This is a genomic window from Bacteroidota bacterium, from assembly GCA_020161395.1.
GTDB lineage: Bacteria > Bacteroidota > Ignavibacteria > Ignavibacteriales > Ignavibacteriaceae > UTCHB3.
The window spans coordinates 57672-173014 of record JAIUOE010000001.1; the positions used below are offsets into that span (position 1 = coordinate 57672).

Sequence of the window (115343 nt, forward strand, 5' to 3'; positions counted from 1 at the left end):
AATTACGACCTTTGGAACGCCGATAAGGCAGAAGTAACCAAACTTCTTGCAAAGATAAAATCCAATGCCCCGACATGGACTTCTTCAGCATCAAAAATGCTCGAAATGTTCAAAATTGCAGATCAGCTCAAGTTGAAACTTTATCACCTCTACAGCTACGCCCGCAGACAGTATGACATGGAAATGTCAAACAGCACCTTCAATCAGATGAAGGGTGAAATTCAGTCGATTTATGTCGATGCTTCCATGCAATTGAATTTCATGAACGATGATCTGCTGAAAATGGATGACAAAAAACTGATGGGTTACTTCAAGGAGGAAACGAAGCTTGCTCCATGGAAATTTGGAGTGGAAGAACTCTTGAGATCGAAGAAACACATGCTCCCACTGGCTGAAGAGCAACTCCTCTCTCTGACAGGCATCTACTCTTCGAATATCTCTGAAGCTGCTACAATTCTTAATGATGTAGACATTCCGGCTCCCGAGGTTACATTCTCCGATGGTAAAAAAGTTGAACTGAACTACGCCAACTATTACAAGTACCGCACAGCAAAAAATCCCGAAGACAGATCACTTGCTTTCAGGAGCTACTGGAAAAATCATAAAAAATATGAGAATACCCTTGCCACACTGTTTGACGGCGGAATGAAAATCGACCTTTTTAACACCAGAGCAAGAAAATTCAATTCCTGCCTCCAGGCACGCCTTTTCCAGGATAACATTGATACAACTGTTTATTACCAGTTGATAAAAGAAGTGAATGCTAATCTGCCGTCACTTCACAAATATCTGCAGTTGAAACAAAAAATGCTCGGACTGAAAACCCTGAAATATGAAGATTTGTGGGCTTCCTCAGTTAAAAGCGTAGATAAACTCTACACTTACGACGAGGCTAAAAAAATCGCTCTCAACTCCCTTGGTGTACTCGGTTCAGAATACAAGGATGGACTTACCCAGGCTTTCAACAATGGCTGGATAGATGTGTATCCAAACAAGGACAAGGAAAGCGGCGCCTACTCTGATGCCATTTATGACATTCACCCCTACATCAAAATGAATTATGACGGTGAATACAGCAATCTTTCGACACTTGCACATGAGCTTGGACATGCAATGCACTCATGGCTTACAAATAAAAATCAGCCATACTCAAATTCGAATTACACAACCTTCCTCGCAGAGATAGCCTCGACTTTCAACGAGAATCTCCTGATGGACTTCCTCCTTAAAAATGAAACTGACGACAACCTGAAACTTTTCATCATCGATCAGTTCCTCGAGAGAGCAAGACAAACCATCTATCGCCAGGCTTTGTTCGCTGAATTTGAACTTGCCATGCACCAGAGAGTTGAAGAGGGTAAAACCCTTACCGCCGACTGGCTGAATAAAAAATACCTCGACCTTACAAGAACCTACTATGGACACGACAAAGGTGTAACTCTCGTCGACGATTATATCGAAGTCGAATGGAGTAAAATACCCCACTTCTTCTATAATTTCTATGTCTTCCAGTACAGCACAGGAATTATCTCTTCAATGGCTCTCTCACAGAATATTCTGACGGGACAGGCAGGAGCAGTGGATAAATATCTTGGAATGTTGAGATCAGGAAACAGTGACTATTCGATTAAACTTCTGCAAAAAGCAGGTGTGGATATGACCACTTCCGATCCATATAAAGCAGCATTCAAACGCTTCGATCTTTTGGTAGCTGAAATGGAAAAGATTTTCGACAGGGTTGAGAAAAAAGGGAAATAACCCTCTAACCCCACCCGTCGGATAAAATTAAAGAGGCTGCCCCTTTTGAGACAGCCTCTTTTTTTGCTAAAAACAGTAAACCCGGTGTGATTTTTATTTTTTGATGATTGGCAGTTCGATGAGAAATTCACTGCCCTTTCCCGGTTCACTTAAAATATTCAAGACCCCGTCATTCTCTCTCATAAACTCGCGACTTACAGAGAGACCGAGTCCTGTTCCTTTCTCATTTGCAGTACCTGTTGTGGAGATCATGCCGCTTCCGTTTAAAATATTGCTGATCATGTCTGGAGACATCCCCACTCCGTTGTCTTTTATCACCAGCCGGTATTTCCCTTCGGAGACAGTCCCCTTCATTATTATTTTTCCTCCCTTGTAGGAAAATTTCACAGCGTTTGTCAGGAGATTCCTTATAACCGTGGCGATCATCTCCCTGTCGGCGTGCACTGTTGCCGGTTGCTCAAATGAACTTTCGACCTCTATATTTTTCAAGGCAAGATTCAGCCCGGCTTCCTTGAGTACCTTGTTGCTGACCTCCTCGATATCCAAATCGACAGGTTTCGCCCGAATCATTTCCTTTTGAACAAGAGCCCAGCCCGCAAGATTGTTTACCAGCTCCACCAGTTTCTGCGACGAGGCAAGAATCTTATCGCTGAAATCGAGGGCGTCCTCGTTTTTCATGTTCATCGCCTCCTCTTTCAATAACTCAGCAAAACCCAAAATGCTGACGAAGGGCGTCTTCAGGTCGTGGGCAATTATCGAGAAAAGTTTGGTCTTGGTTTCATTTGCCAGTATCAGTTCGTCATTACTCTTTTGAAGCTTGTTGTTAATCAGCGCCATCTCCTCGTTTTTGACTTCAAGAAGTACACCGAGCTTCTTTTGTCTGATCAAAAGGAAAGCAACCGAACCGGTTCCGACGAGAGTAAGAACAACCAGAAGGAGAAGAAAGAAATTCACTCTGTTCTGAGCTTCAACCTGCTCCCGCAGATAAGTCTGTCTCTCTTCCGATTTTTCAATTTCGTACCTTATTCTCATCTCCCCGATGCTGCTAAGGGATGATTCGTTGAAGAGAGAATCTTTCAACGCAAGGTGATCATTCAGGAATGAAAGCGATTCCTTCATGTTTCCCAATTTCTCATAAACTCTTGAGAGCTGCAGGTTGGCATCACGCAGCACAACGGAATATTTTCCGTTATGTGCAAGTTTCCGTGATTTTTGGAGTGTTTCCAAGGCATCTTTCTCTTTTCCAAGGGCAAAATCGACTCTTCCAAGATTCAGGAGGGCAAATGATTCAATGAATTTGTCCTGAATCGATCTTGCGAGATTGATACTCAGGTTAAAGTAATCGACAGCCTTGACAAGATTTCCGGTATTTTCTTCAATAATCCCAAGATCGTTGTAGATTTGGGCTAACGCAGCTTTTTCGCCCTTCTTACTGAAGAGGGTTACCACTTCTTCTGCATATTTTTTTGCTTTGACAAAATCTTTTTGAGCAACGGAAAGACTTCCCAATCGGCGCAGTGAATATGTCTTTCCCTGTTCGAAACCGATGGAATCCGCCAGAGTCAGGGCTCTGTTAATGTTAGCAGCGGCAAGTTCAAAATATTTAAGCCTCTGATATATAAGTGCTATGTTGTTGAGACTGAGGATATACCCCTGAATATCTCCGCACTTCTCCCTGATTTCAAGAGCTTTCAGGTAGTTCCTGTACGAGAGTTCTGTTTCGCCTTTTCTCCAGTAAACAAGACCGATATTATTATACGATTTCCCGAGTGCTGCCGAATCTGTAAGGGTCAGACGGATTTTTAATCCTTCATTCAAAAAAACAAGTGCGGAATCCAAATCACCAAGACGCCAGTAGGAGAGACCTGTAGTATTGTAAGAGGAGGCTATCAAAGCCTTGTCATTGATTTTCTCACTCAGTGAAAGCGTCAGCTTTCCGGTTTCCACCGCTTTTCTGTATTCAAAGATTCTGAAATACAACTCTCTAAGTGAGTCGAGTATTTTCCCTGCTTGCAGAAATTCCCTTTTCCTCAAATGTGAGTTTATTTCTGTTTGAAATAATTTCTCTTTGCCCGCTCCCTGAGTCCCGTTTACAGTGCTGTTGTTGCCGGTTCCTGTCTGTGCGGTAATCCCTGATGACATAAAAAAAGCCATCAGAAAAATTATCGACACAAAAAAGAGAATAAGGTGAAATTTCTTTGACATAATACGGCAGATAATGATCAAAATTTAATATTTCAAATTACACAAACATTTCTTAATTTTAGCACTGGAAATTGAATATTTTCAAGGTTTTATTTCCATTCCTGAATCGGTTTACTCCCCTTTCAGCGCCCCGGTCACAAAATGACTTAAGCCATTAGACCCCATTTTTTCTCCGGTCTGAATTTTATACCGGAAATTTGTGCGTCCCAATCATACTGGAATCCTCCATGAAAAAAATTTTTACACTGTTTCTGTTCCTCTCAACTTTTGGAATTCTCTTTGCATCCGTGCCCGATGGAATTCAACTGGTGAAAACAGGAAACGGATACAAAATCAATTTTACACTCCCTGAGTACACTCAGAAACCATTCACTTCAACCGACAAAAACTTTACCCAAATTGAGATACCCGGATACGGTGTCACTTCTGTTGCGGGAAAACCTGCACTTCCCAAAATAAGTTTTAATATTGTTATCGGTGAGGCTGAAAATTCACCCGCTGTATTGACTCTTAACAAAAAAATCGAAAATCTGACAGTGAAGGAACATGTCTATCCGTTTCAGGCTCCCTGGAGAAGAGACTTCCCGCTGAAAGACCGTCCTTTTAACTACGACAATGCATTTTATACATCAGGTGGCAATCCCCGTCAGCCACTGATAGAGATTTCTGAGCCATTTTTCGTCGCCGGTGTAAAGGGTGTTACAATCACCATTTATCCGTTTAATTATATCCCGTCGGAAAAACGGCTCGATATCACCCGGTCTGCATCGTTCTCAATTGAGCTGACTCAGCCCGTGGGGAAAAAGAGCGGATATTCCGATGTCTATTCTTCGTTTTTCGAGAATTTCTTCGCCAACTATGAAAGAGGTGTCCTCGAACAAATCAAGAATTATCTGATTATCACAGCACCGGAGTATGAAACCGGACTCGCACCTTTCATAGCTCATAAAACTGCCAACGGGTTTAATGTAAATCTCTTTACAACCTCAGTCGCTGGAACCACAACAACTGCAATAAAGACATTCATCCAACAGCGTTACGATAACCCTGCCACTAAGCCGGAATTCATCCTTCTGGTTGGGGATGTTGATAAAATTCCCGCATGGACAGGATCCGGCGAGGGTAATCCAAAAACAGATCTCAACTATGCCCTCCTTCAAGGTACAGACTGGTATGCAGATGCATTTATAGGGCGGTTCTCGATAACCTCGGCAACCGAACTCGCGAATGTGATCAGCAAAACGCTCTACATGGAGAACAACATCGCCACTTTTGCCAAGAACAATGTTTTTATGGCATCACAGGATAATTATTCGATTACTGAAGGAACTCACAATTTCGTAATAAGCACCTATTTCGAACCGAATGGTTACAACAACCAGAAACTTTACAGTAACAGCGGGGCTACCACAAGCCAGTTGATAGCTGCATTAAACAGCAACAAGGTTTTCGCCATCTACTCGGGCCACGGATCGGAATCATCATGGGCTGACGGTCCTGTCCTCGGTCAATCTGATGTAAGAAACCTCACCAATTCGATATTCCCGTTCGTTTATTCGTTTGCCTGCGTCACAGGATCCTACCACCTGGCTGAGTGCTTCGGAGAGACCTGGATAAGGACACAGCGAGGTGGTGCCTCATTTTACGGTTCTTCCGTAAATTCCTATTGGGATGAGGACGACATTCTCGAGAGGAAACTGATAAAATCGATGTTTGAAGACAACCTTACCAAGGTTACCCCGATGATGGATATGGGGAAATATCTGACAACCCTCCATTTCGGAAATATTGGACCCGGCACCACGATGCTCAGATACCTCGAAATGTATAATCTGATGGGAGACCCCTCTCTCGAGACAAAGAGAAACATCCCTCCGGATCCGACTCCTCCGAATCCTGTTACAAATCTTGCAACTGGTGATCCCTGTTCAAATTCTCTCAAATTGAACTGGACAGCCCCTTACGATTCAACTTTCGGCGGTGTGCAAAGCTACGATATCCGTTATTCATTGACACCGATTGTAAACGACAACGATTTTAATGCCGCGGCGAGTATCATCTATTCGGGACATAATGACACACTCGGTACTCCCAAGACCTATACGGTATTGGGACTCACCGCCATCAGCACTTATTATTTTGCCGTAAAGGCAATGGACATGTGGTCAAATAAATCCACAATGTCAAATGTTACCTCCGGTACCACACTTGCTCCACCACTTGCATCCGTGAACCCCGGAAGCATTCATCACCTCCTGACTCATCAAACCGAGGTAATTGATACTGTCTACATTTCCAACAACTCTGCGAATCCATCCACACTCGACTACACTGTCGAATTCGCCAACAGCAGCTATCCGTCAAAGGCTGTCTCATTTTCTCTTATAAATGAGAGCCCCAAAGGCGATCTGAATCAGTCGAAAGATTCACAGTTCCGTTATCCCGGACAATCTGCCAAAGGTTCAGGCGGTCCTGATCTTTTCGGATATAAATGGGCTGACAGCGATGATCCGCAGGGACCTGCATATGAATGGAACGACATCGCTTCCACAGGTACCCAGGTAACTTCGTGGACTCCCACAGGTACCCTCTCCGCTACGGATGAAGGATATGCAGGACCAATAAATCTTGGATTCAACTTCAAATATTACGGGCAGGCGAAATCGCAGATATACATTTCAACCAATGGATTGCTTACTTTTTCGCCCATTTCAACAAACATTTATACAAACACCAACATACCAAACAACGCCGTTCCGAATGAAATAATCTCTCCATTCTGGGACGACCTCGATGCAAAAGCACCGGGTACCGTTCACTATAAACAGGATGGCAACAAATTTATTATCCAGTGGACAAACTACCAAAGGTACAGCGGAACTGCAAGCTATACCTGGCAGGTTGTGATCTATTCGGGTGGTAAAATCATGTATTATTTCAACAACATGACCGGTACATTAAACGGTGCCACCACGGGAATTGAAAATGGTGCAGGAACCGACGGTTTGCAAATGGCTTACAATGCCAATTATATCAAAAACAATCTTGCCGTGAAACTTGCCGCAGAGCCCGAATGGATAATCACTTCAGGAAATATGGCAGGTACCCTTAACCAGGGAAACAGAACCGGAATTGTGATCAAAATAAGAACCGAAGATTTCAATTTTGGCAATTATTCCATGGACATGATTGTAAGAAGTAATTGCGGTCAGCACCCCGTGCTCACTGTCCCTGTTTCCATGACACTTTCTGTAATACCTGTTGAACTCGTTTCACTTGACGCGGAAACCATCCGTGATGAAGTTGTTCTGAAATGGATCACTGCAACAGAAACCAACAATATGGGATTCACAGTCGAGAGAAAAGACAACACCAAAGCCGCATGGAGCCCGGTTTCGTTCGTAAAAGGAAAGGGTACCACCTCTACAATCTCGGAATACTCTTTCAGAGACAAAAATGTAAAACCCGGCAGTTATGAATACCGTATCAGGCAGACTGACTTCAACGGCGCCGTTTCATTCAGCGATGTGGTAAAAATTGAAGTGGGGCTTCCCGACAATTTTGCTCTCTATCAAAATTATCCGAATCCGTTTAACCCGGTCACCACGATTGCATACGCGGTGCCGCAGGTTAGCGGGACATTGGTCTCTAATGTGCAATTGAAAATATTCGATGCTCTCGGCAATGAAGTTGCAACTTTGGTCGACGGAGAGAAGGAAGCCGGCATCCACAGTGCCGTTCTCGATTGCTCAAATTATTCCAGTGGTGTCTATTTTTACCGTATGACATCGGGAAAATTCACGGAGACAAGAAAATTTGTTGTTATGAAGTAAAAAAATGCATTTTACTCTTGCACAGAATTAGTAAATTTACTAATTTTGCTATGTCACTCTTCAGTATTCCCTGCTGCTGATTAGTGATACATTACTCCCTGTGACCCTCGCCTCGTGCGGGGGTCCTTTTTTTTAAATATCCCGCACCTCTCCACAAATATCATTCTCATATTTCCATTTTTTATTTAAAAAATATCAGTTTTTTTATTAATTTGAAGATGTAGTTTTACCTTTCCTTTCCGAGGAGAGATTTCTGACTTTTCAGAGCAACTAATTCTGAACGAAATTTTTAAATGCAATTAGATATGCGAACTCTTGTCGTCGTGACAGGGGTTCTCCACTTGATTCAGTTTGCTGTACTCTATACTCTTTACAGAGTAAACAGGCAGTATAAAGGAATTGGCTGGTGGTTGCTCTGGAATATCATGGAAGTGATTGGTTTCGGCTTTGTCCTGCTGCGAAACATACCCGGGCTTTTTGAAGTTGTTGTGATATTGCAAAATTCCTCCATCATTCTTGGAGTTATTTTTATTTACAATGGAGTGGTTGCCTTCCACGACAGGAAAATTAACATAACTCTCGTCTCTGTGATTTTTCTGTTATTCATCATCCCTTTCCTCTCCCTGCTCTTCATTGTAAACGACATAACAGCCCGTGGTGTGCTGATTAACCTGATTGTCTCTGCAATATCGCTGATTATTGCGTATGAAATGCTGAAGAGCGATCTGATACCGGTCAGATCCACAATAAGAGTGCTTGCCTACACTTTTATTATTCATTCCATGATTCTTCTTTACAGATGCTGGGTGATGTTAACCGCACCACCCGATTACGATTTTCTTCAGCCTTCGCCGGGAAATGTGATACCTCTGTTCGACACGATAATTGCGGGTTCTTTCTGGACTTTTGGTTTCGTCCTGCTGATCAATCAAAGACTCAACTTCGACATTGCAATCTCAAACGAACACTTTCAGCAGATATTTCAATCTTCGCCGGTTGCTGTACTTCTGATTGAAAGATCGACTGACACCATTACAGAATGTAATTCAGCTTTTAGCTCACTTTCCGGATTCTCCACCGGTGAGATCATAGGAAAATCAACTTTGGAGATGGGACTGTGGGAGAGTCCCGCTGATCGGGAGCAGACTATTTCTGAAATTAAAGCAAAAGGCTTTTGCACCGACCGTGAAACAAGATTTGTCCGAAAATCGGGTGAGGTGTTTACCTCTCTCCTCTCTGCCAAACTGATCTCACTCGGCGGGGTTGATCTTGTACTCGCAAACATCCAGGATGTTTCCGATATGAAGGAAGTGGAAGATACACTCCGGAAATCAGAAGAAAAATACAGACTCCTTACCGAAACCATGCCCGACCTTGTTGTTCTCCATGACCTGCACCAGAAGATTGTCTATATTAACAGCGCCGGAATCCAGGTCTCGGGGTACACGAAGGAAGAACTCACCGGCATGCATCTCTCGCGTCTCGTCCCTCCTGAACTCCTGCCTGAAATAGAAAAAAGGAAGAACCTCCGGTTTTCCGGTGATAACAGAGTGCTTACCTACAGAACTATGCTGTTGAGAAAGAATGGCACAAGGGTTCCTGTGGAAGTGAGGTCCTCTCCAATTCTGGAAAACGGGAAGCTGAAAAATCTGTTACTCGTTGGCAGGGATGTTACCGACCAGGAAAGAACCCTGGCTGAACTCACCGCTGCAAAAGAAAAAGCTGAAGAAATGAATATGATAAAGTCTTATTTCTTCGCGAACATGAGCCACGAGCTTCGGACACCTTTTGTGGGAATTTGGGGTTATGCCCAGCTTCTCTCAGAAAGTGTAAAAGCGCCGGGTGAAAAACAGATGGTTGCAAGCATCATGAAAAGTGCGGAGAGGCTGACTGATACACTCAATAAAATTCTCTCACTCTCTCAGGCTGAGTTCTCTGAAGTAAAATGTATTGTCGAAACGGTAAACCTGGCAGATTTCGTTACTGAAATTTATTTGACTTATAAAGAGGCAGCAGACTCAAAGAAAATCAATTTTATTGTAAACGAACAAAAAAAGGGCATTTACATCGTTTCCGATCCGAGAATCCTCCGCTCCATTCTGAACAATCTTGTCAGCAATGCCGTAAAATATACAGAAGAGGGTAAAGTTGAATTGTCGGTTAATCTTGTGAACTCGAAGAACAGAAATCTTTTGGCTTTTACCATTACTGATACGGGAATCGGCATTCCGCACGACAAACAGGAGATTATTTGGGCTCCGTTCAGACAGGCAAGTGAAGGAAGGGGCAGAACTTTCGAGGGTACCGGTCTCGGACTCTCAATCACTAAAAAATATGTCGAACTGCTCGGTGGCACCATTTCACTTGAAAGTGAACCCGGAAACGGCACAGTTTTCAAGGTTGTTCTGCCTGTCAACGAAGTTATTAACAAATCCAATGAAGAACTTATCATCGAAGAGGAAACACCAATGGAAAAAGAAATTCGCCACTCGGAAAAAAAACTGCTCTATGTGGAGGATGATCAGTTTTGCCAGAATATAGTATCCAGGGTACTTTCCGATAAATATTATCTCGATTTTGTGATCGATGCCGAGGAAGCTCTTCAACGATTGAAAACGAATGTTTATCACGGATTTCTGATAGATATCAATCTTAGACACGGCCTGGATGGCGTGCAGCTTATGCAAAAAGTTAAATCGATGGAAGAAAACAAAGGCAAACCGTTCGTTGCCATTACAGCTTATGCTGCTTTCTCCGACAGGGCTGAATTTTTGGAAAAAGGATTTACTCACTATCTGTCAAAACCTTTTTTCCTGAAAGAGCTCAGTGAACTGATCGATTCCATATTCCTGGAGAATTAAATCAGATCAGCTCATAGTTCATAGATCACAGCTAATAGCTGATTATGTTTCTTGCCATTCCATCGAATACGAAATAGTGGAAAGGGAGGACTGAATACCAGTATAATCTGCCAAAAATCCCTTTTGGTCTGTAAGTTGCCGACTGAATCAGTATATCTTTCCCGTCTCTTCTGACAATCCTGAACTCAAGCCACGCCTCTCCCGGTAGCTTCATCTCCGCATACAGCAGGAGCCTCTTTTTGGTGATATCTGCCGCCAGCACCCGCCAAAAATCCAGTGTGTCGCCTGTATTAATTGTGTTGGGATTGGTTCTTCCCCTCCGCAAGCCGACACCTCCGGCAAGTTTATCGAGAAATCCTCTGATTCCCCACAGGAAATCCGCGTAATACCACCCTCTCTCTCCACCTATCGACCAGATATTCCGCAAAACCCTCTCAGGGTCACTCTCAATCACTTTTTCACGGATGTCTTTAAACACACCGTTTTCAGGCACATTTATGTGATCGAAGAGGGAACTGTCCTCAGAACTTGACACGAGCGAATCTTTCCAGCTTGACAGTACATTGTTCTGCTCTATCTTCTGAAAAGCGAGTTCGACTGCCTCCTTATATTCTATCGGTTTTATCCCCAAAAGTTCGATAAGATCGTTGTCCCTCGCTATCACTTCAATTTTCATGCTGTTTACAAGATTCACGGCAAGTTTATAGGAAGTGGCGGTTACGAAATAGAGCCAGTAGGAGGAGATCCGGGGAGTCATCACGGGAACGGTGTAGATATACCGCCTCAATCCCCTTACTTCGGCGAACTTCAGAAGCATCTGCTTATAGGTCAGAATATCGGGACCACCGACATCATATGATTTGTTCCCGGTTTCGGGATGGTCCAAAACTCCCGTCAGACATTCAAGTATGTTCCGTATGGCGATTGGCTGGTTTTTTGTGTTCAGCCACTTCGGTGTAACCATTACAGGAAGCTTTTCCACCAGGTCACGAATAATTTCAAATGAAGCACTTCCGGAGCCCACAATTATCCCTGCACGGATTGAAGTCAGTGGAATTGAAGTGCTGCCAAGGACTTCTTCCACCTTTTTTCGCGAAGCCAGATGCTTCGAAAGTTCAGAAGAATTTGTGATTCCACCCAGATAGATTATCCTTTTGGTACCGAGCGCGGTAGCCAGCTTCATGAAATTATTTGCAGATGTCTCCTCAAGTCTCTCAAAATTCCGGATGTCTGAAGTCATGGAATGAATCAAATAATAAGCTGCATCCACACCTGCCGACGCCGGAGTCACGGATATCTCTTTGAGGAAATCCACTTCAAAATAACTCAATCTCCTGTCCGAATAAATACCTTCAGTTGGAATCCGTTTTTTGTCACGGACACAGCAGACAATTTCATGCCCCTGTTCAAGAAGGAGCGGTAAAAGCCGTTTTCCAATATAGCCGGTCACTCCGGTCAGCAGAATTTTCATTTAATTCCTTGGTGTTTTGATATGTAAATTAACAATTTTTAAGGATTATAAATTCATTTCAATGCCTCTCCAAGAAAAATGACACAAAACACCACTTATATTCCGGATTATCATTATTTTTACAGTTGCAAATCCAAACGGCGGGAGATCCCCGGGTCGTTTTGGTATTGTTCAACTTTTTATACCAGGTAATTGTTGCGAGCTCGAAACAATATCTTGTATCCGGAGAATAGCGATGGAAAACGGTAAAAAGGCTAAAAAACTTCTTTATGTGGAAGATGACATTTACTGTCAGAATCTGGTTTTTAGAGTCCTCGGTGGCAGGTTTCACCTGGATATGGTTCCTGATGCAGCAGCAGCATTTCAAAAACTTGCAACAGATGATTACGACGGAATGCTTATTGACATAAACCTCGGTCATGGAATAGATGGTGCCCAGTTGATGGAGAGAATAAAAGTCACCGACCATTATAAAGACAAGCCCCTCGTCGCAATAACTGCGTATGCTGCCCATTCTGATGAAGAAGAATTCCGGGCAAGAGGGTTTACCCACTATCTCTCGAAACCCTTCCACCTGAAAGACCTCATCGGCTTAATGGAAGAAATTTTCGGTACCGGAGACGAGTAAAATCATGCTTTTCGGGTGTTTTCAAACAAAAAATTAAAATATTTAAAGAAATTTCAAGAAGACACTTGCAAAATATTTCTCCCCGTTGTATATTTGAAGTCCAAATCATTCTGATTTAGGAAATGGGATTGTAGTTCAGTTGGTTAGAACGCCTGCCTGTCACGCAGGAGGTCGCGAGTTCGAGTCTCGTCGGTCCCGCAAATTAAACCCTTGTAATTAAATAAGTTACAAGGGTTTTTTGTTTTAAAGGATTTCTTCATTTTTGATTCTGAGACGAAATTGAGACGAATGCTCGGATAACCTGCATCTGGAGATCATCAGCAAAAGAAGTAAAACAGTTTTTTTGCATTCTCGACCTCAATGAAGCTCGTGATTAAAAAGATCAAAAAGTTCACAATATAAACAGATCTTTCAGTTCAATTCCAATACCGGAACTGCTCGAACAATACCACCTTCGGAAACCTGTTTACTTCATTTTATCTATCCGAATACCCATTCTGGGATGTGCCCTTATTGAATATTTAAATCCTTCCATTGCCCATGAAGATTCTGTCTCATTCACGATTTTGAATCCTTCATTCAAGGCTTCTGCCTTAAACTGTTCCAACCTCTTTTTCCCGGGCACCTCCTCAAAATAATACAATGGATCAAACTCTGATTTCCTGAAAATCTCAAATCGTTCAATTCCTTTTTTATATTTTCCCGCACCCATATTTAAATAGCCCTCTTTTTCTAAAGCAAGGCTCACGACTTCGGGTGCCGGCAAAGCCAAAAGCTTAAGAATCTTATTAAGGCTGATCCGGTCACTCTTTCCCTGCTGCGGGAAAATCATTCCTGTTAAGACAAGAAAAAACAAAACAATCGTTTTTGTACGCATTTTTACCTCGATTAAATGAAAGATTAAAAATCATTCCTTTAAAATAATAATATGACAATATTATAAACAAAATAAATTATCTGTTTTAAGGTCCAATACCCTCTGGCGCAGGCTGGAGTTCTGTTCCTGACCGGTGCAGTAATAATAAGTGAAAGCCCCTATATGATCAGAAAAATATAATAGTTAATTTGCACTGTTAAATGAATCGTTTAATCGTGAAAACAATCTCTTCCACCCGTTTCTTTTTTATCTGTGCACTCCTTTTGCTGTGCACCCCGAAATATTATGCCTTTTCGCTCGAAGACAGTCTTTTTGTTCTGAACCCTTTCACGCAGAGAGAAACACTTAAAGCACTGTTTGACAATTACTTCTCGATTCCCGGTGTCAGGAATGCGCAACTCGTTAAACAATATTCCTCTGAACTTGAATCCGCAAGAAACCGGAAGAAACCGGAAGAAATGCAGCGTATCCTGACTACTCTGGGCGACATATATCTTCACACCACACTTTCATCAAGAGCTTTAAAATATTACTCGGATGCGATGGAAATCTCCCGGAAGAGAGGTGATTCCGTTCAAACAGCCCTTTTGCTTATGAAGATCGGCAGAGCTTATTACTTTGGAGACCTGAGAGACAAGCAGAGGGATTATATCAACCGTGGTTACGAAGTCCTCAAGAACTGTAAAGATATCGAGATAAGAGCAATGGCTTTGTATTACAAAGGTGTGCTCGAAGACGGCACCGCCATGGCAGAAACCCTTTTCGCTGAAGCCCTGCGGTTGCAGCAGAAGGTGATAGCCTCGAAACCCGGGGATTACGCAGCAAATCAGTTCCTGGCGCGATATCTGTATGCAAATAACAGGGAAGAGGAAGCGATCTCAATAGCGAAGAAGATCGGCGACAACTGGATGCTCATCATAATCCTGAACAACCGCGGGATGACAAAATTTCTGGAGAAGAAATTTAATGAGGCACTGGAGATCTATCAAACCTCGCTAAAGCTTTCGATGGAATCCAGACTCAAAGGGCTGCTTAAGAATACTGTTGTGAATCTGGCTGAACTTTACCGTGGTATGGGGGAATGGCGCCTTGCTTCGAAGTTTCAGTATATACAGGCGATCCTCGAAGAAAGCATTTACAACGAAAGATACAACGACCTTTATTCCGAATTTCAGGCGAAATATCAGAATGAACTTAAGGAGTCCCGGATAAAGGATCTGCAGGTCGAGACCAGCCGGCTTTCCGACCTTGTCATCAATGAAAAATATCTGAACTACCTGCTGATTTTCCTGCTTCTGGCTTTTTCCGGATTGATTGCCGCAGTTTTCATAAGTCGAAAAAAATTGAAGACAATTTTAACTGAGCTGAATGAGCAGCACAGAGAGGTGTCGATGCAGAAAAGCGAACTCGAGATACTCCATGCAGAACTCTCCAGCAGTGAGCGGAATCTTAAGTACGCCCAGGAGATCGCAGCGCTGGCAAACTGGGAGTGGATCCGGGAAGGAGACAGGTTCACATACTCTGACCAGATCGCTGATATTTTCGGCGTCGATCCCCTGAAGCTAAGGGAGAATTTCCGCGATACGATCCTTTCCTGCATTGTCCCCGAAGACCGGGAAATGGTGGGCACATACCTCTACCAGGGGCGCAACAGCGAGCAGTACCATGAGAGGGAGTACCGGATCAATCACCCTGCAGGAATAAGATGGATAAACTCCAAATATTCGACCCTCACTGATGAGAACGGCGAACTGATAAGTGTCACCGGCACAGTTCAGGATATATCCGGTCGCAAAGAGGAGGAGGAACGGAAACTTGAGGCTGCATCGCAAAGGGCTTTCACGGTACAGCTTATACAGTCTCAGGAGGAGGAGCGGAAACGGATCGCCCTGGAGCTGCACGACAGCTTCGGGCAGGACCTGCTTTTCATAAAAACAAAGGCAAAACTCGCTTTGAGGGAAAAGAAAATCGGGAAACTTGCGGCACCATACCTGAGTGAGATCGATTCCTCGATCGATACTATGCTCTCAATGGTGAGGGATATCGCCGGGAACCTGAAGCCACTTCATCTTGAACGCATTGGTTTATCTGAGACGGTTATCGAGCTGCTGTCGAGAGCCTCACAATCAACCAGTATCAAATTCAGTCACGACATAATCCCGGTGAACGGCATTTTTTCACCGGACAAGGAACTTGCAATTTACAGGGTGATACAGGAAGGAGTAAACAATATCGTAAAACACTCAAAAGCGGCAAATGCCTCGGTTCAGTTATCGGTCGATGGAAATAACTGCTCACTTGTAATTTCCGATGACGGTACCGGACTGATCACACCCGGGAATGGAAACAATAAAGGCTTTGGTCTCACAAGCATGTCACACAGGATCAGCCTCCTGAACGGCACAATAAGGTTTACAGAGGCTCCCGGCGGGGGAACCGAAATAACCATCAATATTCCGGTGGAGGCTTAGATGACCAGGATAAGAGTTGTAATAGCTGACGACCATCCCGTTTTCATTCAGGGACTGCTAACGATCCTGAAGGAGGAAAAAAACATCGAAATTCTCGGACAGGCTTCAGACGGGAGGACCGCTCTGACCATGATCCACAAATACAAACCCGATATTGCCATTCTCGATGTCCAGATGCCGGAACCTGACGGGCTGCAGCTTGCGGAAATCCTGAATTCGGAAGGAGACCCGGTAAAGATAATCATCCTTACGATGTTCAAAGAGGAGTCCATTATAAAGAAAGTGCTCGACCTTGGTGTGAAGGGCTATGTGCTTAAGGAGAACGCTATCGATGATATTATAGACTCGATAAATATCGTTTATGACGGGGGCATTTATCTTAGTGATACCGTCTCTGAAATCATCAGGAAAAGCGAAGATAATCTGATCTCAGGGCAGGTACAGATGCTCACCCCCTCGGAAAAGAGAATAATGGCACTGATTGGCGAAGGTCACTCGAGCAAAATGATAGCCGACCGGTTGTTTGTGAGCATAAAAACTATCGATAACCATAGAAGCAACATCTGTAAGAAACTCGGCATTACGGGCACTTCCGCACTGATTAAATACGCTCTGTCGAAAAAACCACTCACCTGAAATCCCTGGTCTGCGGTACTTTGGGAAATTCTCCACTGATCAAAATGAGGGAAAGTCCCTATTTCAATTAAATCTGTTTTTGCACAAATTTGCATCCGGTTCGCTGCATTGTTTGAATACACCACTGCATGCCCTGCAGTATTTCGCGGGACTTGATTTTTGAAGTGACTTTTCTTAAAAGTTGCAACTTTTAATCTTTGTTTAATAATACTTTAATCTTGAAGTTTTAATCACATGAAGAAAGGATAAGCAGATGTCCAAATCTACGATCAGGATATTTGTGCTTATGCTGGCGGTTCTTGCCGGCGTTTCACATGCCCAGGGGCTTAACAGCGATCTGAGCAAAATAGGCAGCCTCGCTGGCAAAGCCTACATTACCCCAATAGTAAGCAATATGGGCGTGGGTCTCAACAGCGGATGGATGAACACCGCTCCAGCAAAGAAGAAATTCGGCTTCGATGTTGAGTTCGGCGTTATTGGCATGTCCACAAATCTGGATCCCGGTGGAAACAGCCGCTTTTCGGTTGACGGAACCTTCCGTTTCAACAGATCGCAGCTTCTACAGATTACCTCCGGTGTTGCAGATGCCTCAGTCCGTGCCGATGTAATCAACCAGCTTCTCGTTCGCGACTTGCCCGTCAGGATATACGGTGCCACGATAACGGGAGGCAAATATGATAACATCAAAGTTCTCTTCGGCTCGAACGGTGACGAGGTCGTCAATGTGAACGGTCCGTTCCCCGTAACTGTAACGCTTCCCTCGAAGGAAGTTGACCTTGGCGTTGCCGGATTGCTTTACGGAGCGAGCAAGTTACCTACCGGGGCTCCACAACTTAAGATCGGAACCCTTTTCGGCACAAGGGCGATAATCCGCCTGGTGCCTGAGATGAAGGTTGGCGATTCGCTCGGCACATTCAGCTATTTCGGGTTCGGGCTTGAACACAATCTGGGATACTTCCTCGAGTCGTTCACGGGTCCGTTGCCTGTGGATATTACGGTTGGCTTTCTCGCTCAGAGTGCTAAACTTGACAAAACCTCTGAATTTTCAGTTTCGAGTTACGGCTTGAATGTCTCATACAAATTTGGGCTTCTCGGCTGGATGGATGTAACACCATACGCGGGATTCATGCTTGAAAGCACAAAACTCTCTGTGAATGTATCGCAGAAGATTGACACACCGAACGGAGTGGAGACCGCAACGGTCGCTTTCGATGTGGAGGGAGAGAACAAGTCGCGTTTCACGATTGGCGCGAACCTGAGGCTTCTGTTCCTCAACTTTAACATTGAATACGCGGCGGCAAAGGCGGGTTCCCTGTCAGCCGGTCTGATGTTCAAATTTTAAGAAGGAGAATGAATATGAAAAACATTTTTAAGAAATACGGGTACGCCGTTATGAGCGTCTCGATGATACTTTTGTATTTTGTTATCACCGGAGGGGTGACGGCAACTACTGTGACCAGTCCTGGGATCAGAAAAGACCCTTTAACTTCGACAGCCCTGACAGTCGGGCAACCGGGGGGCTTTTACTTTTTAATTGATGACAAGGCTGAAGCCGATACCTATAAAGAGACAGTTTGTAACCCGATAGGCTGGGAAGAAACTACGCTAACAATTACTCCGGAAATGCCGGTATTGGAATATTGTGTAAAGGACAATTCCCCCGGCATACCTCTAACAGGCTGGGCTGGAAGGTATTTGCAGCCCTCCAACATCCCAAGTCCAACAGGCTTTCCGACCTATACTGGTAACTTTCATTTTACATTTAACACACCTGGATTGAAAACGGTATATGTCAGATCGAAAGTAAAGAGAAAATCGGGCGAAAGTGCCTGGGCGTACGATTCAGTAAAGGTAAATGTAACCGGCACTGCCCCATTGCCATTAAAGAAATATACATTTATGAGACTGTTAGCTGAATACAGAGATGCTTCCGGTGGAACAATCTCTGCGACACAAGTTATTTTCACCGATCCCGCCAATCAGTATTTCGAACTGAAGGGTGATGACAAGATAGATATGGTATTCAAGTGGAAGCCAAGCGCGGCGGACATTCAGGCAGTGCCCGATTTCGAAACAAACTATGATATCAGGGACTTGAACAAGACCTATCAGGTTCTGAACAAGGCACCTTCCGGAACAACACCATTTTGGTCTTACAAGATCATATATGATGAAACAAGAGTGGTTGAATTTGAATTTATCGAAGATGCCCTGAATGGAAATCTTTATGCTACCAAACCCGCCAAAGCAGGAAACGGTACCACTATAAGGCTTATTTTCCAGTTCCGAAAATAACGCCCACAATTCTTTAACTTTATCCGGGCAGCCACCGCTGCCCGGCTGATATAAAACAATGCACCCTGTAATAAACCTGTTTGGCGTTTTCGCGGTCAACTCTTACTCACTTTTCGCCACCATCGGAGCGGTCGCCTTAGCGGTGTTCTGCTACCTGGAGGCAAAACGGCTTTCCTTTCCTTTAGAGACATACTGGAGGCTCTTCTTCATGGTCGCAGGTTTCGCGATCGTTGGAGCAAAGCTTGCTTCAGCTCTCTTTTTCAGCACTTCAGAGTTCTTTCATGACCCGTTCCACACATTTCTGAAATCAGGGTGGATGTTTTACGGCGCTGTTGCCGGAGGCTATGCTGCTCTTTTCACCGGCAGGGCACTTTTCTCTTTCCCGCTTTTCACCGCACTTGATACCATGACCTGTGGCGGGGCACTTGGGCTTGGATTCGGGAGGATAGCGTGTTTTCTCAGCGGCTGCTGCGGCGGATTGCCGACCGATTCATTTCTTGGGATAACATTCCCGGGTGGTAGCTGTGCGGTCCATCCGACTCAACTATACGAGTCGGGTTTTGTCTTCCTCCTGTTCGCTTTCGTTACCGTGGCGAGAAAGAAGTTCACATTCGAGGGGTTTCAGCTCTCCGCGATACTGATCTGCTACGGTATATTCAGGTTCATGGTCGAGTTCATCCGTGAAGACTCACTTCTCCCCGGCTTTCAGCCATTTACTCCTTCCCAGTACATCTCACTCTTCCTTATCGCCACGGGCACCGTCGTTCTGCTTGTCAAAAGCGGCGGCACAGGGTACATCAGGAAAAAACTCACCTCCTGACAGGCACTGGTCATTTCACCCTCCTTTTGATTTAAAGTGTCATTCTTTCTTCAAGGTAAAGGCTTGACTCAACCGCGACGATTTCGAACATTTTGCCGCTCGATTCCGTTGCAATCGTTTTTATTTCTTTATGGCAACTATGGAATATACCATCGGAATTTTGTTGCCTAAATGCTCTATGCGAAATTTTCCGGGTTCAAATTCGATTGTCTTGTTAAAACAGTTGTAAGGAGAATAATCATATTCCTTAAAAGAGCTTATTTCAAGTCCGTTTTGTATCAGGCTGGTGATTACTTCACTTAAACTGTGATTCCACGACACAGATTCGATGACAATGTCTGCGGTTTTATCAGCGTATGTCCCTTTTTCAGTTTCTATAATTGCCTCTGACCTAAAATAATTATAGCCTATCTTTTCAAAATTGTCATCGAACATCCAAACCACAGGATGGAACTCCACAAACACAAATTTCCCGTCATTTTTCAAGTACCTGGAAACAATTTTAGCCCATTTATCCAGATCGGGTAACCAGCCGATTGTTCCGTAACTCGTAAAGACAATATCAAACTGCCTGTCCAAATGATTTGGTAAATCGTAAATGTCGCAGCAGATGAAGTTTGCATTTGAGTTTGTATCAGAAGCAATTCGATTTGCGCTTTCAATTGCCTTGTCCGACAGGTCCACACCTGTAACATCCGCGCCGAGTCTGGAGAGTGAAATTGTGTCCTGACCAAAATGACATTGCAGATGTAAAATCATTTTCCCTTTTAAATCTCCAAGGAGATCGAGCTCAAAACTGTTCAGGGAATTTTTTCCTTTGATGAAATTCTCAAGGTCGTAAAATTCAGATTTTAGATGTGCAGCAACTCTGTTGTTCCACGATTGCCGATTGATTTCTATATAATTATTTTCTTTTTTCATTTCTCTTTGTTTCGTTTTTACTATTAAAACTTAATCGCTCTCTCTTTTTTCTCATTTCAGCCGGGTGTCAAAAATTTTCCCGGGTTCTGAAAATATCTAACCGATCAACTTCCCAAATATATAAAAAACGAATCAGACTGCACCTTCGAAGAACAAATCTGCAATACCTGATTTGCATCAGATGTAATTATACAACCGAAATGACATAAGCAACTTCGGTGTTTATTTTGTTCTAATGATCAATATTTTTTGTATCTTGCATTGAGGGCAATTTTAATTATCTTTTCTTTAATTTAAATTAAAGGTAATCATCAACTCAAGCCTTCCCTTTTTATTCTTCAAACAGACTGAATACACACAATGAATCACACCAATAAACTTTATACAAATTTCACGCTTGTTTTATTTATCCTACTGACAAGTATTATTTTTAGCTCCTGCTCTATCTTCAGTGACAACAAACCGGAGCCCGGCAAGAGTCTGGGGATTAATTCCATCCCCAATCTGCGGGACATGGGTGGCTACAAAACCGCAAACGGAGCCACTGTTACCGGGGGGCTGGTATACCGTGCCAACCAGTTCTATAACATCAGTGCCGGTGACATGCTTAAAATTGAGAAACTGAATCTCAAGAATGTTTTCGACCTGCGTACTTCTGCAGAGAAAAACACCAGCCCCGATGAGCTGCCTGCCGGTGTAAACAATATCTGGCTTGATGTGCTGGCTGATGTTCCGGCGTCGGGACCCGCAAATCTGACAGCCCTTTTGACTGAACCCAAACAGGCGAATATCGAGCTTGGTAACGGCAAAGTTGAAGCACTTTTCAAGCAGGCTTATCGCAATTGCATTTCCCTCCCAAGTGCAAAAACTGCCTACAGGAAGCTGTTCCTCTCGCTCGGAGACAAAAACCAGTTGCCCGCGCTTTTCCATTGTACAACCGGGAAGGACCGGACAGGGTGGGCAGCAGCAGCTCTTCTGACACTTCTTGGTGTGCCAAGGGATGTGGTTATGCAGGATTACCTTCGCAGCAATGAATATATTCTCCCGATGTACGACAGTTTAATCCAAAAATTTGTTGATGAGGGCGGATCAAAATCCATTCCTTTAGCCATTTTTGGTGTAAAAGAAGAGTACCTCAATGCCGCTTTTGACGAGTTGAACAAAAAATATGGAAGCATAGAAAAATATTTTTCTGAAGGATTGGGAATAACTGCTGAACAGCAGAACGCCTTGCGAAATTTATACCTTAAGTACTGAAAATTAAAAAACATTCGCTCCCGCTTAAAAGCCCTGATTTATTCCGGGCTTTTTCATTTTAAGCAGTCGTTCCCTCAACCATTCCCCCCCTTTTCTTATATTTGCGAATATCATTATTGGAAATTGTATGAAAAATCTTCCTCTTGGCATTCAGAATTTTGCGAAACTTCGTGGTGATGAGTCTGTTTATATTGATAAAACGGCTTTTATTGTCCAACTGATTGAAAACTTCAATTATGTCTTCATATCCCGTCCGCGAAGATTTGGTAAATCTCTTTTTATTTCAACTTTGGAAGAATTCTTCAGAGGGAATAGAGAACTTTTCAAAGATCTGGATATTTATGAATACGAGAAGTGGGACAGCTTCCCTGTCATTCGGATTGATTTTTCGCAAACTTCCAACCTGAACGCCAAAGTTTTTCAAAGGTCCATTTCAAAACGACTCAAAACAATTGCCGAAGAGAATGACATAGATCTCAGTTCGTCAATTGAAACTGAGATATTGCCTGACCTTATCGAATCACTCTTTGAAAAATTCAATAAGCGGGTAGTTATTCTCATCGATGAGTATGATAAGCCAATTACAGATCACTTTACCGATTCCGAGAAAGCAGACGCCAACAGAGATGTGCTGAGAAATCTGTACTCCCCACTAAAGGGCTTGGACAGTAAAATTCGATTTATGTTTTTTACCGGGGTAAGTAAATTTGCCAAATTATCTTTATTCTCCGGGTTAAACCAGATTTCCGATATTACCTTGGATTCCAAATTCACAACCCTTTTTGGATACACACAAGATGAACTTGAAGCATCCTTCGAAGATCACATAAACCGTTCGGCGAAAAAATTTAATGTTGAACCTGAAATGTTATTGCAGGAGATGAAATTGTGGTATAATGGTTACAGTTGGGATGGAAAAAACTTCCTCTACAATCCTTTCTCCATACTGAATTTCTTTTCTGATTCAAACTTCAGAAATTTCTGGTTTACTTCAGGGTCGCCAAATTTCCTGATAAGACTTATTGCTGCCAAAAACTATGACATTTCATCATTTCAAAATACTTTGGCTGTAGAAACTTCATTCGATAACATCGGAACAGGTCCTGTTTCCCTTACAAACCTCTTATTCCAAACAGGTTATCTGACAATAAAATCGAGTTTTCTCGATAATTTCCGGCAGGTTTTCAGACTCGATTTTCCAAATTTCGAGGTGAAGGACTCCCTTTTCAGCTATCTTTTTGCAGATGTATCTTCAACCGATTCTGACTCTGTAACTGCCGACATTTCAACACTAAGAAATTCCCTTTTAACCGGGGATTTTGACTCATTTTTGAACATATTAAAATCACTTTTTGCACAAATTCCTTCAAACCTCCACATCCCTCAAGAAAAATTTTATCATTCCCTGTTCATAATGGTAATGTATATGTCCCGTATACAGATGGAATCAGAAGTGAACACAAACATTGGAAGAATCGACGGAGTAATAGAATTTTCAGATAAAATCTACATTATCGAATTCAAATACAACCTCCCCCCGGAAGATGGTCTCGATCAGATCAAACAAAAAAAATATTATGAGAAATACCTGACCTCGGGTAAACGGCTGTTTTTGATCGGCGTCAGTTTTACCCGGGAAGAGATTACCATGGTGGTAGGGTAGCTGAGAAACAAAAGCCATAGACCGCCAGGTAAGAATTCTGCATTCTTAACTCCCTCGAATTCGAGGGAATTAAAAACCGCTCACAATATCGGTTAATAATTGACAGAATGCCTCAGAATGAAATCAGTTCATCCCTGTAAATTCCCCCAAATAACACCCTTTTTCAAAATAATTGTTTATATTATCCCTTGTTAATAATTTTTTTACTAATTCCGTTAATTGTGATTTGTGATTGATGGACTCTTAAATCTTTTGGTTACGCCAAAACAAGAGTAAACAAGGGGAATCCGCATCGGAGAAATAAATTTCCGGTGGCAGGCGGGAGCGGTTTATTTATAACCTGTCTTTAATACAGAATTGCTTTAATAGGGATGTTTTTCCCCCGATACATTTCGGGGATCGGAGAAGCATCCGGAAAAAATTCACAGGCAATTATGCCTCAATACAGGTGCTGATAAGAAGGCACAAAAAAAAAGCAATGTATGGAGATGGTTATGAAACCAGGATACAAGTTATATTTCTCATTGTTAATTCTCCCCGCTTTAGTATTGACGGGATGTAAATCGGACTCGCCCAACGGTCCCGCAGTTAACCCTTCCCTCGTAAGTTCCAATATCGCCCTGTCGAAAGATGCCGGTGACCCCCCTGTAAATAATTCAGTCGAAACCATTGAATTGACATTCAGCGAGGCACTTGATACTGCCGGCTTGACTTCCTTTGTTAAAGTGTACAAAATGGACTCCACAGGTAATCCCGTAAAACTCCCTGCTTATGTGGCTCTCGATCAGTTTAACAAAGCGATTATAAGAATAAAAACCGCGCCTGTACAAAAATTCCCCGACGGAATGGAGTATAAAATTGAAATAGATGGTGCTCTGAAAACCAAAACCGGCACTCCACTCGGTGCCAATTATACCGGCTATTTCGCCACAAACCGCACATTCACATTCCTTGGCGACCCGACTCTGAATTCACTTAGAACCCAGGTGGTGGTTATAAGTGACATTCATCTCGGAATGGATAACAGTTTCGCAGAGTGTAACGCCAACCGTGCCGCTCTGGTCAGTTTCCTGACAAAGATAAAAAACTCACCCAATGTGAAGGAACTTGTTATCGCAGGGGACTTGATCGATCAGTGGTTCGTTCCCATGGAATATCAGCCACCAACATCCGAAGCAGCATTTGTTGACGCCATTGCAGCCAACAATCAGGCAATAATGGATGCTTTTAAGGCAATAATTGCTGAAGGACAGATCAAACTGACCTACGCTCCGGGCAACCACGACATTCTGGTGACTGCCGCAGATATGGAAAGAATTCTGCCCGGAATCAATCAGGCACGCGGTTCTGTTCAAGGAATAGGCGAGTACAAAACGGGACTTCAAAACGAAATTATCGTCGAACATGGTCATAAATACAACCTCTTCGTTGCTCCCGATCCAATTTCGAACAGAAACATAACCGGTAACACTACTTCAATTCTCCCCCCGGGATACTTCTTCACGAGAATCGCCACATCCTCGGTAGTCCAGGGGAAACCTGTATCACCGAATGTCTGGCCCGATATCACCTATGATAAAAACGACCCGATGCAGGAGTTGCTCTATCTTTACTATCAGACATGGAAATCGATTCTTGTTACCCTGCCAATCAAGCAGAAATTTTCAGACAAGGTAATGACCACGAACATCGATGGATTTACAGCCAATTATTCAGTCAATGACATCCTCCCACAGGTTAATCCAACAACCGGGAAGCTTGAAGTGGTGCTGTTCGACAATATGCTTGCAACCTGGGATCAGAGACAAACCATGAACGGAGTCAAAGTAAAAACACCCGTAAAAGACGCCATTATTCTTGCAAACGACAGTCATCTCACTGACAATCAGTCGAAATTTCAATATTTTGATACAGACGGCTCGATAAGAATTGTAATTTTTGGTCACACTCATGAAGCACGGATTTTAACCTTCAAAAATCTTAACGGTAAAAAGACCATCTATGCGAATTCGGGCACATGGATAGATCATTCACTGGCACATCCCGGGATGATATTCACCGTGGTTAACGAGGCAGGTGCCGGTTCACCACTCAGCATCGTTAACAATTATCAATATTCCGCCAACGGTACTGTAACCCAATGGGAAACGGCACAGGCAATCACCAAGTAAATATGAAATAACTTTCGGAGATCGAACATGAAAAATTCATTCAAATATTTAACAGCATTTATTGCTATTTCTGCCATGCTGACAACAATCTTCGCAAATAATCTGCCGGGGGAACCTGTAAATGCGCTGACAATTGTCAAATCAAATGTGGAACTGTCGGAAAACATCGCCAATCCACCTGTCAACAACTCGGTGGAAGTTGTGCAGCTCACTTTCAGCGAAGCTCTCGATAAGGCAACAGTTCAGGGGAGTGTAAAACTTTTCCGGATAGACGCAAAAGGGACAGCATCAGAAGTGCCCTGTTATCTTCGGACAGATTACTACAATCCGGCAATATTGTCAATAAATACCAAACCGGTACAAAAATTTGCCGATGGTGTGGAGTATAAAATTGAAGTAAACGGGAATCTGAAATCAAAATCGGGAGCTACCATGGGTGGAGGCTCCTCCCTCTATTTCGCAACCAATGTTGAACCTGCTTTCTCCGGATCAAAGAAGGAAGTGAAGAGAAATAAAATTGTCGTGATCAGCGACATACACCTCGGAATGGACAGCAAATTCGCCGAGATAAACAAAAACTTCCCTAATCTCGTTGATCTTGTAACAAAAGTTGGAAATTCTCCCGATGTGAAGGAGCTGGTTATCGGCGGTGATCTTATGGATCAATGGTTCATTCCGATGAACTACAAAACTCCCGCAGATGAAGCTGCCTTTGTGGATGCCATCGCTGCCAACAACAAACCATTTGTTGATGCTATTGTTGCAATCATAAAAGAAGGAAAAATTAAAGTTACCTATGCACCAGGTAACCATGATCTCACTGTGAAAGATTCAGATATCGCCCGGGTTTTCCCAGGTATCAATCAAGCCCGTGGATCAGTTCAGGGACTTGGCGAGTATGTTACTGGAGACAAGAACTCAATTGTGATTGAGCATGGACACAAGTATAATTTCTTCTGCGCCCCTGATCAAATTTCAATCAGAAAAACCACAAAGAACACCACATCGATAATGCCTCCGGGATACTTCTTTACCCGTATCGCAACTTCCTCGATTGTAGAGGGGAAACCGAAAACAGAGAACTCGTTTCCGCTCTACAATGTCGATAAAAATGACCCCGAACAGTTGCTTCTGAATTACTATTATATGACCTGGAAAGGGATTCTTGAAACGCTCCCAGTCAAGGAAAAATTCACTGAAAAAGTAATCGTCACCAATATCGATGGGATGAATGACACTTATGCAATGAGTGATGTAATCCCTCAGTTCAACGCAAAAACGGGTAAATTCTCTGTGAATGTTTATGACGGACTCGTTACTTCATGGGAAAAACGGCAGGAAATGAATGGTGTGAAAGTTAAAAATTCCGCTGCAGATGCAATTCTCGGTGCAAACGATGACGATCTTACCGATTTTCAGGCAAAACTTCAATATTTTGATGCAGACCCCTCCAAAAGAATCGTTATTTTTGGACATACACACAAGGCAAAGGTTGTGCCTTTTGAGAACCTCAAAGGACAAAAAACGATTTATGCCAATTCCGGCACATGGATCGACCACTCCCTCAACTATCCAAACAGTACATTCGTGGTTGTTACCGAAGGCGGCAACGATTCACCCCTTACTTTCGTGAATCTCTACCAGTACACAGGTAACGGAACCGTAACCCAATGGGGAACAGCTCAGGCGATCACTCACTAATCCTTTTTACCTTTCGGGCAGATACTCTAAAGTGTCTGCCCGTTAATTAGTTTGATAAATTTGGCTATTACCTTCACTTAACAATTTCCCCCTTCCTTTTCTTATATTTGCAGAGATTATAAAAGGAATTTGTATGCGGAATCTCCCGTTAGGCATTCAGAATCTCTCTGAAATTATAGAGGGAGGTATGATATATGTCGACAAAACGAAACATATACCAAAACTGGTTGACAGTTCCAAATATGCCTTCATATCCCGTCCTCGCAGATTTGGGAAATCTCTCTTTATTTCAACTCTGGAAGAATTTTTTAGAGGTAATAGAGAGCTTTTTAGGGGTTTGGATGTTTACGATTACCCAAAGTGGGATTCCTTCCCCGTCATTCGAATTGATTTTTCAACTACCGACAATTCCACCGCCAATTTACTTCAAGACTCCATTTCCGAAAGAATATTGGCACTGGCAAATGATTATGAAGTCAGTATTGAGACCTCAATCAGGTCTTTGTATCTTTCCGATCTCATCGAATCCCTTCATAAAAAGTATAACAAGCGTGTTGTCATCTTAATTGATGAATATGACAAACCAATTACCGATCATTTTACAGAGCCTGAAAAAGCGGATGCAAACCGGGATGTACTAAGAAACATTTACTCACCAATAAAGGGATTGGACAGCAAGATTCGTTTCATGTTCTTCACCGGGGTGAGCAAATTTGCCAATTTATCATTGTTCTCAGGATTAAATCAGATATCTGATATTTCGTTTGACTCGAAATTCACTTCTCTCTTTGGTTATTCACAGGAGGAACTGGAATCCTGTTTTGCGGAGCATATTGAATTTTCGGCTGCCAAATTCAATGTGGACAAACAGTTGTTGCTGAGTGAATTGAAATTGTGGTACAACGGTTACAGTTGGGACGGAAAAAACTTCCTCTATAATCCCTTCTCCATTCTCAGTTTTTTCACTGATTCGAGCTTTAGAAATTTCTGGTTCACTTCCGGTTCTCCAAATTTCCTGATTAAACTCATTGCCTTAAATAACTATGATGTATCTTCACTTCAAAATACTTTGGCAATTGAAACTTCGTTCGATTCAATCGGCACAGGTTCCCCTTCGCTGACGAACATCTTGTTTCAAACAGGCTATCTTACTGTAAAATCAACATATCTTGATAATTTCAGGGAAATATTCAAACTCGATTTCCCTAATTTTGAAGTGAAAGATTCACTCTACAGTTACTTGTTCGCTGATGTATCGTCCTCGGATTCTGATTTAGTAACCGCAAATATTTCAACTTTAAGAAACTCGTTGGCGAATGAAGATTTTGTCACATTTCTGAACATTCTAAAATCTTTGTTTGCGCAAATTCCTTCTCATCTCCATGTGCCACAAGAGAAGTTTTATCACTCGCTGTTTATAATGGTCATGTACATGTCACGGATTCAGATGGAATCGGAAGTGAATACCAATGCCGGCAGAATTGACGGTGTTATTGAATTCTCTGATAAAATTTACATCATCGAATTCAAATACAATCTCCCCCCTGAAGATGGTTTAAAACAGATAAAAGAGAAGAAATATTATGAAAAATATCTCTCCTGCGGTAAGCGACTGCTAATGATCGGAGTAAGTTTTACCAAAGATGAGATTACCATGGTGGTGGAATAGAGTTGGACTACTGTTAATTTTATGTTTATAATCTCAAAAAATCTTAATTTTATCCATCCGTTTCTTTTGTTTTTTGCAATTCTTTTGAACAGCTTCACTCGAGTGATGCCTCAAAAAGAAACTGACACTTACATTTATCATCATCAAATACGGATTTTACAATGAAAAAAACGATTCTTTTTCTTACTGTCGTACTCTCTTTCATTTCTTTCGCTCAAACAGATGCCGAAATGAAAGCATACATGGATTACCTGACACCCGGACCAATGCACAAACATCTTGCTGAAAGTGTCGGGAACTGGGATTACACCCTGAAAACCTGGGGTGATCCCGCTGCCCAGCCCACAGTTGACAAAGGGACTTCAAAAGGTGAAATGATCCTCGGCGGAAGATATTTTCAAATGACCCACGAAGGAACCGCCTGGGGAATGCCCTTCAATGCCATCCAGCTTATTGGGTTCGATAATGCTAAACAGGAGTTCCTGGGTTTCTGGATCGACAACATGGGGACTGGGTTTTCTGTTTCATCGGGCAAAATGGACTTTAGCAAACCGTATCTTGAGATGTTTGGCACCTTCGTCGATCCCCTCACAAAAAAGGATGTGAAATTCAGATCAGTACTGAAGAGCGCTGACATCGACCACTTCTCAATCCAAATGCACATCGAAAAAGACGGCAAGGAAATGCTTTTCTGGGAAACGGGCTACAGCAGAAGAAAATAATGGACCACCACTTCGCTGAAATGTCAAAAGAAGAACTTGTCAAAAGAGTTGAAGAACTCGAATTCAAACTCCGCAAATTTGAAAGTGAACAGGAATCCTTCCTCGAAGACAGATTGAGACTTGAGCTGGCAATCGATACAGTTGACATGGCGTGGTGGAGTATGGATGTGGTTACGGGGGCAGTCGAGTTTCACAAACGAAAAGCCGAAATGCTTGGTTATCCACCGGAAAAATTCAAGCATTATCAAGATTTTACCGATATGGTGCATCCCGATGATATTGAGAATGCGATGGAATCGATGCGGAACCACTTCAAGGGAATAGCCCGTACTTATGAAACCGGATACAGGATAAAAACTGCTCAGGGCGCCTGGAAATGGTTCTATGATATTGGAGCCATCGTAAAAAGAGATGAAAACGGCGCCCCCCTGAGAATTGTTGGCTTTGTAATTGACATGACAAAGCAAAAAGCCGCCGAAGAGGAGTTACAAAAAGCCAACAGAGACCTCCAAAGAACAAATGCCGAAAAAGACAGATTTTTCTCTATAATTGCTCACGATTTAAGGAGCCCGATTGCTACACTGATTCAAACCACCGAAATACTGAACGATGAGGATGAGGAACTGACAGAAGAAGAAACCGGAAAGCTGTTGAACAATCTGGGACACTCAGCCAAAAGTGCCTTTAAACTCCTCGAAAATCTCCTTGAGTGGGCAAGCATGAAGAGTGGCAGAATCAGTTTCGAACCCGTCCCGCTTCCATTAATAAATGTGGTTAACGATGCGGTTCGACTTCTTCACCATCAGGCAGATCTGAAACGCATCACCTTGAAAAACGGAGTTGACGCCAATTTGAGAGTGACCGCCGACAAAAACATGACGAGTCTCGTGATCAGAAACCTTATCGCCAACTCGATCAAATTCACACCTGAGGGAGGCAATGTCGAAATCTTTGCCGTCAGTCTTGAGGACGGGTTTGTCAGGGTTTCCGTAAAAGATACCGGAATCGGGATGCCCGGGGATATCATTGAGAATATGTTTAAAATCGACACCAAAGTCAGTCGCCCTGGCACAAACGGCGAACCGAGCACGGGATTAGGGTTGCTGCTTTGTCATGAATTTGTAGAAAAACATAACGGGGAGATATGGGCAGAATCAGAAGAAAATGTCGGAACCGTTTTCCATTTTACACTTCCGGCGGCAAAATAAGAGGATAGAAACATGGAAAGAACCACACATCGAAATTATTTATTTTTTTTGATTCTTTTCCTGTCCGTTTTTTCTTTCCTCACCGGTTGTTCCGAAAAGATTAGTGAGCCATCTGATCCACCATCAGTTCCCCCTTCAGTTGCCCCGACAAAAGAACAACTCGCAAAGAGCTCTTTTTTAGCATTCACCCAAAGACTGGAATCCATTCCTGAAGAAAAACGGGGAGAAGCCGTAAAAGAATTTCTGGCAGCGAATCCGCATTCCCCTGTTATTGAAGAGAGTGCTCTCGCATGTTTCTTTTGGTACGGGAAAGCTGACACTGTAATTATCAAGGGTGATATTCAACTCGCGTGGAGTTCACAGGATACTCTCACACCGGTAAAATGTGGAGATTCCACTCTCTTCTATAAAATCTGCGCTCTTCCTGCTGATGCACGCGTTGACTACCTCTATCTTGTTGATGGATTTGAAATAACCGATCCCCGGAATCCGGTTGTTACCCCCAGTGGCTTCAGCTCGCACTCCCAATGTGCAATGCCACTTTTTAAACCCGACACTGTCAGAAATTTCAGGCCTGATGTGAAGCATGGCAGACTGGACAGCATGAAATTCGGAGACGGGCAAACTGCAGCAGACAAACGAACAATAAAGATATACCTGCCTGCAGGATATGATACTCTCAAAGACCTCCCTTCACTCTACATAAATGATGGAATAAAAGCTCTACAATATTGCTCCTACAAAAACATTCTCGATAATCTGATAGTAGAAGAGAAAATTGCTCCCATGATTGCTGTTTTTATCGAGTTCAGAGAAGGTGATCAGGATTTTTATCTAAACAAAACAGATGAGTACACCTCCTTTATCTGTGAGAGTTTGATGCCTTTTATCGATAAGAAATACAAAACCTCCGCTTTACCCGAAAAAAGAGGAATCGCGGGAATCTCGGCAGGAGGGCACATTTCGCTTCTGATTGCGTTAAAAAGACCCGACAAATTTTTGCTCGCAGCCGGGCAGTCTTCCACTCTCACACCATTCTTCTTCGAGACTGTTGAACCGCTTACCGGTAAACAGCCGCAGACTGCCAAATGGAGGTTCTGGCTTGATGTTGGAAAATTCGATCTGCTCAGCGGAACATTTAATAATATGTCATTTCTCTCATCCAACAGGTTACTCGATAAAAAACTGACAGAAGCAAAAATTGAGCATAAATTTACCATTTTGAACGATGGCCACCAGTGGGCTAACTGGCGCGAACGAACTGATGATATTCTCATTTACTTTTTTGGAAGATGATTTTACATTGATCAGTCCCGTTTCCTGAAGAAATAAAGTTTATTATTTCGTTTCACCATGATTTGATTAATATTCTTTTATATTACCGCTTGCTCTTGTTACTTTTTATCAATTTGAAGATAGAGGCAAGCCATGGGACTTAATCCTCAAATCGCTGAACTTAAGATATCCATGAACGATTATTTCTCCACTATCATTTTGATCACGGAGATATTGTTCTCCGTTTGAAGTCTGAAAAAATAAACACCCGAGGGCAGCCCACTTGCATTGAAATCAATTCGATGACTCCCCGCAGAAATAATCCCATTGACAAGGGTTTTTATTTCCCTGCCAAGAATATCGTAAACCACCCCTCTTGTGAAACCTGTCTCAGGCAGCGAAAAATGAATTATGGTACCGGGGTTAAACGGGTTGGGGTAATTCTGCTTGAGTAAGAATTCTGCAGGCATAATCGTCTCATCAGCGATGTCTGAAACTGCTGATACAACGATCGTTCTCGAATAGAGCATGGAATCATTAACCACCACTTTTGCCCGATAGGAACCTGCATCAATGGAAGAAAGTCCGGTAAACAAGAGAGTTCTTGTCGTGGCTCCGGCTATGCTGTAACCATTTTTTGTCCACTGATACGATGTTCCTTCCAGGTCGGAGACGAATTCCACACCCCCCCTGAATGCAGAGTCAGTTGGCATCGAGATATATTGAAAATCCGCACCGTTATCCTCAAATAGAGTTCTGTAATTTTGCCATGATCCCCTGTTGATAGTGTAATCGCCCGAAATGTGCAGGGTTAATCCTCTTTGTGCGATATTAAATGAGCCTTCATTTATAAAGGAATTCGTAATGTATATCTCTGTATACTCAGGCTGACCAAGCACACGATCGTATATTGCTCCGCGATTAATCACATTTTCTGCGATTTTGAGACCCCAAATGCCCGTTCCATTTCCGTAAAGATTGTTAGCCCCGGTCAGTCTCAGATTCCTCAGAGTGGTATGTTGCGGATTGAAGGAAGAAGCTCCGCTCCAGCCAAACAAACCCGGTTCACCTTTAACGATGGCACCGCTGCCATCGATTATTCCTCCGTCGATGGTGGTGTTTACGAGAGTAAGGGTATCTGAAAATGAAAGACGGGCTTTGTGAAGGAGTATCCATCCACCTTTGAATATGACAGTACCGGCAAGTTTTACCGGATTCAATGAGTCGGGTGAACTCATGTCTGCTATCATAATGGTGTCCTTTGAAGTGATTACATGCTCACGGTTTCCCCACAACCAAAGAATCTCGGTATGAAGTTTACCAAAATTCAGAATTGAATCGCGAACCTGAATGCCGTCATAGGAAGATGCGTTCCTGTAGGCGTCAAAAAAACCGTAATTTTTTAATGAGCCATATACCTTTATCAAGCCGTTAAAGAGGAGACCGGATGAATCGATTACGAGGTTCCGGCATCCGCCGTTGTTGTAAATATCGACTGTATGCCTGATAATGACATCTGTGTTGGTGTCAGGCACCTGGTTGTTACTCCAGGTTGTCGCCTGGTGCCATCCGCCGTCGGCGATCGTTACGGATTGCCCGTAAGAAGGGTTGCTCTGCAAAGTCAACAGAACAATTATGAGGACAAAGAATCTGTCTTTCATAACCATTTCCTTCCGGTTAAAATTTCAGCAGATTGCATCCATGGGTTCCCGGGAGTTCAATTCTGCCGCAGGAAATATAATCACAACAGAAAACAAAAGCAAGAACAATGGTCACAAAACGGGGAAGCTCAATATCTGATCACATAAAAAGCCTTGTCACAATCAATTTCGTTCGAGACAGAATTTCTCGATATTCTCCTGAGCCTTTTTATAACCCAATTCCGCAGCTTTTGCCCAGTCATCACAGGCTCCTTGGAGGTTATCCATCTCCTTCTTCGCCCTGCCTCTGCCATTCCAAGCATCTGCAGCTTTTGGATTGAGGTCAATTGCCTTCGTAAAGTCGTCAATTGCCCCGGAATAGTCTTTAATTTTATCCCTGCTCACCCCCCTGTTAAACCAGGCACTTTCGTACTTTGGATCAACTTCTATCGCACTTGTATAATCGTCTATAGAGCCTGTGAAATCCCCAAGGTCGAACTTGCAAACTCCTCTGTTATAGAAAGCATCTGCATCCTTTGGATTGATTTCGACCGCTTTTGTATAATCTTCAATGGCACTTTTCAGATCTTTCATTTCAGACTTACAAATTCCTCTGTTGTAAAATGCATTCCCGTTCTTTTGATTAATTTCGATTGCCTTGTCGAAATCACCGATTGCCGATTGAAATTCACCAAGGTGTTCCCTGCACAAACCCCTGTTGAAAAAAGCCACATCTGATTTTGAATCTGCCTCTATCGCCTTGGTAAAATCTTCTATTGCCCCTTTATGATCCTTATTCTCACATTTGGCAATCCCGTTCTTTATATGCTCCTCAGCTCCGGGCTTGCAGCCAATTCCGTATAAAGCGAAAACTGTTACCAATACACATGCTCGCCACATTCCAACCTCCGAAAAGATTAAATTGATGAAGAGATAACATCAGTAAAATTTTTGAAAAAAGCAAAATTGTTGGAAATATTGTTATTTTGTCTGATTATAAGAGATTTTGGGGGAATTAAGGGTGTAGATGGTTCTTTTTTAAGGTGAATTAGCTATATTTACCTTATAAAAGAACCAAATTGAGGCGACTGTGATAGATTATCTGGCTTTTAGTAACGGTTATGCCCGAATGAAAGACCTGAAAGAAAGAGGAATTCATCCTCGCGAAATTAAAAAAGCCCTGGATGACGGGCTTATCGACAAGGTAAAACCGGGGCTTTACAAACTCATTGATTTCCCATGGGACGAGAACTCCTCATATGTGGATGTTTACAGGTCTGACAGTAAAGCGGTTATTTGTCTTACTTCTGCAATCGAGTATTACGGACTGACTACTTTCAATCCAAGCTATATCTCCATAGCTCTGCCTGAGAACGCTCGTCTGAACAAAATATTTTACCCTCCCGTAAGGGTATATTATTTTCGTGATACCGTGTACAAAACAGGGATAGAGAAGGTCAGCTCAAAAAGCGGTGAGTTTCTCATCTATTCTGTTGAAAAGACACTCGTCGACCTTTTTAGATATCAGGAGAAAATCGGTGATGATATTGTCCTTGAGTCTCTGAAAAATTACATGTCAAGCAAGAACAGAAATATTGCAATGCTCTGGCGTGTAGCTGAAAAATGCGGTGCCCTTAAAAAGATGAAGGATTATATGAAGGCATTTACGATATGACAAGAAAAGACGAGCCCAGGAATAAAATAGCTTCATTAAAAGCGAGGTTATTAGAAATTGCAAGGGAAAGAAAGATCGATTACAATGCCTTATTAAGATTGTACTTCCAGGAAAGGTTTATCGACAGAATCTCTAAATCCAAGTATTCTGACAATTTCATTTTGAAATGAGCTTTACTATTCCTGACTTATGATATGACACCTGACAGATTGACACAGGATATCGATTCCCCTCCGGGGAAAAATGCGGTTGATGGGGAATCAATCTTGCTACCAACATCAATTCCCCTCCGGGGAAAAATGAGGCTGCTGGGGGGAATCAATCTTGCAACGAACATGTAATCCCGAAAACGGGATATTAATCGTATCGCGGAGACAAAAACCCATCCGTGAAATCCGTGCTTAATCCGTGAAATCCGTGGAACTATAAAATCCTCATCTGCGGAAATCCGTCTAATCTGTGTGTACCATGCCCGCCGTGGTGGGTCTGCGTCCCCTCCCTTCGATCAACCAACCACTTTAAACACAGAATCAAGCACAGTTCCGTCCACCCAGTTGACAATCGCTACCACTTTGTCTCTGTCAAGCACAGGTTTCTGCGGCGGACCACCGACTATCTGATAAACCTCATCACGGATTTCCTCGATTTTCCTGATCGGCAAGCCCTTTCCTTCAACAGCTTTGAGGAGGTCTTCCCGTCTCGGGTTTATCGCTATTCCGCGCTCTGTCACAATGACATCGACAAGCTCGCCAGGGGCACAAATGGTTGTAACCTCGTCCAAAATCACGGGTATTCTGTCCCGGAATGATGGTATTGCCAAAATGGAACATTTTGAAAAGAGACAATTCTGCCATCCACCAATTCCGTGCAAAAGCAAACCATCTGAATGAGAGACAACATTCGCATTAAAATTCACATCCACTTCTGTAGCTCCAAGCACAACGGCATCGAGGATCGAGGCAAAATTACCTTTACCGTGATAGTTGTAACTGGTAAATGGTGAAGTGTTCACATGCCCCGGGTTTTCTCTCATCGAACGCACACCCTCAAGATCGAAAGTTTGTCCGTCAAGGATGTAATCCACCAGTCCTTCCTCAAGCATCTGTACAAGATATTTGGTACTTCCGCCTCTGATGAACCGGGCTTTTATTCCGGTTTCCTTCATCCGTTCCTTAAGGAACATGGCAAAGGCGAGAGCAGTACCTCCGGCACCTGCCTGAAAAGAAAAACCGTCTTTCATTATTCCTGAAAGCTCGATGAATTTTGCCACATACTCAGCGATAAGGAGCCGGTCGGGCGATTTTGTAATCTCTGTTGTACCGGAAACAATCTTTGAGGAATCTCCAAGCGATTCCACCTCAACGACATAATCGACATTATTTCCCTGAATCTGCCATGGAATGCACGGGAAAGGGACAAGATTATCAGTAACAACAATAACCCTGTCGGCATATTCCGAGTCAGCAAGAGCAAATCCCAATAATCCGCATGCCGCGCGTCCCGTAACACCGTTGGCATTTCCAAAAGGATCTGCAGTTGGAGAAGCAATCACAGCAATATCGATATGTACCTCACCGTCCTGCACAGCCTGATATCTTCCTCCATGCGAACGGAGAACACCCACACCATTCATTTTACCATATGAAGTAAATCTGCCCAAAGGACCGTTCATGCTACCTTCGATATGGCTTATGGTTCCGTCTTCGAGATATGGAATGAGGTGTTCGTGACACGGGAATGAGGCACTTGGGAACCACCGTATGTTCTTTATGCCCATCTCTTTTATTGTATCAAAAAGCAGATTTGTAACCACATCACCGTTTCTAAGGTGGTGGTGGGTTGAAATAGTCATACCATCTCTCAATCCCGCCTTTTCGAGAGCTGAACGGAGATTTGGCAAAAGTTTGTTACCGTCAGCAGGATAGTCAGCACATGTTCTTATCGGAGGTTTTGCTTTGAAACCGTCCGGTTTGTGCTGTCCGATTCCTTTATATGGGATTCTTTTTTGTCCGTTGACTTCGGTTGGCACAAGCCTACCCGCAGCATTTTTAATCATTTCCATGGTTCACCATCCAGTCTTTCTCAATCAATCCGTTTAGAAGTGCAAGTTCAATAACTCTCTGAGCCCGTTTGACAACCGGCGGATCGATCATTTTTGTACCTATGGAGACAGCAGCGAGTCCTTTTGTGAGAGCATCTTCGAATGCCATTACAATTTTCATCGCCTTCTCGATCTCTTTTGAGGTCGGAGCAAAAGCGGTATGAATCGGCTGAATCTGCCTTGGATGAATGCAGCCCTTCCCTTCAAAACCGAAAGATTTGGATTCGAGGGTTGATTTTACAAGTCCTTCCATATCACCTACATCCGAGAACACAGAATCAATCGCCTGAACTCCGGCTGCTTTTGCGGCATTAACCACCTGCATCCGTGCCCAAAAACTTTCGTTTCCTTCGAGAGTCCTTTCAGCACCGATATCAGCAGTGTAGTCTTCGAGTCCAATGGCGAGTGAGCAAACGAGCGAAGAGGCTTTCGAAATTTCATAAGCATTTATCGCACCTCTTGCACTCTCTATTATCGGCATAAACCAGATGTCATCTGTAATTCCGTGAAGTTTCTTTATCGCCTCCACTTCCTTCTCAACTTCGAGAATCTGCGAAGCTTCCTCAACTTTTGGAATCAATATCAGATTAACTTTTGCGGGAATGATGTATTTCAAATCCTCGAGTCCTAAGGGTAGCTGATTAATCCTTACCATCCTTTCACAACCGTAGAAATCGACACTTCTTAAGGCATTCCTTACGAGATACCTCGCGGCATCCTTTTCATCGGGTGCGACACTGTCTTCAAGATCGAGAATTATTCCATCGGGTCCGTGAAGTCCGGCATTCACAAAGAATTTTGGCTCATTTCCCGGAAGATAAAGCCTGCTTCTTCTAAGCCGGTTTTTGGCGGTTGGATTAATATCCTGTCGCAAAAAAGGCATCAAATATTCAGAAGTGACCGAAGAATCCATCCTTTTTACTGCAGCTTCAAACCGAGCAGCAATTACAAAAGGAAGTGCTCCTGCATCTTCGAGAGTAATTTCGACATTCTTTAAATCAAAAAATGCGGCCAGTTCCTCAAGTTGCCTTCTTATCGCATTGCCGTAAAGATTTCCAACCTTCGATTTGATATTGAAGGAAGGGGAAGCAGCCCCATCCTTCAAATTTTTTGTTATCTCAATCCAACAGTCGGAACGGACTGATGTGCCTCTTTTACCGGCAGAACCACTTATCCGTGACTCTGTGACTCCGTGACTTTGTGACTTATTACTGTCCATTTTAAACTACCAGTTTATCCATAAATTCAGCCGCTGAAAGATCATCACAATTGAATATCAGTTCTTTCACCGCATCTCTTCTTGCCTTGTTAAGTTTATCACCAGAAAGGGCTTCGAACTTGTTGTCGAGGTCTTCCTGAGTCATCGGTTCTCTCGGATCACCTTTTGGATACTCGAGATATTCCGAGAATTCTCTTCCGTCTTTTGTGCGTACCACGGCTTTGGAAGGCTGTTTTGCAGGGAACATCTTCTCAAATTCAAGTGATGCTTCACCTTTTATTTTGTCTATCACTTCCCAGATGTGCGGATCTTTCATCTTTTCATCGGAGAATGAATTGGTTGTGATTTTTTTATCGACAATCGCGGCCGCAATGCAGTATGGAAGTGAATGATCAGCAGTTTCCCTCGATTCGGGACGGTATTTGTGCGGATCGAAAAGAATGTCGCAAGCTCTGGCAATGGTTGTGATAATAACTTCATCAATATCGTTATAGGTGAGATTGTTTTTGGTCATCACCTTCAAAACGGCGGTAATGTGAGTGTGAGTAAGTGCCTCGGTAGGGAATGCCTTCATGCTGCATTCGAGAATTTTATACTTTACACCAAGGTCACCAACAAGTTTTTCCATAGCCCAGCCGTCACCGAAACACTGCATAAATCCTTCTTTCCCTTCAAACACCAGTTCGGTACCTGAGTATCCCTTTTTCGCCATCAAAGCAGCGAAAACACCCGTCTGAACTGCCATCGGATCGACGGTATTCTTCATCATTGTGAGTTTCCCGGCAGTCGGACATCCAATGGTATGATTGTGACATCCATTAATTCCGATTGCATTAACCATCTGATCCACCGTCAAACCTAAAACCTTGCCCGCAACTATCGGAGACACAAACTGCGTAAGCGTTGCATGATGCCATTTCCTTTCACGGACTCCCGGCACTGCAAACTCGCAAAGTCTCTGTTCAAATTCATAAGCGAGAACTATCGCCACAATTACATCCTTCATCGATGCACCTGCAAGTTCACCCGCAGAAAGTGCAGCCGGAATAATATCCGACGGATGTGAAGGGTCTTCCTTCCAGTAGATGTCGTTGAAGTCGAGTGCACGAATCATCAGTGAGTTTACAAGTGAAGTGCTGACAGCAGGGAGTTTTGTGCCGAATCCGATGAGAGTCGACTCACCTTTGCCACCCATCTCTTCGTAAATCTCACGCATAATCCGCACATCTTTGGTGTTCATCGCACCATATGCACAGCCGATTGAATCGTAGAGATACCGTTTTACTTCGTGTATTACTTCTTTTGGCAGATCTTCATATTTCAGATTTACTGCAAATTCCGATATAATTCTTGATATTGATTTGTCCATTTTTGTATCCTTTTTTATATAAAACCGCAAAGGTCGCAAAGAACGCAAAGATTTTTATCAGTAAGCAGATTAGAAAGATTTAGGCAGAAAAACATCAATAATTAATACCTGATACCTGACTTTGCGTTCTTTGCGTTCTTTGCGGTTTATCGAATCATAAATTATTCTTGACCCAGTTTTCAAGCCCGCCGGCAACTATAAGTTCCTGAGCTGCCTGACCGACAGCACCAAAGGGATAAATCTTTTCACCGACCGTTGCAGTTGAAGTTTGGAAATCCACTTTTATTTTCAGACCGGGTTTAACTGATGCTTTTTCGGCACCGAATTTTGCTTTCAGGTCATTCACCAGTTCGGGCACTTCAATTGTCAGAAATCCGTTGTTGATCGCATTTCTCTTGTAAGTTTCGCTGAAAGAACCTGCAATCAGTACAGAAATACCGCGATATTTCAAAGCAGTTGCAGCCTGTTCACGAGAACTACCCGTGCCGAAATTGAATCCGCCAACCATCACATCACCTTCTTTGGCAAGGTTCTGAAATTCGGGATCATAGTTTTCCATCGCAACCGCAGCCTGACCTTCCGGTGTAATGTCATCCTGATAAGTGTACTTGCCCGGATAAATTCCATCCGTATTCAAATTGTCCTGATGACAGAAAATAATCTCACCTTCAATAACACCCGGAAAACCATCTATAATGGAGATTTGGGATGAGGTTTGAGGTTGCATTTTTGAAGTTTGAAGTTTGAAGTTTGAAGTTTGACTATCATACTTCATACCATCATACTTCATACCATCAAAATTGATGTATCCCGAAATCGCCGACTGAGCAACGACTGCCGGTGAAGCGAGATAAGCAAAGGAATCAGGACTCCCCATTCTTCCTTTGAAGTTACGGTTAGTTGCGGAAATTCCCGTTTCACCTGCTTCGAGGAGACCTGTACCAAGTCCGATACAAGGACCGCATCCCGGAGGAAGTGGTACCGCACCGGCATCCATCAGAATCTGCCAGTCGCCCCGTTTTTCTGATTCTGCCTGCACTTCGCTTGAAGCGGCAGCTACGAAAAACTTCACACCATCTGCAATTTTGTTCCCTTTAAGAACGGCAGCAGCCTCGGCAATATCCTCGACACGACTGTTCACACAGGAAACGAGATATGCCTTGTCGATTTTTATCTTTTTGGCTTTCAGCTCCGATACCTTGTTCCACACCTTCACACCATTCGGTCCTGAAACAGCAGGTTCAACTGCATCGAGATTGATGGTGATTACTTTAGCATAAAAAGCATCCACATCAGGTCTGAGATCGTGCATGCTTGATTTTAATGAATCGATGGTTTTCTCATTGATTCTGGGGTGGATACCATCAATCGCATCAGCATCGGAATTGACACCCTGCAGACCGCGTTTTTTTATAAATTCTGCCCGCTCGGTAAGCCAGTCAACAGTCTCATCGTCCACAGGGAAAAGTCCGACAAGGGCACCCCATTCTGTGGTCATGTTTGCGATGGCGAGTCTTTGATCTATTGTAAGATATTGAACTCCGTCACCTGAAAATTCCACGGCATGATTCAACACCTCATCCTTCGAGAAATATCCGCAAAGCGTGATAATCAGGTCTTTACCTGTAACTCCGTGAGGAAGTCTGCCGTTAAGGACTACTTTTGCAACAGGGGGTATCTGCCACCAGGTTTTGCCCGTTGCCCAGATTGCTGCCGCATCTGTACGGACGACCGGTGTCCCAAGACATCCCATTCCGCCGTACATGTTTGAGTGACTGTCTGAAGCCACCGCAAGCGCACCCGGGAAGGCATATCCCTCTTCGATCATAATCTGATGCCCGATTCCTCTTCCTGCGGGATAAAAATCGGCACCCATCCCGCGGGAAAATTCCTCGATCTTGCGGTATTTTTCAAGGTTTTTCTCGGAAGTATCCTGTATGTTGTGGTCGAGCGTGTTCACTACCTGTCTTGGATTGGCAAGCTTTGTGGCACCCGTTTCCTTGAATTTTGGGATCACAGCACCTGTGTTGTCATGAGTCATCACATGCTTTGGATGAATCATAACATAGTCGCCCGACTTGACTTTGTACCCCTCGGGATAACCCGAAGAGTACCGCTGAACAATCTTTTCAACTAAATTCTGTGCCATCATTTCCTCAGGCTTTAAATGGTTCGAAACTTACAAAATCAGCATGGTGAACAATGAGTGACTCTACACTTCTGTAGCCAAGATCACCCTCTTTTGAGTGTGTTGCAATGATGTGCTGAACCTCCGCCGGCAGACCAAATCTGTCGGCAATTGCCAGTCCGCTAAATGGATGTCTTACAAGTTTTCCGGCAGGTGAAGTAATAAGTTTTCCGTCTTTCATGTCGTACTCAATCAGTTTGCCAACATCGATCAGAATTGCTCCCGAAATAACGAAGTCCATGTTGAAATTGATCGAATCACCAAAATTGTTTTTCATTATTTTGGCAATTTCGAAAGAGAGTTGAACTGCAGTCCTTTTATGATTCATAAAGGAGACATTGCAGTCTTTTATCAAAAGTGAGAAGGGAATTACATCAAGGTCTTCGGGCGACAAAACACTGTTTTCGATTGCGTAAATCCAGCATTGAAGTGTCTTTTCTTTTAATTCGGGGTCCTGAATCCAATCGATTTCAGGCCATATTTTTAAAACTTTTTCTCTCATGTTGTATCCGTTGAATTGTGAAACCGCAAAGAACGCCAAGATCGCAAAGGGTTGATTATTGTCTCCGCAACTTTTGCGGTGTTACGATTGTAAAATTCTTAATTGCACTATAGTGTTGTTTTTGTAATAAACCGCAAAGACCGCTAAGTTGCGCGAAGATTAAAAAACTATCTTTGCGCTCTCTGCGTCCTTTGCGGTTAAACATTTTATCTTAAATATACGCTGCTATTGCTTCTGCCATCTCGAGGGTTTTGGTATCGCCACCCATATCATAGGTTTTGAATTTACCTTCTTCGATAACACGGGCAACGGCACTCTCCACTTTTTCGGCAAGTTCTGTTTCACCAAGCCATTCAAGCATCATTTTTGCTGCGAGAATTGTAGCTATTGGATTTACTTTGTACTGTCCGAAATATTTTGGAGCTGAGCCGTGTGTCGGTTCAAATACAGCGAGTTTTTCACCGATATTACCGGAGCAGCCAAAACCGAGTCCACCCACCATCTGGGCACAGAGATCGGAAATGATGTCACCGAAGAGATTGGTGGCAACGAGTACATCATAGTTGTGGGGATTCTTTAACAGCCACATTGTGATTGCATCAATGTTTGCGTCGTCCATCTGAATTTCAGGATAATCTTTTCTGACCTCTTTTGCGATGTCAAAGAAAAGTCCGTCAGTGGCTCTAACGACATTGGCTTTGTGCACAATGGTTACTTTTTTGCGGTTGTTTTTGCGGGCATATTCAAAAGCAGCTCTGATGATTTTTTCAGAACCTTTTTTGGTATTTATTTTGCAGTTAATTGCATAATCATCGGCACCGAGTCCGGCGAAAACGGAGAAAGGTTTCGAATGTTTTGCAAGTACTTCAGCAACTTCTTCCGGAACGGGAGCGAACTCAACGCCGCAATAGAGATCTTCGGTGTTCTCTCTGAAAACTACGAGATCAATATTGTCCTTATAGTTGAGTGCGTTTCCTTTGTATCCTTTAGCAGGTCTTAGACAGTTGTAAAGGTCGAACATCTGACGCATTCTGACGATCGGTGACCTGTAAACAAGTCCTTTGCCCTGAAGCTCGGGAATCAGTTCCGCTTCCGAATCTTTTTTAGGTTTTGAAGTGATGGCACCAAACATGGCAGCATCAACATTTTTAAGCAATTCAATTGTTCTTTCAGGGAAGGCATCTCCTTCTGTTCTCCAGAATTCCCAGCCGATGTCTCCGTGAATATACTCAGCATCCAAGCCCGTTTTATCGAGCACTATCTTCGCGGCTTCAAGCACCTCAATGCCTATGCCATCGCCCGGCAACCAGGCTATTTTATATTTTGCCATTATTTTCTCTCCGTATTTACATTGTTAACCAAAAAAAATTATTAGTTATGAATTATGAGTTATCAGTTGAACCCGGCACTGGTGTTAGCCGAAATTCGTAACTCATAACTAAAAAAGTCATCCCGTCATAAAGCTGAGGAGAATACCTGCAGCTACTGCACTTCCGATAACACCCGCGACATTTGGTGCCATCGCGTGCATCAGGAGATGATTCGTTTTATCATATTCCAATCCGATAACTTGTGAAACTCTCGCACTGTCAGGAACAGCAGAAACACCTGCATTTCCGATAAGCGGATTTATCTTGTCACCCGGTTTTAAAAAGAGGTTCATAACCTTTACAAACAGAACACCTCCCGCAGTGGCAACAATAAAGGATACGGCTCCAAGAACAAAGATCAGTATCGACTTCGGCGTGAGAAATGTAGTTGCCTGTGTGGAGGCACCCACAGTAAGGCCGAGGATAATCGTTACAACATCGATCATGGGTCTGGCTGCGGTATCTGCAAGTCTTTTTGTTACTCCGCTCTCTTTTAGGATGTTACCAAAGAAGAGGGTTCCCAAAAGAGGGAGTGCACTCGGTGAAATGAAGGTGGTAAGAAGCAGACCAAGAATCGGAAAAAGAATTTTCTCTGTTCTCGAAACCACTCTCGGGGGCTTCATTCTGATGAGCCGTTCCTTTTGATTGGTAAAGAGTCTCATAACAGGCGGCTGAATCAGCGGAACCAGTGCCATATATGAATAAGCTGAAATTGCGATTGCACCTATCAGATGCGGCGCCAGTTTTGATGCGAGGAAGATAGCGGTTGGACCGTCAGCTCCGCCGATAATACCAATTGATGCGGCTTCGTTTGGTGTAAAACCAAGCATAATTGCGCCAATAAATGTGGCGAAGATCCCAATTTGAGCCGCTGCCCCTATCAGAATCAACTTGGGATTCGACAGGAGCGTGGAAAAATCGGTCATTGCTCCAATTCCAAGAAAAATTAATGGCGGGTATATACCATTTAGTACACCAAAATAGAGATAATTAAGAGTGCTTCCTTTTTCATAGATGCCTATACCAAGACCGGCATTCTCTAAAAAAGGTATATTCCCCACTATTATCCCAAACCCAATGGGAACCAAAAGTAATGGTTCATACTCTTTGGTGATGGCAAGATAAATAAAGAGCAACCCTACAATAATCATAACGATATGTCCAATCGTTATGTTAGCGAAGGAAGTGTATTCGATAAACTTGGTAATACTCTCCACTTTAATCTCCTATTACTAACAGGAGATCACCTTCCATAACAGTATCACCTTGCTTTACAACCAGTTCCTTTATAGTACCCGGTTTGTCGGCATCTATCTTGTTTTCCATCTTCATGGCTTCAAGTATAAGGAGTTTGTCTCCCATCTTGACTTTGTCACCAACTTTGACGAAGACTTCCAAAATCGTACCAGGCAGCGGACTTTTGATTCCGCCGGTTGCTTTTGGGGCTGGTTTCGTCGTCTTAACAGTCGATTTATCAACATCTGTCGATGGAACTGCTCTCTCTCTTACGAGTTTGGGAGTTATCGGCTGAGCGAGTTTTTTCTCAATCTCTACTTCATAGACCGATCCGTTTACTTCTATTTCGGCAGTATCACCCTCGATGTTCTTAACCTGTACATGGTAATCGTTGCCGTTTATTTTAAAGTTAAATTTTTTCATTGTTTCCTCATTAATTACCAGTTTCTGGGGTGGCGGCGAAGGTTATAAATCTTGGAGCTCCATGGAGTGTACATTCTGGAGACCCTGTTGATCGTCAGAATCGTATTTTCCTGGTCGTGATTTGCGTTAAAGAATGAGTACAAAGCCATTGCTATGGCGGCATTCACTTCAGCGCTCATCTCTTCCTTCGGTTGACTTCCTTCCTTTTCAGGACTTCCTTTCGCATGTTTTTTTGCAACTGATTTTTTGATCAGATTACTCGCCAAAGAAAATGAAAGATAAAGGGCAGCGAGTGCAAAAAACACAACTCCCATTCCAATAACCGTCAGGACAAAGCTGTTGCCATTTCCTTTGATGTCATCCATCGTATTAGCAGGGTTGAAGTGTATCAGTTCGCTTACATTCTCATCTTTCACAGGCTGTTTAAGAGAATCAGCCGCCTGAACTTTCGCCGTATCAACTTTTGCAGTTGCATTATTCTGTGGCAAGGCAACAGACACCATCAGCAAAAGAAGAAAAAGCAGCAGAAATTTTGTTTGTTTCATGGCTTCTTCCTTATAGCGGTATGTTAGCGTGTTTCTTAGGCGGAAGTGTATCCTTCTTTGTAGCGAGCGACTGCAATGCCCGGATTACTCTGAAACGGGTATTTCTTGGCTCGATTACATCATCAAGGTAGCCATATTTTGCAGCAACATAGGGAGAGGCAAACTTGTTTTTGTACTCTTCCTCTTTCTGCTTGATGAATTCCACTCTTTCCTTGTCATCGGTAATGGCACTTATTTCCTTGTTGTGAAGTATTTCTATAGCACCTTTTGGACCCATAACTGCTATTTCGGCTGTGGGCCATGCGTAGTTGATGTCGCCTCTAAGGTGTTTCGAACCCATAACATCATAGGCTCCACCATAGGCTTTTCTAAGTACGATTGTAACTTTTGGAACTGTTGCCTCACCATAAGCGAAAAGAAGTTTTGCTCCGTGGATGATGATTCCGCCATATTCCTGAGCCGTGCCGGGAAGGAAGCCGGGAACATCTACAAAGGTTACAACTGGAATGTTGAAAGCATCGCAGAATCTTACAAAACGGGCTGCTTTTCTGGATGAATTAATGTCCAAAACACCGGCAATATAATTTGGCTGATTTGCTACAATTCCAACGGGCATCCCATTGAATCTTGCAAAACCAATCACTATGTTCGGAGCAAAGTGCCGCTGAATTTCCACAAATTCGTTATAATCAACCACTGCGTGAATAACATCTCTTACATCGTAAGGAACCGACGGATTATCAGGAATTATTGAATTGAGATGGTCTTCAAGCCTGTCAATCGGATCATCACAAGGTGCCAGCGGGGGATCTTCAAGATTGTTCTGTGGCAGAAAGCTTAAAAGTTTTCTTATAAGCAGTATTCCCTCTTCTTCATCTTCAGCGATAAAATGGGAAACACCCGACTTGGAACCATGAACATATGCACCCCCCAGTTCCTCATCTGTTACATCTTCACCCGTTACGGTTTTTACAACTTTTGGTCCTGTCACAAACATGTAACTGGTGTCCCTCGACATCAGGATAAAATCGGTAAGCGCAGGTGAATAAACAGCGCCGCCCGCACAAGGTCCAAATATTGCCGAAATCTGTGGGATTACACCGGAGGCAAGAATGTTTCTTTCAAATATTTCTGCATAGCCTCCAAGTGATTTAACACCTTCCTGAATACGGGCACCGCCTGAATCGTTGATACCAATTACAGGAGCGCCAACTTTAAGGGCTTTGTCCATTACCTTGCAAATCTTTTCAGCATACATTTCTGACAGGGAACCGCCAAAAACGGTAAAATCCTGCGAAAAGATATATACAAGCCTTCCATCAATTGTGCCATAACCGGTAACAACACCATCAGAGAGGTACTGTTGCTGATCGAGACCGAAATCGATGCAACGGTGCGATACAAACATGTCAAACTCTTCGAAACTCCCGGGATCGAGAAGAAGATCAATCCTCTCCCTCGCTGTCATCTTACCTTTTTTATGTTGTGCTTCTATTCTTTTTTCACCGCCACCCATACGGGCTTGTTTGCGGAGATCCATCAATTCTTTTATTTTTTGTTCCATATATGTATACCTCGGAAACCGAAATTAATTTTCCGGATGTTCGCACAGTTCAGTGAGAACGCCCAGAGTTGATTTTGGGTGCAGGAAGGCGATATTCAATCCCTCAGCACCTTTTCTTGGTTGTTTATCTATCAGTGAAACTCCTTTAGCCGCAGCATCATCCAGCGACTCCTGCAAACCTTTGGCTGCAAAAGCGATGTGATGAATTCCGGGTCCTTTTTTTTCAATGAATTTGGCGACAGGTCCGTCGGGTGCGGTCGATTCGAGGAGTTCTATTTTGGTCTGCCCTATCTGGAAAAAGGCGGTTTTTACTTTTTGATCTGCCACTTCTTCAATTTTGTAGCATTTCAAACCCAGTATATTTTCATAATAAGCGATTGCTGCTTCCATGTTTTCAACAGCAATCCCGATATGTTCTATGTGTGTTAGATTCATTTTTCTGTCCAAAATATAATAAATCAGGTTATAAAACATCGTAAAAATGTTCGAATCTAACAAATCTTTTTCACGGGTTGACAAAAAAAAAGCCGCCCTTTTTAAGGGGCAGCTTCCTCAACATCATCAAACAAAAATTAATCACTCATAAGTCATAACTCAGAACTACTTCAGAAGTACCATCCTCTTTGTTTCAACAAATGAACCGGCCTGGATTCTGTAGAAGTAAATTCCACTGGTGAGGTTTCTCGCATCGAAGGAGACTTTATGGCTTCCCTTTGCAAAACTGCCTTCTGCCAAAACTGTCACTTCCCTGCCTGTAACATCATAAACTTTCAATACGACTTCTGACGCTTCGGGAAGGTTAAATCCGATCACAGTCGAAGGATTGAATGGATTGGGGTAATTCTGCGATAGTGAGAAGACCTCGGGATTCAGAATCTCCTTTTCAGTTCCGATGGAGGTGGTAGGTGAATTGTTGACATACAACCCGCCGGCAGATGTAAATGCAATGAGTGAACCGGAAGTTGGATTTATTATAATCGAGGATACTTCAAGTCCGCCCATTCCCATGTAGTTCCAGTCATCTGTCATGGCATCCATGGAACCGGTGTTAAGAGTGAATACACCCGCACCCCATCCGCTTACAAAAACATGATTCTGTGGATCGGTTACAATTGAATAAATATGGGTGGCGGTAAGGTTATTGTTTATCGCATACCATGTTGCACCGTTATCAATCGATCTGTAAACTCCACCGCCATAAGTTCCGGCATAGATTCTGCCGTTGGCACTCTGACCGAGCGACCAGATAAACTGATAGTTGAGTGTGGTCTTCGTCCATGTGGCTCCGTTATCATCTGATTTATACAAGCCACCGTTAAATGTACCTGCATAAATTGTACCGTTTGAAGCTGTGAGCATTGCAGTAACTGCAGTCGACTGAAGTCCCGCGTTGCTCTGTGACCAGGTTGTACCACCGTTGGTCGATTTAAAGACTCCTTCACCCCATGTTCCGGCATAAAGGACACCACTCTTGATGGTAAGCGATCTTACATCTTTGTTAACCATTCCGGTGATATTCCAGGTTGCACCGTTGTCAGTCGATTTGAAGACTCCAAGTTCAGTGGAGGCATAAATCGTTGACCCGGTAACATCGATATCCCAAATGTATCCAACATTCATTGTGGGATTAATGCGCTCCCATGAAACACCGTTATCAGTCGATTTCAATACTTTTCCGCCCCATGTACCTGCAAGAATATTGCCCGAGTCGTCATAAGTCGAAACCCATACCATGTCTGTCAGACCCGAGGGTTGAGCCGGTTGCCAGTTTACGCTTCCTGTCTGACCTGGGTCGCCGTAACCGGCAAGGGTAATCATCGCCGAGGCGTAGTTGTTTGTTGTGTCAAGATCAGTCTGATCCATCGACACCACTTCGGCTGAATTGAGAATGTCACGGGTAACGGGAAGTGTACCATTAAAATAATTTGTCTGATTTGGAGCAGAGTTAAACTGTCCCGAACCGTACATCTCCCTTACAATCACCTGTCCGTTAATCACGCCTGAAGGGAAATCAAGGTGAGCTTTTGGAGCAAGAATCGAACCTCTTACATCTATGAAACTGATCTTGAGATTCAAGGCATCATGGAAATTGTAGAGCACATTGCTGTGTGCGGTTCCGTTTACGATTACATCTCCCGACCACTTGACATCAGATGAATCAACATTCACCAGCACAACCGCACCATTTGGTGCATTAATTGTAAAGTTCGTGCAGTTTGAAAGGGTTTTTCCCGAAATGTTGAAGACATTAAGGAAAGGATTGTATCCGTAAAGCTGTATTCCGCTGCTGTTGTAGGTAATAGTTCCGGTTGTGTTGTATGCCGACAGCGAAGCTGAAAGGGAATTAAGATATGCCCCGGCAGCAAGGAAATTGATTACACTGTCTTTTCTTACGGTACCGTCGATGATTGAAACCTGATTTATCGGAAGGTTGGAAACACCACCGTAAACCACATTTCCACCCGTTACATTACCGCTTATGAACATCAGATTGTTTCCGACTATAAGCACATCAGCAGTTCCGCCCGAAGCGGGAAGAAGGTCACCGAGCGAATAGCTTGCAAAATATGCATTTTTCCCGACGGCTACTTTACCTTCTGAATCAGCAGAAGGCTGGGTAAGATCACCAAGTGTGAAGATGTTAAAATCTTTTGCAGGACCGAGATCAAATGCCGCCTGGCTGATCGATTTTATCGATACCTTGCCCTGAAGTGTAAGGGTTGCTGTCGCATTTATTGCGAGCGATGCGATCCTCCAAAGTCCTGTGGCGGTATCATAGGTTCCTGTGCTAACGGAATGTCCCTGATATTTGATCCCTTTTGGTAACACATCCTTCAACACAACATTGGTTGCACCATCGGTACCGAGATTTTTTGCTGTAATTGTGAAATTAACAATCTCGTTGTCCGAGGGATTCGCCTTGTCAACTGTTTTCGTCAGTTTCAGGTTGGCAACTGTTGCCCCAGTCGGATTGCTGATGAAAGGGATATTTGTGTAGCTTACGCCATTTGGCGGATTTGCTGTTGCATAGAAAACGACATCATTAAAATCCTGATCACCACCACGGTAACGGGAAATATCCTCGAATGCCAGCACAATTCTTCCTGAATTCAGGTCGTTCAGGAGCACATTATGCTGACGAAGGTCGGGAGTTGGTGCCCAGTTTAAATTTCTGTTTGAATAGTTGATCCAGTTTCCCTGAGTCACATTCGGTGATCTGAAACCGTCTGCAACGACAAACCATCCGATAACGGTACCGGGCTGGAATCTCCCGATTTTCACTTTATTTCCCGCTACAAGTCCACCGCCTGAATTCTTGGCTGATGAGTTCGGAAAAATGAGTGTCATGGTATTCATGATATCATTCACAGTCTGGGGAGGGGTGTTTACATTGTAGGTATAAAATCCCAGAGCATTTTTATATCCGGCTCCTTCAGAAACGAAGGTAACCCAGACATCTGATTCCTGAAGAATGTAAAGATTGGTTTGTATTGTGTCGTTCAAAAATTCAGGGTGACTCGTGGGGAGTCTCACATACTCCGGAAGTGTCGCACTTATTCTGTTAAGAAGTGATTGTGGGATCACATCACTTACCGACTCAAGATAGTTGGGAACGCCATCACTGTTCCAGGTACCGAGCGTCTTGTATACTATTGTCTGTGCTCCGGCAGGGATCACCAACAGTATTGCGATTAAAAGTGTAACAAGGTTTTTCATGACCTGATCTCCGTTTTTTTGATGCAAGACCAAAGAACAAACCGTTCTTATGAATCTGTAAATTGTCAAATTTCTTAATCTAACTTAATCAAATTGGTATTCGTATTATGTAAGATTCGTTAAAAAAGATAATTCTTGCGATGTAACGGGGAAAGGGCGGGTTAAAATAAAAAAAGGCTGCTTCCAAATGATGAAAACAGCCTTGCGGAATGGTTATTAGCCTCTTAGCTTATCGAGGAGATCATTAAGAACTGTGGCTTCCTCCGGAGAGATGTTTTTCAGAAGTTTATACATCTGTTCCTCTGCTACATCAATCTTCGAGAGTATGTCCAGGCCTTCCTGTGTGATGGTGATGTCCACCCTCCGCCTGTCGATTTCACACGACTTTCTCACAAGCAACCCTTTTTCCAGCAGCCTGTCTACAAGTCTGGAAGCATCAGACATCTTGTCGAGCATTCTTTCTTTCAACAGATTTACTGTTGCCGGCTTCGGATATTGCCCCCTTAGAATTCGGAGGATGTTGTACTGTTGCACAGTAAGCCCGAATTCCCGCATTATGGGAGAATGTTTCGCCACAAGCCAGTTGTTGGTGTAAATCAGATTTACTACCGCTTTCTGATACTCGTCTCTGAATTTTTTCTGTTTGATCTCTTCTTCTAAGCGCATAATTTATTTTTTAATGAGTGTTACATTTATGTTTAATGTTACATCATCACCGACAACAAAACCGCCACCATCGAGGGCTTTGCTCCAGTTAATGCCAAAATCTTTTCTGTTTACTTTACCTGTAAGTTTAAAACCGGCTTTTGTGTTTCCCCATGGATCTTTTTTCACACCACCGAAAGTACCGCTGAGTGTAACTGATTTTGTTACACCTCTCATTGTAAGATTTCCAATGAGTTTGTAGTTGTTTCCACTTGTTTTCTTCATCGAAGTACTTTTAAATGTAAAATTAGGAAATTTTTGTGTGTAAAAAAAGTCTTCGCTTCTTAAATGTTCGTCTCTTTTCGGTTCGTCTGTATCAACGCTGCCTGCATCAACGGTAAAACTGATCAGAGCATCCACAAAATCCTCTTTTGCAGTGGTGACAGATCCGTCAAATTTCTTGAAATAACCATCGACATCTGTGATGAGCATGTAGTCAACGCTGAAACCGATTTTTGAGTGAGTTTTATCAAATGACCATGATGACTGAGCAAATGATGCACCTGTAAGCATTACCGCGAGTGCCAGTGAAAGAAGTGTTCTTCTCATTTTTGTATCTCCATTTTTGATGGGTGTGTGATTAATTAACATTTTTTGTATATGTAATATATGTTAAAACATTTAATGTTACTACATAGTTCCCGGAGATACAAGTTTTTTTATTTGCCCGAGAGAATCAGCATCTTTTATCGAGAGGTCTTTCCGCCACCTCGCTATCCTCGGGAATCTTACAGCTATTCCACATTTGTGGCGGCTCGAAAGTTGAATCCCCTCAAATGCTATCTCAAAAACCAGTTTTGGGGTAACTGACCGGACGGGACCAAACTCTTCGATCGTGTTTTGCTTCACAAATTTGTCCACTTCAACAATTTCCTCATCTGTGAGTCCTGAATATGCTTTGGCAAAAGGAACAAGCCTTCCGTTATCCCAAACTGCGAAAGTGTAATCAGTAAAAAGCCCTGCCCTCCTTCCATGACCCGCCTGGGCATAGAGTAAAACGGCATCAACAGTTATGGGATCAACTTTCCACTTCCACCAGTCACCCCTTTTTCTGCCTGCCTGATAAAGGGAATTGAGCCGTTTCAGCATCACCCCTTCAACCGATCTTTCGCGTGAACGGGAACGCAATTCATCAAGCTCTCCAAAATCAGAAAATTGAATGACAGGTGACAGAATAATCCTCTCTGAACTGCCGCCTTTAAGAAGTACCTCCAGTTTTTTTCTTCTTTCAGTGAGTTTTTCGTTTCTAATATCTTCGCCCGAAAATTCAAGAATATCAAAAACGACGAATGAGACGGGGTATTCCTTTATCATTTTCTGCGAGACGGTTTTCCGGCCGATCCTTTTTTGCATTTTGGCAAAGGACTGCGGAGACCCGTCCTCCCACACCAGCAACTCTCCGTCGAGCACGGTACCATCCGGGAGTGATTTCGCCGCTTCAGCAATCTCGGGAAACTGATCATTAATTATCTCCTCCCCTCTCGACCAGATAAAGACTTCCCCTTTCCTTTTGATGAGTTGAGCTCTGATTCCGTCATATTTCCATTCCGCAATCCAAAGCCCCGGGTCTCCGAGACTTTCATGAGGAATATCAAGAGGGTGTGCCAGACAAAAAGGATAAGGCCTGCTGATATCCCCCGATTCATCATCTTTTGAAACAAGATATCTGTAAAACTCAAGAGTTGGTTGCCACTTCCCCATCAGGCGGTGCGTAAGGACATTCTGGTCGATCCCTGTATGCGCAGAGAGAGCTTTCACGATGGTTTGTGTGGAGACACCGATTCTGAATCCACCCGATATCAGCTTTGTAAAGATAAACCTCTCATCATTCCCAAGCGACAGCCATGCTGCAACAATAGCTTCCTTCTGCTCTTCGTTCGTCATTTTTCCCAAAGGAAGTATCACCTCCTCCACCCAATCCGTCAGACTCTTCCCGCGCCCCGTCCCGCCTCCTTTTACCAACAGAGAAATGGTTTCAGCCAGATCGCCAACATTTTCATAACATTCTTCAAAGAGCCAAAGAGGAATTGCCGCAGCTTCCGCTCCCCACGCTCTCAAACCGGAAATTTTAACCGCTCTTTTGGGTCTGTTACCCGAAAGGAAGGCAACTACATAAATCTGATCTTTTTCGGGAGCTGTTGAAAAGAATTTCAAGAGGGCTTCCTGCTTCCCGTTGTTGCTTGTGGTCTCTTCGAGGTCTCTGAAAAGTTCTGCAAACTCTCTCACGCTGTCATCTCCCCCGCATACCCAGAGTCACCCGAAAAAGCCGTCTCCAAGGGTTCAGCGTCATATCCAATTTCTCTAAGATACCGGGTGAACTGCTGCGAGAAGCCGTGAGTTGCAAGTATCTTCTCCGCACCCGTAGCCTCCACAGCCCGTAGAAGTCCTTTCCAGTCTGCATGATCCGAGAGGACAAACCCCCGACCGATGTTTCCCATTCTTCTTCTCCCTCGAACCATCATCCAGCCCGATGCGAATGCGGTGGTATATTCTCCGGTTCCGGCAAGCCACGCTTCCGTACCGTTTGCCTGAGGTGCAACCACGATGGAACCCGGTTCAATCCGGTTACCTGCAAGCCTCTCTACCGGAAGTGTATCAGGCAACCATACACCCGCCTCACGGTAGCAGCGATTCATTTCATCTACAGGACTGGTTACATAAATCTGTCCGGTTTCGGGATTTAACGATGCCAGCAGCCGCTGAGCCTTTCCGAGAGAATAACCCAAAAGGAGGGAGGTTATTCCATCCTTTTTGTTCCTCGCCCACCAATCATCTATCTGCTTCGAGATGTTTTTTGGATCGTCCCAATCGTAAACCGGCAGGGCAAAAGTCGATTCGGTAATAAAGGTATCGCATTTCACGGGCTCAAACGGGGCACAGGTCGGGTTATCGGTGGTTCCAAAATCTCCCGTGAACACGGTCACATTTCCCCCGTATTCAAGTCTGATTTGAGAGGAACCCAAAAGATGTCCCGCCGGATGGAGCGAAACAGTCACTCCGTTTATCCTGATTTCCTCTCCATATTCCAGTGTTTCGAGCGAAATGTCGCTGCCGAGCCTCGTTTTTAGAATCTGTTTTGAATCTTTATGAGCAAGGAAACTCTTCGCAACTCTTCTCGCGTGATCGCTGTGACCATGGGAAATTACTGCCCTGTCGACGAATCCGTGCGGGTCAACATAAAAATCCCCCTGAGGGGAGTAAAGCCCCCGCGGGGTCGTAACCAGTAAACTTCTTGCCATAAACTTCTTTAAATTTTTAATCTCAAATATATGAAACAACTTCCCCTCATTCCTTGTAATACAGACAATTGTAACAATTTTAACCAAATCGGGAATTTTGGAAAAGATTATATTTAAATACTTTATTCAATAAATTTTAAGCAAAATGAAAACTCTCAAAATATTCATCGCCGTTCTGTTTCTGGTTCACTTTTCCGCTTCAAGCCAGAGTCCTGAAAAGTCGATATTTGTGGCATCATACAATGTCGAAAACCTTTTTGATACAATAGACGATCCCACGATCGACGATGCACAGTTCCTTCCCGGAGCGGAATCAAAATGGGATACCGAAAAATATACGACCAAACTTAAAAATCTCGCCCGTGTTATCGACGCGATGAACGACGGCAAAGGTCCCGATGTTCTGGGGCTTGTGGAAGTCGAAAATCTTGGTGTAATTCGTGATCTTCTCGCCCGTCTTAAGGGGAGTAAGAATTACGAAATCATTCATTATGAATCCCCGGACGGAAGGGGTATCGATGTGGCGCTGGTGTACGATAAGGCTCTCTTCACTATGGTGAAGTCAGACACGGCTGTGGTAACCCTGCCGAACAACTGGCCCACACGCTCAATCCTCCATGCAACACTTCTCGCAGAAAACGGAAAAACATTTCACTTCTTCGAAAACCACTGGCCCTCAAGAAGAGGCGGTTCGGATGAGTCGGAAGGCAACAGAATTGCAGCCGCACTTCGCCTGAAAACAGAAACTGATAAAGTTCTGAAAGAGGATCCCTCGGCAAATATTATCATAATGGGCGATTTTAATGACGAACCGGCAGATAAGTCAATCGTTGAAAACCTGAAGGCTCCCGAACTCAAATGCCCCGTCGAGTCACCCGTAAAAGGCGATCAACTCTATAACATCGCTGCGACAAAGAAGAGCAAGGGCGAAGGTTCCTATAAATATCAGGGGCAGTGGAACATGATCGATCAGATGATTATCTCGGGAAATCTCGCCAACAATGGCTATGTCTGCGACTCCTACGGCATTTTTAATCCCGAATTTATTCAGCAAAAAGGGGGCAAGTACGAGGGTTCATCTCTCCCCACATTCGGCGGGAAAAAATATCTCGGCGGTTACAGCGACCATTTCGCAATCTACGCAAAATTTAAACTGACGAAATGATGAAAAACGAAATCAATGACCTGCTCGGAATTTTCCTTGGACCCAAAGCCGAAAACACACCCCTTTTCAAGGAGCTTCTACTCAAAGTGGTGGACAGTCACGATGCAATAAGGAAATCCGCCTTCCCTGAAGACACCTCTCTTATTACGGAGTCACGGGCGTCGCAGTCATTGATTTCAGAACTGGATAAATTTCTCGATCTCCAAAAGAAAAATCTCCCTTATTTCCATCCCCGCTATTCCGCTCAGATGCTGAAGGACCCGACAATCCCCTCAGTTCTTGGGTATCTGGCATTTATCCTTTCCAATCCCAACAATCACGCCTGGGAGGGAGGTCCCGTTACCACAGAGATGGAACTCGAAGTAACGGATACACTTCTGAAGATGTGCGGGTTCAAAACAGGCTGGGGGCACCTCGCAAGCGGCGGCTCCCTCGCTAACACTGAAGCACTCTGGGCAGCAAGGGATCACTACGGGAACGGAAGGGTCTTCTTCTCGGAGGTGTCCCACTACTCGTGGAAAAGAATCTGCAAAATCCTGAGCATCGACTCCTTCGAGGAAGTGGCAGTCGACGGTAATTTCAGAATGAGCCTCAACTCCCTCGAGGAAGGACTGAAGAAGTGCAGCAATCCCCTTATGGTTATTGCTAATTTTGGCTCCACAGGTGCCGGAACCGCCGATGACATTGAAGGCATTCTCGAACTTAAAAAGAAATACAATTTCCACCTCCACATCGATGCAGCCTACGGTGGCTTTTTCAGATCATGCATCCTCGATGATTACTTCAACCTTCTGCCGTTCAATCCGGAAGGAGATATTTCGCTCCATTCATACACCCAAATGAAGCATTTTGCAGAAGCGGATTCAATAACCATCGATCCGCACAAACAGGGTTTTATGCAATATGGTGCCGGTGCTGTTATCTATAAGGATGAGGCTCTGAGAGAACCCCTCTCAAACACTGCTCCCTACACTTATCATAAAACCGACAAACCAAACATCGGTATGTTCTCCCTCGAGGGAAGCCGGCCCGGTGCCATGGCTGCTGCCTGCTACCTGACATACAAGGTCATGCCTCCCGTTGCCTCCGGACTTGGACAGCTCCTCAATCTCTCAATAGCATCCGCAAACAAATTTCATTCCCTGATCGAAGAATCGGGAAAATTCAAAAATTTCAACAGACCCGACCTCGATATCTGCACCTTCTATGCAAACAAAGGTACGACAGCTAAAGATATCAACGACTCTAATCTCGCAATCTACCAAAAACTCTCCGTCGAAAACCCCGATGCAGAATTCATCATTTCAAAATTCGTCACTTCCGCCGAAATTGCCTCCCGCGCCATCCCCGGACTCATCAACCCCGAAAACGAAAATTTCTCAGCTCTTCGCTCCGTCTTCATGAAACACTGGAATGCCCTCGATGACTTCAGATATGTGAAACTTCTGGTGGAAAAGCTGAATTTTGAAGTTTGAGGTTTGAGGTTTGAGGTTTGAAAGGGGACGCGGATACACGCAGATTAGACAGATTTACGCGGATGGAGTTTTCATAATCTGAAAAGGAGCGACAATCGTCTCGATTGTCCTGCCGACAATTTTGAGCCCTTGTGGCGACATGTGGGTAGAGTTCGCAGATACACGCAGATTAGACAGATTTACGCGGATAGAGTTTTCATAATCTGAAAAGGAGCGACAATCGTCTCGATTGTCCTGCCGACAATTTTGAGCCCTCCGGGCGACATATGGATAGAGTTCGCAGATACACGCAGATTAGACGGATTTACGCGGATGGAGTTCTAAAATCGGAAAAGGAGCGACAATCGTCTCGATTGTCCTGCCGACAATTTTGAGCCCTTCGGGCGACATGTGGGTAGTATTATTTCTCTATAATAATCCCAAAATTTCCATAGTGGAATGTTTAAATATTTTTTTGTTCTATTTTATCCATATGTCGCCACAAGGGTTCTTTTGATCATCAGGTCGCAGTCTGTTTTATTCTCTATCCGCAGTATATTTGAGTTTTTCGGATTCTATTACGAAATAATCATAAGTTTTTCGGATTCTATTACGAAATAATTATATGTCTTTCGGAATACGGTTGATTTTGTGAAATTGGGAGTGTATTGAGTCGTTAATTTTGTCGACAGGACAATCGGGACGATTGTCGCTCCTCTTCAGATTTTAAAACTCATCTGCGTAAATCCGTCTAATCCGCGTGTATCTGCGTACCTAAAAAAATCCTCTTCTACCTGGGAATGAATTTCCAGGCTATTGATTTTTCAGCCCTCAGCCTTCTCTCTTCATCCTTCTACCAAATTCCTCTTTCTCTCAGGATATTGAAGAGGGTGACGCCTGTGGCGACAGAAACATTGAGGGATTGAATTTTACCGAGCATGGGGATGGTGACGATGAAGTCGCATTTGTCTTTTACGAGGCGGCGGATCCCTTTTTCTTCATTGCCGGAGATTACGAGAAGGGGGGATGTGTAGTCAATTTTGGGTTTGTGAGGATTGTCTTCGAGGGCGAGTCCAAGAGACCAAAAGCCTGCCTTCTGACACTCTTCGATGGCAGCCACGAGATTGTTTACTTCGGCAATTTTCATGTGTGCGGCGGCACCTGCCGAGGTTTTGAATGCTGTGATGTTTAAGGGGGCACTTCCATGTTTTGTGACGATGATTCCATCGACTCCGGCACATTCAGCAGAACGGATGATGGCACCGAGATTGTGGGGATCCTGCACGGAATCGAGTGCGAGGAGAAGTTTGTTCCTTTTAAGGGAGAGCGAAATCAGTTCCTGAAGTGCGACCGTCTGGAATGCCTGAACCTTTGCAGCAACTCCCTGGGTGGTTTCATGTCCGCGGGTAAGATCGGCAAACTTTTTCGCATCAATTTCGGAGACCTGGATTCTTCTTTTGCCGGCAAGTTCCGAAATTTCTTTTAGCAGTTCACCTTTGATACCGCGTTGAAAAAAAACGATATCAACTTTGGCAGTGGCTTTAAGAGCTTCCAAAACGGGTTTTCTGCCCGCTATAACGATCGATTCGCTCACTTTTTGGTTTTCTTTGCCGCTTGTTTTTCTTCTTTTTTCGGTTTCAGTGAATCTGGTGGAACAAACCTTGGCTTGTCGGGATTCTGAATTGTATAGTAGTAGAAGCCCCAGGCACCTGCAAAAAAGAGTCCGAGAGCCACGAGTTGAGCTTCACTTAGTCCGAGAAACAGTCTGGGATTCAGTCTGATAAATTCGATCATGAATCTTTCGAGACCGGCAAAAATGAGATAGATTGAAAACAGTTTCCCTGTGGGCCAGTCTTTTGTCCTTAGTTTCCACAACCCGAATGATAAAACACACATCAGAAGAAACTCATAGATCGGAGTCGGGTGAAGCGGTGTGTTGTCGGGCACCATTCCACCGGGGAAGGCTTTACCCACTTCCGTGCCGAGGAACATCAGTGAAGGTTTTACAATACCGTGCTCATAATTGGTACCCCACGGCAGATCGGTTGGCAGACCGTAGTCACCGTCGCCGGCGAGGTGACAGCCGATTCTTCCGATACCGTAGGCAAGAGCGAGCGCCGGAGCTACTGCATCAGCCACAAAGAGGAACGGGATTTTCTTCTGTCGCATCCTGAGGAATATCGCGAGCATGGCGAGTAGAAGCCCACCGTGGAATGTCAGGCCGCCGGGAGAGAAAATCGCAGCCACGGGGTCGGTTCTGAATTCACCGGGATTAGCCAGCAGGTGAAAAAGCTTGCTTCCAGCCACACCAAAGACGATGGCGAGTAGTGTAATTTCAGTGGCAAAATTGGTATCAACTCCCCTTCTTTCAAACTCCTTCGAGAGCATCCAGCTTGCGACAATGAATGAAATTCCAAGCATCAAGCCGTAACTGTGAACTGTAAAGGGTCCGATTGTCAATATTTCAGGATACATCTATCTGTCAACCTCTTCAAAAGTGTTTAACTCGGGGGCAAGACGGAAACCGCAGAAAAGCCTGTTGTTTTTCTTGTCAGGCATCGAATCTTCAACCAGCAGCATTTCCTTCTTGTAGATATTAAAATCAACTGAAATGGAGTTTATACTGCCATCCTGTTTGATAACATTAAATGTGTGTTTACCGAAGAGGTCTTCAAAAAAGAGGTCGACCCGTGCGGGACCTGCCTGAACATAATAAGCCTGCCGGGTGTTAAGACCAAGCAGGCTTATATCAATAGTGTTCCTGACCTTCCTGACATCCACCGATATCTCGTAGTTCAGATAAACAAACTCTTTTACTGTCATTATAGTCAGCACATGGAACTGTTTTTTCTGAACTTTGTCGAAGTAGTAGTAAACCATCGCCTTGTATTCGATAGAATCCTCTGTTTTCACCGGAGTGGTATTCATCATCTTGTCGATGGTCTTTTTTCGTGTTTTGGGTATCTTTGGGACACCCTCTTGCTTGCGTAAAGGCATCAGTTTTCTGTCAGATTACAGGTTTTCGTAGTAGGTTTCTTCTTCGGTGTTGAAGATATTCATTATTTCGTCAGAAGTTTTGGCTTCCATCAGTTTACGACGGAACTCATCCTTCGTCATCATTCTCGATATCCTGCTGAGAAGTTTGATGTGGAGGCTGACGAGATTTTCCTTCCCCACGAGAAGAAAAACGAGGTGAACGGGCTGACCGTCATGCGCATTATACTCCACAGGGTGCGAAGCTTTTCCAAATGCACAGAGTATCTCCGTTATTGCGTCTGTCTTGCCGTGAGGAAGTGCAAAGTTTTTGCCAATTCCCGTTGATATTATTTTCTCTCTCTCAAAAACTGAAGTTCTTACTTTTTCGAGATCGTTTACACGAGGATCTTCAGCAAAAAGATCCACCATTTGGTTAATAACTTCTTCTTTTGTGTTACCTGAGAGTTCAGGAATTATGAATTCCTTTTTCAGCAGATCAGAAAGTTTCATTTTTCTTATTCCGATTCTTTAATGTTTGAGAATAAAAATGATCAATATCTCACGGTATTGAAAATTGTTTTTGTCATGCCATCAGAAGGACTTCACGGATGTGACCGAGAGCCTCATCTATTTCCGCTTTTGTAATCACAAGCGGAGGAGCGAAACGGATAACATGAGTATGTGTTTCTTTACATAAAATTCCTCTTTCAGCGAGTGCTTCGCAGAATCTTCTGGCACCGCCCGACGACTCATGCAGCTCTACACCGATGAACAATCCTTTCCCTCTGATCTGTTTTACATGAGATGAGGCGATTTTGGAAAGTTCTGCACGGAAGTAGTTTCCGAGTTCAAATGAGTTCTCAACGAGCTTCTCTTCAACCAGAACTTTAAGGCTCTCTCTTGCCACTGCGGCACCGAGAGGATTACCGCCGAAAGTCGATCCGTGATCACCGGGATTGAAAACCCCCAGCACTTCCCTGTCGGAAAGAACTGCTGACACAGGATAACAGCCTCCTGAAAGGGCTTTCCCTATAATCACTACATCAGGCTTAATCTCTTCATACTGGAAAGCAAAAAGCTTGCCGGAACGACCAAGACCTGACTGAATTTCATCTGCGATGAAAAGTACATTGTGTTTTTTGCACAGGTCAAAAGCCTCTTTCAAATAACCGTCGGGTGGTATTATGATACCTGCTTCTCCCTGAATCGGTTCGATAAGGAACGCGATGGTATCATCATTAATTGCCGCTTTCAGCGATTCAATGTTACCGTATTCAACATTCTGAAAACCGGGGGTAAAAGGACCAAATCCGTCTTTGTACTGTTCTTCAGTCGAAAAACTTACGATGGAGATGGTTCTTCCCGAAAAATTGTTAGTGCAGGTGAGGATTGTCCCTTTATCTTCGGCAATTCCTTTCACCTTGTGTCCCCATTTACGGGCAGCCTTTAGAGCGGTCTCGACAGCTTCAGCACCCGAATTCATCGGAAGCATCATCTGATAACCGGTCAGTTCGCACAATTCCTGAGCGAGCAGAGGCAACTGGTTGTTTCTGAAAGCTCTTGAGGTCAATGTAACCTTTTCTGCCTGATCTTTCAATACCTTTACAATTCTGGGATGGCAATGCCCCTGATTTACCGCTGAATAGGCAGCAAGACAGTCCAAATATTTTTTACCGTCAACATCCCACATATACACACCTTCTGCATGATCAATCACCACATCCAGCGGATGATAATTATGGGCACCAAACTTTTCTTCAATTGCAATATAATCTTTTGAGTTCATGGATATCCTTTTTCAAATTTTAAAAATCTCCGTCCCTAAATGTACCAAAAAAAAGACTCTAAGAGAATTATCAGTTATGAATTATTAGTTATGAATTATGATTTAATCCGGAAATTTTGTGCTAACCCGGGGAAATTCCTGAGTCTCTAATTCAACTAATAACTCATAACTAAAAACTCATAACTTATCCAAGTCATCCCTCTTTGTATTCCAGAGAGGTAATTTGTTAAGATATGCTGCTTTTCCGAGGAGGTGGGATGCCACAGGGGCGGTTATCATCAGGAAAACCACAATAAGAATGGTACGGGACATGATTTCCGTTGTGCCAAAGTGGAATCCGGTGGTAATCAGGATAATGGAGATGCCAAGGGTTGAGGCTTTTGTTGAAGCCGACATTCTAAGATAGATATCGGGCATTTTCACGATACCGAGAGCGGCAAGAAGGACAATGAAACTGCCAAGGATAAGAAAAGCACCTGTGAGTATGTCGCTCATTTTTTACTCCGTAATTGTAGATAATATGCAAATCCCGCTGTACCGAGAAAACTGACAAAGCCGAGGACGAGTCCCGCATCGAGTATGTAGGTCTCGCCGCTTTTTATGGAATAAACCGCGATGAATGCAATTCCGAGGGAGGTTGTAAGGTCCAAAGCCACAACCCTGTCGGCAGTATGAGGTCCCTTCACTAACCTGATTAATACGATAAGCATGGAAAGTGAGATCAGTATCAGAGAGTATGTGACAGCAAATTCAAGAAACATTATTCGAACACCTCCATTATCCTTCTTTCGAAACCTGACTTGATATCTGCAATTACCTTGTCAGGATCACCACCGTACATCAAATGGACATAGAGAAATTTCCTGTCAGGCGACACATCTATGCTGAGAGTCCCGGGGGTGAGGGTAATCAGATTTGCAAGAAGGGTAATCTCGAAGTCACCTTTTAGAGAAAGGGGCACTGCTACAATTGCAGGTTCTGAAAGGAAATGTGGTGTCAGAAGTTCCTTCGCAACATTGTAATTTGACACAATCAATTCCCACAGAAAAAAGAAAAGCAGATTCAATGCCTTAAAGAGTTTTTTTGTGTAGTTTGATGCTCCTATCACCCTCTCGAGGAGGAATATTACACCAAATCCAACTGCCAGTCCTTCAATTAAGGCAAAAATGCCAAAACTGCCTGAAAGGAACATCCAGACAACCGCAAGAGTGATGTTGAGTGAGAGTTTACCCATCATTTGAACCTCAGCACGGAATTGATGTAATCAGTTTTGTTCAACAGTTCCCTTGCAGATTCTGCGGCGGCAGCAAAAAAGGGTGCGGTATAAAACCCGATAATGAGTGTACAAAGTGCCAGAGCCACAGCGGGAGCAATGAGCATTATTTTTTTATTACGGGAAATTGAAGGATATCTGTCAATCTCAGGAACATCCTCGGGCAGATCCTTCCAGAAAACCTCGTTCCAGATTTTCATCATTGAATAGAGGGTAAGAATTGAGACAAAAAGTGACACACCGGTAATCAGCCATGCTTCAGCAGCAAAACCCGCCTTGACCAGTGAAAATTTCGCCCAAAATCCGGAAAGCGGTGGTATCCCGGCAAGTGAAAGGGCGGGAACGAGAAAAAGCAAGCCAAGCAGAGGATATGCCTTGTAGACCCCACCGAGTCTGTCAAGAGCATAACTTCCCTTGATCTCCCTGATTATGCCTCCGACGAGAAACAGATTCGTTTTTACAATGATGTGGTGGATTATATAGAAAATTGCACCCGCAAGGGCGAGGGGAGAATTGAGGGCAAGCCCCATGATCATATAACCTATCTGGCTGACGATGTGAAACGAGAGTATACGCCTTATGTCATTTTGGGCGGCAGCTCCCAAAACACCAACTACCATTGTGAATCCCGCGATGACCAGCAGAATTGTGTGTGTCACTTCCGTGTTGTTATCAAAAATCAGGGTGAATACCCGGATCATGGCATATACACCAACTTTTGTGAGCATTCCTGCAAATACTGCGGAAACGACTGCGGGAGGTGTATGATAGGAAGCCGGTAGCCAGAAGAAAAGTGGAAAAACCGCCGATTTGATTCCAAAAGCTATCAGAAAAAAGATCGCAACGGTTGTTGTAAGCCATTGCTCTTTTATCGCAGGAATCTTCACCGCAAGGTCTGCCATGTTCAGAGTGCCTGCAATTCCATACAATATTCCGACTGCAACAAGGAAAAAGAGTGAGGACACAAGATTGAGCGTTACATATTTTATCGCTCCCTCGAGCTGTGCTTTCGTTCCCCCGAGCGAAATCAGCACGAATGACGACATCAGCATCACTTCGAACCAGACATAGAGATTGAAGATGTCACCCGTAAGGAAACTGCCATTGATCCCCATAAAAAGAGTGGAAAGGAGTGTGTAAAATCCGAATTTCTCCCTTTCAACATCTATCGTTGCGAAGGCATAAAACGAGGAGGCAAAAGCCATTAACCCCGAGATAGCGATCATTATTGCAGCTAATTTATCGACAACAAATGATATTCCAAAGGGTGCCTCCCAACCGCCAACCTGAACAGCATAAGTTCCGGATGTAAAGACATGCTGCAACAGAAAAACGGAAACAAGAAGTACAAAACCTGAGGATGCAGAGAATATTATCCTTTGCGCCTTAATTCTCTCCCTGAAGAAGAGGGTCAGAATTGCGGCAAAAAACGGTATCAGGAGCGGTAATAAAATCAGAAGTTTCATGCCATCACCCCAGCCTGTCTGTTGTGTTCATGTCATCAAGATCGTCAGACTGCAGGCTCTTGTAGTTTTGCTTGAAAAGTACAATAAGAAACGCCTGAACACCAAAACCGATTACAATGGCAGTAAGGATCAATGCCTGTGGAAGGGGATCGGCAAAAGGTTCAAAAGGAGAATCGAGCCCTTCAGGTACAAAAGCTGCCTTCCCGACTGTTATTCTGCCGATGGTAAAGATAAGGAGATTGGCTGCATGCCCCAGAAAAGCAAGACCGATGATCATTTTCACCATGCTTCTTCTGAGAATCATGTATATCCCGACAGCAGTAAGAACTCCTGTGATTATCGCAAGGAAAAGCACCATATCAGCCCTCCTCCTCTTTCTCTGCGAGCGTAAATATCACTTTCACTACCATACCGGTTACAAGGAGATAGACCCCCATATCGAAGAGGACCGGAGTGCCAAACTTTCCGATTACGGGTATTTTCATGTCGAGCCATACTCCCTGCATGAATTCACCACCCGCAATCAAGCCGGGAAAACCCGCAAGAAATGCGACGAACAAACCTGTTGCAATCAGAGTGACGGGAGGGACACGAAGCATTTCACCCGCTTCCTTTACTCCTGAAGAAAGGGTATAGAGGACTATTGCAGCCGATGCCACAAGCCCGCCGACAAATCCGCCTCCGGGTTCGTTGTGTCCTCTGAAGAGAAGGAAGAGGGAAAAGAGGAACAACCCCGGCATCAGATATTTTAATGCAGTTCTAAGAATTAAACTGGGCATTATCCGTCCCTCCTGATCAGTTTCACAAGTCCGTAGATACCAATTGCAGCAATTCCGAGAACGGTTATCTCACCCATAGTATCAATTGAACGGAAGTCGACAAGAATCACATTGACGATGTTTCTCCCCTTCCCTTCAGTAAGGCTTTTCTCAGCAAAAAACTGTTTGAGTTCTGTACTGTGTTCAACGGAATATACCGCAAGAATAACAAATGTGATGAATATCCCAACCGCAGAGGCAATGACAATATCCCTGATCTTGACGCTTTTATTTGATATTTTAAGGAACCGGGGCAATTTGTAAAGTGCAAGCACAAAAAGTATTACCGAGAGGGTCTCGATGGAAAACTGTGTCAAAGCGAGGTCGGGTGCACCGTACAAAATGAAAATCATTGCCATTCCGAACCCCGTAATACCCAGTCCCGTTACGGCATACAGTCTGCTGTTGGCGAGTGCTGCCACAAGTGCCCCCAATATCATTACAAACCCGACGAGGAGCTCATAAACTTCAATCCTGGAATCGATGGAAATTGTATCGACATCGAAGTGGAGGACAAAATAACCTCCGGCAAGAAGTACTGCTGTAGCAAATATTGTGATTATATAATAACGCAAATATCCGTTCTGAAAGAATGCGGTCTGCTTTTTTGAGGTAAGTACCAGAAATTTAAGGGCTTTATCGTAAAGTTTTGACGGCATAAGGTACTCAAGTGGACCGTAAACCTGCGGCAGAAGGTAAAACTTTTCCCTCACCCTGTAGAATCCATAACCTGCAGCAATTGTGGCGAGACTCAGAATGAAAATGAAATTGAAACCGTGCCAAAGCCCCGCCTTTACCACGATCTCCCTTCCCAGAACGGGTGAAACCGCCATTGTCGCGATACCTGAAAGGAGAGATGAGGAAAAAAGTCCGAGAACAAGTCCAAGTGTAGCGGTTACGCCAATGCCAAGAGTAAGAGTAAAATCACCTTCATGCGGTTCTTTTGGGGTTTCACTTCCCTGTCCGAACCATGGATGAAAACCCGCCTGAATCGCGGAAAATACCATCACAACACCCGAGAAGAAAACAGCAAAAACGAGAAAGGGTTCCCCTTTTAGCGCATTTTCATAGAGATATTCCTTACCGATAAATCCTACGAAAGGTATTACACCCGACATGGAAAGTGCAGCCGCAATTCCGGCAAAGGCGGTAACAGGCATTTTCTTTGCCAGTCCTCCCAGTATCCGGACATCCCTCGTTCCCGTCGAGTGATCAATCGCTCCGGCAGTCAGGAAAAGTGTTCCCTTGTAGAGTGCATGTGCCACGAGATAGATTATCATCGTTTTAAGCGCAAGTTCCGTACCGTACCCTATTAGCATCATCAGTGTACCAAGCACACTGAGGGTGGTGTAGGCAAGGATTCGTTTAAGGTCAGTCTGCTTAAGGGCAAGGAATGCACCCAGAATCATTGTATATCCGCCAAACCAGAGGAGAAGATCTCCCCATAAGCCAATCCCCGCAAAAACAGGATTCATACGGGCAACAAGAAATACTCCGGCTTTTACCATCGTGGCAGAATGGAGGTAAGCACTTACAGGTGTGGGAGCCTCCATTGCGTTGGGAAGCCAGAAATGGAAGGGGAACTGTGCGGATTTGGTGAATGCCCCGCCGAGCATAAGCAGAATTATGGCAGTCAGATTGTTGCTTCCCGTTATCAAAGCGGGATTTTTTATCAGTTCAGAGATCGAAAATGTACCCGCAGAAAGATAAATCAGAATAACAGACGCAAGGAGTGACAAACCACCAATTCCCGTTACAAGCAATGCCTGAAGCGCTGCATATCTCGATTCGAGGTATTTGTGTTTGAAACCGATCAGCAGAAATGATGAAAGGGATGTAAGCTCCCAGAATATGAAGAGAAGGAGGAGATTATCGGAGAAAACCACTCCGAGCATCGCTCCCATGAAGATCATTATATAGATGTAGAATTTTACCGTGTCTTTTCCGGTTCCAAGGTAACTCCCCGCAAAAAGGAAGACAGCAGCACCAATTCCCGTAATAATCAATCCAAAAAGAAGACTTAATCCATCAGCCCTCATCGCCAGATCCACCCCCATCGAAGGTATCCAGTCATATACAACAGGAGGGAATCCTGAGACAGGCAACGAGAAGAAATCGAAAAGGAAAAGGAGGAACAAGCCGAGCGGCAGAAGAGAAAAAAGAATACCCGTGACCCGTCCGCTGATATTTTTTGAAATAACAGGAACGAACGGTGCAAAAATGAAGGGAAGCAGCACTTGCAGTATGAGCATTTTACTCTAAACTTCTCTCTTTTGTCAGGATATTATTTGTTTATTGAAATTTTACTTATTATATCTTAACGCTCTTAAGATATTATGAGTTCCTGATATTTATTTTTGGGTATAGTTTTGATTACGAATTAGATTATTTTTACACTTCAATTTAAGAATTTTCACGAAATGGAAGTTAATGGCAAAAGAGAACAAAGAACGCAAAATCGGGAAAAAAGAGACTGAAAAACCTGTTCCCGAGTGGCTCGCATACTATAGAAAACACAAAAGCTGGATTCAGGGAGTCGTTTTTGGAGTCGTGGTTATCTTTTTTCTGATTCTGAACAACACACGAAAAGAGCCCGAAAGCGGCAATTTTCCACCCGGAATTACTCCTGACAGCGTGAAAAATCTTCTGAAAAATGAGGTACCGGCAAAAGACACTCTGGTTAAAGACAGCACTGTCAAAAAATAATTGAATCTTAATCGAATTTTGTTCATCCAACCATCTCAACTTTTTAGGAGATTATAAATGAAAATCAAATTTGCACTGGCAGCCCTGCTCGTGGTATCGCTCTTGACTTTTACCTCATGCAGTAAAAAAACTGAAACGAAACCGGTAGATAACAAAAAAACGGAACAACCTGAGGCTAAATCACCCGGAACCGGCACAGACAAAGCCCCCGATTTCACACTTAAAAATGCGGGTGGGGGAATGGATGTAAAACTTTCCGACTATAAAGGGAAAGTCGTCATTCTGGATTTTTGGGCTACATGGTGCCCGCCCTGTAGAAAAGGAATCCCTGATCTGATCGAATTACAGAAAAAATATGGCGACAAGGTTGTAGTAATAGGTGTTTCGGTGGATGATCAAAATACGATTGGTGAGGTTCCCGGTTTTATTAAGTCAATGAACATCAATTATCCTGTTGCATATGCAAACAGTGAAATTGCTGCCGCTTACGGTGGAATTGAAGCGATTCCCACTTCCTTTATTATCGATCAGGATGGAAACATCGTTGAAAAACATGTGGGTTTGGTGGATATCAGCGTTTATGAAAATGCCATCAACCAATTAAAATAGTTTACAAACGGGAAGAATGATCGATTTCACTCTGTCATTCTTCCCTTTTCAAAAAAATAACTGCCTACCTCAACTTCAACACTACTGACTGATACGCACCTAAAACAAGTTTCCTGTCGGGAGCTATTTTCATCTCTTCGTCAGTTAACAGGTCTTTACCCGAGAATATTCCATTGAGTCTTTCACCAAAATTATCGAAGCCGACAGTTTTTTCCTTGTCACTTCCATTTATTGCAACCATAAATCTTTCGCCGTTCAACTCTCTGAAATAGACATACACATCCTGCAAAGGGGGGAAATGTGTAAGTTTTCCATGAGTGAAAGCTTTATTGCTTCTTCTTATCTCAATCAGTTTTTTCAGATGATTATAAAGGTCGTTTTCAACCGAAGTCCGTCCTTCTTTAGTGAAGGCATCTCTCTGATCCTCTTTCCAGCCACCGGGGAAGTCTGCCCTCAAATAGCCGTGATGATCGGTACCCTTTATGCCGATTTCAGTACCGTAAAAAATCTGCGGGATCCCCCTCGTTGTCAGGAGCAATGTGAAAGCAGTTTTGAACTTGGCACTATTTCCGTTTGCTCCAAACATTCCACGGTTGATATCGTGATTATCGACAAAGGTGACGAGCCCGTTCGGGTCGCCGTAGAGAAAATCCATTGCGAGGGCACTGTAAACATTATACATGTTGCCTCTCCCCTCGAGCCACTGGTAGATAACATCCCTCAGACCAAAATCTGTAAGAGATTTAATATAGTTATCAAAATTTTTGCGGGTTCTGCTTCCGCTTTGATAATATGAGAGAAATGACGGTTCACCTGTCCACACCTCTGCAACAATATTCATGGTGGGATACTCTTCCATAATCGTTTTAGCCCACTCCGCCATGTATCCTTCATGATTATAGGGATATGTATCCTCACGAATGCCATCGAGACCTGCGAATTCGACCCACCAGATGGTGTTCTGCGTAATGTAATTTGCAACAAAACTGTTGGTTTGATTGAAATCGGGCATGTAGTCAGTGAACCATCCTTCGACCACTTTTTTTATGGTTGAACTGTCGCTGTTAATGTCGGGGAACACCTGTTTATGGTGAACAGGGGGCGGGGGTGAAGCAAACGAACCGTTTACCCAGCCCGGGTGAGGAAGCAGTTTTGCCCACTGATGATCTTTGCTGAAATGATTCGCCACATGATCGAGGATTACCTTGATTCCCCTTTTTTGCGCCTCTTCAACCATTTTTTTGTAGAGGGCATTATCACCAAGCCGTGCATCCACACTGTAGAAATCCGTAGCAGAGTAGCCATGATAGCTTCTGAATGTGTTGTTTTCCACCACAGGTGTCAGCCACAATGCTGTAAAACCAAGTTCTTTCAGATAGTCGAGTTTGTTAATTATACCTTGCAGGTCGCCACCGTGTCTGCCGTCGTAAAATCCTCTGTCTACCGATTCTGAAAGCCCTTTAACGGCATCATTTTTTGTATCGCCATTCACAAATCTGTCGGGCATTACAAGATAAATAATATCATCTGAAGAGAATCCTGCGGGTTTCTTCCCTGTTCTTTTTTGGACGGGGAAATTCAGTTTTGTGGTTTTACCTTTTGAGGTTACTTCGATCTCATAATTACCCGGTTTTGTATCTGAAGGTATTTCAATATCGATGAACAAATAGCCATCGTTGAAACTGTTAGTCCCAAGTATCTTTATTCCCGATTTTGATGCTGCCGTTGCACCCGACAGCCCCTCTCCGTAAACCATCAACTGGATTTTATTTTTTGTCATCCCTGCCCACCAGTTTGGTGGTTCCACCTTGTTTATCTTCAGAGATTGTGCACAAACAAAAAAGGAAAGTGTAAAAAATATAACAGTCAGTCTCAACATCTTTTTTGCTCCGGATTAATCTTGTTTTTTCAATTTTCAAACATACAAAAAAAAGGCTGCCAATTCAGGCAGCCTTATAAATTCAAATCAAAGAAAAATCAATAATTTACCGGGTTTCCCCCGTAAAGATGACTGATACTCGATTCATTAGAATCTTGTGTCGTTCTTTGTTCTGTTGTAATACCAGCGAAGTTCAACATAAGCAGGGTCGGAGACACTAGTTCCACCGCCGAAGCCTGTGATTTTCATCTTGGAATAATTCTGGTCAGCAGTGTACATGAAGAAGTAGTTGTTTTCTCTGTCGCCGACGCTGAGTGTCCAGGTATTGTCTTTTACAGGTGAATCTTCGCCGTCAGCGAGGTTTGTACCTGTTCCAAGTTTGAAGAAAGTCTCTCTTGGAAGACCGAAATCTTTTGCAGATGAAATGATGTAACCGGCTGTTCTGTAGTAGATATCAACTGAATCTTTGCTTACGCCGGATCCGATGGTTGATGCTCTGCCCACTGAAAGGATGAGACCGCTTGGAACGCTGGCTGTCGAAAATGATTCGTAAATTTTAACCGAGGTAAACTCGACAAAATTGAGTGCTTTGAGAGTAATCGAGACGCTCTTTGTAGCTGAATCAGCAGGTACAGTAAAGGTAGTGTCACTGTAACCGGCAAGTGAAAGCGTGATGGTGTTTGTACCGAGTGCGAGACGGATGCCTGCCGGAGTTACACTTCCTGTGTTTACACCGTTAAGATAAATTTTTGCACCTGCAGGTGTTGAACTTACCTGGAATGAAGCTTCTGTCAGGGCCACACTCTTTGAAACTGTCTGGTTCGCAAGCACAGTTACACTGAAGGTAGTGTCCTTGTAAAGAGTTTTCTTCAATGTTATACTGTAGGTTCCTGCATTAAGTGAAAGAGTGTCTCCAGTTTTCTTGCCTGAACTTGAGCCATTAACATAGATGTCGGCTGAAGTCGGGGTTGAAGTGATAAATACTTTCCCTGTATCAGGGTTAAGCGGGTTATCTTTGTTATCGCACCCTGTAAGAAACAGAATGGTTGAGAGAGTAAAGATGGTGAAAAGGAGTTTCCTTGTCATGTATTATTCCTCCGAATATGGATGGTTGTTATTTATTAAATGAAAAATTTACTGTAATCCCGCCCTGTCGTTTTTCTGTAAATTTACCGGATATGTTTCTCCCGTTTGGAGCAACTGCACCGGAGTAGGTTCCCGATGATCTTGTCTGATCTGTGTCGGCCATGTAAAACGCTCCGGTCTCAGGATTTACCGTTCCGGCAACGCTGTGTGTGGCAACATTCCGGTAGTTGACGACAATCACCCCGGTAAACTGATTTCCGGTCTGATTGGTGATTTTCAGGGTAGCGTCATAATTCGCCAGTTTCCCCTGCCAGGTTCCTGTAACTGTGGCAACTTTTTTCACACCGGCAGTATCGGATTTGACAGAATCCTTCGATTTTGTTGTGTCTGAAACGGTTTTTGAAGTGTCGGTGGTTACCTGTTTGGTGGTGTCCGGCTGGGCTGCAGGTTTATCTTTTTTGGTACATCCTGTAAAAAAGATGTTAAAAGAAAGTAAAAGTACGATTAAAATTTTTATTTTGCTGTTCATGTTGTTTTATTATTTGTGAAATACTTTTTTTGCGAATTCAATTTACGAAATTAAACAATTAATATATAAGAATTTGTGATTTAGATACAAAAAAAATTGAATACTCGAGCATACAACAAAAACTTATCAATAATATTCCTCAGCAATCACTTATTCGCCTTTTATTATAACAATGCGAAGCGGTATTCCGGCAGAAAAAGGTTCAAAGTCTTTCAGGTTGAATATTCGGGTGAGAATCCCGGTTTCTCCGCGACTTTACCCCCCGAGGTCATAAAAAAACTGTCTGACAGCAACATCGTTCTTGTATCCGACAGCGATCTGCTGCATCACGAGAAAAAAAATGCCGGAAACATAACTTTTTCGAACAGAATAATTGATGAACTCTTCCACTACCTTAACCGTCAGGGAGTTAAAGCACCTGTAATAATCTCTTCGCTTGCTTCCCCTGAGATTCTGTTCCATTTTTACGCCAAAAACCTGAAATTCTTCCCCGACGACCGCACTTACATCCTTTCGGGCGACGATGATCTCATCTTCGAAGCACGACTCAGGGGGAAAGGACTTGCGGAGGCCAGGCTCCTCCAGTTCGACAACTTCGACCCTGCAAACAAGGAATACGAAAGGTGCGACCATCTCATTACCTTCACTGCCGACCCTTATGCCTTCAGATTTGAGGAGGCAATGGAACAAATCAGCAATGACAATGTACTCGCAGCAAACAATGAGAACTTCACTCTTGAGGAAAACAGTGAAGACGGTAAATCGTACAAAGGTATTTACAATCTCTGCGAGATGGTTTCCGCATTATACTTCTCAATGTCTCTCCCGGTTCCGGGATTACTAACCAAAGAAGAGGTTGAAAAATCTGATAAAAACCTTGCGATCATTACTTCCAATACGATAAATAGAGCAGCCGCTGCCGTTTTTGCACTGGTTGTGCTTTTCACAATCATTTCAGTCATGGGACTTGTCTCCCTTTCAAATTCAGCAGACGAACTTGAGGCTTACAAAACCTCGAAAAAAGAGATTTATCAAACAGTTAACGAGTATGGCGGGAAAGTTTTACAGATTCCCGGCAGCAGGGAGAAACTGCCGGTTATCGAGTCGAAATTCGTCAGGATTTCTGCTCTTTTAAAGAAGATCGAGAGCTATGCCGTCGATAAAAACATCCAGATTACTAAAATAACTGTGGAACCCAATAACTATATTTTGATTCGGGGTTACGCTGAATCTCCTGCAGTTGCATCCGGATTTGTCGATAAAATAAAAGGAGCTCAGCTTCTTTCCTCGGAAATATTCAAAACCGAAGCTGAAACTTTCACTGCATTTCGAATAATGATTCCCGGAGAAGTGAAGTGAAACTCAGCGAGATGAAATTCGATAAATTAAAGCCCCACTTAAAGCCTGCCTTTCTTTTTGCTGCAGGTTGCATCGTGTTGCTTCTTCTGACTTTTTTCTACCTGCTCCCTGCGCGTGCGGAGATAAAAAAGGAATTTGCTTCACTTGGCCTGACTCCGGGAGAAGACCTCAACTCAGGTATGCAGGCGATATATACGAAAATCGACCTCATGATCAACAATGATACCACAACAAGATATAACCTCTTTCCATCGGTGGAAACGCGACAACTCCGTCTTCTTGTGGACAGTATCCAGTTTTCACTTACAACCGGATTCAGATATTCCATTTCTGAGATGGATTCTGTAAAATATAAAGATTTTGTGATCAAACAGTTCAAAATCCAGGGAAAATCTTCATTCCTTGGTCTCTCCGGCTTTATGTCAGCCATTGAAGAGTATCCTCTGCTAATGAGATTTGCATCCGCTGATTTCAAGTATTATGGCGTTCTGGAAGGCAGTGTTTCATTTGTCGAGTACGAACTGGTCCTCGCAGTACCTCTTCAACCGGAAGGATTTTTCCTGCCTCCGGCAACCTGGGAGGCTGACAGTCTGATGGAACAGGTTGATATTTTTCTCCCCTTCGTTCCCAATATCCAGTCGGTATCCGAAGAAGGAAATATTGACCTTTCAGAGTATGAACTTCGTTCCATTAAGAACGGGGAGGCTGTATTCCAGCATCTGAGATTCAATACAAAAATGGTTTTGAAGACGGGTGATGAAGTAAAACACGGAATAATAAAGGAAATCACTGAAAACAGCGTAAAAGTACTGTTTCTTAACCGGAATGAAGTTGATTTGGTTGAAATAAAAGTCAGTGAATGATTATATTTTGTTTCAACATTTTACAGAGTTGCCATGAGTCTAATTTTAGCGGTCGATGACCACGAACAGAATATCAAGTATCTTGAAACGATACTAAAGCGGGAGAAACACGACTTCATATTTGCATATGACGGTGAAACAGGGATGAAAATGGCTTTTGAATACCTCCCCGACCTGATTCTGCTGGATATCATGCTTCCCGGAATGAACGGACTTGAGGTATGCCAAAATCTCAGTTCCGATGAAAAAACAGCCGACATTCCGATTATCCTCGTTACTGCAAGAGTTACTGCCGAAGACACCTCTATCGGTTTACAGGCAGGTGCCCATGACTATGTAAAAAAACCGTTCGACAGAGTGGAGATTCTCGCAAGGATCCATTCAGCCTTAAAATTCAGAGAGATCAGAAAACAGATGATCGAGTCGGAAATACTGAATATGTTCGCTGCGACGGTTGTTACTGCCAATCACAAAATAAAGCAACCCCTTACCGTAATTAAACTGGCCGTTTCTGCACTGAAAAGAGAAATCAGTAAACCGGAACTTTCGAAAGAAGCCATCACTAAAAGAATTGACTATATCGAAACAGCGGTGAATGATGTTGCATATATTCTCGATCAGCTAAAGGAAATACAGGAGCCGAAGATGTCGGACTATGTAAAAGATGTGAAAATGGTCGATATCGAGAGTTCAACAAAGCTATCTGATCCGGAGCTGTAGTTGTTTTCAAAATTCAGAAGTGAAATTAAAGTCCGCCCCGATGATGTGGATGTGAATAATCATGTCCATTTCACAAAATATCTCGATTATGTGCTTGCCGCAAGATATGACCAAATGGAGAACAACTATAAATTCCCGATGGATGATTTTCTGAAAAGAAAACTTACATGGGTTGTATCAAAAACCACCATTGAATATAAAAGATCGCTCATGATGGGTGATACTGCGCTGGTTGAGACCGGAATGGAATCTTTCGGGGGAGCCAACTGTACGGTCGATTTTACCATATTTAATAAAAAAACCATGAAGATCGTCGCAACCGGGAAGTTCTTCTACACTCTGGTCTCTTCTGAAACTGGTCGCCCGGTTCGCCTCCCTGATGATGTAATCTCCTACTACTCTATTTAAACATAAAAAAGGCTGCCCTTTTCAGACAGCCTTGAATAAAAAGCTCCAACCGGAATTAGTTTTGAGTAGTACCGGCTTTTTTAGCGCTTGGGTGTGTAACCTTTTCGGGTATCGCGTGAACTTTGCTTTCAGGATTATGACAGCTCATGCAATCGATATCTTTAGGGTTAAAGTTTTCAACCTTCATTTTGTCGACATGGCATGAAAGACAAGCTGCTGCTTCTTTTGGATTGGCAACTTTGTTCTTGTCAGCGATTTCCTTTGCTTCCGGTTTATCGAAAGCTTCAGTTACTTTGGCATGATTGGTCTGAAGCCATGCCTTGAACTCATCAAATTTGTTTTTGCCTTCTTTATGACAACTGTTGCACATTTTTATTTTTGCATCAGCGGGTGCCTTTTGGGCGGTTACGGTACCGGCGGTAAAAAAGAATACCACCGCGGCTAACAATAAAAGGTTCTTCATTGGGTTTTGTCCTTTACTAATTAATTTTTTTCGCAACTTAAAATAATCCTCTTTATATTTATATGCAAGATATTTTATGACACCTTTGACTATTTTACCACCCAAAATCAAAAAAGTTCCATTATTTTTATGTCATGGCAATAGATTAAATTGCATTCCTTAATCTCAATTATTATGCCAAAGAAAAAAACAGACAATTCCGGTAATTCTTTCCTGCCCGTGGATTCACTTCCGATTGGGATCGTGCTCTTCGACAACGACCTCGTGACCACCTCCATCAACTCCGCCCTCTTCAGGATGGGAGTGCTTAATCAGTCAATTTCGGAAGATAATCAATCTGTCAATCTCCTTGAAACCCCGCTTTTCGATTATGTCGATCTTGCTGATGACCTTTTGAAAGTGAAAGACGGGTTTGCTTTCGAAAAAGAGATAAGGAGAATAAGCTCGGGGAAAAGAAACATAAGCCTGATTTGCAAGTGTGTCCCCCTTTACGCAGAAAATGACTTTTCCGGCGGTCTGATAATTGTGGAGGATCTCAGAATAATCCCCGAACTCGTCATGAGTACGAATCTCCACTACGAGAAGACCGGCGACATCCTTTCTTCATTATATGATCTCGTCTTTATCACTAAGGAAGATGGTAAAATTCTGTATTACGGAGGGCGAAAGGTCTTCAAGTATCTAAACGAGAGCTCACCTGTCCTGAAAGAGTCTGTTTTTTCACTCCTGAAGCTGAATCCGTCGTCCATGAAAGTGACAGAAGTGCAATCATCCTCTCTGATCGAACTTAAAAAGGACCGGGAATCATACTTTCTGAATCTTAAGTCAATTCCTTTCTTCGATTCTGACGAAAAACCAAGGATATTGTTCACCCTTGATGATGTGTCGATTCAGGAGATGAATATGAAATCTCTCGAAAGGCAGATAGGAGAACTCTCGACTTATGCAGTTCTCGCTGAAAAGGGAGGGCTCGCAATTTTCTCTGTTAACAAAAAAAAGGATATTGTATCGTGGAGCAAGGAAGCCGAAAACTTTTTTGGCTATAAAAAACTTGAAGTCTTCAATAAGAATGTCTCCCTGATTATCAATCACTTCCCGCCGTCAATCAAGGGAGGAGTTTTCAGGTCTCTCTACAACTCTTCAAAACACACCGGACTTGGTGAGTTCAGACTGATCGAAAACATCGATTCCCAGGGTGGTGCCACTGTCATCTGCCGGGATATTTTCGAAGAGGAAAAAGAGAAACGGGCACTCCACCTTACAAACAGGCAGTTAAGAACATTCTTAAATTCATCCGAAGACCTCATTTGCGAATTCGACAATGAAGGAAGAATTATAAAAGCAAATGAAAGATTTTACTCGATTCTCTCCTACGATTCTCAAAAAAGCGACCTGAGTCTAAACGACCTTTTTACAGATGAGAACATCGTAATTGACCAGGTGCGCACTTCCGGCATTCAAAAAAGAAATTTAAAGGCAAAAACGAGCACCGGCAGGGTATTTCCTGCTGAAGTAACCTTTGTCTATTTTGAGGAAGATGAGACTTTCTCGAGTTTTGCCTGCCTGATAAGAGATATTTCCTCAAGGGAGAAGACTACTCAGGACATCCTTCTGATGCAGTCAATCTTCGAGGCATCCAACGATGGAATTGCCGTTGAAGAAGCGGATTCTCTCATCTTTGTGAACAACAGCTTTGTGAGAATATTCGGTTATGATTCGGAGCTCGAAATAATCGGGAAAAGCTTCAATTCCTTCATACATCCTGTAGATGACCCGTTGAACTCAACAGAGGGAAAGGAATTTAACGGTGTAAAAAAAGACGGGAATGCTTTCATCGCAGAGGTGTCGAGAGCTTCATTCGAATTTAACAACAAAACCTTTAATGTCCTAATCGTCAGGGACATCACTCAGATGAGGCTCGCCAGGAAACTGATCGAGGAGTCCGAAGCAAAATACAGAAGCATAGCCGAGAATATTGATGACTTTTTGTGGGTCTCCGAAATAGTCGAAAACCGGCTCTCTCCTGTTTTTGTCACATCCTCTTTTGTCGCCATGACCGGTTTTAAAGTATCAGAATTTGTCGGAAACAATCATTTCTGGTTCAGGATAATCCACCCTGAAGACCTCGATGGCTATTTCCTCGACCTCAAAAACCTGCTCAGGAACAAATACAAAAACGGCGGTGCTCTTGAATGCAGAATAATCGCAAAAAACGGCGCCTCAATCTGGGTAAAAAATAAAATTTCTTTCGTGAGGGAGGGCGACAAGATTGTAAAAATGTTCGGGCTTGTTTCTGATATCACAAAACAAAAGCAGGCTGAAGACGAAATTAACCAGTCCACCGAAAACCTGAAAAAGCTGAACGAAGCCAAAGACAGATTTATTTCCATTATCTCTCACGACATGAGAACCCCGTTCAGTTCCATCTTGGGATTTACCGATTTCCTTCTCTCCGAGGAAATGTCGCCCGAAGAGATGAAGAAGTATATCACATATATTCAGGATTCGACAAAAATCATGCTCGGACTGGTAAACTCCCTTCTCGACTGGACACGGCTCCAGACAGGAAAAATGAAGTTCGAACCCGTCAAACAAAATTTGCATCTAATCGTCAGCAAATCTTTTTCTGCAGTATCCGGGACAGCCCTGCAAAAGAACATTACCCTTCAAAATAATATTCCTGAGGAAGTGGTTGTTTTTGTCGATCAAAATCTTGTGCTTCAGGTTTTCAACAACCTCTTCTCGAATGCGATTAAATTCACTCCAAAAGGAGGTTTAATTACTGCCGGAATCACGGGGAAACTGGAAGGCAGGTTCCTTGAAGTATTTGTGAAGGATACAGGCGTGGGCATCAAAAAGGGGGATCTGGACAAGGTTTTCAAGGTCGATACGAAGTTCACAACGGTTGGTACTGCCGGTGAAAAGGGAACAGGTCTCGGATTAAGTCTTGTAAAGGAAATTGTTGAAAAACATGGAGGGAGTATTGATCTGACAAGCAAGGAGGGAGAAGGGACGACCTTTAATCTCTCGCTGCCAATCGCTTCATCCCGTATTGCACTCGTGGAAACCAGTGCCACCGACCAGGTACTGTACGCAAAGATCATCTCCAATCTCCTGCCGGGTTACGAGGTAGATCAATTTAAGGATATCGACAGTGCTTCGCGGAGTATCATCAATTCTGTACCCGCTTTGGTAATTTCGGGACATTCCTTTGATGAGAGGACTGGACTTGATCTGATCAAAAGTATCAACTCATCCCTCGACAGGGCAAGGATACCTGTGATAATTCTCGGCAACGGGCTCGGTAAAAGCGAAAACATTGCCTATGCAGAAGCAGGTGCAGAAGCAATATTTAATAAGCCCGTGAATCTTCAGAAATTTAAGGAAGCCATTTTGAACGCTGTCAAAACAATTTTTACCCTGAAACCACTCAATAAATAGAACATGGATAATCTTAGAGACCAGATACTCGACTCAATTAGTGAGGCGGTATTTACTGTGGACAAGAATCTCAGGATTACCTATTTCAACAGTGCTGCCGAGGAGCTGACCGGTCATCTGAAGGAAGAAGTACTGAACAAAATTTGCAAACGGGTCTTTAATCCTTCCAACTGTTGTGCCAAATGTCCGATGCTGATGGTACTTGAATCAAAGAAAAAAGTGAACGATTTTTATTCCGAAATTTGCACTTCAAGCGGTGAAAGAAAGCAGGTGAAAATGTCAGCCTCTCTTTTGCGTGCAGACGACGGCACCCCCGAGGGAGGAATTATCTCCGTTACACCCGTCTCGGAAATTGAGAAGTTGAAAAGGGAACTTGAAGGAGAAACCGATTTCCATGGCATCGTGGGCAGAACCCCCGGGATGAGGGAAATTTTCGATATCATCCAGGATGTGGCACCAAGTGATGTGCCCGTTTTTATCAGAGGTGAGTCGGGTACAGGGAAGGAAATGGTTGCAAATGCCATTCAGATTTTATCCAACAGACGGTTCAAACCTTACCTGAAAGTTTCCTGTTCTATTTTTCATGACAATCTCCTCGTCAGTGAATTGTTTGGTCATGCAAAAGGGGCATTTACAGACGCACACAAGGAGAGAACCGGAAGATTTGAGATTGCAGACACGGGTACTATTTTCCTCGATGAAATAGCGGAGATCCCCCTCTCGATGCAAATAAAGCTTCTTCGTGTCCTTCAGGAAGGTACCTTCGAAAGACTGGGTGAGTCAACCACGAGAAAAGTGGATGTCAGGGTGATTGCGGCTACGAATATCGATATCGACCGCGCTCTTGCCTCAGGAACAATGAGAGAAGACCTCTATTACAGACTGAATGTTGTCCCAATTGTTGTTCCACCGCTTAGAAAAAGAAGGGATGATATTCCATTACTCGTTCATCATTTTTTGAAAAAGTTCTCCTCCATTTTCAAATCAGGAGAAAAATTCCTCGACGATGATGCCCTTGATGTGTTAATGAAATATGACTGGCCCGGCAATATCCGTGAGCTCGAAAATGTGATGGAATATCTTTTTGTCAGGTCGCGTCATGATGACCGCATTACCGCCTCGAGACTTCCCGAAAACCTTAAAAATCCCCGCAAAACCGGGGCAAATGAAAACGAACGGTTCATAAGCACAATGTTTAGCCACGATTTCTCCGAAAAGGAAAGGATCCTGACAGCCCTCACCAGACACAGGTGGAATAAAGGAAAAGTTGCTTCGGAACTGAACATGGGAAGAACCACCCTTTGGAGAAAAATGAAGGCACTTGGTATCGAAGAGAAATAAATTGTTTCAATTGTGAAACATTTTGTTTCTATTTCCCTAACCCGTTTTAATCATACTACTTAACCCTTAATTGTTACCTGATTGAAACATCATGTTTCATTTTGCCTCCGTTTAATCCCCGTTTCCGCTCATTTAATCCCGCTTTTTTTTGGCAAGGTTTTTGCAGCATTACTGCACTATGTCAGAGATGTTAGCCAACAATTATTTTTTAGTAAGAAACTACGCCAAAGCCAGAGAAGTTTTCCTAAGGCTTCCGGAAAGCGTACGAAACAGCGATGCAGTAAAGAAAAAACTTGTATTGTGTGAAATATTTCTCGGGAATCCCCTGTCAGCACTGGACTGTCTTTTGCCTCTGGTGGTCCAGAATCCCGGGTTTATTTTCAAAACCGATTTGGAGTTGGAGGACTGCCCCTGTAGAGATCTCATTTGTGAGCTCGAGCAGCGACCCGGCTTTTCACAGGAAGATGATTTTTGCCTCCTCTCCATTTCCATTCTCTGGCTCTATTGCAGCCTTGAAAACTCACTGCACTATCTTGAAATGCTCACTTCACTGAACGGACACCCCAAAGTAAACGAACTGAAATTACAAATTCAAAAACACATAAACCACAATCAACTGATTAATTCAACGGAGTAATCCCAATGAAAATATCTACCGTGCTATTTTCCTTAGCATTAATATTGTTTCTAGTATCTGACGGTTTTGCACAGCCTCAGAATTTCAACACCTCACTTCATAAAACCCGTGCCGGTAAATATTTCTGGTATTCAGCCGCAAATGGTGGATTCGAGGGTCTTACAGGAGTTCCGGGCACACATCCAAATCTTGAATGTGAAGGCTGCCATGGAGCAACCAATGCAGACGGACAGGCTTATACAGGTACCTACTCACCGTCATGTATCGATTGCCATCCCTCAAACAGTGCTTTCAATCCTGATTCACTTAAAGAAGCCCAGTGTAAAAGCTGCCATTCAAGACAAAATACCGAAATTTCTCTCGGTTACAATGATGTGCACAGAGCTGTAAATATGAAATGCTGGGACTGCCATGGTACAGAGGATATGCACGGTGACGGCGTTCAGTACAACTCGATGTTGCAACCCGGAGCCATGAAAACCGACTGCCAGCAGTCAGGTTGCCATGTTACCCTTACTGCTGCACATGCCGGATATGACCCGCACCAAGGGAAACTCCACTGTAATTCATGCCATGCAAAATCGGCTATAACATGCTACAACTGCCACTTTGACTCGCAGGTTGAACATCACCTTAAGAGACCTCGCCAGCAAATGAAAGATTTCGTTTTCCTCGTAAACCGGGTAAAAGACAATAAAGTAGGTGTCGGTTCGATGCAGAGTCTCACCTATCAGGGTAACAAATCATTTTACGCAATTGGTGTTTACTCCTCACATACCATCGTAAAAACTGGTGCCAGAACATGTACAGACTGCCACGCAAACTTTGGCGGTTCCATTCCTGCAATCACTGAATTCAATACAACAGGTGCCATTAAGTTTGCAACCTGGAATCCTGCTGACAGCACCATGTCGAACCTTAAAGGTGTTATCCCCATACCTAACAACTATCAGACCTCCTTTAAAATGGATTTCCTGAAATACATGGGAAGTACCGGAGACCCTGTTGCACCATCGAAAAACTGGATTCCAATCGGAGAAGATGTGGCTGACGGTGCACATATGCAGTACACAAATCCTTTGACCTATCAGCAGATGCAGAAACTTGGTATGACCCCAACTTCAGTCGATGATTTCAATACATCCAAGTTTGAATTCAGACTGAATCAGAACTACCCAAATCCGTTCAATCCATCGACCAAAATATCCTTCTCACTGCCGAATGATGGCGAAGTTACTCTTCACATCTATGACAGTAATGGTAAATTGGTTCAGACATTGTTGAATGGACCGATGAACACCGGACTTTATAACTTCACTTTTGACGGTTCAAAACTGGCGAGCGGGGTTTATTTTGCAAGACTTACGAGTGGAAAATTCGTGAGCACCCAAAAGATGATTCTCCTCAAGTAACATTGAGAAGCAAATGATCGCTATCCCGGCACCCTCCCTTTCGGGAGGGTCACCGGGAATTTTTTTATAATTTAACTCTTACGCCTGCTGAAATTCCGAAATATGATCCGTTCGATTTCGATTCGGTGTAGGTAGTGCTCCCACCCGATGTAGAGACAGTCTGCTGAGCGAATTCATGACCAAGAAGTGCATACCTTGCGTTGATATCAATGTTGGTTAAAAGCCCTATCCCCAGAACAACTCCAACTCCAACTCCCAGATATTGCTTTGTCTCCGATGCTTCAGAAGTTTTTACATGATAAGGATTTCCGGGTATTGGATCGGGAAGTGTTGCTTTAATGGTTGCAATCGATACTCCGAGATTTACCTCGGCATATGGACGAACCAAAGCCGGAGTAAAATAATACCTCGCATTTGCAGTTATCGGAACCACGCTCAAAGGCATGTCGAGTTCCAGTTTTGGGTCAGTTCCGGTAGCTTCCTTAAAAAGCTTGTTTATGTAATCATTGTTAAATTTAAACTGATTGTATCCGACAGAGGCTGATATTTCGAATGGTCCCGGAACGGGGAGTATAACAGTGAGGCTTCCGCCATATCCCGTTTTATACAAATCACCCATATCTCCCTGGGGTAATGCCATTCCGACATTCACACCCAGACCGAATTTGGGAATCAACTGTCCAAATGTCAAGGGTACAAAGAATAATACAAAGAGCAGTGCATAGATCTTTTTCATAAAGACTCCGTTTGATGATGATTAAATTTGATGATGTAACGGGCAAATATACAAAAAGTTTGAAAAATGAAGGATGAATGGAGATTTAGTTGCTTCTGGCTCTTTTGATAAGGATGTTATACATGGCAGCGAAAAGGTAGCGGACATCTGTAATCAGACCGTACTGATCGTAGGCACGGAGATACTTTTTCTCCGATTCGATTATCTCTTCAAGCGTGGTAGGAAGATCGGCATAAAATGGAGGGAGCAAACCCGGTTTGTGCTTAAGTCGCATTTCCCGAAGTTCGTCATCATAGAGACTCAAATAATGAGTGCTTAAAGGTCTTACACCTACAAGCTTTAACTCTCCTTTAAAGAAATTTATAAACATTGGAAGTTCGTCTATCCAGAGTTTCCGCATAATTCTGCCCCAGTAGGTTACTCTGAAATCATCCCTGATTTTTCCACCGTCCTGCAGACTGTTTCTTTCATAAACATATTTTTGCAGATATTCTGAATAAGGATGCATCGTGCGAAACTTGTAAACAAAAATTACCTTGCCATTTTTTCCGATGCGTCGCATTCTGAAAAGAGGTCCGTAAGAGGGTTCTTCGTTGTACTCGGGCTCTGAAATTTTTCTTACAGCGAAGTAAGTCTGCTCTTCAAAAGCCTTGTATTCCACGATCTCAAACCCGCAGGAGACAAGTCTGCCCAGCACTTCGGTCAGCGAGTAAACCCGGTTTGATCCACCCGTCAGGAAAAAATAAATCTTTCGGGTTATTTTCATCTTTGGGAAGACACGATGAAACATAAAATCTACAAAATAGACAGGCGCTGCCACCCACTTTTTGTATTTGCTGAATATCCTGCGTCTTCTTTGCGAAAAGGTCTCGAATGTGCCGATAAAAACTCCATTTTCAGGGAGTTTCCTGTTGACTGCTTCAAAAAACTTGTTCAAGTAGCGGATATGGTTCAAAGACCGGATATTGACGAAGTCGAAGACCTCATCCTCGTGGAGAGATTCGACATTAAACTTGGACGAAGTGTGTAACACTTTCGTTTCGACGCTGTTTAGTCTGACATGTTTTCTTATGAAACTCAAAGCTTTTGAGCCGACTGTATTGGCAATCCGGTAGTCGAGCATCAGGCTCTCAACGGGAATACCTTCACCCACAGGGATGTTGTGATCCTCGTAGTTGAAAACGGCTTTGTTCTTTGGGGTTTCTGAATTCATATTGATTAAATCAAACTTTTGATTAAAACTGATGCAAGATAAGTATCATTTATGGAAAATATTTTGACCCAGATCATATTATGACCTGAATTAACCTGTTGGTGACAATAGTCACAGTTACAATCAGGAAACATCTATTTTCCTAATTCAGACTCTTTTATTGAATAAGACCATTTTTCGACTCCATTTTTATCGAATAATTTACAGGTTAGAACCCTCTCCTTTTTCTTCCCGGTGATGGAAATTTTTGCGAAATTTCTTTCCGTGAAAAGCGTTCCCTCTTTCCTGTAGTAATTCTCCTCTTTAATAGCCGAATTACTTGCTCCTGCGGAAAATGTCGATATAGTAAATTCATGCAACGGGTAGCTTCCTTCCCTTGGCATCACATCCACTTCCGAACTGTGCCTGTCGCCGGTAAGGAAAATTACACCTTTGATTCCCTCAGCAAGAATATGATCGAGCAACCACTTCCGCTCTTCTTCAAAATTGGCATAGTTTTCAAATCTTGCCACAGGATTCAGGAATTGCCCGCCCATACAAATAAACTTAAATGTAGCGTTGCTTTTTACCAGGGCATCAATCAACCATTCCCTCTGATGCTCTCCAAGAACGGTTCTTTCACCTGTTTTCCTGGTGTTGGGTGTTCTGTAATATCTGTTGTCCAACAGAAAAAACTCGGCATCTGAATACCTGAAAGAAGTGGTGATGCCGGGTTTCCCTTCCACTCCGTATGTCGGGTTACCCCAAAACATCTTAAAAACATCGAGGGCATCGGCTTTGTTTCTCCAGCTTCTGTCGCTGTCATCGGGACCAAAATCATGATCGTCCCAAATGGCATAATGGTGCATTGAGGCAAGCATCTGCTGCATTTCCGGCAGTGCACGGGTATGGGAGTAACGATAAATCATCCCGTCGCGCGTTGCCCATTCAGCCTCCCGAAGGTATACATTGTCACCGAGCCAGAGCATAAAATCACCCTTGTTGGCTGCGATTTTCTCATATATCCCATAGTCACCGCCATATGGGGTTCCCGGTCTGTCGTATATTTCCTCATTCACATAGGCACAACTGCCGGTAATGAATGAGAAATCGGGCGCATCTTCACGCCATTCCCACAATTTTTGAGTCTTAAAGGAGAACTTCCACGGTTTTTCTGTCTTCACCCCGTTAATGTAGAGGTCGTAAAAATAGGTTTTTCCGGGATCGAGCCGTTTAAGGATAATCCGGGCGGTAAATCCGTCGGATGCAGTTGTGATTATTTCATCAGAAGTGAATTTTTCAGATATGTTGTCAGCCGTAAAGTACTGAAGTGAAACCCGGGCGGCAGAGGAAGTCTGTAGCCATATTAAAACCTCTCTCTTTTCGGTATAGCCTGGCATAGGTCCTGAAACAAGTGTCGCCTGCTGGGCACTTGCACCAAAAAAAGTAAGGAAAACCAGCAACAAAAAGAGATTAATTTTATTAATTTTCACGCTATTTGCGCTCTCACTATTAAAAAAAGATGCGTCATCCATCAATTTTCCCAATTAAGTTGCCAAATAAAAGACAATTTTCCCAAACCTGCAAGTAAATAGAGGATATGACGATAAAAAAAGTTCAATTTCCAAATATTTTTGCAGAAGACCCGTCTTTTTTGACAGGTCTTCATGCAAAATGGTTTAAATTGCCGCTTTTATAACCTCAAGAACTGCTCTCACATCTGAACCGCCAAAAAAGGTAATGACCTTTCTTCCATTGGTTGTGAGTGCAGACCGGTCTCCCATTGCCTGAGCGACGACCAGTGTACCGAACGACATGGAACCCTCGGGATTTCCTGCTTCCTCGGGGATCATGGCATCTTTATCAATACCTGCAATCACCTGAAGGAATAGACCGTTACCTGAGTCTCCCTTGTGCAACTGACCCGTTGAATGAAGGAATCTCGGACCGTATCCTGTTGTGACAGCCAGACGGTATTTCGTCTGAAATCTGTCCCTGATTTCTTTCAAAAGATGATCTGTTTCAGGAGATGAAGGCACATAAGCCTGAATGGAGAGGTAGCTTCTAAGGTCATCGCCGGGGTTACCTTCGTGAAGATTTTTCATAAATTCAGCAATCGCTCCTTTGATCTCTTTGGCGGAAATATCGCCGACTACCTTCAAACCGTTTTCTTCAAAAGCTACGACTGGTTCAGGCAGTTTTCCCTCTTCCTTGTACTGTTTAAGTACTGCTCTGGCAGAGACCTTTGCGGATTCAACATCAGGCTGGTCAAAAGGATGGATGCCCAGACCCCAACCAGCGATTGCAGTAGCAATTTCCCAGCGGAGAAATTCGTAACCGAGGAAAGATTTGTCGGGAACGATTATCTCTACTCCGGGGTGGCCGGCTTCCACGAGCGCATCAAATTTGTCTTTCAATTCTCCCGTTTTTTCATCGGAGAGGTAGACAAATATTCTGTCACCTGCATATCCTGATGGATCGAGAACTTCTTCTCCCTCTACGGGTAAAATCCCTTTCCCAACTTTTCCCGTACTCTCAGCTATCAACTGCTCTGCCCAGGGTCCGAAATATGAAAAAACTCCCGGAGTGATGAATGTGACTTTATCGTAAGCAGCTTTGGCACCTTCAGACATCAGAACACCCAGCGCGGCAGGAGATCCTGAAGCGAGTTTTGATTCGGCGACCATCATGAAGGTTTTATCAAGCAGGTCTTTTATATCAATTCCACAGAGAGCTGCGGGAACCATGCCAAACAAAGAGAGAGCGGAATATCTTCCTCCGATGTTCGGATCGTTTATGAATATTTTCCTGAATCCGAGCGATTTCGCCATATCCTCGAGACCACTTCCGGGATCGGTAATCGCAATAAATCTTTTTTGAGTAGTTTCTTTTCCGAGTTTTTGTGCCACGGAAGTGAAGAAATACTTCATAAATGAAAGTGTTTCAACAGTACCGCCTGATTTTGTGGAAACAATGTACAGAGTCTTCCTGTCGGCGAGCTTTGCTTCCTTTTCAATAACCGCGGCCGGATGAGTGCTGTCCAAAATCTCCAAAGAAAGATATCCCTCTTTAGTACCAAACATCTGGCTGAAAACCTCGGGAGCGAGGGAGGAACCACCCATACCAAGGAGGAGCGCATTTGTAAAACCTTCCGATTTGATATTGGCAACAAAACTGTTTATCTCATCGAGGGAGGAATATGTATTCGCCGGACTGTCAAGCCAGCCGAGTCTGTTGGATATTTCGACAGGAGAATCACTCCAAACGGTATGATCACGGGCAAATATTCTGCCGGGAACATCCTCTTCAGCAAGTTTTTTCATGCCTGATGCCAAAGAATCCGCCAATACTGTCGGGTGGAAATTAACCGTATTCCCTTCCCTCAAAATGGCAAGCGACTTTTTCTCAACAGACCCCAGAAGGGAATCGAATGACTCGGCAAAAAGCCTGACGCCATCTGTCTGGAGTTTATCTGTAATCGCAGCAAGATCGACACCCGCACCGGCAAGAGCCGCAACCTGTGCTTCTGCTTCTTCCACACCCTTGTCAAGCGTGATTTCAAGTTTCCCGTGATCGAGGAACGAGTCTATTGTCGCCGGAGGCATGGTGTTTACTGTAGGACTGCCAATCAGTTCATCAACATATAAAACATCGGAATATGCCGGGTTCTTTGTACCTGTGCTCGCCCACAAAACTCTCTGAGGCATGGCACCCGATTCAGAAAGTTTTCCCCAGCGTTCGCCGGAGAAGAGCTTCCCGAATTCCTTAAAGGCGATCTTTGCATTCGCGACAGCAATCTTCCCCTGAAGTGAAGTGTTGCCGGCTTTCTCAAGTGCTGAATCGACCGAGGAATCCACACGGCTCACAAAAAATGATGCCACGGAAGCAACTTTTGAAACATCTCCTCCGTTTGCCTTCAGAATTTCGAGTCCCTCAATAAAAGCCATTGCAGTTTCAATATAACTGTCGATCGAGAATATCAGGGTCACATTAACTGAAATACCGTGCGAAACAAGCTCTTTTACCGCGGGTATTCCCTCCTTTGTAGCCGGCACCTTGATCATAAGATTAGGGGCACCAACTGCCTGATACAGTCTGACCGCTTCCTCGATTGTCTCTTTGGTTTTGTATGCGAGTTTAGGGTTAACCTCGAGACTGACATATCCGTCCAGCCTTTTGGTCTTTTCATAAACGGGAAGCATCATTTTGCATGCGGATTTTATATCCTTAATCGCAAGCTGCTCATAAATTTCAAGTGTTCCGGCTCCCTTTGCCAGCAATTCCCTTATTTCAGAATCATAGGCATTGCTTCCGGCAATCGCTTTGTCGAAAATGGTGGGATTTGAAGTGATACCTCTTAAGCCGTCATCAATCATTGCAGCAAGTTTTCCACCGTTTATGTAATCGCGACTGATAAAGTCCAGCCAAAGCGACTGACCAAGTTCCGCGAGTTTTTCAATTTTACTCATTTTTCATCTCCTGAAATTTAAATCAATCCGGCAGCTATATAAGCTGAACCATGAAGCCCAGCGGCGCTGTCTTTGATAAGATAAACGGGAGTATTCTCTACAATATAGCTGAGTCTCCCTTTTTTGGTGTAGGTTTCAACAAAGGAACCTTCGATAATCTTTTCGGTTATTTTCGGAGGAATTCCACCACCGAGGTAAATGCCACCCGTCGCCATAAGAGTGAGAACAAGATTTCCTGCCTGAGCTCCGAGCACCCGGATGAAGATTTCAAGAGCCAAAACAGCCAGTTCATCTTTACCTTCAAGTGCAAATTTCGAGATCATTGCCGCCAGATCCTCTGTCTCAATGGCTTCGAGAAATTCTGCGGAAGGTGTAGCGATACCGGTCTCCTTTAAAAACTTGTAGATACCCCTGAGACCAAGCCCTGAAGCGATTCTCTCCACACTTACACGCCCGTATTCTGCTTTCATGAACTTCATCATATCAATCTGCAGGTCATCCACGGGTGCGAAATCTGCGTGACTTCCCTCTGAAGGTATCACTTTGAATTTACCATCACCCAGCGGTACGAGGAATCCCTGACCGAGACCCGTTCCGGGTGCGAGGACAGCCTTAACGCCATATCCGTTGGTTGGTGAACCTGGATAAACAGTAAGCAGATCATCATCAGTAAGAAAAGGGATTGCGGAAGCGAGAGCATAAAGATCGTTTACAAGCTTAAAATTCGGGATACCCGTGGCTTTGGCAATCACAGCTTCATCCATTGCCCAGGTAAGGTTTGTGGAACTGCTGATTCCGTCGACTACAGGACCGGGAACACCGGCACACCCTGTCTCAATTTTATAACCTGTATCACTTAAAAAATGACAAATTATATCTTCGAGGCTCGCATAATCAGTCGAATTGTATCTTTCCGACTTGTGGGCTGTAAGTTTTTTACCTTCAATCGAAAATACCGAAAGAACCGTTTTGGTTCCACCGGCGTCACATGCCAATATCATATTATACTCCAATGAAAAAAATACTAAATGATGCTTTACGGCAGTCTGTATGCTTCCGTATCCAGATACCAGACAACTCCGTTAAAGGAATTGCTCACAAGGCCTGCGGGGTATTTCTCCCGCCCCTTGTTGTTGAGTATCTGATCGAGTACGCTCTTCTTTGTCTTGCCAAAAGCTAAAAATATTGTTGTTTTACTCTTTTTTATCAATTCACCTGTAATTGTTATTCTTCGCTGACCTGAGTCAGGATGTGTAGCCACCGCAACGATTTCTTTACTCTCCATCAGCTTGATCGCAGGAGGAAAGATTGAGGCGGTGTGCCCGTCTGCCCCCATACCGAGAAGACAGATATCCAATTGCAACTCTGAGCCAAGTTGTACCTCGAGTATTTCCGTATATCCTTTCACTTCCTCTTCAGGTTTGTTTTCACCCTGAATTCTGAAAATGTTCTCTTCGGGAATATTGAGTGGATCGAGAAAAAGCCTCTTCGCATTTCCATAATTGCTTTCTGGATCAGAAGGAGCCACGCACCTTTCATCGACCCAGAAAAATTTTAGCTTGTTCCAGTAACCTGCATTCGAGTACTCTGCAACAAGTGCCGAAAAAAGAAGCGCCGGGGTGCTTCCTCCCGAAAGTGCCATCGTTACAAACTCTTTTTCCTGCAACACTTCCCCGATTTGCCTGTCGATAAAAGCTGCACAGGCAGATGCCGACATCTCAGGTGACGGGTATATTCTTATCACATCCTTCATCTAAAGCTCACAATAGGTTTCATCATCAGTCAGGTTTTTGCACGGATAACGCCAGGTCTGTCCGTTGGAGTGCAGAAGTGCATCCGCCTCCTCTGGACCCCAGGTACCCGCAGGATAACCGTAAATCTTAATTTTTTCATCCTCTTTCCATGCCTGCAACAGAGGATCGATAAATTTCCAGCAGGCTTCAAGTGCATCTCCGCGTGTATAAAGCGTGGAATCACCCATCATGCAGTCATATATCAAACGCTCATATGCTTCGGGAAGTCTCCCCTCCGACAATGATGAGTAATGGAAATCGAGTGTGGCATTTTTCACCTGGTACCCTGCTCCGGGTTGCTTTAATGCAAACCGAATGAGTATCCCTTCGTCAGGTTGAATCCGGATGATTAACTGGTTTGTTCCCGATTCATCGTCGAATATGCTCCTGAAAAGACGGTGGGGTGTGTTCTTAAACCGTACCACAATCTCCGTCACCCGGGTAGGAAGCCTCTTCCCGGTTCGAATGTAAAACGGGATGCCTCCCCATCTCCAGTTGTCAATGAAAAATTTTAAAGCCACAAATGTCTCGGTACGGGAGTGGGGGTCAACCCCCTTTTCTTCCCTGTAAGCACCAACCGGTTCACCTTTTATCTTTGAAGCGATGTACTGGCCTCTGATGACATTTTTGCGGATGTCACTCTCTGAAAAAGGCTTGATTGACTGAAACACCTTGACCGTCTCGTTTCTGATCGAATCGGCATCAAATCCGGCAGGGGGTTCCATCGCAGCGAGTGCGACAAGCTGCAACAGGTGGTTTTGCACCATGTCCCTCAAGGCACCGGCAGTATCATAGTATCCGCCCCTGTTTTCAACCCCGATACTCTCGGAAGAGGTTACCTGAATGTGATCGATGTAATTTCTGTTCCAAAGCGGTTCAAATATCCCGTTTGCGAACCTGAAGACAAGAATATTTTGGGCTGTCTCCTTGCCGAGATAATGGTCTATACGGTAAAGCTGATTCTCGTCAAAAAACATCAAAAGCTTTTTATTGAGTGCCTTTGCTGTTTCAAGACTGTACCCAAACGGCTTTTCAATCACGAGTTTTTTCAGTCCGCCATTCGGTTCGTTATGGTTCAGTCCTGCGGCAGCAAGTCCTTCTGCCACGGTTTCGTAGAGAAGTGGAGGAGTTGCAAGATAAAAGATATAGTTACCCTTTACCTCAAAATCGTGGTCGATCTGCCTCAGTCTCTCACGAAGCTGGTAGTAGTTCTCAGGATTTAGCGGATCAATTGAGATGTAATGAAGCTGAGAGAGAAATTCATCATCATAACCTTCCCCCTTCTGAGCCATTTTCTTTCGGAATTTATCGTCGGTCATCGGAGTTCTGCCCGTCCCGAGAACTGCAAAATTCTTTGGAAGCAATTCCCGTTTCCTTAAAGCATAGAGCGCGGGAATAAGTTTCCTTTCGGTCAGGTCACCCGAGGCACCGAAAATCACCAGTATCTGATCAGCCGGCACTTTCTATTTACTCCTTGGTTTTCATTTCGTGACCGCCAAACTTGTTCCTGAGAGCAGAAAGGGTTTTCATCGCAAAACTTTCATCCTGACGGCTCTGGAATCTGTTAAAAAGGGAAGTGGTTATTACATGAGCAGGGACATCAAAATCTATCGCAGTCTGTACTGTCCATCTGCCTTCACCACTGTCGGCAACAAAATCCTTTACTTTTTCAAGTTTTGGATCCTCCTTGAATGCGAGATGGGCGAGATCGAGAAGCCACGATCTGACTACACTTCCGTGCTGCCAGATTCCTGTTACTTTTTCAAGATCGATATTGAACGGGGATTTCTCCATTATCTCAAATCCTTCGGCATAAGCCTGCATCATTCCATATTCAATTCCGTTGTGTACCATCTTAACAAAATGTCCTGCACCACTTGTTCCGCAGTAAGCATGTCCACCAACTGGTGCGAGTGTCTCGAGAACAGGGAGAATAAAATCAACAGCTTCTTTTTTGCCGCCGTACATGAGGCAGTATCCGTTTTGGAGACCCCATACTCCGCCACTGGTGCCACAGTCGAGATACTCAAATCCGTGTTCTTCCACCATTTTATTGCGTGCCTGTGTGTCCCTCCAGTATGAATTTCCTCCGTCAACTATGATATCGCCTTTGTTCAAATATTTTACTGTCTCAGCGATGTTATCGTCGACTGCCTGTCCCGAGGGAACCATAAGCCAGACAACTTTTCTTCCTTCGAGTTTAGAGCAAAGGTCTGCTATGGAGGTGGAACCAACAGCGCCTTTGGCAACTGCTTCTTTTACCTTCCCTTCAGAGCGGTTATAGACCACCACTTCGTGTCCACCAAGCAGAAGTCTCTCAACCATGTTTGCTCCCATTTTACCAAGACCGACAAATCCTATTTTCATCTTTTCTCCGTGTTCTTAATGTGTTTCAACTGCTAATTTCCATAAATGGTGAGCTTTGGAGCTCTCGGTCCGTCAATCTTTTTCAGATTTTCAATGGCATTTTCATTCAGCCGGTAGAACCGGAATCCGAGGAAATTCCAACCGTTTTTCTTTTTCTTTGCCTTAAATTCATCCCAGTACGACTGAATCGACTGAATCTTGACCACAGGATCGGCAGAATGCATAAAATTCACCTGACCGTCTTTTTCAACGGAGACAAGTCCTACATGTCCTACCCATGGTTCGCTTCCGGGATATGCTCTGACAATGTTCACAAAGTCACCTGTTTTTAAGTAAGGGAGCACTTTGTAGAGGGAGTCACCCGGGATGTAAGTCCATTCAATTTTTTCTTTGGGGATATTCTGTCCAATCCCGTGTTTTTTGAAAAATTTTGCCCTGTCAATCTCGGAAGAAGTCTTCACAACAGCGTTTCCACCGATTTCATCTGTAATCTCGGTGATAAGCCATGTGTTGTTCTTTACCCAGTCGGCTTCTGTGTAGTGGTTTCTCGTGAGCATGCCGATTTCGCCATCTTTGTAGCGTATTCTCTGTAGCATGGCAAAAAATTCCTTCCAGTTGTGGCTTAGCGACATGGCATAGATATGCTCGCTGAAAACCACACAATCGCTCTTGTTCAGGTTGAACAGAGGTTGCTTATCCTTTATCTCAAACGGAAACTCACCGAGAAGATAGATGTCATATTTCTGACCCATATTCTGTTTTGCAAGAATCTGAATTCTGTCCCTTAGTCCGGGTACAGTTTCCTGCAAAAATGATAGATACTTGTCCAGCTCTTCTTCTGTAAATTTATAAAGAGGTTTCTGAAGAAGTTTTTTCATCTCCTTGGGAATTGTAACATTCTCTAATGATGCGGGAATATTTAACTCGATCGACACTTCTGACGGTTTGTTTTTTTCGCCCTTTTTATCCTTCCCTTTTTGAGGCACAATACATATGACTGCAGTAAGGACGATAATAACAAGATATTTAAACATTTTTTCTCCTTTATTTGGGTGGAAACAGCCGTAGAATCCCGGCAACTGTGTTCTTCAAAACGGTCCGGGGGTCAGCCTCCTTGCCGGTCAGCCGGGTATCCCAGCCGCGCCAGACCACATTGCCCGTTTCTCCGTCTATTACATCTATCACAACCAGACCCTTCATCGCAAAAAGAGGTTCCTCTTTCACCGACCAGAATCCTTTCCACCGCTCAAAGTTTACACTGCCATAGGAGGTTTCCACTTCCGCTTCAGTATAAAAAGTAACAACAAAGTCATGAACTTCATTTCCTTTTTTGTAACCCTTCGACTGCAAAATGGAGTCAATCTCTCCACCAATAGCCTGAGCCAGAACGGGAGAATTACTCTTCAGAGCGGTACTCGGGTAGATAGTGAAAACTTTTAGCGTCGAAAAATTGAAGTTTTGCTGAAAGTCATAGTCACTCGTTGTGGTTCTGCACGATGTAAACAGCATCATAACCGCAAGACACGATACTGTTGTTATTGGATTTTTCATTCTTTTCAATCACTGTAACCGGGAAATATCCATTCTTTAAGGTATTTTACCCCTTTTCAAAGAATATACAGGATCCCGATTTATTTTAAAATACGCAATTTTAAAAATAGTGAATTTAAAGGCAATCTTATTACCCTTTATGTGTGACTTGAGAGACCGGTGAAACTTGAGAAACTTGAGAGACCCGAGAATCCTGAGTTTCCGAAGTTCTAAGGTTCCGAAGTTCTGAAAAGAGAGACCAGCCTCATGGTTTTCAGGGCATCGAACCAGATGTTTTTTTGATTTGAAATCTGGGCTCCACTCTTCGATGATTTGTAAATGCTCCTCATGGCAATTGAGAATTTGCAGGATTCCAAAAAGACAAAGGTCTCTTCATCTGTTTTTCGGATTGCGTCTATAAGTTTTTCAACGGAAGTGTAATCTTCATGATATACACTCAAAAAGGTTTTGAGCCGTTCAAACACGATTGGGGGATAAGGCTTGATCGCTTTTCCCGTTTCTTTCCGGTCGTTCATCGCCTTTCCTGTTCCGAAAATCACTCTGTCACTCACTCTGTTTGAGGGGAATACAAGCACTTCTTCAATACTTTCAATTTTAGTGACTTTTGCGATGTTCTCGAGAAAATAAAAATCCTCGGCAGCCCTTCGGGTATTCATCCCCCCGGCCTTTACATAGGTTGAGACATTCGAAACCATGGTCGAACCGATAAAATGCCATGCGTAAGGGGAGCCTGCGTATTTGAGTCCGTCGGTGTACGATCTCAAACAGGCTTCATATTCCCTGATCGCTTCGATGTTTTCAGCATCATCTTCTCTGTGTTTATATTCCAAAACTGCCGCTTTGCAACCTCTTTGAGCAAGTTCGACGAGCCGCGTAAAATATGAGGGTGCGACGAGACAATCCGCATCAACAGAGACGAGGAGAGAGTTACCGGGACGGGCATGATCTGTGAGGGAAATTGCGGAATCGAGACCTGTTTTTCTTGGATAGCCTGCTCCGGCAAACTTGACCGGCACTTCCCTCCCCGCACCCGGCATATCAATTATCGCAACAGGAAGGGGGGAACTGCTGCCAAAATCAGTCAGAAGCCTTACGGTCTCACTACTTGAATTTTTAATTTCGGATGCAGCATTTTCAGGGTGATTTATTACAAAAAGAGAGGCGATTTTTTCGAAAGTTGAAGTGTCGTTTGCGAGGAATGAATCCAAAAGGAAAGGAAGGTTTTCAAGTTCATTGTAGCAGGGAACCACAACCACCACTTCCTTAAAGCCGGAAAAATTTTGATAATCCGGTGTAAGATGAAGACCCCGCTTTGCAAGATATGCGGCGACGGGGTCTTTAAATTTATTCAACTATTTCGAATCCTGCTTCTTCGATCAATTTTTTGGCAGCATTGATATCCTCGGGAGCAATCCAGTTTACATGAACGCCGTTTTTTTCGAGTTTGGTGATACCCGTAATCTGCTTTTTGGCATAATCGTTAATCGCGTTGAGCAGTTTTTGGATCATGTCGTTTTTGGAAAGCTCTGATTTAAGATACTTGCCTGCAAATTTGTATTCCAGACCAAAATATTCGAGTCGCTCAGTCTTTATTCCCGAATTCATCAGTTCTCTGACTTCATCAACCAGACCCTCCCGGAGACGGTCGGCAAGTCTGATTCGTATTCTTTTATAATACTCTTCTCTCGAGACCTGAGTGGAAATAACGAGTGGATTCAACTCGATCGGGGGGTGAGTGAGTCCGTTTTGCTGCTCGAACTGAATACTCTCGCGGGCAATTACGAGTGCTTTTGCCGTTTTGTATTTCTCGACGAGGTCAGTCCTGTTATGAAGCAAAGGATTCAGTTCTTTCAACTCTGCAATAAGAGTTTCATGTTCCTGCTCCATCAGAGCTTCAGCTTTTTCCTCAAGGTTCTGAACCTTGATTAGCGGATAACGAAGGAAAAGAGCCGTAAAATACATATAAGTGCCACCGCAGAGCACGGGCACTTTACCACGGCTTACTATGTCGTAGTAACTGTTGTAGAAATCTTCGAGAAACCGGAAAACGCTGTAGTCTTCCTTCGGGTCGAGAATGTCTATAAGGTGATAAGGGATTTTCCCTTTGGGGGTTCTGTAAGCATTCAGGTCCTTACCGGTACCGATGTTCATGCCGCGATAAACCTGTCGTGAGTCGCAGGAGATTATCTCTCCATCGACGAGAGAAGCGATCTTAACAGCAAGATCAGTCTTGCCTGTGGCGGTCGCTCCAATAACTGCAATATAATCATACATCATACGGGCAAAGCTATAATTATCTCAGTTCCCTGAGTTTTTGTTGATTCCAGGTAGATAAATCCACCATGTTCTTTAATTATCTTGTTGGCGATTGGAAGTCCCAACCCGACACCTGTTTTTCCGTAGGTGTAAAACGGTTCAAAAATCTTTTCCCTAAGATCGGGGTGAATCCCCGTCCCTGTATCTCTTATCGAGATGAGGATGTTCGATTCATTCGCGGAAGTGGAGAAATAAATCTTTCCACCTTCCGGCATCGCATCGAATGAATTCTGGGTGATGAGCGTAAGGGCGTGAATAAAGAGCTCCTTGTTGAAGAACATCACCATGTCGGCATTATATTTTCTCAGAAGAGTAACCTCTCTCTGTTTTGCCGGCTCGGAGACTTTCACGAGGAAGTCATCCAAAAGCTCACTCACGAGATAAGGCTGTTTCGAAAAGCCCGACACTTTCCCCACAAAAAATTGTATCGAGTCGAGAAATCCTTTTAAACCGGCGGCTCTTTCACGGATGATGTCGAATCCATATCTGACTTTGTCCGTCAGTTTTCCCCTGTCAAGGGTTTCACTGATCGAAAGAATGGTCTCGACAGCAATTTTGATTTCCGACCCAAAAAATGCTGTATATTTTTGCAGATCCTCGTATTTCCCCGTAAGAGAGGTTTTACCGTCAGCTATTTTGTCCAGTATTCCGGATGCTGCTTTTGCAATATCTTCAATCGACATCACATCGTGTGTGGTAAATCTTCCGTTGTTCGATGAAAAGAAAAGGAAGCAACCGTTCACTTTGTTTTCTCTCCCGATAAGGGGATAGTAGAGAAGTGAAGAGGGAATCTCTTTTTCGTCGATATTTTCCAGCCCTTCCATCATGCCCGAACTGTCAAGGTCGAAAAGTGTAACGGGCTCCTGCATTGTGATGAGCTCGTAAGCTATTTTTTCACGCACAGCAAAGTTGGTATCCTCTGAAATATGCCCTGTAACAGAGGAAAGGAAACCGCCATCGAATACAAACATAACGAATTCTTTGGCATTTACAAGTTTTAAAACATCTTCTTTTACAAAGTCGTAAATATCAACGGGTCTTTCAGCAGTGCAAACAGAGGTAATCAGCTCAAGTTGTTTCCTCAGAGCAATTGTTTCACCGCTGTTTACAATTGTGATTTTTTCGGGTGCCGGCTGCCCGGCTGAAGAAGAGATTTCTGCTGTCTCCCGAAGCTCCTCTTCTTCAGAAGGAGTGATTTGTTCTGCCGGTTCATCCGCTGCAGGCATTTCAACCACAACAGACGAAAAGTCACCTTCCGCTTCAAAATAGGGTTCTTCTTCTGTTTCCGCAACTGCCGGTTCATTCAGTTTGTCGTAATCAGGTTCCTCAATCTCCATCGGGGACTCTGCATACCCGGCCGTAAGTTCCAATTCTTTATTGGGGTCGAATTCGTCAAGGTCTTCTTCGAAATCTTCATCTTCTTCAGGTAATTGGAAATCGTCATCGTCTTCATCGCCGGGTTCAAAATCGTCATCCTCGAAATCTTCAAAATCATCGTCGTCTTCAAAAAAGTCCTCTTCAATGACAGCTTCATCGAGCTCATCGACAGCACGGAGAAGTTCATCTTCACTGATTACCTCGTCCCCGTCTTCTCCCTCTTCAATAAAAAGAGTGTCCAACCGGTCTGATTTTTCAGTTGCAACCTGAGTGTCCGGCTCATTTACAGGCTCAAAGTCATCCTCATCAAAATCGAAATCATCATAAACGCCTTCCTCTTCAGATTCCTTTTCGGGTTCTCTAATTTCGGGCTCTTCCGGAAGTATCTCTGGTGAGGCTGTCTCAACATCCTTTCCGCTGACTTCAACGGCTTCATGTACCACTTCAGTATCGGGAGGAATTGATAACTGTTTCCCGTCGGGTTCATTATTGTCAATGATTGTCTCGGCACCCTCTTTTGTAAGATCATAGGTTTTTGCGAGATTAATCTTTACATTTATTCTAATCTCATCATTACCGTACAGGTAAGACAGGAATCTCTCTTTGCTGAGTACAAAGAATTCGGAATCAATCTCTGTTATCGCAGTAGAGGTTCTTTCTTTCCCCTCGAGCACTTCTCTTTCGCCAAAAAAATCACCCGCTGCCCTTGATACTATCTTGGCACCGGTTTTGGTTTTTATCTTGATCTTCACAAGTCCGTACAGAATCAGGTAAACATTTTCGGAGGGTTCTCCATTCTGGAAAACCAGCTTACCTTCAGGGACTTCCACGATGCTGCTCTTTAAACTGCCCGGAGAGGCAGCAACATCAGGAGCTTTTTTGAAGAAAAAGTTCGTCTTTAATTTTTCGACTAATTTTGAAGTTGTTAACATTTATGTTTGAGAATAAAAATTTTTTCATTTATAAACAACTAACTTAATTAAATGCATCGAAATGAAATAGAAAAAGGTATCGATCATTTGCGTAAAAATGATCCAATTCTTAAACCTTTAACAGAAAAAATACCTCCTTACTGGTACGAACCGCGTGAAGAGTATGCAAAAGACCTTATAACGGCTATTTTAAATCAGCAGCTTTCGATAAAAGCGGCTTACACTATCGAGCAGCGATTCCTCAAAAAGTTCGGGGATCCGCCCGATTTGACAGCCCTCCTCGAGGCTGACCATCAGGATGTGAGGGCTCTCGGACTCTCGAATGCGAAAGTGACATATGTTAAAGCCATCGCTTCGGCATTTCTTAACGGGGAGGTACACTTTCACAAATTCCCGGAAATGAGCGATGAAGAGATTATTAAGGAACTTGTTAAAATAAAGGGTGTGGGCGAGTGGACTGCCCACATGTTCCTGATGTTTACCCTTATCAGACCAAATGTCTTGCCAACAGGTGATCTGGGAATCAAAAGGGCGATTATGGTCAACTACGATCTCCCCGAAATGCCCGATGCAAAAACTGTTGCAGAAATTTCAAAAAAAGGGAATTGGGCACCTTACAACACCATTGCATGTTATTTTTTATGGAAGAGCATCGATCAACCAGGTGCTGGGTCCCCCATTTATTGAATCTTTTTTAAATTTGAAACATCATACTACATGTCAGAAGAACAAATAATTGAACTCGCCAAATCCGGAGATAAAGATGCTCTGCGTGACCTGGTGAAAAAATATGAAAAAACCATCTTCAGTTTTGCGTTTAAAATCTGCAGAAACAGGGATAAAGCCGAAAATGTGATGCAGGAAACCTTCCTGAGTATGATTAAATCGCTCAAAGGTTTCGATGGAAATTCAAAACTTTCCACCTGGCTCTACCGTATTTCCATGAATCACTGTCTGATGTCGGCAAGAAGTAAAAAAAAGGACCTGTTCGTTGAACCTGACAATGATGACGAACTTTTCAACGAAAAATATGTCGCTGACTGGTCGACAATTCCTTACAAATCTGTTGAAAATGCAGAACTGAGGGAAATTTTGGACATGGCGATTGACAAACTGGCTCCCGAATACAGAATTGTCTTCACCCTGAGGGATGTTCAACAGCTTTCAACCGAAGAAACTGCCGGAATTACGGGTTTATCAGTACCGGCTGTGAAGTCAAGGCTCCACAGAGCAAGAGCTTTTTTAAGAAATGAGATATCCGAGGCTTTCAAAAAATGAAATTCGAAGAAGTAAAATGCAAAGATGTGATGCTGCACATCTGCGAAAACCTGAAAGAAGATATTAACTCCGAAAAGTGCAGAGCCATCAGAGAACATATCGAAAAATGTGATGCCTGCAAGGATTATTGTGCCTCCGTGGAATGTACCATCGACTGGTACAGGGAGTACAATCCCGACTTTACGGATGAACTCCACAGAAATTTATTAAGTAAACTTGGTCTTGAATAACAAGAGGAATCATGAGAAACAAATTTATTCTGCCGCTGGCACTTCTGATATTCGGCTTCTTCGGATGCAACGCCCAAAACAGTTCGTCGGACTCAAACTCAGCAACAAGGACTGAAATCTCCGTTGATGAATTAAAAAAATTAATTGACAGCAAGGACAGCAACCTTGTTATCCTCGATGTAAGAACAGCAGAGGAACTGACAGGTGAACTTGGCGCCATTCCCGGGATCATCCACATCCCCGTTCTGGATCTTGACAGAAGAGCCGGTGAACTCGACAAATACAAAGACAAAGAAATTAAAATTATTTGCAGATCAGGGAACAGGTCGGGCAAAGCCTGTACCCTGCTCAATGAAAAAGGCTTCAAAACTGTGAATGTTGCGGGCGGGATGAAAGCCTTTAGAAAAATCGAACCGAAAGAATAAGAGAGGGGCGGATGCCCCTCACTCTATTTTTTCTGAATTGTAAAACTTCCTTCGAGTGTCAGGTCACTTGGGGTTTCCGCTCTGATATCGGTTCCACCACCTTTTACCGAACCTTTTATTACCGAACCTGTTTCACTTATCTCAATCTGACCCATATTACTCAGGAAGAGATATTTACTTGCAGGGTCTGCTCCGGGAATCCATCCACTGATGGTAAACCCGTTTTTCCCGTTTCCTTTACCACTCATCTTGCCGACTTCAAATTTTCCGGCTTTATCTCCGGTGAAAGTAATTTCCACCTGGGCGGAGTCTTTGTCCAGCATCCCTTTGAACATCAAAACGGTCACACCGTCAGCGTCAGAATAAGAGGCGGATAACGGTTTCAGGGTATGTTTTCCATCCTTAAACATCTCCCCTTTGATGGTGAGGGTCAATCCGTCGCCGGTTGCCTCTTCCACAGGAGCAGGAGCAGGAGCGGCAGGTTTGGTCTCAACACTGTCGCTAAGAGTGTATTCACGGGAGTTTTTGTCTGAACAACCGTAAAAAAATGTGAATGCGATTAGCATCAGAATCGGATATATGGTCAGCTTTTTCATATTTGTTTACCTGTTTTAATAATTTCGTTTTCGGTCAAAATTGCAAAATTGGCTTTTTAACAATGTCAAATATAAGAAAATCGTTCCGACAGGAGAACACACAAGTAAAAAGATGCGTAAATTTTTATATTTCATAAGTTTACAATAATTGCTTAATTTAATGCTTTAGTTTTAATAAAGTCCGGAAATTGTAATGAAATTGGTTGTCAAACTTCTTTTACTGGTATTTTTATCGATCTCTGCAGCCTCTGCACAGTCTGTGGAGATAACTGTCAAAGACAAAACCAAGAAAATAAAGACAGTAAAAAAATCGAGCGTAACATATCTCTCGCTGAATGATCTGTCGTCCAAATTTTCTCTTAAACTGACCAAATCGAGCGAAAACACAAAGTTTGATCTGGCAACATCTTCCAAGTCTTCTATCAAGTTTACTGCAAAAAATCCAAATGCAGTGGTTACAAAAGATAAAAAGAGCAAGACCTACAAGATGTCGAAATCAGCAATCAGGGAAGGGGGCGACCTTCTGATTCCTGTTGCAGCAAGCAAGGAAGCATTCTCTGCCGCATTCGAGGAGAAGTATTCGTATAAATTTCCAAAAGATGGTTCGATAGCGGACGATAAAGAGACAAAACCTGAAAAGGAAGACAAGCCCGTAACAAAAAAAGATGAGAACGACGACGACAAGGATGTAAAGACCAATAAAAAAACTGTTATCGGTAAAGCCTCCTACGAAGTGAAGTCGAACGGAATGATGGCAACATTTTTCTATACCGGCGAAGCAAACGGAATTAAACACTCCCTGAAAGACGAGAGCAAAAAATATATCTCCATCACCATTGAAAAATGCGATATTACACTTAAAAACATCGAAAAAACTTTCAAATCAGGTCCTGTGAAGGAAGTAAAGGGAAGAGTCAGAAAAGGGACGGGTGAACTGATGATCTATGTGAACGACTCCTATTCCTCCTATGAAGTAAAAAGAATTAAATCAAAAAAAGAGATTCAGGTTCTTGTTTATTCAAAGTCGGAGACAGGTGAAGCTCCGGTAAAAAAAAAGACGACTGGAAATTTGATGTAGTCGTCCTCGATGCCGGTCACGGCGGAAAGGATGCGGGTGCTGTTGGCACCAACAAGACGAGGGAAAAGGATGTTAACCTTGCTGTAACTCTGAAGGTCGGGGAACTGATTAAAAAAAATCTCCCCGGCGTGAAAGTTGTTTACACGCGAAACAACGATTCGTTTGTGGAACTCTACCAAAGAGGAAAAATCGCCAATGAAAAATCGGGCGATCTCTTTATTTCCATCCATTGCAATTCAACACCCGAGAGAAACAGCAAGGCGAGCGGATACGAGATTTACCTGCTCCGTCCCGGGAAGACAAAAGATGCCATTGCCATTGCGAAGATTGAAAACAGCGTGATCAAATATGAAGATGACCCGGGGAGATACAAAGAACTTGACGATGAAAATTACATCCTCACTTCCATGGCTCACGCAGCTTATATGCACCACTCGGAAAAATTTTCCGGATTACTGAACAAAAGTTTTAAAGAACACACCAACCGTTCTTCGAGGGGAGTTAAACAGGCGGGGTTTTATGTTCTGATAGGTGCTTCAATGCCAAATGTACTGATAGAACTTGGATTTATTTCAAATGTGGAAGAGGAAAAATACCTCGCAAGCGGGAAAGGGCAGGACCAGCTCGCAAAGTCCATTTTTGAAGGGATAAAAGCTTACAAAAATTATTACGATATTGCAAACGATAATTAACAACTTTTCGAGGTTACATGACTAAAACCTTAGTATGGATTCTAATCTTTCTGGCGGCTTTTGCCGGACTCTTCTTTCTTCAACACCTGACCCGTGATACCGGTGCGCCGGCATCAGGTGCTGGATACAGTGAAGGAATGGGCAGTTCGGAAACTTCAGGAGCCGGTGGTAAAGAGCTGGTATCTCAATTTGGTTGCTTGAACTGCCACGGCGGTGAGCTTGAAGGCACAAAAGCAGCACCACCCCTCACCGGGCTGGGTAAATATTACGACAGAGAAGCTTTGATCGCATACCTGCGAAATCCTGACAAGAATAAAACAGGTGCGCGTTTCGACGATTACAAAACGAAATATGCTTCCGGTATAATGCCGGCATACGGGAATAAAGATCCAAAAGATCTTGGCAAGATTGCTGATTACCTGTTGTCAAAGTAGAATATTTGCACTGAAAAGAGAGGCTGTCTCAAAAGGGGCAGCCTCTTTTTTATTTTAAAGCGAGCACTTTGTTAAAGATTTCGAGTAAAATCCTTTTTCTGAACGGTTTCGACAGGAAATAGTCAAAACCCTCTTCGAGAAGTTTCTCATCGTCACCTGACATCGAATATGCCGTAACAGCCACGACGGGAACCCCGGCAAACCGGGGCATCTGTTTGATGCTCTTAAGGAGGTCGACACCATTACCACCCCGCCCGAGGTTGAGGTCGACAAGCATCATCACGGGATCGATGTCAGGCTGTCTAAGATAAGCCTCTGCCTCATCAAAACTGTATGCACTCTTTAAATCAGCCATTCCCTCAAGAATGATTTTTATAAGATCGTGCATCATGTGATCATCATCTATGAGAAATACGACAGGAAGTCCTGACTTCATCTATGATTCTCTTTCCAACTGGTTGACAATTTAATTTTTACTATCACTATTTCAAAATTAACATTTTTTTGGTCTCCGAGAAGTTACCTGCTGTAATCCGGTACAAATAAACACCACTCGTCAGACCGGAAGACTCAAAATCGATAAAATGCCAGCCTGCCTCCATTTCACCCGATACAAGAACCTTTTTGGTCTGCCCTGTAGCATCGAATACTTCGAGCTTCACCATACTCCTTACGGGTAATGTATAACTTATTCTCGTGACCGGATTAAAAGGATTGGGGTAATTCTGCCCAAGGGCATATTCTGCAGGATTTGCACTCTCAACTTCAACCGGTCCATAAATGGTTGAAGAGCCGTCAAAATCGATCTGCTTTATCCTGTATGAAATTATCCCCTGCACGGCTCCGGTTATGTTGTCCTCAAACGCATATGAGGCGGGAGACTGGCTTGTCCCCCTTCCCGGCACAAATCCTCTCTCCTCCCAACCTGTTTCAACAGTTCTTCTTTCTACAATAAAACCTTTGTTGTTCAACTCTGATGCCACTTCCCACTTCACGGTTGGCAATCCTTTGGAATTGATGGATGCAGTCAAGGATGTCAGCTCAACAGGTACAACCGAATAGCCGACAATACCGATATCATCGAGGTAAATACCGTCTTTTTGTTGTGTGTTATCGGTTACAAGTCTGAACCTCAGCAAAACCTGCTGACCAGCATAGGGTAACAGGGAAACTTCCTCTTTAACCCAGTTCAGCCTTGATCCGTCATACACCGGCTGGTTTGGCGGCTGGAACGATCCTGTGCTCATCTCGGTATATTTTCCCTGCAGTGCGGTAAATGAGGAACCTCCGTTGGTGGAAATCATCACCTGTGCATAATCGTAATTGGATTCGATATCGTATTTTAACCAGAACTCAAGTTTAGGATTATTTACTCCCTGCAAACTTACGGGGTTTGTGGTGGTCATCGTTACCGTTGCACTCGCAATGTAATTACCCGTTTTGCTGTCGGTAAACGATACGGGGGAAGAGACAAATGATGTGGTGGTCGCCTCCCACTTTGGTGATGTTCCCGGTGTGGCGGTAACTGTCCAGTTTGTCAAAGGGTTGCCGGTGGTATCAAGAAAAATGTAATTTGGAACCCCAAGAGTTATCAGAAGTGTATCCTGTGACATTACCGTGTTCTCTTTTACAGTTTTTACCACTATTTTGTGAGACACTCCACTTCCGGCATTCCATCCGATAAAGAAACTTAACGGCTGAGCAACAACCGCAGTATCCATCGAAGCGAGATTGCCAAGCGCAGTTGATCCGGTCACAACTGAAATATCCTGTGAAAGTGACACAAGCTCCACCGAAACTCCTGCTGCAGGAGACAAACCTCTGTTCTTGAGAAGGGGTCTCATTGTGACCGTTTCCCCCGGATTGAAATATTGCCGATCAAATCGAGGAGCAAACAAAGAAACGAACTCCCCTGCAACCCACGACTTGAAAAGGAGGGGTCTCAGGTTCAGTTGAACAAGTGGGAAAATTCTGCTTTGTGCGGGCCAGAATCCGTCTGCATCCCCGCCAATTTCGAAAGTGTAACCGAATGATTTTGGCTTTGTTGTCTGCTCTCCGTAAAACCAGTCACGGGAACTGCCGTTCGAATTGTAACCGAGGATTGTTCCCCCGTTCCCGTATTCAAATCTGTTATATTGAGTCATGTAGCTGCAAAAGTCGCTGTAGATTGCATTGTCAGGGGTTACCTGATTTATATATCCCCAGGGATAGAGCATCGCATTGGCAAAGGAGTGGAAATTGATGTAGGTCTTGAAATTTTTCTGATTTGAGATATTCCTTATGGCTGCCACCTCAGGCTCTGAAAATGCCGAAGGTCCCCTGTAGGTTTCCGAGGAAGGCTCGGGACTGGAACCGGTGTTGTCGTAGCCCCACATATATCCAAAATTCCTGTTCAGATCGACACCATAGTTGCCATTCCCGCTGTTCCTCCTGTTTTTCCTCCACATCCCTCCACCGTTTGGGTTTGTTGAGCGGTTGTATTCATAGCCGTCAGGGTTCACAACAGGAACAAAAAATATTTCCCTGTTATTCACGAGATATGTCACCTCGGGATTGGTACCATAGTTCTCGCAAAGATAGTACATGTAATACAAGACCGTCATCATCGAAATCGGTTCACGGGCGTGTATCAACCCGTCAAAAAGTGCTCTCGGCTCATCCTCGTTACTGTTTGGATTGTCACTTATCTTCGCTGCCCATATCGGTCTTCCGTTTTCCGTCTCCCCGATTTGAAATTTTTGTGTTATCAGATTGGGGAATCTGGCGTGGAGAGAGTCAAGTTGATTTATCGCCTCCTGAAAAGTGTAAAATCCCCCCATCGATCCAAATCCGAATCCTTCAACTCCATATCTCTCCCTGCTCTCACTTAAAAAAGCAGCCGATTCCTCCGGTTTCAGTTTTGGAAGTGAATTGTAGTAACTGTTCCAGTCCTCAATCAATACTTCATATTGCAGCCCGGATGACTGAAGCTGTCCAAATTCCTTTGAATTTAGGAACATCCTGACGGTTCCGTCTTTTTCAACCGATGTTTCCTCAAGGTCGAATGCAAGTTGAGCAATTGCTCTGAACCCTTCGGTCTGAGACGGGAAAATTTTAACTTTTTTATATGTTTCCTGTGCAAAAAGGATGGACACCAGGAGAAGACAGATGGTAATTGTTTTTTTCATAGAGATAGAAGGAGAGTGTTTGTTTAAATTGATATTTATGCCCTTTAAAATTCGTTAATTATTGAATTACAACAAAAAAATATTTTTAAAAGGTTTGCGTTTTAACACATTGCAGGTTGGAACCCAAAACATATATTTGCACATCAATTTAATCAATTATTACAGGTATTACAAATGCGCAAGTTCCTTTTTATTCCACTCATTTCCCTTTTTATATTAGCCGGCTGCTCGAAAGACGATAATCCGGTTACACCACCCGTTGACAATACTCCATCAGCTTATGCGGCATCGTGGAAAGACTCGGTTCAGTCAGCAAGCGGACTCGAGTATGCAATCGTTACATTTAACGGCTCGGGAACCAACGCCTCACTCGCCGGACAGGGTTATCTCCTTTTCAGAAAAACAGGCTCAAGCACCGTTACTGTTACAAGAACCCTTAACCCCGTGGGCTCGGTAAGAAATGATTCATTGTTTATTGTCTTCAGTTCCGCTTCTGAAAATGAATGGGAATTTAAAGGAAAATTAAACTCGACCACAGGAAGAGTAAATGGTGAACTTCAATTGAAATTCAAAAGTTACCCCCTGATCGCAGATACCACTTATAAATTTAACATGTCACTGAAAAAACAGTAGCAAATAAATTCCAACTCCAACCCCGATAGCCATCGTTATCGGGGTTTTTTATTGGGTCAGGTTTAGATATATTCGCAGATGCAATGTGAATAAATGAAAACAAAAACCGATGAAACTTAAATATCTTCTCCTTGCACTGCTGCTCCATATCCCCTCGGGTTTTTCGCAGTCGGGCTTTCTTAATTTCCTTTCCTACATCAATACAATTCAGGACCCTGTCCGGAAAACCGCTGTGGCAGACAGCTTTGTGAATGCAAACAGAACCACGGGTATCCCCATTAAAGAGGGGAATATGGCGGTGTTTCTTTACAACTCAAATGCGAATTATATCCAGTTGGCAGGTGATTTTACTGCCTGGTCGGCAAGCATTACCATGAACAGGATAACGAACACCAATCTGTTCTACTACTTCCGCTCCTTTGAAATGAATGCCCGCGTCGATTATAAAATTGTGGTGAATGGAAGCACCTGGATTCTCGACCCCCTCAATCCGAAACAGTGCCCCGGTGGATTCGGTCCCAACTCCGAACTTGCAATGCCGGAATATGTTCAACCATGGGAAATTATACGCAGACCCGGACTTCCTGTCGGTGAGCTTCTTGCATACTCCATCAACAGCACAAATACAGGTACCTCTTTCAATTATTACATCTATCTGCCACCGGGATACGACTCAACCTCGACCCGTCGCTACCCTGCCATATATGTTCAGGATGGCACCGATTACCTCTCCCTCGCTCAAGCAGCGACAATTCTCGACAATGCAATCGACAGCGGGAAAATAGAACCTGTGATCGGAATTTTTGTAAGACCGAACAACAGAAATGATGAGTATGCCGGGACACTCAGGAACAAATACATGTCGTTTTTTGCTCTTGAGCTGGTTCCTTTTATCGATGCTAATTACAAAACCATTCCCGATAAAAATAAAAGACTTGTGCTCGGCGACTCATTTGGAGGGAACATTTCTGCAATAATTTCGTGGAACTACTCCAATATCTTTGCGAACTGCGGCTTGCATTCGGGTGCTTTCTGGCCCAACGATTATGAAATCTATAACACGATAATTTCAGCTCCGAAAAAGGATATAAAGTATTTTGCAATCTGGGGCACTTATGAATCACTCTACGGCAACATGAGAAGTTTCAGGGATACTCTTACATCGAAGGGCTACACTGTCTGGACGAAGGAATTTCCCGAAGGACATAGTTGGGGGTTGTGGCGGGCAAATCTGATGAATATGATCCACTGGTTCTTCCCGGCGGGACCTGTCTCGGTCGACGACAAGTCTTCCGTACCCGTGGTTTTCCAACTGCTTCAGAATCAACCGAATCCGTTCAATCCCGAAACCAGAATTTCTTTTACTCTCACCACTCCCGGAAAAACGAGTTTAAAAGTCTATAATCTAAACGGGAAAGAAGTGGCGGTTTTGATTGACAGGGATCTTGCGGCAGGCTTCCATACAATTAATTTCCGTCCCGGCGATCTCCCCTCGGGAATCTATTTTGCCAGACTGACAAGCGGGAAAAACAGCGGAACGATCAAACTTGCATATATCAAATAGACGGGGTGTCGGATATAGAGCGATTTTAACCTGTCGTCAGGCGAGACCAAGTCCAAAGGCTGAAAGAACAGCATCCAGGACCATTTGCGTGGAAATCATTTCCATACAGTTTGGTTTGAAGTCGCACGACGGTTTGTAGCAAACAAGGCAATCCATCTGCGGGTATATCTTCGTTATCCTTCCGTAATCCTCTATCTCATTGTATGAAGTGGGACCAAACAGGCAGATCACCCTTTTCTTCAGTGCTGTGGCAGCATGCAGAGCCATCGTATCACCCGTTATCACAACCTGTGGTATGTCAAGAAGTGCGAAAAAGGTTCGGAGATCGTTGTTTGTACCTGTCGAAATCAGTTGAGGGAATTTTTCAGTAAGCTCATTTATTCTCTCTTCTTCTTCCCTGCCGCCATAAAGGAGTATTTCGATTCCCGGAACGACACCATGAAGGAATTTTATCAGTTCCTCAAAACCATCCATCCTCCACTGCTTCAGTTGCCATCTGCCCGATGCACCAACATTTATTCCCAGCAGATATTTTGCCTCGTACAATGCGTGTTTTTCGATGAATTGTCGCTTAAGTTCAAGCTCTCCGGCATCCAGTATCACCTGAATCTCCCCTTTTTCATAAGGTAGACCGGCAATTTCGTGGATTATCTGCTGATAAGTTTTGGTATTTGCTTTTTTGAGGTGATCGAAGGCTCCCATCTCAAACCACTCATTAGCCTTGCTGTCAGAAGGAATGACCTTCCCCGTATTGTCCGTTTCAAAACCGTATTTACAGAATGAGCCGACAACAGTTGCAAGAGGAGCACTTTGGGGAGATGCATCAGGATGGATTACAATATCAAAATTTTGTTCGGCAATTTTTAATACCTCAACCGTATCCTCAAATGCCACAACCCTCTCGACCATGTCAATATTCTTAAAAACGGGAACAGAATTTCTTTTTGTTACCCATGTGATCCGGCATCCGGGCCATATTTTTTTTATCGCGGGGAGAATGGAGGTTGTTCTTAGTACATCCCCAAGAGCATCAAGCTTGATGATTAATATCCTGAAACCCGTTTCACCCGGGTCATATTTTTCATAATCGTTACAATTTGTGCAGATTCTCCCTTCCAGCTTGTTGAATTTGCAGGGTCTGTCGCCGGGGAAGTGGATGCAGTCATGTTTCAAAATCATCGGGTCTGTTCCTCTATTATCTGCTTAAAGAGAGCGGGCATGTTGTTGAAACCATTCGCTGAGACCTTTTCAGAAATGTAGCCGGGGAAATCAAATTTTTCTCTCTCCTCAAAGAATTTTATCACACCATCAACAATCGCTTCAGGAGAATCGGGCTCGATTACAAATCCCGATTTTCCCTCATCAACAAATTCTGCCAGACCACCAACCCGCGTAACAAGTACCGGCTTCAAAAATCCGTACGCCACATTCAGAATCCCCGACTGTGTCCCGCTCCGGTAGGGAAGGATCACAAGGTCGGCAGGCTCATAGTATTTGTAAACTTCCTCATTCGAGATAAACTTGTTGATCATATACACGGAGGAACTGATGTCTCGTTTATTTATTATGTTTTTATAAAACTCAAATTCATCATAAAACTCTCCCGCAACAAGGAGTTTTATTCCGGGATCTTTAGCTATTATCCCGGGCATTGCATCGAGCAACAGATCGAGTCCCTTGTACTTGCGTACATATCCAAAGAAAAGGATTACTTTGGAATCCCTTGAAAATCCGAAGGATACTTTCGCCTCCCCGGAACTTACTCCACCCGAACTTTGATAACAATCGTAAACAGGCAGTTCACTCCTGTAAATTTTTCTTGCACCTGCAGTCTTTTTAAGTTCTGATTCAACTTTGGCAGAGAGTGTCAGGAATGCTCCGGCGTTTTTTAAACCGATTTTTGTGAGTGTATGATCGATAAAACTCCCCTCGTGCGAAATGTAGTTCTCGGTTATAAAAAGAATTCTTCCCTTATAAAAATTCTTTATCCGTGAAGAGATTACCCTGTGGCAAGGACCAAAAAACGGTTGCCACCAGTCGAAAACAACAAGGTCCGCTTCCTCTTCCCTCAGTTTCTTCGCCACCTTTAACCAGTTAAAAGGATTGATCGAGTTTATCAGTCTCTCGTTTGGTGCCTTTTTAATGTTTTTTTCACTCTTGTCAAACTGGGTGGTTCCCGGGAAAAGAAATGAAGGATAAAGAAGTTTGTAGTTGTATATCTTTACTTCAAAATCATCTTTCAACACATCATACAAACTGGAAACAAACAATGAGTTCCCTCCCCTGTAAGGGTATGCGGGACCGATAATTACTATTTTCTTTTTCGTCATTCTCTCAAAAAGCTAAAATTAAACTTCAAATATAATGGTTTTTAGCTGATCGGATGCAGACGGACAGAGTTTACCATCTGATAGAGAGGATGTCAGGGAGTATCTGTTTTTGGATAAACATCCTAAAACCAAATTTAAATTTAAGAATATATCTTTTTCTGAAAAGCTTAAGAAAGTGCCCTTTTTATTTGCCGGAATACCTGATCCTCTGACCGTCCTTTCCGTTAACGGGTGATTAAATGTTTGGATAGTTTTTTTCTCATCAAATTTATTTAGTTGATTTAGTTTCTTTTTTGTACTTTAAACAGTATAAAAATGAAATGTTTATGAATTACCAATCATTTAGAACTGCGTTTTCTGATTATCCCCTTTTCACTTCCGGTGACTTTGCCGGTTTAGGTGAAAAGATTTACTACCACCGGTTGGTGGAGTGGCAGAAAAAAGGATACATCCGACGGATGGCAAAGAATGTCTTCACATTTCGCGAGAACAGAACGGATGAGTGGATGCTTTTCCTTGTGGCGAACAAGCTATACACCCCGTCGTATATTTCACTCGAGAGTGCTTTAAGTCTGCACAGTTTGATTCCCGAGACAACCTTTGCTATAACTTCGGTGAGCTCAAAGAAAACCACCCGGTTCGAATCAGATTCCGGTCTCTATATCTACAGAAAGATTAAGCCCGCTCTTATGTTCGGTTACGACCTGAAAGTGTACAGGAACACCGCCATCAGGATCGCTACTCCTGAAAAGGCAATTCTTGATTTTCTTTATCTCAATCCCGGTCTCGATGATCATGGCAAGCTGGAAGAGTTACGAATAAACAGTGACGAGTTTGCCGGAATTAATTTTAAGAAGATCACCGCCTGGCTCAAGTACATCGATTCCCCTGCACTAACCCGACGGTTCAGGAAACTCGAAAGGATTGTTAGATGATAAGCCTGGAAGCGATAAGTTCATTCTATTCAGGAAAAGAAGTTCAGTTCAAACGACACATCTTGAGGGAATATCTGCAGTACAGGATACTGACTGTTGTATTCAGCAGTAACTACGCCGATAAGCTCTGCTTCATAGGCGGAACCGCGATCAGGATTGCGCATGGTACCAAACGATTCTCCGAGGATATCGATCTTGACAACTTCGGTCTGAGTTTGGATGAGTTTGGAGAGATATCTGATCTGATTGTGGAAATGTTCTCAGATGAAGGCTATTCAGTCGAGATTAAAATAGTAAGCAGAAATGCTTTCAGATGCTATTTCAGATTCCCGGGATTACTGTTTGATCTCGATCTTTCCGGGTATGAATCGGAAAAGATTCTTATTCAGCTTGATACAGAGGAACAAATTATCCCCTACAAACCAGACTATTTTCTACTGAATAAGTTCGATGTTTTCCAGAGAATCAAGATTGCTCCACCAGGGGTACTGCTTTCGCAGAAGTTGTGGGCTATTCTTAACAGGAAAACACTAAAAGGCCGGGATTTCTACGATGCAACCTACCTCTTTGCGAAAACAGAGCCGGATTTTAATTATCTTAATGCAAAAGCCGGTATTTCAAATCTCGACGGGCTGAAGAGCCGACTCCTTTCCAGGTGTCAATTACTTGATACGGGGAATCTAAGGGAGGATCTGCTGCCTTTTTTGATTGAGCCGGGAGAAGTGATCAGAATTGATGCTTTTGCTGATCTGATCAAAGCCATGTGATGAATTAAATCTCGAGGTCAGTTCTAAGGCATCAGGCAATACATCACTTCTCCATAAGCCTCAAAACTTTAAATGAACATTGATTTAATATTAATGCATTTTCCTTGGTTCCCCCGTTATAAGTCTCGCGCCCGGCTTAAAGGAAATGTAGTACC

At 43.5% G+C, this 115343-nt stretch carries 98 protein-coding genes, 1 tRNA gene and 1 pseudogene (2 of these 100 cut by a window edge); 43 read left to right on the forward strand and 57 right to left on the reverse strand.

Annotated elements, in window-relative coordinates:
- Positions 1–1758: the 3' portion of an oligoendopeptidase F gene (pepF, locus tag LCH52_00265; GenBank protein MCA0386904.1), read on the forward strand. The gene continues 153 nt to the left of window position 1, outside the view; 1758 of the gene's 1911 nt are visible here — the last part of the coding sequence; the start codon falls outside the window, past its left edge; the stop codon is at positions 1756–1758.
- Between the two features lie 93 nt (positions 1759–1851).
- Here the strand turns inward: pepF and LCH52_00270 are convergent, their stop codons facing one another.
- Positions 1852–3963: a tetratricopeptide repeat-containing sensor histidine kinase gene (locus tag LCH52_00270; protein ID MCA0386905.1), complete on the reverse strand. Its 2112-nt coding sequence runs from the start codon at positions 3961–3963 to the stop codon at positions 1852–1854.
- Between the two features lie 227 nt (positions 3964–4190).
- Here LCH52_00270 and LCH52_00275 point away from each other — a divergent pair, with 227 nt between their 5' ends.
- Entirely contained in the window at positions 4191–7796 is a 3606-nt protein-coding gene (locus tag LCH52_00275; GenBank protein MCA0386906.1) for a C25 family cysteine peptidase, read from the forward strand.
- 305 nt (positions 7797–8101) lie between these two features.
- The gene (locus tag LCH52_00280; GenBank protein MCA0386907.1) at positions 8102–10657 is read left to right on the forward strand and encodes a PAS domain S-box protein; all 2556 of its coding nucleotides are present in this window, start codon (positions 8102–8104) and stop codon (positions 10655–10657) included.
- Positions 10658–10688: 31 nt separating this feature from the next.
- On the opposite strand, the gene LCH52_00285 is transcribed toward LCH52_00280, so the two are convergent.
- The gene (locus LCH52_00285; protein ID MCA0386908.1) at positions 10689–12128 is read right to left on the reverse strand and encodes an SDR family oxidoreductase; all 1440 of its coding nucleotides are present in this window, start codon (positions 12126–12128) and stop codon (positions 10689–10691) included.
- Between the two features lie 235 nt (positions 12129–12363).
- Between LCH52_00285 and LCH52_00290 the strand changes: the two genes are divergently transcribed.
- Both LCH52_00290 and LCH52_00295 read left to right on the forward strand, forming a co-directional pair.
- Entirely contained in the window at positions 12364–12756 is a 393-nt protein-coding gene (locus LCH52_00290) for a response regulator (GenBank protein MCA0386909.1), read from the forward strand.
- 124 nt (positions 12757–12880) lie between these two features.
- A tRNA-Asp gene (locus tag LCH52_00295) sits at positions 12881–12954 on the forward strand.
- A gap of 268 nt (positions 12955–13222) precedes the next feature.
- Here the strand turns inward: LCH52_00295 and LCH52_00300 are convergent.
- The gene (locus LCH52_00300; GenBank protein ID MCA0386910.1) at positions 13223–13633 is read right to left on the reverse strand and encodes a hypothetical protein; all 411 of its coding nucleotides are present in this window, start codon (positions 13631–13633) and stop codon (positions 13223–13225) included.
- 200 nt (positions 13634–13833) lie between these two features.
- Here LCH52_00300 and LCH52_00305 point away from each other — a divergent pair, with 200 nt between their 5' ends.
- The 5 genes from LCH52_00305 (at position 13834) to LCH52_00325 (ending at position 19855) form a co-directional block, all read left to right on the forward strand.
- Positions 13834–16104 (forward strand): histidine kinase, encoded by a 2271-nt coding sequence (locus LCH52_00305; GenBank protein MCA0386911.1) that lies wholly within the window; start codon positions 13834–13836, stop codon positions 16102–16104.
- Positions 16105–16740 carry a response regulator transcription factor gene (locus LCH52_00310; protein ID MCA0386912.1) on the forward strand — a complete coding sequence of 212 codons (636 nt, stop codon included), beginning with the start codon at positions 16105–16107 and terminating at the stop codon, positions 16738–16740.
- A gap of 253 nt (positions 16741–16993) precedes the next feature.
- Positions 16994–18082, forward strand: a complete 1089-nt coding sequence (locus LCH52_00315; protein ID MCA0386913.1) for a hypothetical protein — start codon at positions 16994–16996, stop codon at positions 18080–18082.
- Between the two features lie 14 nt (positions 18083–18096).
- Positions 18097–19035, forward strand: a complete 939-nt coding sequence (locus LCH52_00320; GenBank protein MCA0386914.1) for a hypothetical protein — start codon at positions 18097–18099, stop codon at positions 19033–19035.
- 58 nt (positions 19036–19093) lie between these two features.
- Entirely contained in the window at positions 19094–19855 is a 762-nt protein-coding gene (locus LCH52_00325; GenBank protein ID MCA0386915.1) for a prolipoprotein diacylglyceryl transferase, read from the forward strand.
- Between the two features lie 120 nt (positions 19856–19975).
- Here the strand turns inward: LCH52_00325 and LCH52_00330 are convergent, their stop codons facing one another.
- Positions 19976–20776 (reverse strand): class I SAM-dependent methyltransferase, encoded by an 801-nt coding sequence (locus tag LCH52_00330; protein MCA0386916.1) that lies wholly within the window; start codon positions 20774–20776, stop codon positions 19976–19978.
- Between the two features lie 360 nt (positions 20777–21136).
- On the opposite strand from LCH52_00330, the gene LCH52_00335 reads away from it, so the two are divergent.
- From LCH52_00335 to LCH52_00370, 8 genes are all read left to right on the forward strand, one after another.
- Positions 21137–22033: a tyrosine-protein phosphatase gene (locus LCH52_00335; protein ID MCA0386917.1), complete on the forward strand. Its 897-nt coding sequence runs from the start codon at positions 21137–21139 to the stop codon at positions 22031–22033.
- 127 nt (positions 22034–22160) lie between these two features.
- Positions 22161–23696: an ATP-binding protein gene (locus tag LCH52_00340; protein MCA0386918.1), complete on the forward strand. Its 1536-nt coding sequence runs from the start codon at positions 22161–22163 to the stop codon at positions 23694–23696.
- 494 nt (positions 23697–24190) lie between these two features.
- Positions 24191–25867, forward strand: a complete 1677-nt coding sequence (locus LCH52_00345; GenBank protein ID MCA0386919.1) for a metallophosphoesterase — start codon at positions 24191–24193, stop codon at positions 25865–25867.
- A 27-nt stretch (positions 25868–25894) separates the two neighbouring features.
- Positions 25895–27568, forward strand: coding sequence for a metallophosphoesterase (locus LCH52_00350; protein ID MCA0386920.1), 1674 nt, complete (start codon positions 25895–25897; stop codon positions 27566–27568).
- 133 nt (positions 27569–27701) lie between these two features.
- A complete protein-coding gene (locus tag LCH52_00355; GenBank protein MCA0386921.1) occupies positions 27702–29237 on the forward strand; it encodes an ATP-binding protein in 1536 nt (511 codons plus the stop codon).
- Positions 29238–29398: 161 nt separating this feature from the next.
- Positions 29399–29959 carry a DUF1579 domain-containing protein gene (locus tag LCH52_00360; protein ID MCA0386922.1) on the forward strand — a complete coding sequence of 187 codons (561 nt, stop codon included), beginning with the start codon at positions 29399–29401 and terminating at the stop codon, positions 29957–29959.
- Positions 29959–31167, forward strand: coding sequence for a PAS domain-containing sensor histidine kinase (locus LCH52_00365; GenBank protein ID MCA0386923.1), 1209 nt, complete (start codon positions 29959–29961; stop codon positions 31165–31167). The genes LCH52_00360 and LCH52_00365 overlap by 1 nt, the downstream gene beginning before the upstream one ends.
- Positions 31168–31179: 12 nt before the next feature.
- Complete coding sequence (locus tag LCH52_00370; protein MCA0386924.1) at positions 31180–32463, forward strand: hypothetical protein; 1284 nt, start codon at positions 31180–31182, stop codon at positions 32461–32463.
- 179 nt (positions 32464–32642) lie between these two features.
- On the opposite strand, the gene LCH52_00375 is transcribed toward LCH52_00370, so the two are convergent.
- On the reverse strand, positions 32643–34103 hold the full coding sequence (locus LCH52_00375; protein MCA0386925.1) for a T9SS type A sorting domain-containing protein: 1461 nt from the start codon (positions 34101–34103) through the stop codon (positions 32643–32645).
- Between the two features lie 162 nt (positions 34104–34265).
- Positions 34266–34982 carry a tetratricopeptide repeat protein gene (locus LCH52_00380; GenBank protein MCA0386926.1) on the reverse strand — a complete coding sequence of 239 codons (717 nt, stop codon included), beginning with the start codon at positions 34980–34982 and terminating at the stop codon, positions 34266–34268.
- A 190-nt stretch (positions 34983–35172) separates the two neighbouring features.
- Here LCH52_00380 and LCH52_00385 point away from each other — a divergent pair, with 190 nt between their 5' ends.
- Both LCH52_00385 and LCH52_00390 read left to right on the forward strand, forming a co-directional pair.
- On the forward strand, positions 35173–35757 hold the full coding sequence (locus LCH52_00385) for a type IV toxin-antitoxin system AbiEi family antitoxin domain-containing protein (GenBank protein MCA0386927.1): 585 nt from the start codon (positions 35173–35175) through the stop codon (positions 35755–35757).
- The gene (locus LCH52_00390) at positions 35754–35927 is read left to right on the forward strand and encodes an Abortive infection protein AbiEii (protein ID MCA0386928.1); all 174 of its coding nucleotides are present in this window, start codon (positions 35754–35756) and stop codon (positions 35925–35927) included. The genes LCH52_00385 and LCH52_00390 overlap by 4 nt, the downstream gene beginning before the upstream one ends.
- A 335-nt stretch (positions 35928–36262) precedes the next feature.
- Here the strand turns inward: LCH52_00390 and citF are convergent, their stop codons facing one another.
- The 16 genes from citF to LCH52_00470 form a co-directional block, all read right to left on the reverse strand.
- Positions 36263–37819, reverse strand: a complete 1557-nt coding sequence (gene citF, locus LCH52_00395; protein MCA0386929.1) for a citrate lyase subunit alpha — start codon at positions 37817–37819, stop codon at positions 36263–36265.
- On the reverse strand, positions 37806–39077 hold the full coding sequence (locus LCH52_00400; protein ID MCA0386930.1) for an HpcH/HpaI aldolase/citrate lyase family protein: 1272 nt from the start codon (positions 39075–39077) through the stop codon (positions 37806–37808). The genes citF and LCH52_00400 overlap by 14 nt, the downstream gene beginning before the upstream one ends.
- A 1-nt stretch (position 39078) precedes the next feature.
- Positions 39079–40446, reverse strand: coding sequence for an MmgE/PrpD family protein (locus LCH52_00405; protein MCA0386931.1), 1368 nt, complete (start codon positions 40444–40446; stop codon positions 39079–39081).
- 154 nt (positions 40447–40600) lie between these two features.
- A complete protein-coding gene (gene lysF / locus LCH52_00410; protein MCA0386932.1) occupies positions 40601–42595 on the reverse strand; it encodes a homoaconitase in 1995 nt (664 codons plus the stop codon).
- A gap of 7 nt (positions 42596–42602) precedes the next feature.
- Positions 42603–43136: an HDIG domain-containing protein gene (locus tag LCH52_00415; protein ID MCA0386933.1), complete on the reverse strand. Its 534-nt coding sequence runs from the start codon at positions 43134–43136 to the stop codon at positions 42603–42605.
- Positions 43137–43347: 211 nt separating this feature from the next.
- Positions 43348–44466, reverse strand: a complete 1119-nt coding sequence (locus LCH52_00420) for an isocitrate/isopropylmalate dehydrogenase family protein (GenBank protein MCA0386934.1) — start codon at positions 44464–44466, stop codon at positions 43348–43350.
- A gap of 117 nt (positions 44467–44583) precedes the next feature.
- Positions 44584–45723 carry a sodium ion-translocating decarboxylase subunit beta gene (locus LCH52_00425; protein ID MCA0386935.1) on the reverse strand — a complete coding sequence of 380 codons (1140 nt, stop codon included), beginning with the start codon at positions 45721–45723 and terminating at the stop codon, positions 44584–44586.
- Position 45724: 1 nt separating this feature from the next.
- Positions 45725–46165 (reverse strand): biotin/lipoyl-binding protein, encoded by a 441-nt coding sequence (locus LCH52_00430; GenBank protein MCA0386936.1) that lies wholly within the window; start codon positions 46163–46165, stop codon positions 45725–45727.
- Between the two features lie 14 nt (positions 46166–46179).
- Positions 46180–46710 (reverse strand): OadG family protein, encoded by a 531-nt coding sequence (locus tag LCH52_00435; protein ID MCA0386937.1) that lies wholly within the window; start codon positions 46708–46710, stop codon positions 46180–46182.
- Between the two features lie 10 nt (positions 46711–46720).
- Complete coding sequence (locus tag LCH52_00440; GenBank protein MCA0386938.1) at positions 46721–48274, reverse strand: acyl-CoA carboxylase subunit beta; 1554 nt, start codon at positions 48272–48274, stop codon at positions 46721–46723.
- A 24-nt stretch (positions 48275–48298) separates the two neighbouring features.
- Positions 48299–48709 carry a methylmalonyl-CoA epimerase gene (mce, locus tag LCH52_00445; GenBank protein ID MCA0386939.1) on the reverse strand — a complete coding sequence of 137 codons (411 nt, stop codon included), beginning with the start codon at positions 48707–48709 and terminating at the stop codon, positions 48299–48301.
- A gap of 165 nt (positions 48710–48874) precedes the next feature.
- Entirely contained in the window at positions 48875–51991 is a 3117-nt protein-coding gene (locus LCH52_00450; protein ID MCA0386940.1) for a choice-of-anchor A family protein, read from the reverse strand.
- 216 nt (positions 51992–52207) lie between these two features.
- Positions 52208–52657 (reverse strand): MarR family transcriptional regulator, encoded by a 450-nt coding sequence (locus LCH52_00455; GenBank protein MCA0386941.1) that lies wholly within the window; start codon positions 52655–52657, stop codon positions 52208–52210.
- A 3-nt stretch (positions 52658–52660) separates the two neighbouring features.
- Positions 52661–53245 carry a YceI family protein gene (locus LCH52_00460; protein MCA0386942.1) on the reverse strand — a complete coding sequence of 195 codons (585 nt, stop codon included), beginning with the start codon at positions 53243–53245 and terminating at the stop codon, positions 52661–52663.
- Between the two features lie 81 nt (positions 53246–53326).
- The gene (locus tag LCH52_00465; protein ID MCA0386943.1) at positions 53327–54922 is read right to left on the reverse strand and encodes an ATP-dependent DNA ligase; all 1596 of its coding nucleotides are present in this window, start codon (positions 54920–54922) and stop codon (positions 53327–53329) included.
- Positions 54919–55935, reverse strand: coding sequence for a ligase-associated DNA damage response exonuclease (locus LCH52_00470; GenBank protein MCA0386944.1), 1017 nt, complete (start codon positions 55933–55935; stop codon positions 54919–54921). The genes LCH52_00465 and LCH52_00470 overlap by 4 nt, the downstream gene beginning before the upstream one ends.
- A 145-nt stretch (positions 55936–56080) precedes the next feature.
- Between LCH52_00470 and LCH52_00475 the strand changes: the two genes are divergently transcribed.
- Together LCH52_00475 and LCH52_00480 are read left to right on the forward strand one after the other, a co-directional pair.
- Complete coding sequence (locus LCH52_00475) at positions 56081–57100, forward strand: endonuclease/exonuclease/phosphatase family protein (protein MCA0386945.1); 1020 nt, start codon at positions 56081–56083, stop codon at positions 57098–57100.
- Positions 57100–58575, forward strand: a complete 1476-nt coding sequence (locus LCH52_00480; protein ID MCA0386946.1) for an aminotransferase class I/II-fold pyridoxal phosphate-dependent enzyme — start codon at positions 57100–57102, stop codon at positions 58573–58575. Before LCH52_00475 ends, LCH52_00480 begins: the two co-directional genes overlap by 1 nt.
- 832 nt (positions 58576–59407) lie before the next feature.
- On the opposite strand, the gene rlmB is transcribed toward LCH52_00480, so the two are convergent.
- The 12 genes from rlmB to LCH52_00540 form a co-directional block, all read right to left on the reverse strand.
- Positions 59408–60148, reverse strand: coding sequence for a 23S rRNA (guanosine(2251)-2'-O)-methyltransferase RlmB (gene rlmB / locus LCH52_00485; GenBank protein MCA0386947.1), 741 nt, complete (start codon positions 60146–60148; stop codon positions 59408–59410).
- The gene (locus LCH52_00490) at positions 60145–61029 is read right to left on the reverse strand and encodes a prolipoprotein diacylglyceryl transferase (GenBank protein ID MCA0386948.1); all 885 of its coding nucleotides are present in this window, start codon (positions 61027–61029) and stop codon (positions 60145–60147) included. Before LCH52_00490 ends, rlmB begins: the two co-directional genes overlap by 4 nt.
- Positions 61030–61551 carry a hypothetical protein gene (locus LCH52_00495; protein ID MCA0386949.1) on the reverse strand — a complete coding sequence of 174 codons (522 nt, stop codon included), beginning with the start codon at positions 61549–61551 and terminating at the stop codon, positions 61030–61032.
- Positions 61552–61566: 15 nt separating this feature from the next.
- Positions 61567–62040, reverse strand: coding sequence for a PTS sugar transporter subunit IIA (locus LCH52_00500; protein MCA0386950.1), 474 nt, complete (start codon positions 62038–62040; stop codon positions 61567–61569).
- 73 nt (positions 62041–62113) lie between these two features.
- Positions 62114–63316, reverse strand: a complete 1203-nt coding sequence (gene rocD / locus LCH52_00505; GenBank protein ID MCA0386951.1) for an ornithine--oxo-acid transaminase — start codon at positions 63314–63316, stop codon at positions 62114–62116.
- Between the two features lie 177 nt (positions 63317–63493).
- The gene (mnhG, locus tag LCH52_00510) at positions 63494–63811 is read right to left on the reverse strand and encodes a monovalent cation/H(+) antiporter subunit G (protein ID MCA0386952.1); all 318 of its coding nucleotides are present in this window, start codon (positions 63809–63811) and stop codon (positions 63494–63496) included.
- Positions 63808–64077: a cation:proton antiporter gene (locus LCH52_00515; protein MCA0386953.1), complete on the reverse strand. Its 270-nt coding sequence runs from the start codon at positions 64075–64077 to the stop codon at positions 63808–63810. Before LCH52_00515 ends, mnhG begins: the two co-directional genes overlap by 4 nt.
- The gene (locus LCH52_00520) at positions 64077–64553 is read right to left on the reverse strand and encodes a Na+/H+ antiporter subunit E (GenBank protein MCA0386954.1); all 477 of its coding nucleotides are present in this window, start codon (positions 64551–64553) and stop codon (positions 64077–64079) included. Before LCH52_00520 ends, LCH52_00515 begins: the two co-directional genes overlap by 1 nt.
- Positions 64550–66055, reverse strand: a complete 1506-nt coding sequence (locus LCH52_00525) for a Na+/H+ antiporter subunit D (GenBank protein ID MCA0386955.1) — start codon at positions 66053–66055, stop codon at positions 64550–64552. The genes LCH52_00520 and LCH52_00525 overlap by 4 nt, the downstream gene beginning before the upstream one ends.
- 4 nt (positions 66056–66059) lie before the next feature.
- On the reverse strand, positions 66060–66413 hold the full coding sequence (locus LCH52_00530; protein MCA0386956.1) for a Na+/H+ antiporter subunit C: 354 nt from the start codon (positions 66411–66413) through the stop codon (positions 66060–66062).
- Between the two features lies 1 nt (position 66414).
- Positions 66415–66834 carry a Na+/H+ antiporter subunit B gene (locus LCH52_00535; protein ID MCA0386957.1) on the reverse strand — a complete coding sequence of 140 codons (420 nt, stop codon included), beginning with the start codon at positions 66832–66834 and terminating at the stop codon, positions 66415–66417.
- Complete coding sequence (locus tag LCH52_00540) at positions 66834–69125, reverse strand: DUF4040 domain-containing protein (protein ID MCA0386958.1); 2292 nt, start codon at positions 69123–69125, stop codon at positions 66834–66836. The genes LCH52_00535 and LCH52_00540 overlap by 1 nt, the downstream gene beginning before the upstream one ends.
- 178 nt (positions 69126–69303) lie before the next feature.
- Between LCH52_00540 and LCH52_00545 the strand changes: the two genes are divergently transcribed.
- Together LCH52_00545 and LCH52_00550 are read left to right on the forward strand one after the other, a co-directional pair.
- Positions 69304–69579 carry a hypothetical protein gene (locus LCH52_00545; GenBank protein ID MCA0386959.1) on the forward strand — a complete coding sequence of 92 codons (276 nt, stop codon included), beginning with the start codon at positions 69304–69306 and terminating at the stop codon, positions 69577–69579.
- 57 nt (positions 69580–69636) lie between these two features.
- Positions 69637–70188, forward strand: a complete 552-nt coding sequence (locus LCH52_00550; GenBank protein MCA0386960.1) for a TlpA family protein disulfide reductase — start codon at positions 69637–69639, stop codon at positions 70186–70188.
- A 64-nt stretch (positions 70189–70252) separates the two neighbouring features.
- Here LCH52_00550 and LCH52_00555 read toward each other — a convergent pair whose 3' ends face one another.
- The 3 genes from LCH52_00555 to LCH52_00565 all read right to left on the reverse strand — a co-directional run bounded on the left by LCH52_00555 (position 70253) and on the right by LCH52_00565 (position 73682).
- Positions 70253–72067 (reverse strand): cyclomaltodextrinase N-terminal domain-containing protein, encoded by a 1815-nt coding sequence (locus LCH52_00555; protein ID MCA0386961.1) that lies wholly within the window; start codon positions 72065–72067, stop codon positions 70253–70255.
- A gap of 147 nt (positions 72068–72214) precedes the next feature.
- Positions 72215–73153 carry a PEGA domain-containing protein gene (locus tag LCH52_00560; GenBank protein ID MCA0386962.1) on the reverse strand — a complete coding sequence of 313 codons (939 nt, stop codon included), beginning with the start codon at positions 73151–73153 and terminating at the stop codon, positions 72215–72217.
- A 28-nt stretch (positions 73154–73181) separates the two neighbouring features.
- Positions 73182–73682: a hypothetical protein gene (locus tag LCH52_00565; GenBank protein ID MCA0386963.1), complete on the reverse strand. Its 501-nt coding sequence runs from the start codon at positions 73680–73682 to the stop codon at positions 73182–73184.
- Positions 73683–73778: 96 nt separating this feature from the next.
- On the opposite strand from LCH52_00565, the gene LCH52_00570 reads away from it, so the two are divergent.
- Genes LCH52_00570 through LCH52_00585 form a run of 4 tightly spaced genes read left to right on the forward strand, consistent with a single transcriptional unit; the run spans position 73779 to position 77032 of the window.
- Positions 73779–75041 (forward strand): hypothetical protein, encoded by a 1263-nt coding sequence (locus tag LCH52_00570; GenBank protein MCA0386964.1) that lies wholly within the window; start codon positions 73779–73781, stop codon positions 75039–75041.
- Positions 75038–75904, forward strand: coding sequence for a hypothetical protein (locus LCH52_00575; GenBank protein MCA0386965.1), 867 nt, complete (start codon positions 75038–75040; stop codon positions 75902–75904). Before LCH52_00570 ends, LCH52_00575 begins: the two co-directional genes overlap by 4 nt.
- 33 nt (positions 75905–75937) lie before the next feature.
- Positions 75938–76624, forward strand: coding sequence for a response regulator (locus LCH52_00580; protein MCA0386966.1), 687 nt, complete (start codon positions 75938–75940; stop codon positions 76622–76624).
- A complete protein-coding gene (locus tag LCH52_00585) occupies positions 76625–77032 on the forward strand; it encodes an acyl-CoA thioesterase (GenBank protein MCA0386967.1) in 408 nt (135 codons plus the stop codon).
- A gap of 55 nt (positions 77033–77087) precedes the next feature.
- Here LCH52_00585 and LCH52_00590 read toward each other — a convergent pair whose 3' ends face one another.
- On the reverse strand, positions 77088–77495 hold the full coding sequence (locus tag LCH52_00590) for a hypothetical protein (GenBank protein MCA0386968.1): 408 nt from the start codon (positions 77493–77495) through the stop codon (positions 77088–77090).
- A gap of 174 nt (positions 77496–77669) precedes the next feature.
- On the opposite strand from LCH52_00590, the gene LCH52_00595 reads away from it, so the two are divergent.
- From LCH52_00595 to LCH52_00610, 4 genes are all read left to right on the forward strand, one after another.
- Positions 77670–80936 carry a PAS domain S-box protein gene (locus LCH52_00595; GenBank protein MCA0386969.1) on the forward strand — a complete coding sequence of 1089 codons (3267 nt, stop codon included), beginning with the start codon at positions 77670–77672 and terminating at the stop codon, positions 80934–80936.
- Positions 80937–80939: 3 nt separating this feature from the next.
- On the forward strand, positions 80940–82277 hold the full coding sequence (locus LCH52_00600) for a sigma 54-interacting transcriptional regulator (protein MCA0386970.1): 1338 nt from the start codon (positions 80940–80942) through the stop codon (positions 82275–82277).
- A 178-nt stretch (positions 82278–82455) separates the two neighbouring features.
- The gene (locus LCH52_00605; GenBank protein MCA0386971.1) at positions 82456–82914 is read left to right on the forward strand and encodes a hypothetical protein; all 459 of its coding nucleotides are present in this window, start codon (positions 82456–82458) and stop codon (positions 82912–82914) included.
- A 44-nt stretch (positions 82915–82958) separates the two neighbouring features.
- Positions 82959–84326, forward strand: a complete 1368-nt coding sequence (locus LCH52_00610) for a T9SS type A sorting domain-containing protein (GenBank protein ID MCA0386972.1) — start codon at positions 82959–82961, stop codon at positions 84324–84326.
- Positions 84327–84390: 64 nt separating this feature from the next.
- Here LCH52_00610 and LCH52_00615 read toward each other — a convergent pair whose 3' ends face one another.
- The 13 genes from LCH52_00615 to LCH52_00675 form a co-directional block, all read right to left on the reverse strand.
- Complete coding sequence (locus LCH52_00615) at positions 84391–85062, reverse strand: outer membrane beta-barrel protein (protein ID MCA0386973.1); 672 nt, start codon at positions 85060–85062, stop codon at positions 84391–84393.
- 85 nt (positions 85063–85147) lie between these two features.
- Positions 85148–86275, reverse strand: coding sequence for a sugar transferase (locus LCH52_00620; GenBank protein MCA0386974.1), 1128 nt, complete (start codon positions 86273–86275; stop codon positions 85148–85150).
- 134 nt (positions 86276–86409) lie between these two features.
- Complete coding sequence (locus LCH52_00625) at positions 86410–87747, reverse strand: alkaline phosphatase family protein (protein MCA0386975.1); 1338 nt, start codon at positions 87745–87747, stop codon at positions 86410–86412.
- A 186-nt stretch (positions 87748–87933) separates the two neighbouring features.
- Positions 87934–90723, reverse strand: coding sequence for a bifunctional transaldolase/phosoglucose isomerase (locus LCH52_00630; GenBank protein MCA0386976.1), 2790 nt, complete (start codon positions 90721–90723; stop codon positions 87934–87936).
- A gap of 17 nt (positions 90724–90740) precedes the next feature.
- Positions 90741–91724, reverse strand: a complete 984-nt coding sequence (gene glk / locus LCH52_00635; GenBank protein MCA0386977.1) for a glucokinase — start codon at positions 91722–91724, stop codon at positions 90741–90743.
- Positions 91725–91759: 35 nt separating this feature from the next.
- A complete protein-coding gene (gene pgl, locus LCH52_00640) occupies positions 91760–92467 on the reverse strand; it encodes a 6-phosphogluconolactonase (GenBank protein ID MCA0386978.1) in 708 nt (235 codons plus the stop codon).
- 9 nt (positions 92468–92476) lie between these two features.
- Positions 92477–93976, reverse strand: a complete 1500-nt coding sequence (zwf, locus tag LCH52_00645) for a glucose-6-phosphate dehydrogenase (GenBank protein ID MCA0386979.1) — start codon at positions 93974–93976, stop codon at positions 92477–92479.
- A gap of 7 nt (positions 93977–93983) precedes the next feature.
- Positions 93984–94883, reverse strand: a complete 900-nt coding sequence (gene gnd / locus LCH52_00650) for a decarboxylating 6-phosphogluconate dehydrogenase (protein MCA0386980.1) — start codon at positions 94881–94883, stop codon at positions 93984–93986.
- Positions 94884–94915: 32 nt separating this feature from the next.
- Positions 94916–95917, reverse strand: a complete 1002-nt coding sequence (locus LCH52_00655; GenBank protein ID MCA0386981.1) for a DUF1460 domain-containing protein — start codon at positions 95915–95917, stop codon at positions 94916–94918.
- A gap of 10 nt (positions 95918–95927) precedes the next feature.
- Entirely contained in the window at positions 95928–96434 is a 507-nt protein-coding gene (locus tag LCH52_00660) for a DUF4136 domain-containing protein (protein MCA0386982.1), read from the reverse strand.
- 209 nt (positions 96435–96643) lie between these two features.
- On the reverse strand, positions 96644–97786 hold the full coding sequence (locus LCH52_00665; GenBank protein ID MCA0386983.1) for a glycosyltransferase family 2 protein: 1143 nt from the start codon (positions 97784–97786) through the stop codon (positions 96644–96646).
- On the reverse strand, positions 97779–98711 hold the full coding sequence (gene miaA, locus LCH52_00670; GenBank protein MCA0386984.1) for a tRNA (adenosine(37)-N6)-dimethylallyltransferase MiaA: 933 nt from the start codon (positions 98709–98711) through the stop codon (positions 97779–97781). The genes LCH52_00665 and miaA overlap by 8 nt, the downstream gene beginning before the upstream one ends.
- The gene (locus tag LCH52_00675; protein MCA0386985.1) at positions 98708–101059 is read right to left on the reverse strand and encodes a cyclic nucleotide-binding domain-containing protein; all 2352 of its coding nucleotides are present in this window, start codon (positions 101057–101059) and stop codon (positions 98708–98710) included. Before LCH52_00675 ends, miaA begins: the two co-directional genes overlap by 4 nt.
- Before the next feature lie 87 nt (positions 101060–101146).
- Between LCH52_00675 and LCH52_00680 the strand changes: the two genes are divergently transcribed.
- From LCH52_00680 to LCH52_00695, 4 genes are read left to right on the forward strand one after another with little or no spacing between them, the layout of a single operon-like run.
- Complete coding sequence (locus LCH52_00680; protein MCA0386986.1) at positions 101147–101746, forward strand: DNA-3-methyladenine glycosylase 2 family protein; 600 nt, start codon at positions 101147–101149, stop codon at positions 101744–101746.
- A gap of 30 nt (positions 101747–101776) precedes the next feature.
- On the forward strand, positions 101777–102337 hold the full coding sequence (locus LCH52_00685) for a sigma-70 family RNA polymerase sigma factor (protein ID MCA0386987.1): 561 nt from the start codon (positions 101777–101779) through the stop codon (positions 102335–102337).
- Entirely contained in the window at positions 102334–102567 is a 234-nt protein-coding gene (locus LCH52_00690; GenBank protein MCA0386988.1) for a hypothetical protein, read from the forward strand. The genes LCH52_00685 and LCH52_00690 overlap by 4 nt, the downstream gene beginning before the upstream one ends.
- Before the next feature lie 11 nt (positions 102568–102578).
- On the forward strand, positions 102579–102992 hold the full coding sequence (locus tag LCH52_00695) for a rhodanese-like domain-containing protein (protein MCA0386989.1): 414 nt from the start codon (positions 102579–102581) through the stop codon (positions 102990–102992).
- A 23-nt stretch (positions 102993–103015) separates the two neighbouring features.
- Here the strand turns inward: LCH52_00695 and LCH52_00700 are convergent, their stop codons facing one another.
- The gene (locus tag LCH52_00700) at positions 103016–103588 is read right to left on the reverse strand and encodes a hypothetical protein (protein ID MCA0386990.1); all 573 of its coding nucleotides are present in this window, start codon (positions 103586–103588) and stop codon (positions 103016–103018) included.
- A 193-nt stretch (positions 103589–103781) separates the two neighbouring features.
- On the opposite strand from LCH52_00700, the gene LCH52_00705 reads away from it, so the two are divergent.
- The 3 genes and pseudogenes from LCH52_00705 (at position 103782) to LCH52_00715 (ending at position 105792) form a co-directional block, all read left to right on the forward strand.
- Positions 103782–104666, forward strand: a complete 885-nt coding sequence (locus LCH52_00705) for a hypothetical protein (GenBank protein ID MCA0386991.1) — start codon at positions 103782–103784, stop codon at positions 104664–104666.
- Positions 104666–105358, forward strand: a pseudogene (locus tag LCH52_00710) (N-acetylmuramoyl-L-alanine amidase). Before LCH52_00705 ends, LCH52_00710 begins: the two are co-directional and overlap by 1 nt.
- Before the next feature lie 17 nt (positions 105359–105375).
- The gene (locus LCH52_00715) at positions 105376–105792 is read left to right on the forward strand and encodes a cytochrome c (protein MCA0386992.1); all 417 of its coding nucleotides are present in this window, start codon (positions 105376–105378) and stop codon (positions 105790–105792) included.
- Between the two features lie 49 nt (positions 105793–105841).
- Here the strand turns inward: LCH52_00715 and LCH52_00720 are convergent, their stop codons facing one another.
- Both LCH52_00720 and LCH52_00725 read right to left on the reverse strand, forming a co-directional pair.
- Positions 105842–106228: a response regulator gene (locus LCH52_00720; GenBank protein ID MCA0386993.1), complete on the reverse strand. Its 387-nt coding sequence runs from the start codon at positions 106226–106228 to the stop codon at positions 105842–105844.
- Between the two features lie 46 nt (positions 106229–106274).
- Positions 106275–108959, reverse strand: coding sequence for an immune inhibitor A (locus LCH52_00725; protein MCA0386994.1), 2685 nt, complete (start codon positions 108957–108959; stop codon positions 106275–106277).
- Positions 108960–109133: 174 nt separating this feature from the next.
- Here LCH52_00725 and LCH52_00730 point away from each other — a divergent pair, with 174 nt between their 5' ends.
- Entirely contained in the window at positions 109134–109592 is a 459-nt protein-coding gene (locus tag LCH52_00730) for a hypothetical protein (protein MCA0386995.1), read from the forward strand.
- A gap of 109 nt (positions 109593–109701) precedes the next feature.
- Positions 109702–111156, forward strand: coding sequence for a T9SS type A sorting domain-containing protein (locus LCH52_00735; protein ID MCA0386996.1), 1455 nt, complete (start codon positions 109702–109704; stop codon positions 111154–111156).
- Positions 111157–111192: 36 nt separating this feature from the next.
- Here LCH52_00735 and LCH52_00740 read toward each other — a convergent pair whose 3' ends face one another.
- Both LCH52_00740 and LCH52_00745 read right to left on the reverse strand, forming a co-directional pair.
- Positions 111193–112335 (reverse strand): glycosyltransferase family 9 protein, encoded by a 1143-nt coding sequence (locus LCH52_00740; GenBank protein ID MCA0386997.1) that lies wholly within the window; start codon positions 112333–112335, stop codon positions 111193–111195.
- Positions 112332–113486: a glycosyltransferase gene (locus tag LCH52_00745; GenBank protein MCA0386998.1), complete on the reverse strand. Its 1155-nt coding sequence runs from the start codon at positions 113484–113486 to the stop codon at positions 112332–112334. Before LCH52_00745 ends, LCH52_00740 begins: the two co-directional genes overlap by 4 nt.
- Positions 113487–113812: 326 nt before the next feature.
- Between LCH52_00745 and LCH52_00750 the strand changes: the two genes are divergently transcribed.
- Entirely contained in the window at positions 113813–114421 is a 609-nt protein-coding gene (locus LCH52_00750) for a hypothetical protein (GenBank protein MCA0386999.1), read from the forward strand.
- Positions 114418–115188 (forward strand): nucleotidyl transferase AbiEii/AbiGii toxin family protein, encoded by a 771-nt coding sequence (locus tag LCH52_00755; GenBank protein MCA0387000.1) that lies wholly within the window; start codon positions 114418–114420, stop codon positions 115186–115188. Before LCH52_00750 ends, LCH52_00755 begins: the two co-directional genes overlap by 4 nt.
- Positions 115189–115278: 90 nt before the next feature.
- Here the strand turns inward: LCH52_00755 and LCH52_00760 are convergent, their stop codons facing one another.
- Positions 115279–115343: the 3' end of an NAD(P)/FAD-dependent oxidoreductase gene (locus LCH52_00760; GenBank protein ID MCA0387001.1), read on the reverse strand. The gene runs 1195 nt beyond the window's last position; 65 of the gene's 1260 nt are visible here — the last part of the coding sequence; its start codon lies off the right edge, out of view; the stop codon is at positions 115279–115281.

Excerpts from the sequence above, each read along its gene's own strand:
- LCH52_00700 (MCA0386990.1), bottom strand. The coding sequence starts at position 103,588 with ATGAAAAAGCTGACCATATATCCGATTCTGATGCTAATCGCATTCACA.
- LCH52_00345 (MCA0386919.1), top strand. The coding sequence starts at position 24,191 with ATGAAACCAGGATACAAGTTATATTTCTCATTGTTAATTCTCCCCGCT.
- LCH52_00590 (MCA0386968.1), bottom strand. The coding sequence starts at position 77,495 with ATGAAGAACCTTTTATTGTTAGCCGCGGTGGTATTCTTTTTTACCGCC.
- LCH52_00730 (MCA0386995.1), top strand. The coding sequence starts at position 109,134 with ATGCGCAAGTTCCTTTTTATTCCACTCATTTCCCTTTTTATATTAGCC.
- LCH52_00290 (MCA0386909.1), top strand. The coding sequence starts at position 12,364 with ATGGAAAACGGTAAAAAGGCTAAAAAACTTCTTTATGTGGAAGATGAC.
- LCH52_00350 (MCA0386920.1), top strand. The coding sequence starts at position 25,895 with ATGAAAAATTCATTCAAATATTTAACAGCATTTATTGCTATTTCTGCC.
- LCH52_00455 (MCA0386941.1), bottom strand. The coding sequence starts at position 52,657 with ATGCGCTTAGAAGAAGAGATCAAACAGAAAAAATTCAGAGACGAGTAT.
- LCH52_00500 (MCA0386950.1), bottom strand. The coding sequence starts at position 62,040 with ATGAAACTTTCTGATCTGCTGAAAAAGGAATTCATAATTCCTGAACTC.
- LCH52_00470 (MCA0386944.1), bottom strand. The coding sequence starts at position 55,935 with ATGGCAAGAAGTTTACTGGTTACGACCCCGCGGGGGCTTTACTCCCCT.
- LCH52_00355 (MCA0386921.1), top strand. The coding sequence starts at position 27,702 with ATGCGGAATCTCCCGTTAGGCATTCAGAATCTCTCTGAAATTATAGAG.
- LCH52_00360 (MCA0386922.1), top strand. The coding sequence starts at position 29,399 with ATGAAAAAAACGATTCTTTTTCTTACTGTCGTACTCTCTTTCATTTCT.
- LCH52_00560 (MCA0386962.1), bottom strand. The coding sequence starts at position 73,153 with ATGACAAGGAAACTCCTTTTCACCATCTTTACTCTCTCAACCATTCTG.
- LCH52_00370 (MCA0386924.1), top strand. The coding sequence starts at position 31,180 with ATGGAAAGAACCACACATCGAAATTATTTATTTTTTTTGATTCTTTTC.
- LCH52_00690 (MCA0386988.1), top strand. The coding sequence starts at position 102,334 with ATGAAATTCGAAGAAGTAAAATGCAAAGATGTGATGCTGCACATCTGC.
- LCH52_00520 (MCA0386954.1), bottom strand. The coding sequence starts at position 64,553 with ATGATGGGTAAACTCTCACTCAACATCACTCTTGCGGTTGTCTGGATG.
- LCH52_00605 (MCA0386971.1), top strand. The coding sequence starts at position 82,456 with ATGTCAGAGATGTTAGCCAACAATTATTTTTTAGTAAGAAACTACGCC.
- LCH52_00305 (MCA0386911.1), top strand. The coding sequence starts at position 13,834 with ATGAATCGTTTAATCGTGAAAACAATCTCTTCCACCCGTTTCTTTTTT.
- LCH52_00615 (MCA0386973.1), bottom strand. The coding sequence starts at position 85,062 with ATGAAAAAGATCTATGCACTGCTCTTTGTATTATTCTTTGTACCCTTG.
- LCH52_00525 (MCA0386955.1), bottom strand. The coding sequence starts at position 66,055 with ATGAAACTTCTGATTTTATTACCGCTCCTGATACCGTTTTTTGCCGCA.
- LCH52_00725 (MCA0386994.1), bottom strand. The coding sequence starts at position 108,959 with ATGAAAAAAACAATTACCATCTGTCTTCTCCTGGTGTCCATCCTTTTT.
- LCH52_00530 (MCA0386956.1), bottom strand. The coding sequence starts at position 66,413 with ATGGTGCTTTTCCTTGCGATAATCACAGGAGTTCTTACTGCTGTCGGG.
- LCH52_00335 (MCA0386917.1), top strand. The coding sequence starts at position 21,137 with ATGAATCACACCAATAAACTTTATACAAATTTCACGCTTGTTTTATTT.
- lysF (MCA0386932.1), bottom strand. The coding sequence starts at position 42,595 with ATGGCACAGAATTTAGTTGAAAAGATTGTTCAGCGGTACTCTTCGGGT.
- LCH52_00365 (MCA0386923.1), top strand. The coding sequence starts at position 29,959 with ATGGACCACCACTTCGCTGAAATGTCAAAAGAAGAACTTGTCAAAAGA.
- LCH52_00275 (MCA0386906.1), top strand. The coding sequence starts at position 4,191 with ATGAAAAAAATTTTTACACTGTTTCTGTTCCTCTCAACTTTTGGAATT.
- LCH52_00380 (MCA0386926.1), bottom strand. The coding sequence starts at position 34,982 with ATGTGGCGAGCATGTGTATTGGTAACAGTTTTCGCTTTATACGGAATT.
- LCH52_00280 (MCA0386907.1), top strand. The coding sequence starts at position 8,102 with ATGCGAACTCTTGTCGTCGTGACAGGGGTTCTCCACTTGATTCAGTTT.
- LCH52_00480 (MCA0386946.1), top strand. The coding sequence starts at position 57,100 with ATGAAAAACGAAATCAATGACCTGCTCGGAATTTTCCTTGGACCCAAA.
- LCH52_00675 (MCA0386985.1), bottom strand. The coding sequence starts at position 101,059 with ATGTTAACAACTTCAAAATTAGTCGAAAAATTAAAGACGAACTTTTTC.
- LCH52_00495 (MCA0386949.1), bottom strand. The coding sequence starts at position 61,551 with ATGCCTTTACGCAAGCAAGAGGGTGTCCCAAAGATACCCAAAACACGA.
- LCH52_00300 (MCA0386910.1), bottom strand. The coding sequence starts at position 13,633 with ATGCGTACAAAAACGATTGTTTTGTTTTTTCTTGTCTTAACAGGAATG.
- LCH52_00580 (MCA0386966.1), top strand. The coding sequence starts at position 75,938 with ATGAGTCTAATTTTAGCGGTCGATGACCACGAACAGAATATCAAGTAT.
- LCH52_00475 (MCA0386945.1), top strand. The coding sequence starts at position 56,081 with ATGAAAACTCTCAAAATATTCATCGCCGTTCTGTTTCTGGTTCACTTT.
- LCH52_00535 (MCA0386957.1), bottom strand. The coding sequence starts at position 66,834 with ATGCCCAGTTTAATTCTTAGAACTGCATTAAAATATCTGATGCCGGGG.
- LCH52_00325 (MCA0386915.1), top strand. The coding sequence starts at position 19,094 with ATGCACCCTGTAATAAACCTGTTTGGCGTTTTCGCGGTCAACTCTTAC.
- LCH52_00430 (MCA0386936.1), bottom strand. The coding sequence starts at position 46,165 with ATGAAAAAATTTAACTTTAAAATAAACGGCAACGATTACCATGTACAG.
- LCH52_00620 (MCA0386974.1), bottom strand. The coding sequence starts at position 86,275 with ATGAATTCAGAAACCCCAAAGAACAAAGCCGTTTTCAACTACGAGGAT.
- LCH52_00310 (MCA0386912.1), top strand. The coding sequence starts at position 16,105 with ATGACCAGGATAAGAGTTGTAATAGCTGACGACCATCCCGTTTTCATT.
- LCH52_00735 (MCA0386996.1), top strand. The coding sequence starts at position 109,702 with ATGAAACTTAAATATCTTCTCCTTGCACTGCTGCTCCATATCCCCTCG.
- mce (MCA0386939.1), bottom strand. The coding sequence starts at position 48,709 with ATGAATCTAACACACATAGAACATATCGGGATTGCTGTTGAAAACATG.
- mnhG (MCA0386952.1), bottom strand. The coding sequence starts at position 63,811 with ATGAGCGACATACTCACAGGTGCTTTTCTTATCCTTGGCAGTTTCATT.
- rocD (MCA0386951.1), bottom strand. The coding sequence starts at position 63,316 with ATGAACTCAAAAGATTATATTGCAATTGAAGAAAAGTTTGGTGCCCAT.
- LCH52_00630 (MCA0386976.1), bottom strand. The coding sequence starts at position 90,723 with ATGAGTAAAATTGAAAAACTCGCGGAACTTGGTCAGTCGCTTTGGCTG.
- LCH52_00340 (MCA0386918.1), top strand. The coding sequence starts at position 22,161 with ATGAAAAATCTTCCTCTTGGCATTCAGAATTTTGCGAAACTTCGTGGT.
- LCH52_00270 (MCA0386905.1), bottom strand. The coding sequence starts at position 3,963 with ATGTCAAAGAAATTTCACCTTATTCTCTTTTTTGTGTCGATAATTTTT.
- miaA (MCA0386984.1), bottom strand. The coding sequence starts at position 98,711 with ATGATGTATGATTATATTGCAGTTATTGGAGCGACCGCCACAGGCAAG.
- LCH52_00415 (MCA0386933.1), bottom strand. The coding sequence starts at position 43,136 with ATGAGAGAAAAAGTTTTAAAAATATGGCCTGAAATCGATTGGATTCAG.
- LCH52_00695 (MCA0386989.1), top strand. The coding sequence starts at position 102,579 with ATGAGAAACAAATTTATTCTGCCGCTGGCACTTCTGATATTCGGCTTC.
- LCH52_00440 (MCA0386938.1), bottom strand. The coding sequence starts at position 48,274 with ATGGAACAAAAAATAAAAGAATTGATGGATCTCCGCAAACAAGCCCGT.
- gnd (MCA0386980.1), bottom strand. The coding sequence starts at position 94,883 with ATGAAAATAGGATTTGTCGGTCTTGGTAAAATGGGAGCAAACATGGTT.
- LCH52_00450 (MCA0386940.1), bottom strand. The coding sequence starts at position 51,991 with ATGAAAAACCTTGTTACACTTTTAATCGCAATACTGTTGGTGATCCCT.
- LCH52_00490 (MCA0386948.1), bottom strand. The coding sequence starts at position 61,029 with ATGTATCCTGAAATATTGACAATCGGACCCTTTACAGTTCACAGTTAC.
- LCH52_00600 (MCA0386970.1), top strand. The coding sequence starts at position 80,940 with ATGGATAATCTTAGAGACCAGATACTCGACTCAATTAGTGAGGCGGTA.
- LCH52_00460 (MCA0386942.1), bottom strand. The coding sequence starts at position 53,245 with ATGAGAAGAACACTTCTTTCACTGGCACTCGCGGTAATGCTTACAGGT.
- LCH52_00755 (MCA0387000.1), top strand. The coding sequence starts at position 114,418 with ATGATAAGCCTGGAAGCGATAAGTTCATTCTATTCAGGAAAAGAAGTT.
- LCH52_00435 (MCA0386937.1), bottom strand. The coding sequence starts at position 46,710 with ATGAAACAAACAAAATTTCTGCTGCTTTTTCTTCTTTTGCTGATGGTG.
- LCH52_00375 (MCA0386925.1), bottom strand. The coding sequence starts at position 34,103 with ATGAAAGACAGATTCTTTGTCCTCATAATTGTTCTGTTGACTTTGCAG.
- LCH52_00555 (MCA0386961.1), bottom strand. The coding sequence starts at position 72,067 with ATGTTGAGACTGACTGTTATATTTTTTACACTTTCCTTTTTTGTTTGT.
- LCH52_00595 (MCA0386969.1), top strand. The coding sequence starts at position 77,670 with ATGCCAAAGAAAAAAACAGACAATTCCGGTAATTCTTTCCTGCCCGTG.
- glk (MCA0386977.1), bottom strand. The coding sequence starts at position 91,724 with ATGATATTGGCATGTGACGCCGGTGGAACCAAAACGGTTCTTTCGGTA.
- LCH52_00315 (MCA0386913.1), top strand. The coding sequence starts at position 16,994 with ATGTCCAAATCTACGATCAGGATATTTGTGCTTATGCTGGCGGTTCTT.
- LCH52_00400 (MCA0386930.1), bottom strand. The coding sequence starts at position 39,077 with ATGGACAGTAATAAGTCACAAAGTCACGGAGTCACAGAGTCACGGATA.
- citF (MCA0386929.1), bottom strand. The coding sequence starts at position 37,819 with ATGGAAATGATTAAAAATGCTGCGGGTAGGCTTGTGCCAACCGAAGTC.
- LCH52_00540 (MCA0386958.1), bottom strand. The coding sequence starts at position 69,125 with ATGCTCATACTGCAAGTGCTGCTTCCCTTCATTTTTGCACCGTTCGTT.
- LCH52_00715 (MCA0386992.1), top strand. The coding sequence starts at position 105,376 with ATGACTAAAACCTTAGTATGGATTCTAATCTTTCTGGCGGCTTTTGCC.
- LCH52_00390 (MCA0386928.1), top strand. The coding sequence starts at position 35,754 with ATGACAAGAAAAGACGAGCCCAGGAATAAAATAGCTTCATTAAAAGCG.
- LCH52_00545 (MCA0386959.1), top strand. The coding sequence starts at position 69,304 with ATGGCAAAAGAGAACAAAGAACGCAAAATCGGGAAAAAAGAGACTGAA.
- LCH52_00420 (MCA0386934.1), bottom strand. The coding sequence starts at position 44,466 with ATGGCAAAATATAAAATAGCCTGGTTGCCGGGCGATGGCATAGGCATT.
- LCH52_00745 (MCA0386998.1), bottom strand. The coding sequence starts at position 113,486 with ATGACGAAAAAGAAAATAGTAATTATCGGTCCCGCATACCCTTACAGG.
- LCH52_00740 (MCA0386997.1), bottom strand. The coding sequence starts at position 112,335 with ATGATTTTGAAACATGACTGCATCCACTTCCCCGGCGACAGACCCTGC.
- LCH52_00655 (MCA0386981.1), bottom strand. The coding sequence starts at position 95,917 with ATGTTTAAATATCTTGTTATTATCGTCCTTACTGCAGTCATATGTATT.
- LCH52_00285 (MCA0386908.1), bottom strand. The coding sequence starts at position 12,128 with ATGAAAATTCTGCTGACCGGAGTGACCGGCTATATTGGAAAACGGCTT.
- LCH52_00685 (MCA0386987.1), top strand. The coding sequence starts at position 101,777 with ATGTCAGAAGAACAAATAATTGAACTCGCCAAATCCGGAGATAAAGAT.
- LCH52_00515 (MCA0386953.1), bottom strand. The coding sequence starts at position 64,077 with ATGTTTCTTGAATTTGCTGTCACATACTCTCTGATACTGATCTCACTT.
- LCH52_00750 (MCA0386999.1), top strand. The coding sequence starts at position 113,813 with ATGAATTACCAATCATTTAGAACTGCGTTTTCTGATTATCCCCTTTTC.
- LCH52_00660 (MCA0386982.1), bottom strand. The coding sequence starts at position 96,434 with ATGAAAAATCCAATAACAACAGTATCGTGTCTTGCGGTTATGATGCTG.
- LCH52_00330 (MCA0386916.1), bottom strand. The coding sequence starts at position 20,776 with ATGAAAAAAGAAAATAATTATATAGAAATCAATCGGCAATCGTGGAAC.
- LCH52_00705 (MCA0386991.1), top strand. The coding sequence starts at position 103,782 with ATGAAATTGGTTGTCAAACTTCTTTTACTGGTATTTTTATCGATCTCT.
- LCH52_00565 (MCA0386963.1), bottom strand. The coding sequence starts at position 73,682 with ATGAACAGCAAAATAAAAATTTTAATCGTACTTTTACTTTCTTTTAAC.
- LCH52_00720 (MCA0386993.1), bottom strand. The coding sequence starts at position 106,228 with ATGAAGTCAGGACTTCCTGTCGTATTTCTCATAGATGATGATCACATG.
- LCH52_00320 (MCA0386914.1), top strand. The coding sequence starts at position 18,097 with ATGAAAAACATTTTTAAGAAATACGGGTACGCCGTTATGAGCGTCTCG.
- LCH52_00405 (MCA0386931.1), bottom strand. The coding sequence starts at position 40,446 with ATGGACAAATCAATATCAAGAATTATATCGGAATTTGCAGTAAATCTG.
- LCH52_00550 (MCA0386960.1), top strand. The coding sequence starts at position 69,637 with ATGAAAATCAAATTTGCACTGGCAGCCCTGCTCGTGGTATCGCTCTTG.